The sequence below is a fragment of the Streptomyces sp. NPDC028331 genome (assembly GCF_055565775.1).
Genome location: NZ_JBVHTR010000019.1, coordinates 1 through 114605 on the forward strand (window position 1 = coordinate 1; position 114605 = coordinate 114605).

The window sequence follows — 114605 nt, forward strand, 5'->3', positions numbered from 1 at the left end:
AACGCTCGGCTGGGCAACCCCAGCCGAGCGCCTGCATAAACTGCTCGCGGCCTGATCAACACGACCACGTGTTGCAACGATCCCTAGAAACCGCCACCTGTCGCCGGCCCTTCGGCCTCACCGCGCCCGGTCGACGGGTCGACGGGCCCGCACCCGAACTGCCATGCGCTGACGGCGACATGGTGCCGCCGGAACGGCGGGCGCCACACGGACCATCGCGGCTCCCCCGTACACTGAACGACACCAAGCGGCATGGGAAGTTGGAATGTCCGCTTTGGAGCGGTCGTGGCGAAATAGGCGATACGCGCGGGTTTTAGGTGCCCGTGGGAGAAATCCCGTGTGGGTTCGAGTCCCACCGACCGCACGCAGACACGGCATGCGAAAGGCCCGGTCCGGCAAGGGACCGGGCCTTTCGTGCAGCCGCCGTCAGCCCAGCAGTTCCCGGACCACCGGCACCAGTGCACGGAACGCCTTGCCGCGGTGGCTGATCGCGTTCTTCTCCTCGGGGGTCAGTTCCGCGCAGGTGCGGTTCTCGCCCTCCGGCTGGAGGATCGGGTCGTAGCCGAAGCCGTTCGTGCCCGCGGGCTCGTGGCGCAGGGTGCCGCGGAGCCGGCCCTCGACGACGCGCTCGGTGCCGTCGGGGAGGGCCAGGGCCGCCGCGCAGGCGAAGTGGGCGGCGCGGTGGGGGTCGTCGATGTCGGCGAGCTGGGCGAGCAGCAGGTGGAGGTTCGCCTTGTCGTCGCCGTGCCGGCCTGCCCAGCGCGCGGAGAAGATGCCGGGCGCGCCGCCCAGGACGTCGACGCACAGGCCGGAGTCGTCCGCCACCGCGGGCAGGCCCGTGGCGCGGGCCAGTGCGTGGGCCTTGAGCAGGGCGTTCTCGGCGAACGTCACGCCTGTTTCCCTGACGTCGGGGATGTCGGGGTAGGCGTCCGCGCCGACCAGGTCGTGCGGGAGTCCGGCCTCGGCGAGGATCGCCCTGAGTTCGGTGATCTTTCCGGCGTTGCGCGTGGCGAGGATCAGGCGGGTCATGGGACCAGTATCCGTGGGCGGCCCGTGGCCGCGGCGCCCGCCTGCCGGGCTATGACGACGTGCAGACCTTCGTCAGTTCGCCCGCCGCGTTCGTCACCGGGCCCACGTCGGGGGTCTTGTCGCCGTTCCTGATCGCGTTGCGGACGTTCGTGACCGCCTTGCGCACGCCGTCGACCGCCTTGTTGACGTCCACGTCGGACGTCCTGTCGCCGATCTTGTCGAGGTTCTTCTCGATGGAGTCCAGGGCGTCGTCCGCCTGCGTCGGGTCGTTCGCCGCGTTCTCGACGGCCTGCTGGAGGTCGGTGACGCCGTCGGCTATCGCGTCGGCGGTCTGGACGCAGTCGATGGCCTTGTTCACGGCGTCACAGCCCGCGCTCGCGCCGACGGCGGCGAGGACGGCGATGGCCGCGAAGGCGGCGGTGGCGGTGCGTCGGCGGGGGCGCGCGGCCATGGAGCGGTTCCCTCTCCGTGGGCGGTCACGGTGGGGCGCGCGGCGTCGTCCGTGCGCCCCACCCGGGTCACTCCTGAAAACGCCGTTCCGCGCTACGCGGTTGCCTCCAGCGCCGCCCGCTGGATCGCCGTGAGCTGTTCGCAGCCCACGACGGCGAGGTCGAGCAGGGCGTTCAGCTCCTGGCGGTCGAAGGGTGCCGCCTCCGCCGTGCCCTGGACCTCGACGAAGCGGCCGTCGCCGGTGCAGACGACGTTCATGTCGGTCTCGGCGCGGACGTCCTCCTCGTAGCAGAGGTCGAGGAGCGGCACGCCGGCCACGATGCCCACGGAGACGGCGGAGACGGTGCCGGTCAGCGGCTGCCGGGTGGCCTTGACCAGCTTCCTGCGCTGCGCCCAGGCGACGGCGTCGGCGAGCGCCACGTACGCGCCGGTGATCGCGGCGGTGCGGGTGCCGCCGTCGGCCTGGAGGACGTCGCAGTCGAGGACGACGGTGTTCTCGCCGAGCGACTTGGTGTCGACGACGGCGCGCAGGGAGCGGCCGATGAGGCGGCTGATCTCGTGCGTACGGCCGCCGATCCTGCCCTTGACCGACTCGCGGTCACCGCGGGTGTTGGTGGAGCGGGGCAGCATGGCGTACTCCGCGGTGACCCAGCCCTCTCCGCTGCCCTTGCGCCAGCGCGGCACGCCCTCGGTGAGGGAGGCGGTGCAGAGGACCTTCGTGTCGCCGAAGGAGACGAGGACGGAGCCCTCGGCGTGCTTGCTCCAGCCGCGCTCGATGGTGACCGGGCGGAGCTGTTCGGGGGTGCGGCCGTCGATTCGAGACATGGCGCCGAGCCTATCCGCAATGGCGCGAGGGGCCGCTCCCGTGGTGGGGAGAGGCCCCTGGTGCTCGAAGGGTGTTCGAACGTGTGTGAGCGCGAGGCTCACATCATGTCTTCGATCTCCGCGGCGATCGGGTCGGCGTCGGTGCCGATGACGACCTGGATGGCGGTGCCCATCTTGACGACGCCGTGGGCGCCGGCGGCCTTCAGGGCGGCCTCGTCGACCAGCGAGGCGTCGTGGACCTCGGTGCGGAGGCGGGTGATGCAGCCCTCGATCTCGTCGATGTTGTCGATGCCGCCGAGCCCGGCGACGATCTTCTCAGCCTTGCTGGCCATGTCCTTACTCCCTGAGCCGAACCGCTGTGTCGAAACTGGTCTACACCACCCTGGGAGGGGCCGCAAAGTACCTGGCGGGGCCCCGCGCCCGTCTACGTGGCCTTTATCACGAGTGCGGCATTTGCTCCCCGTCTGTCCAAGGCAACAGAATTCATGGGTTCCTTATCCCGCCTTCACCGTGCTACAACAGGTCTACACCACCCAGTGGTGTAGACCACACGGGGCTGTTCACCCCGTTCGACCTCCCCCTTCCCGCTCCCCCGGCAGCCCCGGCACATGGAGGAAGTATGAGCACCGCCACCGCGACAACGGCGGCCCCCGCGAAGAAGCGGGGTTCCGGCCTGTTCCAGGGCCTGCAGAAGGTCGGCCGCAGCCTGCAGCTCCCGATCGCCGTGCTTCCGGCGGCGGGCATCCTGCTGCGCCTCGGGCAGCCCGACGTGTTCGGTGACGACGGACTCGGCTGGCACAAGGTCGCGTCCGTCTTCGCGACCGCGGGCGGCGCCGTCTTCGACAACCTGCCCCTGCTGTTCTGCGTCGGCGTCGCGATCGGTTTCGCCAAGAAGTCGGACGGCTCGACGGCGCTCGCGGCCCTGGTCGGCTACCTCGTCTACAGCAACGTCCTCAAGGCGTTCCCGCTGACCGAGCAGCACATCGAGAACGGCAAGATAGTCGAGGCGACGTACAACAACCCGGGCGTCCTCGGCGGCATCCTGCTGGGCCTGCTGTCCGCCGTGCTGTGGCAGCGGTTCCACCGCACCAAGCTGGTGGACTGGCTCGGCTTCTTCAACGGCCGCCGACTCGTCCCGATCATCATGGCGTTCGTCGGCACGCTCTTCGGTGTCTTCTTCGGGCTGGTCTGGAAGCCGATCGGTGACGGCATCTCCGACGTCGGCAAGTGGATCACCGGCCTCGGCGCCGTGGGCGCGGGTCTCTTCGGTCTGATCAACCGCGCGCTGATCCCGGTCGGCATGCACCAGTTCGTGAACGCCGTCTCCTGGTTCCAGATCGGCGACTACAAGAACTCCGCGGGCGTCATCGTGCACGGCGACCTGAACCGCTTCTTCGCCGGTGACCCGACCGCCGGACAGTTCATGTCGGGCTTCTTCCCGATCATGATGTTCGGTCTGCCGGCCGCCGCGCTCGCCATCGCGCACACCGCCCGCCCCGAGCGCCGCAAGGCCGTCATGGGTCTGATGGTCTCGGTCGCCCTGACCTCCTTCGTCACCGGTGTCACCGAGCCGATCGAGTTCTCGTTCATGTTCATCGCCCCGGTGCTGTACGGGATCCACGCGGTCCTCACCGCGCTGTCCATGGCGATCACCTGGGCGCTCGGCGTCCACGCGGGCTTCACCTTCTCGGCCGGTGCCATCGACTACCTGCTGAACTGGAACCTCGCCACCAAGCCCTGGCTGATCATCCCGATCGGTCTGGTGTTCGCGGCGATCTACTACTTCGTCTTCCGCTTCGCGATCATCAAGTTCAACCTTCCCACCCCGGGCCGCGAGCCCGAGGAGGAGGTCGAGGACCTGACGAAGGCCTGAGGCTCCGCCGCAGGCGGACGTCGCCCGGCCGGCTGAGCGCCGGGCGCGGGCCCGGCCCCGGAAGGCCCCGGAACCGTCGAGGTTCCGGGGCCTTCCCGCGTCCGCGGACGCGATGCGCGTACGGCGAGGTCAGCGTTCCAGAGCCGTCGCCACCAGGTCGGCCGCCAGGTCCCGGGTGTCGTGGACCGGAAGGCCGTTGTCGGTGTACCAGTCGGCGGTGGCCTCCGGGTGCGGGCCCGTGACCGCCACGCGGCCGGAGCCGAAGCGGGTCACCAGGGCGGCGGGCAGGCCGTTGGTGTAGGTGGCCAGGACCCGGGTGTCCGCGGGCCCCGCGCGTTCGTCGAGGACGAAGTACGGGCCGTCCTGGAAGAACACAGTCCGGGGCCGGCCCCGCCACACCACCCCGACCAGGGTGTCGCTCTCGTCGTGGACCGTGCGCCCCGCGGAGCGGATGTACTGGTCGGTGTCCCCGGGCAGCAGTCCGAACCCGGGGGTGGCCCCGGCCAGATAGCCGCCCAGGCAGAAGCCCAGGTACCGCCCGCCGTCCCGGACGAAGTCGCGGATCGCGTCGCGCTGCCGCCGCAGCTTGCGGTAGGCGCGGGAGAGCGTGCCGCCGCCGGGCTGCGCGTACACGAGGGCCCGGGCCAGCGACTCGGCCGTCAGCGGCAGCGCCTCGCGCGGACCGGTGAAGCGGACGTCCAGGTTCCAGGGGCCGGCGGCGAGCAGGTCCGCCACCGCCTCCGGGCACCCGGGGAGCGTGGCCGGCCCCCGGTAGACGAGCGCGAGCGGGCGCCGCCCCGCCCCCGGCTCCTCGGCGTGTGCCATGCCTTCCTCACCGCCCCGTGTGCCCGGCCCCCTCGGCGGGGAGCCCCCGCCAGCTCGTCCCCGGCGTCAGGTGCTCCCCCTTCATGACCAGGGACAGTGCCCCGAGCCGGACGCCCTCGCCCACCACCGCGTCGTACAGCACGATCGCGCGGGTGCCGACGCAGGCGCCGGAACGGACGGTCACCTTCGACATCTTCATGACCCGGTCTTCGAACAGGTGGGTCTGCAGCGAGACGAATCTGCCGATCGCGGCGTCGTCGCCCACCTCCACCAGGTCGAACTCGGTGAGGAAGGTGGTGCCGATCCAGGTGCGCCGGCCGATGCGGGCGCCGAACAGGCGGAGCACCGGCGGCAGGAAGGGCGTCCCCGCCAGCGTACCCACGCCGGCCGGGACCGCGGCGGCCTCGAACAGGCCGGTGACGAACTCGGTGCGCCGGACGAACAGGCTCCACAGCGGTTCCACGCGCGGCCGGTACCGCCCGACGACGACGAGCTTGATCAGCACGCAGCAGCCGATGACGGTGCCCATCGCGCCCATCGCCGCCGGCGGTGCGACGAGCACCGCCGTCGGCGTGCCGTCCGCGCGGCGGGTGAGGGCGGTCAGGGCCAGCAGGAACAGGCAGGCGCCGGACGCCAGCAGGGAGGCGGGCAGGGTGGCGCGGAGGAACTCGATGCCCAGGCGCCCGAGCACGGCCCTGCGGGACGGCCGGTAGGTGAGCTCCTCGGGGTAGTCGCCGCTGCTCTGCCGCACCGGCAGCCGCAGCGCGGGCGAGCCCAGCCAGGTGGTGCCCTCGGGGACGCCGTCCGGCGGCGGGACGGTGGCCACGCCCACCAGGGACTCCGCTCCCAGTTCCGTGCCGGCCGGTACGAGCGCCGCGTTGCCGACGAACGCACGGCCGCCGACCTCGGTGGGCCCGAACGCCACCCGGTCCGCGGCGAAGGCGGCGGCCCCCACGCTCGCCATGTCCGCGACGAAGCTGCCGTCCTTCAGCGTCAGCAGGTCGGGGTCGATGTACGCGGCGGTGGACACCTCGGCGCCCCGGCCGACGCGGGCGCCGAGCAGCCGCAGCCACGGCGCGGTGTAGAGGGTGGCGTAGAGCGGGTTGGTGAAGGCGAGGCTGTACTCCAGCAGCTTGTCCGCGACCCACTTGCGCACGCCGAGGAAGGAGCGGGCCGGGTGGACGCCGGTGGGCACCCGGGGCAGGACCAGGCGTTTGCCGACGGCGACCAGCGTGCACACCGTGCCCACCAGCAGCGGTCCGGACAGCGCGGAGGCGGCCAGCCCGGCCCCCGGGCCCCAGTGCAGCCAGGCGTACCGAACCAGGGCCATGCCCGGCACGATCACCGCGAACGGGACCGCTTCCAGGCAGAGCAGGGCGAGCAGCGCGGCGGCGAGGTGGCGTGGCCGCCAGCGGTCGGTGCGGCCGGGCCCGGCGAGCATGGTCTCCACGGCCGGGCCGAGGGCGTCGACCGGGCGCGCCGGTGATCCGGCTCGGCGCGCCCCGGCGGGGACCGGGTCGCCCTGGCCGAGGAGGGACTGCTCGCCGAGTGCCGAGCGGTGGCCCATGCGGGCGCCGGGTTCGAGGACCGCGCCCGCGCCGACGTAGGCCCGCTCGCCGACGGTGATCGGGGCGACGGTGACCCAGCCGTCGGCGACCTGCCAGGGGCGCAGGCAGGCGCCGTAGCCGATGGCGGTGTCGCTGCCGATGCGCAGCAGGGCCGGCAGGGCGATCATGCTGGTGGCGATGGTGGCGCGGGCCCCGATGCGGGCGCCGAGGAGCCGCAGGTAGGGGGCCATGAGGGGCGAGCCGCTGAGTACCCGGAGCGGGCTGACGGCCAGGAGCAGGTCCAGTGCCCACAGGCGCAGGTAGGTCGCGCCCCACAGCGGGTGCCGGCCGGGGGTGATGCCCGCGGCGAGGGGGCGGGCGAGGGCGGGGGGCAGGAGCCAGCGCAGGGCGGTGTAGCCGGCCGCCACGGCGATCGCCGGCCCGGCCATGGCCCGGTCGGAGATCTGGCCGTGCCGGGCGGCGAACGTGACGGCCAGGGGCAGGGTGAACAGGAGCAGCAGGGTGTAGATCGCCGTGGCCTGGGCGAGCCCGGCGAGCGCGATCCGGGCGCGGCCGTGGCGGATCGGTGCCGGGCGGGGCGGTTCGGTGGCGGCGGGGGTGGCCGCCGCGGTGCGCAGGCGGGCCGCCAGCGTGCGGACGGTCGGGTGTTCGTAGAGGTCGCGCAGGGTGGGGCCGGGTTCGCCGTCCCGGCCCCGCAGCAGGGAGACGGCCCGGGCGGCGAGCAGGGAGTGGCCGCCGAGGTCGGTGAAGAAGTCGGCTTCGGCGGAGAGGTGGTCCGGTGGGATGCCGAGGGCCTGGGACCAGGCGTCGCGGACGCGGGTCTCCCAGGCGTCGCGGGCGGGCACCACCGGGCCCGTGCCCGCGAGCCGTCTGCCGGTCGGGGCGGGCAGCCGGGTGCGGTCGGCCTTGCCGCTGGGCAGGGCGGGCAGCCGGTCGAGGACGTCCAGGAACGAGGGCACCATGTAGGCGGGCAGGGTGCGGCGCAGGCGCTCGTGGAGGCGGCGGGCGAGGGCGTCGTCGGCGCGGGCGGCGTCCGGTTCGGGCGTGCCGTCGGCGCGGACGACGTAGGCGGCGAGGACCTCGCCGTTCGGGCTCTGCCCGTCCGGTGCGCGGCTCTCGCCGCCGGTGCCGGGCAGGGGGACGAGCGCGGTGACCGCCGCGGCGACGGCGGGGTCCTCCAGCAGTACGTTGTCGATCTCGTCGAGGGCGACCCGGTAGCCGCGGATCTTGACCTCGGCGTCGGCCCGGCCCAGGTACTCGATGTCCCCGTCGTCGGTCATCCGGCCGAGGTCCCCGGTGCGGTAGAGGCGGCCGCCGCGGGGTGCCAGCGGGTGCCGGATGAAACGGTCGGCGGTCAGGTCGGGCCGGCCCACGTAGCCGCGGGCCAGGCCGGGGCCGCCCAGGCAGATCTCACCGGTCGCGCCGCGGGGCACGGGCCGGCGGCGTTCGTCGAGCAGCACCACCGAGTACGTCGGCAGGGGCCGCCCGATGGTGACGGGACGGCCAGGGAGCAGTTCCGTCCAGGTCGCGGTGACGGTGGCCTCGGTGGGGCCGTAGGTGTTGAGGATGCGGCGGCCGGGCCGGCTCCACCGCTCGACGAGCGGTGCCGGGCAGGCCTCGCCGCCCACCAGGACGGCGCGGATCCGCGGCAGGTCCCGCGGGAGGGTGGCCAGCAGCGTCGGCACGCAGTAGAGCACGGTGACGGCGTGCTCGCGGAGGAAGTCGGCGAGTTCGTCGCCGAGCCGTCCGGGGCCGGTGGGTCCGGCGACGAGTGTGGCGCCCGCCGTCCACGTCGGCCAGATCTCCTCGATGGAGAAGTCGAACGAGAGGGTCATGCCCTGGTACACCCGGTCGTCGCGGCGCACGCCGTAGACGGGGGTCACGACGCGGAGGAAGTTGCAGATGCTGGACTGGGCGATCTCCACGCCCTTGGGTCTTCCGCTGGATCCCGAGGTGTAGATGACGTAGGCGACGGGATCGTCCTCGTCCGGCCGGGCGGCGGCCGGGCGGACGGTGGGCTCGGCGGCCAGGTCGCGGGCGCAGGTGTCGGTCTCGATGACGCGGCACGGCCGCGGTGTCCCGGGCGGCCTGAGGGCGGAGGTGGTGAGCAGGGCGGCGGCGCCGGCGTCGCCCAGGACGAAGGCGGCCCGGTCCGGCGGTGCGTCCGGGGCGACCGGCACGAACGCCGCCCCGGCCTTGCAGACGCCGAGCAGGCACGCGTACATCTCCACCGAGCGCGGCACCATGAGCGCCACGCGCGCTCCCGGGCCGATGCCCAGACGTCGCAGGTGGTGGGCGACCTGGTTGGCGCGCGCGTCGAGGCCGGCGTACGTCAGGCGCTGCCCCGCGCAGTGCAGTGCCACGGCCGACGGGCTGTGGTCACAGGCGGATTCGAAGAAGTGGTGCAGCCGGCCGGGGGAATCCGCGGTCCTCGGTCCGGTGTGGCCTCTGGTCCTGACGGCATGTCGGGCGCAGGCGTCGGAGGCCATCGGGGCTCTCCTTCCGGCTCGTGGGGTTCTCGCTCGTCCCCGGTGACTCCTCCAGCCTGTGCGGACGTTGCTGAGAGGACGCTGAGAGGGCTCTGAGAAGGCGCTGAGAAGGCGCCCGGGGGCATGACACGCAAAGACCGCCGCTTCCTGGGAGGCGGCGGTCCTTGCGCGTTGTTCGAAGTCCTCGGCGCGTCGTCGGGGTCATCGGCGCGTCGTGCGAGGTTCTGCCCTGCGAGCTTCTGCCCTGCGAGGTCCTGCCGTTCGAGGTCCCGGGAGGACGCTAGATCTCGTACGTCGCCCGGGGCGCCGCGAGTTCCACCGGGCCCGCGTAGACCGCGCGGGCGTCGGTGAGGTTGACCTGGGGGTCCGTCCACGGCGGGATGTGGGTGAGGACGAGGCGGCGGGCCCCGGCGCGGGTGGCGGTCTCGCCCGCCTCGCGGCCGTTGAGGTGGAGGTTGGGAATGTCCTCCTTGCCGTGGGTGAACGCGGCCTCGCACAGGAACAGGTCGGTGTCGTGCGCGAGTTCGTCCAGGGCCTCGCTCACGCCGGTGTCGCCCGAGTAGGTGAGCGACTTGTCGCCGTGTTCGATCCGGATGCCGTACGCCTCCACCGGGTGGCGCACGCGTTCGGTGTGGACGGTGAAGGGACCGATCTCGAACGTGCCCGGCTTGACCGTGTGGAAGTCGAAGACCTCGCTCATCGAGGAGGCGGACGGCGTGTCGCCGTAGGCGGTGGTCAGGCGCTGCTCGGTGCCCTCCGGGCCGTAGACCGGGATGGGGTCGCAGCGGCCGCCGTCGTGGCGGTAGTAGCGCGCGACGAAGTACGCGAGCATGTCGATGCAGTGGTCGGCGTGCAGATGGCTGAGGAAGATCGCGTCAAGGTCGTAGAGACCGCAGTGGCGCTGCAACTCGCCCAGGGCGCCATTGCCCATGTCGAGCAGCAGCCGGAAGCCGTCGGCCTCGACGAGGTAGCTCGAGCAGGCCGATTCCGCGGACGGAAACGACCCCGAGCAGCCGACGACGGTGAGCTTCATAGAGCTGGAACCTCCGTGGCAGGACGTGCGGAAGGCAGGGACGGTGACGGGGGTCGTGCGGTCCGTCGAGCGTAAGGCGCAAAAGGGCGGGTCGCTCCTCCGCCAGGGGCCGTTGTGGGGGAACTCACCTGTGGTGTCACCGGTTCGGCTGGAACAACGGCGCGCGGGGCGCATCACGCGGCGCACGGAGTTGCGAAGAGCGCGCAGTCATGCGGACGCGCCGGTACCGTCATCCGTATGGACACGTCGTGGTGGCTCGCGCTGGCGGCGGTGGTGCTGCTCGCGCTGGTCGCGACGCTGGTGGACGGATGGGGGCGCGGGCGGCGTCACCGTGCCGCGGCCGCGCGTCCGCCGGGGCGTGCCCGGGTGCATCCGCGGCCGGCCGAGATCTGGTGGGCGAGCGTGCCCTACGGGGACCGGCCCGGCGGCAAGGAGCGGCCGTGCCTCGTGCTGACGGTACGCGGGGACAGTGCGACCGTCGCGCGCATCACCAGCCGGTACCACGACGGGCGGACGGGTGTGATCCCGCTCCCGCCGGGCGCGGTCGGCGACGCCGAGGGGCGGCCCGGTTTCCTGGAGACGGACGAGCTGCGGGACGTGCCGCTGTGGGACTTCCGGCGCCGGGTGGGGGTGGTGGACCCCGCTCTGTGGGACCAGGTGCGGTACCTGGCGGGGTGAGCCGGTCCGGGGCGGCTTTCACGGCGGCTCCCATGGCGGCTTCGGTGGCTGCTTTTCAGGGCCTGGTCACCGTGACCGTGACGGTCCAGCGCTGGATGCCCAGGCAGGACGTCTGGCCGGGGCGCTTGGCGCACAGCGGTCGGGTGGCGCTGAGCTGTGCGGTGCCGGGCGCGACGGCGTCGAAGGCGGCCACCGCGTCGCCCGGCTGGATGACGAGACCGGCGTTGGCGGCCTTGAGCGCGGAGCCGGTGGCGGCGACGGGCGTCCAGGGGCGGTCCTTGGTGCCGTCCAGGGTGAGACGGATCTGTCCGCCGGTGGTCAGGCACACGGTGCGGCCGGTGTCGGCGGCGGTGAGCTGGACCTGGGGGGTGCACCCGGTGGCGGTGGCCGTGGGGGACGGCGCGCCGGAGGAGGGGGCCGAGGGGGAGGCCGACGGGGACGCCGGTCCCGAGGCCGACCCGGAGGCCGACGCCGACGGCGTCACCGAGCCGCTCCCGGGCGCTCCTGCGCCGCTGTGCGTGCCGCAGCCCGCGAGGAGGAGCGCCGCTGCCGCGACGGCGAGGACAGTGGTCCGCTGATCGGTCGTACGGCGCATGGGGGCCGCCTCTCGTTGCTCGTGCCCGGGTGTGCCGATGTGACGTTTCTCCAGCGCATCAGGATCCCCACGCGCCCGCAAACGGGCCCCGGCCCACACGCCCGGCCGGGGCCCTTTCCGCACGGGTGCGTCAGCTCGTCGTCAGGGCGGTGTCGTCGACGACGAAGCTGGTCTGGAGCGAGGAGTCCTCCACTCCGCTGAACTTCAGGGTGACCGACTTGCCCGCGAACGAGGACAGGTCGAAGGTCTTCTGCGCGTACCCGGAGGCGGCGTTGACGTTCGAGTACGTCGCCAGGGTGGTGGAACCGGCGGTCACGGTCAGCTTGTCGTACGCGGTGCTGCCGGACTCGGCGGTGTCGATGTGCAGGTAGAAGGTGAGCGTGGCCTTGCAGCCGGCGGGGATGGTCACCGACTGGGACAGCGTGTCGGTGTGCGAGGAGCCGTACCCGTCGAGCCATGCCTTGTAGGAGCCGCTGTGCGCCGCCTCACCGCTGTCGTTGGTGATGACGCCGCTGGAGGCGGTCCAGACGGTGTTGCCCGACTCGAAGCCCGGGTTGCCGAGGAGCTGCGCCGAGGTGCAGCCGCCGCCGGAGGAGCCGACGGTCCAGGTGAAGGAGGTCGAGCCGGAGGCGCCCGTGGAGTCGGTCGCGGTGACCGTCACCTGGTAGGTGCCCGCGGTGGACGCCGTACCGGAGATCAGGCCGGTGGAGCTGTTGATCGACAGGCCGGCCGGCAGGCCGGAGGCGCTGTAGGTGAGGGCCGCGCCCCCGCTGTCACTGGCCGATATCTGCAGGCTGACCGAGCTGCCGGTGGTCGTGGACTGGCTGCCGGGGTTGGTGACGGTCACCGTGTTGCCGCCGGTGCCGCCACCCGCGGTGAAGGCGGTGGTGCCGTTGGGGGTGCCCCAGCCGGTCGGGCCGTCGTAGCCGGTGCGCGCGGTGCAGAAGTACGAGGTCGAGCAGGAGCCGTTGCTGCCGCTGGTGACGTCGTACAGGTTGCTCGTGTGGGAGTAGGGGTACTTCGCCGGGTAGTCGGTGGAGCCCGGGGTGCCCGCGAGAGCGTAGACGCCGGCGATGATCGGGGCGGAGGCGCTGGTACCGCCGTAGACGGCCCAGCCGGAGCCGCCGTAGGTGTCGTAGACCGCGACGCCGGTGGCCGGGTCGGCGACCGCGGAGACGTCGGCCTCCATGCGCTTGGAGCAGCCGGTGTCGGTCTGCCAGCTCGGCTTGGGGTCGTAGGCGGAGCAGCCGGAGCCGGTGCCCTCGGTGGAGCTGGTGTTCCAGACGGACTCGGTCCAGCCGCGGGAGTTGGACGACGTGCTCAGCGCGGTGCCGCCGACGGCGGTGACGTACTGGGAGGTCGCCGGGTACTCGGCGCCGTAGCCGGAGTCGCCCGCCGAGACGGTGATCGCGACGCCCGGGTGCTTGAAGTACGAGGTGTCCTCGCTGGTCTGGGAGGAGGACTCGGAGCCGCCCCAGCTGTTGGAGACGAACTTGGCGCCCAGCGAGACGGCCTCGTTCTCGGCGATGCCGAGGTCGGTGTCGTTGGCGGAGTTGGCCTCGACCAGGATGATGTTGCAGTTGGGGCAGACGGCGCTGACCATGTCGATGTCGAGCGCCTCCTCACCGGCCCACCCGGAGTCGTTCGTGGGCAGCGAGGTGGTCGAACCGGTCTGGCTGACCTGCTTGAAGCAGCCGTTGGCCTTGGTGCACGCCGACAGGCCGTACGTCGAGCGGTACGTGGCCAGGTCCGACTCGGCGTTCGGGTCGTTGTAGGCGTCGACCACGGCGACGGTCAGGCCGGAGCCGCCGGTCGAGGGCAGGTTGTAGGCGCTGTGCAGGTTGGCCGGGCTGAGGCCGGAGGGCGCGGCGGCCGCGACCGCCGAGGCCAGGCGCTGCCTGATGTCGGTGCGGCGCTGGGCGAAGCAGGACGCCTGGCCGGGCTTCGCGGTGGCGCACAGGTGCTGGGTCGGCACCTTCTGGCCGGCCTTGCCGGTCGGGTGGACGGTCTGCCGCTGGGGGTCGGTGAGGGCCTTGGTGTTCTGGGCCGCGCGGGTGGTGTGCGCGGTGGCGGCGGGCGCGGTCTGCGCACCCGCGGACGGGGCCGCCAGAAGCCCGGCGACGGTGAGGGTGAGGGCCGGGACGGCGGCGATCAGGAGTCTTCGCAGACTCCGGCGCCGCTTGTTCGGGCGTGACTCACGCATGGGGGTGTTGCCTCCATCGGTCGAGGCCGGCACCGCGCGGGCCTGGGTGGGACCCGGACGCGGAACCACAGCCGGAAGTGGGGATTCACGAGCCGAGTGACAGACCGTGACGCGCGTAGCGGCGGTGGGACGCGAGTCATGGGCATGACACTTCCGAACACCCTGAGATGCCGATGAGCGTGACATGACAGGACGGGCAGACCGTAGCTCCGTCCGGCAGCCGAAGGCTCCCCCGGACGAAGATCTTTGCCCCGCCGTAGGCAACGCTTAGCCCCCTCATAGGAGGGGGTTGGGGCGTTGATGGCGGGATGTGCCCCGGGCTCGGGCCCGGAGCCGGCCCCTGGAGGCTCAGGCCCAGAGCTGGCCCTGGAGGGTCTCGATGGCCTCTTCCGTCGTGGCCGCCGTGTAGACGCCGGTCGACAGGTACTTCCAGCCGCCGTCGGCCACGACGAAGACGATGTCGGCGCTCTCGCCCGCCTTGACCGCCTTCTTGCCGACCCCGATCGCGGCATGCAGCGCGGCGCCGGTGGAGACGCCCGCGAAGATGCCCTCCTGCTGGAGGAGTTCACGGGTACGGGTCACCGCGTCCGCCGAGCCGACGGAGAAGCGGCTGGTGAGGACGGAGGCGTCGTACAGCTCCGGCACGAAGCCCTCGTCGAGGTTCCGCAGGCCGTACACGAGGTCGTCGTAGCGTGGTTCGGCGGCGACGATCTGCACGCCCGGCCTGTGCTCGCGCAGATAGCGGCCCACGCCCATCAGGGTGCCGGTGGTGCCCAGTCCGGCCACGAAGTGCGTGATGGAGGGCAGGTCGGCGAGGATCTCGGGACCGGTGGTCGCGTAGTGGGCGCCCGCGTTGTCCGGGTTGCCGTACTGGTAGAGCATCACCCAGTCCGGGTGCTCGGCCGCCAGTTCCTTCGCGACGCGCACGGCGGTGTTGGAGCCGCCCGCGGCCGGGCTGGAGATGATCTCGGCGCCCCACATTCCGAGCAGCTCCCGGCGCTCCTGCGAGGTGTTCTCGGGCATCACGCACACCATGCGGTAGCCCTTGAGCTTGGCCGCCATGGCCAGGGAGATGCCGGTGTTGCCCGAGGTCGGCTCGAGGATCGTGCAGCCGGGGGTGAGCCGGCCGTCCTTCTCCGCCTGCTCGATCATGTGCAGCGCGGGGCGGTCCTTGATCGAGCCGGTCGGGTTGCGGTCCTCCAGCTTGGCCCAGATCCGGACGTCGGGGGACGGCGACAGCCGCGGCAGGCACACCAGGGGGGTGTTGCCCACCGCGGCCAGCGGGGAGTCGTAGCGCATCGTGATCAGGCCATACCACCGGCGACGGCCGGCAGGATCGTCACGTTGTCGCCGTCGGCGACCTTGGTGTTGATGCCGTCGAGGAAGCGCACGTCCTCGTCGTTCAGGTAGACGTTCACGAAGCGGCGCAGCTCGCCGCCGTCCACGATGCGGGCCTGGATGCCCGCGTGGCGGGTCTCGAGGTCGGCGAACAGGTCGGCGAGGGTCTCCCCGGTGCCTTCCACCGCCTTCTGACCGTCGGTGTACTGGCGGAGGATGGTCGGGATGCGGACCTCGATGGCCATGGTTGCGGGCTCCTGTCGGGAGGATGGCGGGTCGGAGAGCGCGCGGCGGCGCGGGAGCGTGCGTGGCGGCACGCGGGTCGGGCGCCGCGGCTCACGGCCGTACGGCGGCAGGGACAGCGTCAACAGATGGCGCTGGCGAGCCTGCACAGGTCGACGTGCAGCCGCGCCACGAGCAGCATGCCCGGCGTCTTGTCGCTCACGTCGTTCAGAACCATGCGCTCATCGTAACGATTCCCGGCCCCGCCCCCGGAGTGTGATCTCGCTGTTCGGACAGATTTCATCCGAGGCGCGAGACGGGAGAGCGGCCGCCGGGACCGTTACGGGCTGACCGCCGGATCAGTACGACTCCACGATCTTGACTTCTTCCTCCGTGACCTCGCCCTCCACGATCCGGAACGAGCGGAACTGGAACGGGCCCGCGCCGTCGGTGTCGGCGGTGGAGACCAGGACGTAGTGGGCGCCGGGCTCGTTGGCGTAGGAGATGTCCGTGCGGGACGGGTAGGCCTCGGTCGCGGTGTGGGAGTGGTAGATCACCACCGGGTCCTCGTCGCGGTCGTCCAGGTCGCGGTACAGCTTGAGCAGGTCGCCGGAGTCGAACTCGTAGAACGTCGGCGAGCGGGCCGCGTTCAGCATCGGGACGAAGCGCTCGGGGCGGTCCGAGCCGGCCGGGCCGGCGACGACGCCGCACGCCTCGTCGGGGTGGTCCTGGCGCGCGTGCGCGACGATCTGGTCGACGAGGGCCTGGGTGATGGTCAGCATGACGGCCAGCATAAGCAGAAGGACCGGCCCGTACCGAGGGGTGGTACGGACCGGCCCACATGGTGAGCCACGCGTGAGCCGGAGGGCTCACGGGAGACTCAGCCGACCTTCTCCAGCTCCTCCTCGCGGCGCTGGGTGACCTGCGGGTTGCGGACCTTCAGCACCGCCCAGCCGATGGCCAGGGCGGCCGCCCACACGGCCATCACGTACAGGCAGACGCGGGAGTCGGCGTCGTAGGCGATCAGGCACGTGACGAAGAGCAGGAAGGCGATGGCGATCCAGCTGCACACCGCGCCGCCCGGCGCCGGGAAGGAGGAGGCGGGCAGCCGGCCCGCGTCCACCGCCCGGCGGTAGAGCACGTGGCTGACCAGGATCATCAGCCAGGTCCAGATGCCGGCCGCGGTGGCCACCGAGGTGACGTAGCCGAACGCCTTCTCCGGGACGACGTAGTTGAGGACCACGCCGATGCCCATGAAGGCGACCGAGACCGTGATGCCCAGGGCCGGGGTCTTGGACGCCGACAGCCTGCTGAACGCCTTCGGGGCCTCGCCGTTGTCCGCGAGGGTGCGCAGCATGCGGCCGGTGGAGTACATGCCGGAGTTGCACGACGACAGGGCCGCGGTGAGCACCACGAAGTTGACGATGCCGGCGCCGGCCGGGATGCCGATTTCGGCGAACGCCTTCACGAAGGGGCTGACGCCCGCCGCGAACTCGGTCCACTTCACCACGCACAGGATCACGGTGAGGGCGCCGACGTAGAACAGGGCGATGCGCCAGGGCAGGGTGTTGATCGCCTTGGGGAGGGTCTTCTCCGGGTCCTCGGACTCGCCGGCGGTGACGCCGACCAGCTCGACGGCGAGGTAGGCGAACATGACGCCCTGCAGGGTCATCAGGGACGAGCCGATGCCCTTGGGGAAGAAGCCGTCGAACTGCCACAGGTTGGAGACCGCGGCGGTGTCACCGGCCGCGCTGAAGCCGAAGGTCAGCACGCCGAGACCGATGACGATCATGCCGACCAGTGCGGTGACCTTGACCATCGAGAACCAGAACTCGATCTCGCCGAACAGCTTCACCGAGATCAGGTTGGCCACGAACAGGACCACCAGGAAGACCAGCGCCGTCACCCACTGCGGGATCGACGGGAACCAGTAGTGGACGTAGATCGCGGCGGCCGTCAGCTCGGCCATGCCGGTCACGACCCACATCAGCCAGTACGTCCAGCCGGTGAAGTAGCCGAAGAACGGGCCGAGGAACTCACGGGAGTACTCCGCGAAGGAACCCGAGACCGGGCGGTACAGAAGCAGTTCGCCGAGCGCCCGCATGATGAAGAAGATGATCACGCCGGCCAGGGCGTACATGAGGATCAGGCTGGGCCCGGCCTTGGCGATGTTCGCCCCCGCGCCCAGGAACAGGCCGACGCCGATGGCGCCGCCGATCGCGATCATCTGGACCTGACGGCTGCCGAGCCCGCGCTCGTACCCCTCCTCAGGGGTGTTCTCGTTCTCGACCTGCGCTGAGGTCATGTGTGGTGCGCCTTTCTCCATGCCGAACCGGGCCTCTCGTCGGCCTCGGATCGTCTCGATCCCCCCGGATTGATGGAGTGAGCGGCCCGGGCTTCCCGAGTCCGCTCATGCCTGGCCGACGGTCGTCGGCTCGGTGGCGCACCCGGCGCAACAGGGGTGGTGTTCGCCGGGCGGTCGTGAAGATTTATCACGCCGGCACCACTGATCACCGGGCGTCATGTGGCGCACCGCACACAGAGAAGCGGACAAAACACACCCGAAGGGCTCATAGCAGGCCGCAACGGTGACGGGATCGTTATCCGGATTTGAGCGTCCGCTGAGCGAACACGAAACCCGCACAGATCAGGACACAAGGTCCGCGCATGTCACGGCATGAGGGTGGTGACGAGGGTCTCCTGGAGGCCGCCGAGCCACAGGTACGCCATCACCATCGGCTTGCGCGGGTCCTCGTCCGGCAGCCGGTACAGCTCGTCGGTGTCGTCCTCGTCGGTGACCTCGAGCCGGGATCCGATCGCAAGGCGCAGGTCGTTCAGGGCGCCGAGCCACCGCTCGCACTCCTCGCGCGACAGCTTGAGCACCCCGCCCTCCCGGCTCGCCGAGGTCAGCGAGTCCAGGGTGCGGATCACCGCCAGGGCGTTCTCGCGTTTTCCGGCACGCAGGTCGTTCTCGGTGAAGCGGCGGAACTCGGCGGAGTACGCGCGCAGCTCCTCGGCCCGGCCGGGCGAGACGGGCTCGGCGCCCGGTTCGCCGTAGGCGTCCGGGAAGAGCCGGCGCAGCACCGGGTCGGCGGGCGGCTCGCTCGGGCCCTCGGCGAACAGCTCGGCGAGCGGGTCCTCGGGGGCGTTCTCGGCGGGACCCGGCCCGATGAGTTCCAGTAGCTGCACGGCCAGCGACCGGATGATGGAGATCTCGACGTCGTCGAGGGCGACGGCCGCACCGCCGCCGGGGAGCGGTTCGAAGTGTCCTGACATGAAAGGGGATCGCTACTTCCGGTCCTGCTGGAGGGTGGCCCACAAGCCGTAGCCGTGCATCGCCTGCACGTCGCGTTCCATCTCCTCGCGGGTACCGCTGGAGACGACCGCCCGGCCCTTGTGGTGGACGTCGAGCATGAGCTTGGTGGCCTTGTCCTTGGAATAGCCGAAGTACGTCTGGAAGACGTACGTCACGTAGCTCATGAGGTTGACCGGGTCGTTGTGGACGATCGTGACCCAGGGGACGTCGGGCTCGGGTACGGCGAACTCTTCCTCCGCCGGCTGTGTTCGTTCGATCTCTACGGGAGCGGGTGACGTCACAAGCCCCATGCTGCCACCCGAGGGGGGTGGTCGCACAAACGGACACCCCCGCCCGGCCCGCAAATCGTCAAACTGACGAGATGAGGAGTACGATCGGCCGTCGCAGGCACTGGAAACACCGACGGGTGGATCCGAAGAGTCAGGTGTGAGGAGAGGTTTGGTGGGCGTAGCGGACCTTGGGCTGCCGGTGGACGTTCCGTCCACGGCGCTCTTCACCGACCACTACGAGCTGACGATGGTGCAGGCCGCCCTGAAGGCGGGCACGGCCGAGCGGCGCTCCGTCTTCGAGGTCTTCAGCCGACGGCTGCCCGGGGGCCGCCGCTACGGCGTGGTGGCCGGCACCGGGCGCGTCCTGGACGCGGTCGAGAACTTCCGCTTCGACGCGGGCGTCCTCGGCTTCCTGCGCGAGCGCCGGGTCGTCGACGAGGAGACGCTGGACTGGCTCGCCGGCTACCGCTTCAGCGGCGACATCTGGGGCTATCCCGAGGGGGAGGTCTACTTCCCCGGCTCGCCGATCATGCGGGTCGAGGGCTCCTTCGCCGAGTGCGTGCTCCTCGAGACCGTGATCCTGTCGATCCTCAACCACGACTCGGCCGTCGCGGCCGCCGCCTCCCGCATGGCCTCCGCCGCCGGGGACCGGCCGCTGATCGAGATGGGCGCCCGGCGCACCCACGAACTGGCCGCCGTGGCCGCCTCGCGCGCCGCGTACGTCGGCGGCTTCGCCACCACCTCCGACCTGGCGGCCGGCTTCCGGTACGGCATTCCGACGGTCGGGACGGCCGCGCACGCCTTCACGCTGCTGCACGACAGCGAGCGGGACGCCTTCCGGGCCCAGGTGGAGTCCCTTGGCCGGGGCACCACACTGCTCGTGGACACCTACGACGTCACGGAGGCCGTCCGCGTGGCCGTCGAGGTCGCCGGGCCGGAGCTGGGTGCCGTGCGCATCGACTCCGGGGACCTGCTGCTGGTCGCACACCGGGTGCGGCAGCAGCTCGACGCGCTGGGCGCCTCCCACACGAAGATCATCGTGACCTCGGACCTGGACGAGTACGCCATCGCCTCACTGGCGGCCGCGCCTGTGGACGCGTACGGCGTGGGCACCCAGCTCGTGACGGGCTCCGGGCACCCGACCTGCTCGATGGTCTACAAGCTGGTCGCCCGCGCCGAGTCGGCGGACACCAGGGCGCCACTGGTGCCGGTGGCGAAGAAGTCGACCGGCGGCAAGACGTCCGTCGGCGGTCGCAAGTGGGCGGCGCGGCGGCTGGACGAGCACGGGGTCGCCGAGGCGGAGGTGATCGGCACCGGGCCGGTGCCGGACGAGCTGGCCGACCGGCAGCTTCTCGTGCAGCTCGTCAAGGGCGGCGAGGTGGTCGCCCGGGAGCCGCTGGACGTCGTCCGCGACCGGCACGCGGCCGCGCGCGCCAACCTGCCGATGTCCGCGACGCAGCTCTCCCGCGGGGAGCCGGTGATCCCGACCGAGTACGTCTGACGCGTCCTCGTTGACGCGCCCGGGAGGACCATGGAGGTGAGGCGGGGCCGGTTTCGGCTGGTCCCGCAGGGCGCATGAACGGACGGTGGGCGGGAATGCAACGGCCACGCACCCCGCGCACCCGGCCGACCGCCCGATGCCCCCTCCCGCCCGGTCCCCGAAGTCTCTAGGCTCGGTAGGTCATGTAGTTCCACGGACGGCCGGGCCCGCACCCTCCCCACCCGAACCGCTGCCAAGCCGAAGGACACCGACCATGCGCCGCGCCTTGATCGTCGTAGACGTGCAGAACGACTTCTGTGAGGGTGGCAGCCTCGGGGTGGCCGGGGGCGCCGATGTGGCCGCCGCGATCACCGAGCTGATCGGGCAGGCGCCCGCCGGGTACCGGCATGTGGTGGCCACCCGGGACCACCACATCGCCCCCGGGGGCCACTTCGCCGACAACCCCGACTACGTCCACTCCTGGCCCGCGCACTGCGTGGCGGGCACGGAGGGCGTGGGCTTCCACCCGAACTTCGCCCCGGCGGTCGCCTCCGGCGCGGTCGACGCCGTGTTCGACAAGGGGGCGTACTCGGCGGCGTACAGCGGCTTCGAGGGCGTCGACGAGAACGGGGTCGCGCTCGGGGACTGGCTGCGGGAGCGCGAGGTCGACGAGGTGGACGTGGTGGGGATCGCCACGGACCACTGCGTACGCGCCACCGCGCTGGACGCGGTGCGCCAGGGCTTCCGCACGCAGGTGCTGCTGGACCTGACCGCCGGGGTCGCCGAGGAGACCACGGAGCGCGCCCTGGAGGAGCTCCGGGAGGCGGGCGTGGAGCTGTCCGGCAAGCCGGTGGTGTCCTAGCCCCGGTACGGGCCGGGGCTGTCTTGGGCCCCGGTGCGGGCCGGGGGTGTCCTGGGCGCCGGTACGGGCCGGGGGTCTCCTGGGCCCCGGTGGGCGTCAGCGGCTCATGGCTGGGCCGTCCGTCTGAGCAGGGACCTGATCGGGTGCCACAGCTCGACCGACAGGTCCTGGGCCGCGTTGTCCGGGGCCGTGCGCCATATCAGGCCGTCGGGGTGGTGGAGGACCGCCGTGACCTCGTCCGGGGACGGCGGAGCCGCGTTGCCGCGCAGGTAGACCGCGCGCAGGCCCAGGTTGCGCAGCCGCGTCAGGGCGCGGGCCCGGTTGTGGGCGTGGACCAGGACGCGGACCGAACCGGCGCCCGAACCGGGGCTGGGCAGGTTCAGTGCCACCACCACACTGCCGTTCGGCAGCTTGCAGAAACCTCCTGCGGCCATGTGCGTCATACCCCCGTGAGACCTGGTGTCAATAAGAGAGCCACAGCACGCACCTAAACACGATCGGCGGCCGCCCGCCAAGGGGCTGCCGCCGATCCGCGTCTGACCTGCGAAAACGCTGACTACTTCACCGCGGGTCCGACCTGGAGCAAGATCGTGGAGCCGTCCTGGGCCTCCTTGACGATCTTGATCTTGGTGTTGGTGTCAGTGATCTTGACACCGCCGGTCGGGTTCGACGGGTCGTAGTAGGTGCTGGTGTGGTCGTCGAAGACCGGGACGCCCTTCGACGACTTGATCTTCGTCGCGACGTCCGCGTTGTGCAGCGTGATGCCGTCGGTGCGGTACAGGCTGAACGGAGAGTCGTAGGCCTGGATGCGGTTGCGCATCAGCGTGCCGTCGGACCACTTCAGCGCCGTCGGGTGCGAGTCGACCGGCAGGATCAGGCCGGTGCCGGGGTGGACGCTGGTGTTGTTGTCGGCCTGGGAGGTGTCCCACTTCCAGATCAGCAGGCCGTTCTGGTACGGGTAGTGCTCCACCCAGCCCGGACGGGTCGTCGTGAAACCGAAGTTGTACGGGCCGACCTTCAGGGTCCTGTCGTACGACACGTACTGGCGGTTCTCGGCGATGTAGTACTGCGCGTAGGTCTTGGTGAAGGACGCGCCGATACGGGAGAAGCCGTTCGCGGTCCAAGCGGCGTCCGCGCTCTCGGCGTTGTCGGAGAACACCGGCGTGCCGTCCGCGGTCAGAGTGATCTCGTCGGCCGCGAAGCCCTTCTGGGCCACGCCGCCGTCGGTCTGGTAGCGGAAGCGGAGCTGGATCTTCTTGCCCGCGTAGGCGTCCAGCGAGTACGACAGCTTCTTGTAGCCGTCGACCGTGCCGGTCAGGGCGGGCTTGTCGCTGGCGTCGCGCGGGATGGGCCGGCCGTCCACGGTGCCGTCGACGGCGGTCCAGTTGGCGCCGCCGTCGGTCGAGACCTCCGCGTACAGGTAGTCGTAGCCCGCCTCGATGTCGTAGTAGCCGTCCAGGCTCAGCGCGGCGGAGGACTTGCCGGTGAGGTCCACGGAACGGGTCAGCGTGTTCTTGAGGTTGTCACCGCTGCCGCTCCACCACTGCGTCGAGCCCTGCGCCGGGGTCACGACGGTGGTGGTGACCGGCTTGTCCGGCAGGGAGACCACGAGGGCCTGCTTGTCCCAGGTGTTGTACTCGGCGACGCCCAGCTTGTGCGTGGACTGCTTGCCGGCCTTGGCGGTGTCGTAGTTGAGCCAGCCGAGCTGGAGCTTGTCCCAGGCGTTCATGTCGCCGGGCAGGTCGCCGATGGCCTCCTTGCCCGTGCCGAGCCAGGAGCCCGAGGACATCAGCGTCCAGAAGCCGGTCGAGTTGTCGCCGCCGGTGGTGTCGTACTCGTCGGGCAGGCCCAGGTCGTGGCCGTACTCGTGCGCGTAGACGCCGAGGCCGCCGTTCTCCGGCTGCATGGTGTAGTCGCCGACCCAGATGCCGGTGTCGCCGACCTGGGTGCCGCCGAGCTTGTTGTGGTCGGGGCCGGCGGCGCCGGCATCCGTGCCGAAGGCGTACCAGCGGTGCGCCCAGATCGCGTCGGTGCCCTGGGCGCCCCCGCCCGCGGACTCGTCCTCGCCGGCGTGCACGATCTGGAAGTGGTCGACGTAGCCGTCGGGCTCGTTGAAGTCGCCGTCGCCGTCGTAGTCGTAGCGGTCCCACTGGTCGTACTGGGCGAGGTCCGCCTTGATGTCGGCGTCGGACTTGCCGGCCGCCTTCTGGTCGGCGACCCAGGCGTTCAGTCCGTCGCGCACCAGGTTCCAGACGCTGGAGCAGGTGGTGGAACCGCAGGCGTTGTTGCCGTAACGGGCCTCGTTGTAGGGGACCTTGACCCAGTCGGTGACCTCGCCGTCGACCGAATAGCGGCCCGAGGACTGCTTCTCGTAGTACTTCTTCAGCGACTCGGTCTTCTTGCCGGTGCCGAAGTAGAGGTCCTGGAAGTGCTTCTGGTCGTAGTCCTTCTGCCAGGCCGTCGAGTTGTCCTGCGTGCGGTCCGGCGCGGCTATCTGGTTGTGCAGGGGGCCCGCGGTCCCGCCGTACTTCGGGTCGGTCTTGTCGCCGAACTCGACCAGGATGGTGAAGATCTTGTCCGTCTTCTCGCGGCCGAGCTCGACGTACTTGCCCTCGCCCTTCCCGCTCTTGAGCTGGACGACCTTCGAGCCGCCCCGGTCCTTGACCTGGGCATCGCCGGATATGACCTGGTCCAGGGCCTCTTGGCGCTGGGCCTTCTGGGTCTTGCTCAGCGGGCCGTCGAGGTCGTGGGCCTTCTGCCGCACCGGCGCCGGGTCGTGCCGGTTCACGGCCGCCGGCCCGGCACCCGTGCTCGCCTCCGCGACCGCGAAGGTGGAGAACGTCGCGGAGGCCGCCGCCAGCGCGACGCCGATCGCGGCGACTCTGAACGTCCAGGGTCTGCTCGTCACTTGAGTTCCTCCCCCGCGCCCGGGCGCGCGGAAGGGGGTCCTGGTCATGGAGGGGCCCGCGCGCACCTGATCAACGCGTGTAGTCAAGTGACGACATTTGACCGGAGGTTTACGAGAAAAGACAGATCTTGACTTGGACAGGTCAAATACATTAACGGACCCGGACGTCCGCTATACGAACGGACACGAACGGCATAATCCCCCGTCAACCGGCGCGCGCACGTGTCCAGTTGCTGGAACGCATGACTCCGTGCGCCCCTTGTGCTTCGGCACCGTGGGTTAGGTCACGCTTACCAGCCGTTCCCCTCGGGCATGGTGGCGAATAGAGTCGAGGGGCGGAGCGCCGGAATGGCGGCGGTTTGCCCTGCCGACACCGTTGTCATTGCCGCGATTCCGTGGTTGCACGTACAAGTTCACCGATCCTGTCCAGAGTTGTCCGCATCCTCCCCCATCACGAGAGGCACGGGGGGAGTCCCCCACCCCGAGGAATGGCCATGCCTCGTCCGAACGCCGCACAGCTCGCCTACGGTTCCTGCACCGTGATCTTCTCCACCCTCGCCATGCTGCTGCTGTCACAGACGAGTTCGGGTCTGGGGATCGCCGTGATCGCCCTGGCGGCCCTCGCACTGGGGCTGCTGGTCGCCGTGACGGTACCGCTGCCGAAGTCCGGACCGGCCGTCGCGGGGCGTGCCACCGCGCGGCAGCAGGCACCGGCCGGGCGCCCGACGGCGTCGGTCGGATCCTCCGCGGCGGCCGAGCCCGTCCACGAGCCGGCGAATCCCTGAACCGGGCGCTCGAACACACGACTTCACACGGAACGCAGGAGTCGCCGGGCCCGTGCTGCACGGGCCCGTCGGCTCCTGCGTGCGCCACCGCCCTCCCGGTCAGCCCACCGTGCTGACCTCCACCGTCCTGGCCGCCTTGTCGTGCAGCCCCTGCTTGTAGGGCCGGTCGAAGAAGCTCCAGCCGCCGCAGATCGCGGTCCACACGCAGGCACAGCAGAACGCGAACGGCAGCCACAGCACGGCGGCGCGGATCAGGGAGGCCTGCAGGGAGGGGTTCGAGCCGTCGTCGAGGTTGGCCACGCGCATGTTCAGCAGCCTCTTGCCGAACGTCTGCCCGGTCCTGCTGATCAGGATCGTGTCGTAGGCCATGTAGAGCACGGCGGCGATCACGGACTGGCCGAGGGACTTGCCGGTGTCGACCTTGGTGGCCTCGACGTTGTACTCGACCGTGTGGAACGCCCAGGACAGCAGCCAGACGAAGACGCCGACGAGGATCATGTCGATGATCCTCGCCAGGACGCGTTTGCCGCTGTCGGCGAGCGGGGGCATACCGGCGAGGGGGTCGGTGCCGTCGTAGGGGCCGGCCGGGCCCCCGCCGCCGTGGGGGCCGCCTGCACCGTAGGGGCCGCCGTCGTACGGACCGCCGCCGTGAGCGCCTTCGCCGTCGTGGGGGCCGCCGGGGTGGGGCGGGGGCGTGCCGTACGGAGGGCTGCCGCCGGGGGGTTGGCCGCCGGGTGGTTCACCGCCCGAAGGGGGCTGTCCGTGGGGCGGCCGGCCGCCGGGCGGGGGCTCGCCGCCGGGCGGCTCACCGCCGGACGCCGACTCGCCGCGCAGCGGCCGGCCGCCGGACCGCGCGCCGGAGTCACCGGGCCCGGGTGAGCCACCGGGCCCGGGCGATCCGTCGGACCAGTGCGATCCGTGGGACCAGGGCCTGCGCGCATGCGTCGGCCGGCCGCCGGACCGTGCACCCGCAGGCGTGGGTCCGCCGTGGGGCACGGCACCGCGGCCGGGCGGTGGCCGGTCGGCGGCCGGGGCGCCCCCTCGGCCGGGGGGTGGCGGTTCGGTGCTCATGGCCCGAGTCGACCGCGAACCCTCCGGCTCCGCATCCCTACAGGTCCGTACGGGTCAGGCCGCCACGAACGTATGGGCGGCCTTGTCGTGCCAGCACTGGCGCCACGGTCGGTCGAACACGCACCACAGCACGCCCACCACACCCACGACGAGCACGCCGGGGATGCTGTAGACCAGCCAGCGGCGCAGGGACGGGCCGAAGGTCGGAGGGTCGTGGGCCTCGATGTCCCGCACCTCCAGACCGCACACCTTCTTGCCCAGCGTGCGCCCCCACTTGGCGGTCGGCAGCACCTCGTAGAGGACCCCGAAGCCCAGGAGCACGGCCAGCACGATCGCGAGGTAGACCGACGTCGTGCCGTCGAGCAGCCACACCGTGACGGTCTGCCCGGACAGCTTGGCCGCCTCGATCTTCGCGTTGACGTGGTCGATCGCCTTCGCGCTCAGCGGGACCGCGGCCGCGCCCGTGACCGCCGCCAGGACCAGGGTGTCCAGCAGCCGCGCGGCCAGCCGCTTGCCGAGGCCCGCGGGGCGGGCCGCCGCCTGCGCCCGGGCGGCCGCCTGGAACGGGTCCTCCACCGGCGGCTTCCAGGGTGCGACGGGCCCGCCCTCGGCCCCCGGGCTCGCCAACTGGTGCACCTGCTGCGCCCAGGAGGGCTGGCCGCCGCCGGGGCCACTGGTCAGGGGCGTGGCGACGGGCGCGGCGGGCTGCTGCGGGGGCAGCCCCGCCGCGGGTGCCGAGGGCGCGGGGGCCGAAGGCTGCTGCTGGGGCGGGACGGGGGCGGGGGCGGGGGCCGACGGCTGCTGCTGCGGGACGGGGGCGGGGGCCTCCGGGTCCAGGCCCAGGGCCTGACGGGCCGCGGCCTGCGTGCTCGTCGGGCGCGCGGCGCCGGGCCGTCCCGAGCCGGAACCGGCGTCCGCACCGGCCGCCGCGGCTCCTCCGCCCTGCTCCCCCGTGCGCGGGGCGGCCGCACGGATCGTCATGGTGCCCTCGGCGGGGGCGGGTTCGTCGGTGGCCCCCGTCTCGGCGGCCGGCCGCCGCGGGTCCGCGCCCCACGACACCCGGCGGTCCTGGTCGCCGCCGAAGCCGGACTGCTGGGAGCGGTCGGCACCCCAGGCCGGGGCGGGCTGCGGACCGCCGTCGGCTGGGGCGCCCCGATCGGGTTCGCCGACCGGGTCCTCGTCGAAGAAGTGGGGCCCGGTCTCCTCCACCGAGGGCTGCGCGGGGCGCGCGCCGGCCGGCGGGGGGAGCGGCTCGCCGTCGGTGGGCGCCGGCCGGCTGGTGCCGGGCACCCAGGCGGCGCCGTTCCAGTACCGGACATATCCAGGAATGGACGGGTCCGGGTAGTAGCCTTCGCGGGGCCTGTCGTCACCGGGTGCCGGGGTTGGGGCGCTCATGTCCGTCGTCCCGTATCTGCTCGGGGGGTCGTGTGGGGATCCACATCTATCAGACCCGCGCCCGAGCCCGGGCGGCTCCGGCCACAAGGCCCACTTTCCGGTCATGGTCGAGCCGCACTCCCGCACGGTTCCGGCTGTGTTTTCCCGGGGATGACCCCCGGACCCCCGCCGGTCGAAAAAATCCCGGGAAACCCGCGTAATGGTCCCGCGCCGCCGTGCTCTCACTCGTACGGGCCGCTCCCAGGCCCCCCGTACCGGAGAGGAACCTCACGTCATGCACACCGTGGTGGAACGCGAACTGCAGCTCGGACTCGTGCTGTCCCGCGAGCGCAGCGTCCCCGTGCCGGCCAGGCTCGCCTACCGCACCGACGACCCGTACGCCGTCCACATCACCTTCCACATAGACTCCGACCAGCCGGTGAGCTGGACCTTCGCCCGCGAGCTGCTGGTGGAGGGCGTGTTCAGGGCCTGCGGGCAGGGGGACGTGCGGGTGTGGCCGGCGAAGTCGGGCGGCCGCAGTGTGGTGCTGATGGCGCTGAGTTCCCCGGGCGGGGACGCCCTGCTGGAGGCGCCCGCCGCCCCGGTGTCGGCCTGGCTGGAGCGCACCCTGCGGCTGGTTCCGCCGGGTTCCGAGTCCGGGCGGCTCGGCCTCGAGGACGGCCTCACCGCCCTGCTCGCCCCGGCCCCTGCCGATGACGAGTGAGCCCCCGGCGGCCGAACCGGTCAGAAGAGCTTGCCGGGGTTGAGGATGCCCAGCGGGTCGAAGACGTGTTTGATGGCCCGCTGCATCTCCACGCCGACCGGCCCGATCTCGCGCGCCAGCCACTCCTTCTTCAGGACGCCCACGCCGTGCTCGCCGGTGATCGTGCCGCCGAGCCGCAGACCGAGGGCCATGATCTCGTCGAAGGACTCGCGGGCGCGCCGGGACTGGTCGGGGTCCTGTGCGTCGAAGCAGACGACGGGATGGGTGTTGCCGTCGCCGGCGTGTGCGCAGAGCCCGATGGTGAGCTGGTACTTCTCGGCGATGCGCTCGGTGCCCTCGATCATCTCGCCGAGCCGGGAGCGCGGTACGCACACGTCGTCGATCATCGTCGTGCCGGTGACCGCCTCCAGCGCCGGGAGCGACAACCGGCGCGCCTGCAGCAGCAGTTCCGACTCGGCCGCGTCGTCGGCCGGTACGACCTGGGTGGCGCCCGCCGCCTCGCACAGCGCGCCGACGGCGGCGAGGTCGGCGGCCGGCTCCGGGGTGTCGAAGGCGGCGAGGAGCAGGGCTTCGGTGCTCTCCGGGAGGCCCATGTGGGCCAGGGCGTTGACGGCCTTCACCGTCGTACGGTCCATGAGTTCCAGCAGCGAGGGCACGTGCCCCCCGGCCATGATCCGGCACACGGCGTCGCAGGCGGCGGCCGCGGAGGCGAACTCGGCCGCCAGGACGAGCTGCCGGGGCGGCTGCGGCCGCAGCGCGAGGATCGCCCGTACGACGATGCCGAGGGAGCCCTCGGAGCCGACGAAGAGCCGGGTGAGGTCGTATCCGGCGACGCCCTTGGCGGTACGGCGGCCGGTGGACATCAGGCGTCCGTCGGCGAGGACCACGTCGAGGCCGAGGACGTACTCCGCCGTCACCCCGTACTTCACGCAGCACAGGCCGCCGGAGGCGGTGCCGATGTTGCCGCCGATGGTGCACATCTCCCAGCTCGAGGGGTCCGGCGGGTAGTACAGGCCGTGTTCGTTCACCGCACGGGAGAGCGCGGCGTTGACGACGCCGGGCTCGACGACGGCGATGCGGTCGACCGGGTCGATCTCCAGGATGCGGTCCATCCTGGTCAGCGAGAGCACGATGCAGCCGTCGGAGGCGTTGGCCGCGCCGGACAGGCCGGTGCGGGCGCCCTGCGGGACGACCGGGACGCGCAGTTCGGTGGCGGTCCGCATGACGTGCTGGACCTGTTCGACGGTGCGGGGCAGCACGACCACGGCCGGGGTGCCGGCCGCGCAGAAGCTCGCCATGTCGTTCGCGTACGAGGCCGTGACGTCGGGGTCGGTCAGGACGGCCTCGGCCGGCAGGCCGGCCAGGAGGCGGTCGAGGAGGTTGCCGGTGACTTCGTCGCGCGGGGCTTCGATACGGCTCATGATCACAGCGTTGCACCGGGGGACGCCGGTGGGAAGCCCGGAGCTCCCCCCGGAGGAGCGGTGAGGGTGGGTGCTCCTCCGGGGGCGGGGCCCTACAGGTTGCCGCGCTTGGCCTGCTCGCGCTCGATCGCCTCGAACAGGGCCTTGAAGTTGCCCTTGCCGAAGCCCATGGAGCCGTGGCGCTCGATGATCTCGAAGAAGACCGTCGGGCGGTCCTGGACCGGCTTGGTGAAGATCTGCAGCAGATAGCCGTCCTCGTCGCGGTCGGCGAGGATCTTCAGCTCGCGCAGGGTCTCGATGGGCACGCGGGTGTCGCCGACCCACTCGCCGAGGGTGTCGTAGTACGAGTCCGGGGTGCTGAGAAACTCCACGCCGGCCGCCCGCATGGTGCGGACCGTGCGCACGATGTCGTTGGTGTTGAGCGCGATGTGCTGGACGCCGGGGCCGCCGTAGAACTCGAGGTACTCGTCGATCTGTGACTTCTTCTTCGCGATGGCGGGCTCGTTGATCGGGAACTTGACCTTGAGCGTGCCGTCGGCGACGACCTTGGACATCAGGGCGCTGTACTCGGTGGCGATGTCGTCGCCCACGAACTCCTTCATGTTCGTGAAGCCCATGACCTTGTTGTAGAACTCGACCCATTCGTTCATGCGGCCGAGTTCCACGTTGCCGACGCAGTGGTCGATCGCCTGGAAGGTGCGGTGGGCGGGCGGCTCGACGATCGGGTCGGCGGCGACGTAGCCGGGCAGGTAGGGGCCGTCGTAGCCGGAGCGTTCGACCAGGGTGTGGCGGGTCTCGCCGTAGGTGGCGATCGCGGCGAGGACGACGGTGCCGTGCTCGTCCTTCAGCTCGTACGGCTCGGCGACGGAGCGGGCGCCGTGCTCGAGGGCGTAGGCGTGGGCGGCGCGGGCGTCGGGCACCTCGATGGCGAGGTCGACCACGCCGTCGCCGTGCTCGGCCACGTGCTGGGCGAGGAAGTGGCCCCAGGCGGTGGCGGGCTTGATGACGGAGGTGAGGACGAAACGGGCGGAGCCGTTCTCCAGGACGTAGCTCGCGGTCTCGCGGCTGCCGTTCTCCGGTCCGGAGTACGCCACGAGCCGCATGCCGAAGGCGGTCGAGTAGTAGTGCGCGGCCTGCTTGGCGTTGCCGACCGCGAAGACGACCGCGTCCATTCCCTTCACCGGGAAGGGGTCGGCCTCGCGCGCGGTGTCAGGGGCGTGGTGTGTGGTCTGCGTCATAGCGGAAGCGTCGCCCGGCTCTGCAAGGTGCGCAATAGTTTGCTTTCAGACTGGGCAATCTGCTCAGTGAATGCCCCGTCGCGCCGGGCGTTCTGTACAGGATGACCATCGAGGAGCGCGTCATGGCGATCGATCATCTGGACGCCCGGCTCATCGTGCTGCTGGCCCGGGAGCCGCGCATCGGGGTGCTGGAGATGTCCCGGCGGCTGGGGGTGGCGCGCGGCACGGTCCAGGCGCGGCTGGACCGTCTGCAGGCGAACGGCGTGATCCGCGGCTTCGGCCCGGAGGTGGACCCGGCGGCGCTCGGCTACCCGGTCACGGCGTTCGCGACCCTGCAGATCCGCCAGGGCCAGGGCGCGGACGTACGGGCCCATCTGGCGACGGTCCCGGAGGTCCTGGAGCTGCACACGACGACGGGCAGCGGCGACATGCTGTGCCGCCTGGTGGCCCGTTCGAACGCGGACCTGCAACGGGTCATCGACCGGGTGGTCGGCTTCGAGGGCATCGTCCGCGCCTCGACGGCGATCGTGATGGAGAACGCGGTGCCGCTGCGGATCATCCCGCTGGTGGAGCAGGCGGCACAGGACCCCGAAGGGTCTGAGCGGGGCTGACCGGCGCGGTCAGGCCGCGGAGGTGGCCGGGTCCGCGGTGGCACGGAGCACCGGGTCCTTGCGCAGTCGTACGAAGGTGACGAGCAGGGTCAGGGCCTGCAGCACGGCGCACGCCGCTATGACGTCGGTCAGGTACGGCGGCGGGGTGACGGCGAGCAGGACGCCCGCCACCGGGAAGGGCAGCAGCAGGAGCAGGATGGTCAGGGACAGGGTCGTACCGAAGGCCGCAGGCGGGATGATCAGCGAGCGCAGGGTGCGCAGGACCACGGTGAGCCCTCCGTCGGCGGCCATGAAGAGGGCCACGAGGGCCGTGTAGCCGGTGTAGGACGGCGCCTGCGGCACGGCGAGGCAGGCGGCGGACGCCACGGTCGCACTGATCACGCCCACCCCCCACAGGCCCAGCCGGCCGAGGGCGAACCGGCAGCAGGTCACCGCGACCAGCGTGGCCGCGGCGGCGACCGACCAGAGCGTGCCGACGGCGGCCGGGGACCGGCCGAAGCGGTCCTCCACGAGGACGGGGCCGGCCGACTGCAGCAGGCCGAGTGCGAGGTTGGAGCAGGCGAGGCCGACCACGAGCCGCCGCAGGGAGGGCAGCGAGCGCAGGGTCTGCCAGCCTTGGCGCATGCCTCCGCGGCGCCCCGTTCCGCCCTGGCCGCCCGCGGCGCGCAGGGGTGTGGGCGGGGTCTGCAGGGCGAGGCCGGCGGACAGGAAGGACAGCACGCTCAGGCACACGAGCATGCGGGTGGGCCCGGTCAGGAGCAGAACGCCGCCCAGGGCCGGACCGACGAGGGTGGCCGTCTGGTCGATGCCGATCAGCACCGGCTGCACCTTGTGGGACCGCCCCTCGGCGCGGCGGCCGACGATGGCGCCCACCGCCTCGTTGGCGATGAAGCTGAACTGGGTGAGGGCACCGGTCACGGCGGCCAGTGCCATGACGGTGACGGTCTCGGCCGTTCCCCGCGGCACCATCACCAGCACGACGGCGGCGCCCGCCACCAGCAGGGCGCGCGCGAGCGAGGCGAGGAAGCACACGATCGCCGCGCCGCTGCGGTCCACCAGGTCGCCGGCGAAGCCGAAGGCGGCCACCCGGGGAATCCACTCCAGGGCGAAGGCCAGGCCGGTCAGGGAGGCGGAGCCGGTGGTGGCCAGCACGACCAGCGGCATGGCGTAGGTCGCCATGGAGTAGGCGAGCGCGTCGCAGGCGCGCGGTGCGTAGACCCGTCGGAACAGGCCGCCCGTGGGCACTGCGGCGTGCCGGCCGGCCGGTGGGACCTCGTACAGGGAGACGGTCACGAAGAGAGGGGACTTTCGGTGAGCGGGGGCACGGACGGACGGCCGGAGCGTTCTCCGCCGCTCACGCGGACGAGGGGACTTCGGACATTTCGGCCATGGGCATGACACAACACTGGGTCACGTGGAACTCCGCTCGGAAACGGGAGTCGAGACAGGAAAAACCGCGTCGGCAGGCCTGGTTGAGCCCTTAACTACGACGCGGTAACAAGATAGCGGAAGAGATCGCTCCCGCAGAGCCCCCGAGTTGGGTTCCGTCGGCTAGTGCTGTGACCGGAAAGGTTTGCCGGGAAGCTCGCGGCGTCCGGTGCGGTACATCGCAAGGCGGAGCATCGCCCGCGTACTGGATGTACTCGGGTGATGCGACAACGCGGCGAGGTGCCGTGCCGGGCGTCGCGAGCCGGTGAACCTTTCCGGTCACAGCACTAGCAGCTCGGGACCGAGCCGTTGCCCTTCTCCAGGGACTTGAGGGCGTCGACCGCGCCCTTGAGGGTGGTCACCGGGACCAGCCGCAGCCCGTCGGGCAGTTCGGCCTTCGCGTCGGCGCACTCCGCCCTCGGGACCAGGAACACCGTCGCGCCGTCGCGCCTGGCGGCCTGGGTCTTGAGGGCCACGCCGCCCACCGGGCCGACCTGGCCCGAGGCGTCGATCGTGCCCGTACCGGCGATCGTGCGGCCGCCCGTGAGGTCGCCGCCGGTGCCGTCGCCGTTGAGCTTGTCGATGATGCCGAGGGTGAACAGCAGCCCCGCGCTGGGGCCGCCGATGCCCGCGAGCTTCAGCGTGACCTTGACGTTCCTCTCGCTGAGGTGCAGATACGACAGGGCCGCGCGGGTCGCCGCGTCCTGGGACTGCTGCATCTGCGCGACGTTGTGCTGCTCGATCTCCTTGTCGGAGTTGCCGCTGTAGACCGCGTCGCGCGGCAGGACCGCCCGGTCGGTGCGGAACCAGCCGTCGACCACGTCGCCGAGCGAGACGCGTGCGTCGGGGCCCGTCGCCTCGATCGTCGTCATCCGTAGCTGGCCGGTCGTCGTGCGGGTGGGCGTCCCGCTGATCGTGATCACCGGGGTGCCCTTGTTCTCGCCCAGCACGTTCGCCGTGTCGCCGGGCTGCGCCACGGTGAACGGCAGCGGCGCGAACAGCGCCGCGGCGAGCAGAGCCGCGACGGGCAGGGCGCAGACGGCGACGGCCTTGGGACGGGAGAGACGAGAGAGCACGGGATCAATCTAACGCGACGGCGGCTTCCGGCCAGGTGCCGGTCGGGTCGGTCCCGTCCCGACCGGACCTCGCTCCGGCCCGGCCCGCTCCCCGCCGGACCGCAGCACGGTCCCGGGCCCGCACCGGCCGCGCCCCGGCCGGCTCCCCGCCGCACCGCGCCCCGGACCGCAGCCGGGTCCGGTCCCGCCCCGGCCGGGTCTGCCAGGCCCAAGGCTGGCCGCCCGCGGGTCTGTCCGGGCCCGAGCCGGGCCGCCCACGGCCGAACGTCGGTTCAGCCCCGGTCGGCTGTCCCCCGGACCGCATCCCGGTCCGGTCCCACCCCAGCCGGGCCCCGGTTCAGCACCGGCCGACTCCGCGCCGGACCACAGCCCGGTCCCGGCCCCGCACCGGCCGCGCACCGGCCGGGTCCCGGCGCGCCCCGGCCGGCTCCCCGCCGCACCGCGGCCCGGACCGCAGCCGGGCCCGGTCCCGTCCCGGCCGGGCCTGCCAAAACCCGGACCGGCCCCGGCCAGGGCCCGGTGTGGCCCGGGTGGGTCAGGATCTGGCCCCGGGCGGGTCGGGATCTGGCCCCGGTCGGGTCGGGGTCCGGCCCGGGCGGGGAGGCCGGCCCAGGCGGGGGCGGGGGCCGGCCCGGCCCGGGCGGGGTCACGCCGGGTGCAGGTCCGTCCTTCGCGTCGTGAAGCGACGTAGGGCGTCCGGCAGCGGTGCCACGCCGATCCCGGGGGCGGTCGGGACCGGCAGATGGCCGTCCTTCAGGACGAACGGCTCGGTGATGTCCTCCGCGAAGTAGCGGGCCGACGCCGAGGTGTCGCCCGGGAGCGTGAAGCCGGGCAGGGCGGCCAGGGCGAGGTTCGGCGCGCGGCCGATGCCCGTCTCCAGCATGCCGCCGCACCACACCGGCACCCCGTGCGCGTGCGCCACGTCGTGCACGCGCCGGGCCTCCAGGTAGCCGCCCACCCGCGCGGGCTTGACGTTCACCACGCGGCAGGCGTCCATGGCGATCGCGGAGGCGGTGTCGCGGGCGTTGTGCAGGGACTCGTCCAGGCAGACGGGGGTCGCCAGGCGCTGCTGGAGCCGGGCGTGGGCGTGCAGGTTGTTCTCGTCCAGCGGCTCCTCGATCAGCAGCAGCCCGAACTCGTCCAGCCGCCGCAGGTGTTCGGCGTCGGCGAGCGTGTACGCCGTGTTCGCGTCGACCTGGAGCGGCAGCGCGTCCCCGAACCGTTCGCGCACGGCCCGTACGGGCTCGAGGTCCCAGCCCGGCTCGATCTTCAGCTTGATGCGGACGTACCCCTCGGCCAGGTAGCGCTCGACGTCGTCCAGCAGCTCGGGCACGGAGTCCTTGATGCCGACCGACACACCGGCCGGCACCCGGTCCCGTACCGCTCCCAGGTAGGTCGCGAGCGGCATGCCGTGGGCGCGCAGCTCGGCGTCCAGGACCGCCGTCTCCAGCGCCGCCTTCGCCAGCTCGTGCCCCTTGACCTTCGCCATGGCCGGGGCGAGCGCGGCCGTCGTCAGCCGCGGCAGTGCGGCGGCGCGCGGCAGCAGGAAGTCCCGCAGGACGATCTCGGCCCCGGCGACGAACTCCGAGCAGTAGCGCGGCTCGGGGTCGGCCGCGAACTCCGACCAGCCCTCGGCGGCGTCCGTGACGACGTGCAGCAGGAAGGTGTCCTTCGTGGTCATCGTCCCGAAGGAGGTGCGGAAGGGGGTCACGAGCGGGATCGCCACATGGACGATCTCGACGCGTTCGAGTTTCATGCCCTGGGGTCCTCCTCGCGCGTGAGCGTGTACCAGCCGTCCCGGGACATGCCCGTCGCCGCGAAACCCTCGGCGAAGGCCCCGGTGAAGACGTCACGGACGGCGTGCCGCCAGCGCAGGGCGAGAGCGGGGTCGGCGGCGCGCAGGGCGACGATGTCGTCCGGCACCCTGCACCACACCTGCCGGCCGTCGTGGGAGCGGCGGGCGAGCGGGGCGCCGTCGGGCGCGAGGTGCGTGACGGGCGCGGCGGCGCGGTCGCCGCTCTCGCCTCCCTCACGCGGCGCCGCCAGGTCCCAGGTCACCGTGAGCCGGTCGCTCTCGTCGCCCTCGTTGACGCCGTCGGCCATCGGGCCGTAGAAGTCGACCAGGTACTCGGTGCCCGTCGCGCCCAGCTTGACCAGGTTGAAACGGGCGTTGCGGCCCACCAGCGGGTCGAAGGTCCAGCGCAGGGTGCGGGCGCCGCGCTCCAGCAGCCAGCCGCGCTGCGCCTGTTTCACGGCGTACCCGACACCCCGGTCGGCCGCCGCCACCAGGGAGTACGCGTCCGCGGACGCCGGCGGCCCGAAGACGGCGACGCAGGCCCCGGCGAGCCGGCCCCCGTCCAGGGTGTGGGCGGCGTGCACGGCGCCGCCCGCGTGCACCAGGCTGTGCATCACCTCCGCGGGCAGCGGCGGCGCCTGCCGCGGGGTCTTCCAGACGTCGCTGAAGAAGTCGGCCACGGCGGCGATCCCGGTGACGTCGTGCACGGTGCGCACGGTGACCCCGGCCGCACGGGCGGCATGGTCGGCGTCGTCCGCGGGGGTGCGGACGGGTGGTCGGTCCGTCTCTGCAGTCATGTCACGAGTGTCGAAGGACGGACGGCCGGCGGCGTTGTGGAGACGGACAACGTCTGCGTACGTTGCTGAGGGGATCGGCCAAACAACCCGGGGACACACCATGGACGTCCGCACACTCGGCGACCTGCTGGACGTCGTCGGCGAACCCTCGCTGCGTCTGTGCACCGCTCCCGGTGGGCTGACCGCGCCCGTCACCGAGGTGCTGCTGTACGACGCCCACGCCCCGCTCCCCCGTGCCCCGGGCGCCCTGCTGCTGGCGGTGGGCGTGGCCGCCCGGGCCGCCGGGCCGCTGGTGCGGGCCGCGGCGGAGGCGGGGGTGGCCGGTGTCGTCGTGCGGGGCACGGACGGGCCGGTCGCCGAGGCGGAGGCGGCCGGCGTCGCCCTGCTCTCCGTGGACGAGGACGCGGCCTGGCACCAGGTGCACCTGCTGCTGGCGTCCGCGATCGCGGCGCGCCCGGCGGCCGGGGGCGGCGGGGACACCCGCGGGGAGTTGTTCGCGCTGGCCGACGCGGTCGCGGCGGCCGTCGGCGGGGCCACCGCGATCGAGGACCCGGGGCAGCGGATCCTCGCCTACTCGACGGTTCCGGGGCAGGCCACGGACGAGGACCGCCGCCAGGGCATCCTCGGCCTGAAGGTGCCCGAGATCCCGGACAACGCCGAGCAGTACCGGACCGTCCTCGCGGCCCCCGGCCCGGTGCGGCTGCCGGCCCTCGCCGGGGCGCTGCCCCGGCTCGCCGTGGCCGTCCGCGCCGGCGGCGAGACCCTCGGCTCCCTGTGGGTGGTGGACGACGGCCGGCTCGCACCCGACGCCGAGGAGGCGCTGGCGCGGGGAGCGTCCACGGCGGCCCTGCTCCTGCTGCGGGCGCGCGCCGCGCAGGAACTGGCCCGGCATCAGGACGGCGCCCTGCTGCGCCGCGTCCTCGACGGCACCGCGGACCCGGCCGCCGCCGGGCACCGGCTCGGGCTCCAGGCCGTACGGGTCGCCGCGTTCGTCCTGGACTCCACGGTGTCCGCGCCGTCCGGGCCGTCCGCTCCGTCCGCGCCGGACGGCGAGCAGACCACGCTGCGGCTGCTGGATCTCGTACGGCTGCAGTGCGAGGCGCGGTACGGGCGGCACGCGTGCGTGCTGGCCGACGGGGTGGTGTACGCGTTGCTGCCCGCTTCCGGGACGCGTGGGGGTGAGCGGCACGTGCGGTTGGCGGAGGACATCGTGCGGCGGGCGGGACGGGCACTGCGGGTGCCGGTGCGGGCGGGGCTCGGCGAGGTGGTGCCCTCCCTCGCCGGGGCGGCCGCCTCCCGGCAGGACGCGGACCTGGTGCTGCGGGTGCTCGGGCCGGAGCTGCCGGTGGCGTCCGTACGCCAGGTGCGGGCCCGGATCACGCTGCTGCGGCTCGCCGAAGTGATGCGGGGGCGCCGGGAGTTGGCCGCGGGCGCGTGGGAGGAGGTCGTGGCGTACGACGCCGGGCACGGCACGGAATACGCGGCGACGCTGCTCGCGTGGCTGGAGGCGGGGTGTGATGTGGGGGGTGCGGCGCAGCGGCTCGCCGTGCATCCGAACACCTGCCGGTACCGGTTGCGTCAGGTGCGGCGGCAGCTCGGGGTGGACCTGGACGACGCGGACGAACGGCTGGCTCTGTGGCTGCAGTTGAGGGTGCTGAGGGGCTGAGGGCCGGCGCCGGGGGTCAGCGCAGCGCCTCCGCCACCTCCCTCGCGGCGTCCAGCACCCGGGGGCCCACCCTCTCCGGTACCGAGTCCGCCAGCATCACGACGCCCACGCTGCCCTCGACCCCCGTCACGCCGATCAGCGGTGCGGCCGCCCCGCAGGCGCCCGCCTCCAGCTCGCCGTGGGTGAGCGTGTACCCGGGTTCGGCCACCGGCTGCTGACGGGCGGCGAGGATCGCGCGGCCCGCGGCCCCCCGGTCGAGCGGGTGCCGGAACCCGGCGCGGTACGCCACGTGGTAGTCGGTCCACGACGGCTCGACCACCGCGACGGCCAGCGCCTCCGAGCCGTCGACGAGCGTGAGGTGCGCGGTCGCGCCTATGTCCTCGGCCAGCGACCGCAGCGCGGGCAGCGCGGCCTCGCGTACCAGCGGATGCACCTGGCGGCCCAGGCGCAGTACGCCGAGCCCGACCCGGGCGCGGCCACCCAGGTCGCGGCGTACGAGGCAGTGCTGCTCCAGCGTGGCCAACAACCGGTACACCACGGTCCGGTTCACGCCCAGTTTGTGGGAGAGCTCGGTGACGGTCAGCCCGTGGTCGGTGTCGGCGAGCAGCTTGAGGACCCTGAGTCCCCGGTCGAGCGTCTGGGAAGTCTCCGCGGTCACGACGCCCACTCCTTAGTGGTGAGGTCGGCGGCCCCCTCGCGGCGGGTGCGGCGCCGAGTCCCGTCGGCGACGCGCTTCAGAGGCCGCCGATCGGCTGGCGGCCCGGGCGGCTCCCGGACTCAGTCGCTTCACGGCTGCGCTCCGCGGCGGCGCTGCCACGGGGCGTGTGCGTAGCGGGACAGTAGCGAGCCGGTTCGCTCAGCGGAAGGCTCCGTCCAGAATCCGGTCAGTGGCCGGTTGGGAGTGGTTCGTTTTGCGGAGATACGTCCCGTAGTCCGGCGCGGCGGGCCTCGGGGCGGATCACTTCATCCGCGTGGCCCACTCCTGGACCTTCGCGATCCGCTGCCGGAGTTGCCCGGCCGTGCACTCCGCGCTCGGCGGCCCCCCGCACACCCGCCGCAGCTCGTTGTGGATCACGCCGTGCGGCTTGCCGCTCTGATGGACGTACGCGCCGACCATCGTGTTCAGTTGCCGGCGCAGCTCCATCAGTTCCTTGTGGGTGACCACGGGCCGCCGTTCCGCGGGCAGTTCCAGCAGGTCCGCCTCCGCGTCCGGCTTCTTGCGGCTGTGCGCGATCTGCCTGGCCTGCCGCTTCTGGAGCAGCAACTGCACCTGCTCCGGCTCGAGAAGGCCAGGAATGCCCAGATAGTCCTGTTCCTCCTCGCTGCCCGGGTGGGCCTGCATGCCGAACTCGGCGCCGTTGTACATCACCCGGTCGAAGACGGCGTCGGACTCCAGCGCCTCGAACGGCAGCATGTCCTGCTCGCCGGTGTCCTCGTCCTTCTCCCGGTTGGCGTCCTCCATCTCCTTCTCGGACTCGGCGTACGGGTCCTCCTCGCCGGCCTTCTTCGGCTTGTCGAGGACGTGGTCGCGCTCCCGCTCCATCTCGTTCGCGAAGGAGAGCAGGTCCGGCACGGTCGGCAGGAACACGGACGCGGTCTCGCCGCGCCGCCTGGACCGTACGAAACGGCCGACGGCCTGCGCGAAGAAGAGAGGCGTCGAGATCGTGGTCGCGTACACGCCGACCGCGAGCCGGGGCACGTCCACGCCCTCGGACACCATCCTGACCGCGACCATCCACCGGTCGTCGTTGTTGCTGAACTCGTCGATCCGGTCGGAGGCGCCCGCGTCGTCGGACAGCACGAGGGTCGCCTTGTCGCCGGTGATCTCGCGGATCAGCTTGGCGTAGGCGCGGGCCGAGTCCTGGTCGGAGGCGATGACGAGGGCGCCCGCGTCCGGGATGGACTTGCGGACCTCGGTCAGCCGCTGGTCCGCGGCGCGCAGCACGCTCGGCATCCACTCGCCGCGCGGGTCGAGCGCCGTGCGCCACGCCTGGCTGACGGCGTCCTTGGTCATGGGCTCGCCCAGCCGGGCGGCGATCTCGTCGCCCGCCTTGGTGCGCCAGCGCATGTTGCCGCTGTAGGAGAGGAAGATGACCGGCCGCACGACCCCGTCGGCGAGCGCGGAGCCGTATCCGTAGGTGTAGTCGGCGGCCGAGCGCCGGATCCCGTCCGGTCCCTCCTCGTACGTCACGAACGGGATGGGGTTGGTGTCGGACCGGAACGGCGTACCCGTCAGGGCGAGTCGGCGGGTCGCCGGCTCGAACGCCTCCAGACACGCCTCGCCCCAGGACTTGGAGTCGCCCGCGTGGTGGATCTCGTCCAGGATGACGAGGGTCTTGCGCTGCTCGACCCGGTTGCGGTGCAGCATGGGCCGCACGCCGACACCGGCGTAGGTGACGGCGACGCCGTGGTACTCCCGGCCGAGCGGCCCGGCGCTGTACTCGGGGTCGAGTCTGATCCCTATCCGCGCGGCGGCCTCCGCCCACTGCTTCTTCAGGTGCTCGGTCGGCGCGACCACGGTCACCTGCTGCACCACGTGGTGGTGCAGCAACCAGGACGCGAGCGTCAGCGCGAACGTCGTCTTGCCGGCGCCGGGGGTGGCGACGGCGAGGAAGTCACGCGGCTGCTCCTGGATGTACTTCTCCATCGCCCCCTGCTGCCAGGCACGCAGCTTGCCGGCGGTGCCCCAGGGGGCGCGGCCGGGGAAGGCGGGCGAGAGATGGTGGGAGTGCGAGGAGCTGGAGCTGGCGGCGGTGGTAGACACGGTCTCCGTGTGGGTAGGACGGCTCGGCTGCGTATGACAACCGGGCCACCCTATCGGCGACCCGGTGGGGTCAACGCCCGGACAGCGCCGGGTCGGCCGGGGATGGGATTCAGCTCACACCGCGCCGCGCACGCACCTGGCTCAGCGCGCGAAACGCGGCAACTGGGCGGCGATCTTCGGTACGTCCAGGGCGCCCTGGCACACGTCCAGCACGAATCGCTCAGCCTCGTCCACGTCGAAGTCCGCATCCAGGGGATGCCCGTTCACGTGCAGGAACACCCAGGTCGCATACCAGGCGATGCGCTTGTTCCCGTCGACGAGGGCGTGGTTGCGGGCAAGGGACTCCATCAGCGCGGCAGCCTTCTGCCACACGTCGGGATAGGCGTCCTGACCGAACACACTCGACTGAGGACGCGAGAGGGCCGAGTCCAGAAGCCCGTAGTCGCGCACGTCGTCCACCCCGAGCCGCTTCGTCAGGTTCAGCAGCTCGGGAAGTGTGAGGTAGTGCATCAGGCGAGTCTCCGGTTCAGCTCCGCGCTGACCTTCAGAACGTGTTCCGCCGCCTCGTTGAACAGACGCGAGTGCTCGTTTATGGCCGACATCACGGCATCGTGGGCGAACGCCTGCATGCTGCGCCCTTCCGCCGCCGCACGCTCGCGCAGCGCCTCGAGCTCTTCGTCCGTAAACCGCAGGTTCAGTCCAGCCATGCTTCGACGGTACTACGTGGTACCACTCGGTGTCAGCGGGATTCCGTCCGCAACCGGGTCGTCACCCACGCCCCCACCAGCGCCACACCCGCCATCGGCAGGAACACCGCGGCGAACGCGGCCGGATGGGAGCCGTGGGCGGTCGCCCCGGTGGCCGTGTGGGCCACGGCTCCGCCGCCGAGCGCGGCGAACGCTGCACCGCCCGCCGACAGGAGCACCACGTTGGTCAGACCGTCGGAGATCTGCAGCGCGGCCGAGTTCGCCCCCGCCTCCTCGGGGGCGGACAGCTTCAGCAGCAGGACGCTCGTCGAGGAGATGACCAGGCCCATCCCGAAGCAGCCGAAACCCCAGGCGACGGCGACGATCCACGGGGGCACGGCGTGGATCAGCACGCTGGGCGCGGCGGCGATCGCGGCGGCGACGACGACCATGCCGAGCATCATCAGCCGCTCCCGGTACGCCTCCAGGCGCGGCCTGGACTGGAGGTACGAGCCCAGCGCCCAGGTCGCGCCGGCCGGCGCGAGTGAGAACCCGGCCAGGGTCGGCGACAGCCCGCGCTCGGTGACGAGCATGAGCGGGATGAAACTCTCCGCCGAGACGAAGGCACCCGCCGCCACGCCGCGCAGCAGCACCACGGACGGCAGGCCGCGCGCCGCCCGGTAGGTGCCGCGGGGCAGCAGCCCGAGCACCGCCGGGACGAGCAGGGCGGCGCCCGCCACACCGGGGACGACGGAGAGCCAGTGATTACTTGAGCCGGACGCGTTCTGGGCGGCGTACTGGAGGAGTCCTGCGCCCAGGGAGATGCCGAACGCCAGCCGGATGCGGCGGACGTCGAAGGGGGCGGCGGCCTCCGTGGCGGGGCCGCCCGCCCGCCGCCGTATCTGCGGGAGGGCGAGCGCCAGCGGGAACACCACCAGTACGGGGATCCCGATGAACACCCAACGCCAGCCGAGCTGTTCGGTCACCGCGCCCGACGCCAGCGGGCCGACCACCGAGGGGACCACCCAGCTCGCCGCGAACGCCGCCATGATCGCCGGGCGCAGCCGCTCCGGGTACGCCCGGCCGACGAGGACGTACAGCGCGACGATCACCAGTCCGCCGCCGAACCCCTGCACGGCCCGGCCCAGGATGAACAGCCACATCGCGCTCGCCGTCCCGGAGAGCAGCAGCCCGGCCGCGAAGGCGGCGATGCCCCAGGTCAGCGAGGAGAGGGGACCGTTGCGGTCCGACCACTGGCCGGCGAGCACCATGCCGAACAGGCTGGTCGTGAAGTAGCCCGAGAACGCGAACGCGTACAGGGACAGCCCGTCCAGCTCCCGCGCGGCCACCGGCATCGCCGTACCGACGGCCGTGGCCTCGAAGGCGATGAGCAGCACCACGGAGACGATCCCGATGCTCAGGGCCCGGTAGGGCCGGCTCAGCACCCCTCCGGTGGCGTCGGAAGGGGCGGCAGGGGCGTCGGCGACGTCGGTGTCGCGGGGGTCCAGGGCGGTCATACAGGTCAGCGTAAGGGGCTCGAAGCGGATTGGCTCCTGTCAGGAGACGGTGATCGGCTGGGACGTCGGTCGTAGGACTCGGGTCCCCCCTCACGGGGTTTCGTGAACGGCGTATGGCAGTCCCGTTGCAGGGCCGCCGATCCTCTTGAGCGGGTGAGCTGCCCACTCGTACGGTCGGTGCACCGGGTCGGAACGAGCAACTCGCTCCGCACCGGATCCCGGCCGTGTGCCCGAGTGGTACGGCCCGGGGTGAACGGCCGTGTGCCCGAGTGGTTCAGGGACTCGCCTGCAAAGCGGGTTACGCGGGTTCGATTCCCGCCACGGCCTCCCAACGCGCAAGCGCCCCAAGAACTCGCCTGCACGGCATGCATCAGCGGGCTCCGCCCGCGGGGAGTTACGCGGGTTCGATTCCCGCCACGGGCTCCGGAGTTCCGTTTCCGCACCGGCGCCTGCCTCAGGTCGGTCGCTTCCTCACTCTCTTGTCGCGGTGGGCCAGCCAGACCGTGAAGGCCAGGGTGGAGATGTCCGCGTCGAGCGGACGCAGGGTCGCGTCCGGCTCGCTCCAGCACAGGACCGCTCCGGTGGCGCCGTCGAGGAGCAGGCTCGTGTCCTCCAGCAGGCTGCCGAGGCGTATCAGACGGTCCGCCCGGTCAGGGAGGTCGTCCTCCGGGACCCCCTCGTCGTCCGCGTGGTACTCGGCCAGCGTCGGCAGCGGCAGGTCCGTGTCCAGTTCGAACCAGTAGCCGGTCTCCGGCAGGCCCACCTCGCGCAGGAAACGGCGGGTCGGTTCGTGCGTGAGTGTGCGGGGGAAGTCGACGTCCTCGAAGCGCACGATCGCGGCGGAGCCGAACTCCTCGTCCAGCAGCCGCGGCGGCAGGTCCAGGGCGAGGCCCGTGCCGGGGCGGGCGATCCGGGCCAGAGGACGGATCAGGGCGTGCGCGGCGAGCCCGCCCGCAGGGGCGGTCAGTTCGTCCGTCACCGCCGCGAGCCGCAGCAGCGCCTCCAGGGCGGGCGCGAGCGGCGAGAGGTCCATCGGGCCAGGGGTGCGCCGGGAGACGTACGTCGTGGGTACCCGCCCGGTGGCGCCGGCCAGCAGGAGGGACTCCAGGTCACGGTCGACGGTGCGCAGCGTCCCGATGACCATCTGGTCGCGCAGTTCCTCGGCGAGCCTCTCCGCGTCGTCGACCAGCTCGGCCGCCCGCCGCAGCAACGACTGTCCGCACGGTGTCCCCGACCCCTGTGCGTACGGATCCGTCCCAGTCGGCGTGATCACGCCACAGGCGTCAGTCGTGCCCATCGTCATCCCCCGGGTGTTTCGTGCCTGGCCCAGAGCGACCGCAGGGCAGGACACATCGTCCTGCCGGGCAGCTCTCCCCCAACGCCGAGAACCTTACGCGGCACCACTGACAACGCCGCGGCAATAACCCGTCCGTCCGCGCCTCACCCGATCCGCGCACCCGCCCGCCCGGCCGGGATCGACACCACCGTCTCGTCCACGGTCAGGTTCGCGGCGAGCTCACTGCGTCGTCACCACCGCCGCCTGCGGCCGGATCGGCAGGCGGTTGACCGGGCGGCCCGTCGCCGCGCGGACCGCCGACGCGATCGCCGCCGGGGAGGTGACCACGGGCACCGCGCTGACCGCCTTCGCACCGAAGGGGGCGACCACGTCCCGTTCCTCGACCAGCTTGACGATCTTGATGTCGGGGGCGTCCAGGGCCGTCGGCAGGGAGTAGCCCGTGAGGTCGGGGTGGCGGATCACGCCGCGGGCCGTGCGCAGGTTCTCCGTGAGCGCGATGCCCACGCCCTGGGTGACCCCCGCCTCGAGCCGCGCCGCCAGTTGCGCGGGGTTCAGCACGCGGCCCACGTCCTGGGCCAGCGCGAGTTCCACGACCCGCACCGAGCCGATCTCGATGTCCACGTCCACCACCGCGCGGACCGCGCAGAACGCGAGCCCCACGAAGGCGTCGCCCTGGCCCGTCTCGTTCAGCGGCTCGGTCGGGTGCGGGCGGCACTGCGCGGTGGCCCACAGTTCCTTGCCGTCCATGGCCTCCGTCACGGTCGTGGACAGGACCCCGTCGTACGACGTGATCTTGCCGTCCGTGATCTGGAGCAGCTCCGTGGACATGCCGAACTTGTGCGCCAGGGGCTGGAGGAGCTGGGTGCGGACCATCTTCGCCGCGCGTTCCACCGCGCCGCCCGACACCCAGGTGTGGCGGCCCCGGCAGCCCGCGCCCGCCGGCGGCTGGTCGGTGTCGACCGGCGCCACGTGCACCTCGTCGATGCCCAGGGTCTCCTGGACGATCTGCCGGGCGAGCGTCGCGAAGCCCTGGCCGGTCTCCACCGCCGCGCACAGCACCGTGGCGACGCCGTCCTGCACCTTCACCGTCGCCGTGGAGACCTCGTCCGCGCCCTCCGCGCCGAGCATGTGCACCATGCCGAGGCCGTAGCCGACACCCCGCCGGACCGCGCCCGGTTCGCCGGCCCCCTCCGGGCCGCCCGGCAGCAGCCACTCCTCCTCGGGGGTGTCCTTGGGCAGCGGCGGCAGCGGGAAGTCCCGGACCGCCTCGAGCAGTTCGGCCACCGGCGCGGGACACGTCACCGTCTGGCCGGTCGGCAGGACGTCGCCGGTCGCCATGACGTTGCGCATCCGCAGCTCCGCCGGGTCCAGGCCCAGCTTCTTGGCGAGCTTGTCCATCTGCGCCTCGTACGCGGCGCACACCTGCATCGCGCCCTCGCCGCGCACATGGCCCGACGGCGGGTTGTTGGTGCGCACGGCCCAGCCCTCGATGAAGGCGTTCGGGACGACGTACGGGCCGCAGGCGAAGGAGACCGCGGCGGCCAGCGCGTCGGAGGAGGTGTCCGCGTACGCGCCCGCGTCCAGCAGGATCTGCGCCTCTACCTTCACCAGCCTGCCCTCGGCGTCCGCGTGGTGGCGGTAGCGCAGCAGCGTGGGGTGGCGGTGGACGTGGCCCAGGAAGGACTCCTCCCGGGTCGCGGTCAGCTTCACCGGGCAGCCGGTCCGCAGCGCGAGGAGTCCGAGCGGGAGCTGGAAGCCCTGGTCCTCGCGGTCGGCGGTGGCGCCGGGCACGCCGGTGACGACGACCTTGACCCGTTCCGGTTCCAGGCCGTAGACCGCGGCGGCCCGGTCCCGGTCGGTGTGCGGGTCGGTGGAGGCGACGTACAGCTCGACGCCGCCGTCGGGCCGGGGGACGGCGAGCCCGGCCTCGGCACCGATCGGCGCGGGGTCCTGGCGGCCGATGCGGTACAGGCCCTCGACGACGACCTCGCCGACCGCGTCCGGGTCGCCGTGGCGCAGCGGGATGTGGCGGATCAGGTTGCCGTCGGGGTGCAGCGGCTCGGCCTCGAACGCCTGCTCGGGGTCGGTGACCGGGTCCAGCACCTCGTACTCGACGATGACCGCGGCGGCCGCCATGCGGGCGGTGTCGGGGTGGTCGGCGGCGACGGCCGCGATGGGCTCGCCGTGGTGGCGTACGACGTCGGAGGCGAAGACGGGGCGGTCGGCGGTGCCGCGTCCGTGCAACGCGCCCGCGGGCACGTCCTCGTGGGTGACGACGGCCCGCACGCCGGGCATCTCGCGCGCGTGCCGGGTGTCGATGGACAGAATGCGCGCGTGCGGGTGCGGGGAGCGCAGGACGGCGGCCCACAGCAGGCCCTCCGCCCACAGGTCGGCCGCGTACGGGAAGGTGCCCTCGGTCTTGGCGCGGGCGTCGGCGGACGGCAGGGAGGCTCCGATGCCGTGCGGCAGCGGCTCGGGGGCCGGTGCCGCCGCGGCGGTGGTCGCGGTGGCGGCTTCGTTGCTCACGCCTGGCCTCCGTCCTGGCCGTAGGGGTGGTCGCTGTGGGCCACGTTGCCGAACGCGTCGAGGTGGACGCCGCCCTCTCCGGGGCCCGCCTGGTGCGGGATGCGCGGTTCGTCGCCGTCCGCTGCCGGCTCGCCCTCGGTGCGGTGCGCCTCCCGCTCGGCGACGACCTCCTGGACGGCCTGCAGCACGCCGCGGTAGCCGGAGCAGCGGCACAGGTTGCCGCACAGCGCCTGGCGGGCCTCGAGTTCGGTCGGGGCGGGGTTGCCCTCCAGCAGGTCGTGCACCGTCATCGCCATGCCGGGCACGCAGAAGCCGCACTGCACGGCGCCGCACCGGGCGAGCGCGCGCTGCACGTCGGAGGGCTGTCCGTCGACGGCGAGTCCCTCGACCGTCCGGACCTCGCTGCCGGCCGCGGTGACCGCGGGCACCAGGCAGGAGGCGACGAGCCGTCCGTCGACCTGCACGTTGCAGGCGCCGCACTCGCCCTGCGAGCAGCCGTCCTTGGCACCGGCGAGGCCGAGCCGTTCGCGCAGCACGTACAGCAGCGACTCGCCGATCCACGCCTCGGTGACGGGCCGGTCGGCGCCGTTCACCCGCAGCACGTACGAGGCCATGGGGTGCTCGTCGTGCGGGGGCGCGGGCTCGGGGGCCTGCTCCTGCGGCGGGTCCTGGGCCGGGTCCTGGGCGCCGACGGGCTCCGGCGCCGGGTCGGACCCGGGGTCCTGGGCCGCTTCGGGAGCCGGTGGCTCCTCGGGGCCGGAGGCGTCGGCGGCATCGGAAGCCTCCGACGGCTCCTGGGCCGCCTCGGGCGCCTCCGGAGTCCCGTCGGCCGCGGTCGCCTCGTACGACCCGTCGGACGGCTCCTCAGGGGCCTCCTCGGACGTCTCCGCGGCGGTCTCCTGCCCCGGCCACGCCTGTTCGGGCGACTGCCCGGCCGTCTCCGTCGCCCAGGGAGCGGGCGCACCGCCCGGCAGCGTCGCGGGCGGGGTGCCGCCCCACTGCTCGATGAGCGACGAGGTGGTGAACTCCCCCGACTCGTCCGGGAGATCGCCGCCCGCGACCGGGATCGACCACTGTCCGGTGACGTCGTGCCCGGGCGCGGGCTCCCGCGCGGCCTGGGCCTCCTCGAAGCTCCACTGCCCGGTCGCGCCCGGGTTGTACGTGAACCGGTCCCCCGCAGCGTCCTGCGCCGCGGCCGGCCAGTGGGCGCCCTCGTCGGGCGCGCCCCAGGTCCCGCCGTGCCCCTCGGCGCCCGCGTCCTCGTGCGGGGTGAACGTCGGCGGCACATAGCCGTGGCCCGGCGCGGCCAGCGGGCTGTCGGAGGCGAGGAGGGCGTCGATCCCGCCCTCCGGGAGCTGGACGAAGGCGGTGGCGCCGTCGTCGTAGTCCCCTTGCGGCAGCCGCTCCCAGGAGCCGTTGGTGCCCTGCCGGCGGGCGTCCTCCGGGTGCTGGTCGTCCGTCACGACAGTGCCCTCCCCAGTGCTCGTCGGGCCAGCGCGGCGACGGTGCGCCGCAGGTGCAGTACGGCGGGCGGAAGCGGCTCCACGGTGCCGTCCGCCGCGGGGACCGGGTCGGGGATGCAGGCCGCGGCGACGTACTCCCCGAACGCGTTCAGGGCCTCCGGGACGATCGCGCGGTTGTTGTCCCAGTCGATGAGCTGCGCGACCCACTGCTCGGCCTCCAGCGGGCGCAGCGGCATCGGCGCTATGGCGCCGACGGCGCAGCGCACCCCGCGCCGGGCCGGGTCGAGCACCAGCGCCACCGACGCCATCGCCCGCCCGGGTCCGGTGCGGCCGGTCGCCTTCAGGAAGACCTGGGGGGCGTGCAGCAGCGGCACGCGCACGTAGCCGATGAGTTCACCGGCGCGCAGCATCTCCACGCCGGCCAGCAGGTGCGAGACCGGGATCTCCCGGCGCGCCCCGCCGGGGCCGGCGATGATCAGCGTGGCCTCCAGGGCGGCGAGCACGGGCAGCGCGTCCCCGGTGGGGGCGGCCGACGCGATGTTGCCGCCCAGGGTGCCCGCGTTGCGGATGTGCGGCGGTCCGGCCGCGCGCGCCGCCGCCGCGAGGGCGGGGATGAGGGCCGCGAAGTCGGGGCGGCCCATGCGCGCGTGGGTGAGGCCGGCGCCGAGCAGCGCGTGGCCGTCCTGGTACTGCCAGCCGCGGATCTCGCTGATGCGGCCGAGACCGACCAGCGCGGCGGGCCGGAGCTGCCCGGAGTTCACCGCTGCCATGAGGTCGGTGCCGCCCGCCACGGGAACGGCGGCCGGATGGGCGGCGAGGGCCGCCACGGCCTCGTCCAGTGAGGCGGGCAGCGTCACGGCCTGCGCCGCCTGCGGTGCGTGCGTGGTCAAACCGGCTGCCCCTTCCCGCTGCCCACCTGGTCCCACCTGTGTTGCCGTACCGTACGTGCTGACAGGGCGGACGTGGCAACTCTGGCACATCTTTCACGGCCTCCGACGCGGGGGTCCGCTAGGAGGCATTCGCCCCTCTCACCAGGGAGATCGCCCGTTTTGCCACGGCATCCCCGATCAGGGCCCATTGCAGCTTTTCGACGCCCCTTGCACTGCTTTTCCCATGCCGGGGTACGTTTCCAGCCGACCCGGCGCCTCGCCTGCCCTGCGGCCGCCACCTCACACGTTCGGGGGCGCACCCTCGATCGGGCGTCCGAGCACCCCGGGTCGCCGCTGCCACGGCAGCGGCCCCGTGGGCGGCCGGTAGCCGACCCCCAGGGCGTCCAGGCGGCGGTAGTGGGCGGTCATCCGCTGCTCGAAGTCCGCGAAGTCGCGCTCGGCCGGGGCGGGCAGCGCGCTCCAGGCGACCTCGGCGAACGCCGCGAGCCGGGGAAACGCCTGGTAGTCGACCCGCCCTTGATCCTCCGTCACCTCGGTCCAGACGTTGGCCTGGGTGCCGAGGACGTGCCGCGCCTCCTCGCGCGTGAGCTGCGGCGGAACCGGCTCGAAACGGTAGACGTCCTCCAGGGTGCGCACGTACCCGATGGGCACCGGCTCGTCGGCGCCGCCGTCCTGACGGTGGTCCAGATACACCTGCTGCTCGGGGCACATGACGACGTCGTGGCCGGCGCGCGCCGCCGTGATCCCGCCGGCGTAGCCGCGCCAGGAGGAGACGGTCGCGCCCTCCGCGAGGCCCCCTTCGAGGATCTCGTCCCAGCCGACGAGCCGGCGGCCGCGCGCGGTGAGCCAGGTGTCGAAGTGCCGGACGAACCACGCCTGGAGCTCGTCCTCGTCCGCGAGCCCCAGCTCCTCGATGCGCGCCTGCGCGGCCGGGGAGCGCCGCCACTGGTCCTTGGGGCACTCGTCGCCGCCGATGTGGATGAACGGTGACGGGAAGAGTTCCAGGACCTCCTCGAACACGCCCTCGTAGAACCGCAGGGTGGTGTCGGTGGGGGCGAGTACGTTGGGGTTGATGCCCCAGTCGTCCCAGACCGTGAGGGAGGCCGTGTCGATGACGTCGCGGTTGCCGAGTTCCGGGTACGCGGCGATGGCCGCCTGGCTGTGCCCGGGGACGTCGATCTCGGGGACGACGGTGATGTGCCGCTCGGCCGCGTACGCGACGATCTCGCGGATGTCGTCCTGGGTGTAGAAACCGCCGTGCGGCTTCTCCTCCCACAGCGGCGAGGCGCGATGGCCGAATCTGGTGCGCGCCCGCCAGGACCCGACCTCGGTGAGCCTCGGACGGCGCTTGATCTCCAGCCGCCAGCCCTGGTCGTCGGTGAGGTGCAGATGGAGGACGTTGAGCTTGTGCGCGGCCATCAGGTCCAGGTAGCGCAGGACGCCGTCCTTGGGCATGAAGTGCCGGGCGACGTCGAGCAGGAGGCCGCGCCAGCCGAAGCGGGGGGCGTCCTCGACGACGACGCCGGGCACCTTCCACTCACGGCGGCCGGGATCCACCGGCGCCCGCCGGAAGGCCTCCGGGCCCAGCAACTGGCGGAACGTCTGCGCGCCCCAGAAGACACCGGCCGCGCTGCCGCCGTCGACGCGGACGGCGTGTCCGTCCACGGCGATGCGGTACGCCTCCGGTTCCAGGCCCGGGTCGACGCGCAGCACGATGCCGCCGCCCTCGCGGCCCTCCCGGAAGGGCAGCCCGGTGGCCGCGCCCAGGACGGCGCGCATCCAGCGTGCGACGCCCTCGGTGCCGGGCCCGGCGGACAGCACCGTCTCCTCGTCGAGCACGAACAGCCCCGGCGGCGGCCCCCACCGGCCCTCGCGAGGTGCCGGGATCAGATCCTCGAAGCCCATGGCATCCAGCCCTTCCGGTCGACCGGGCGCCGGAAACGGAAGCGGATCCCGGCCAGGGCACCGTACGGGCGGGCCGCGGCGTTGGCGAGAGTGCACGGGCGGGGCTTCGCCGACCGGATGCCGTGCGCGGGCACAAAGACCTCCGGGACGCGCCAGGACGCGCCCCGGAGGCCCGGCGGAGATCAGGCCACGGCCCGGCCGGCTACTTGTCCCCGCCCTTGTCGTCGCCGCCGCTGCCCATGGAGTCGTAGATCTCCTTGCACATCGGGCAGACGGGGTACTTCTTCGGGTCACGTCCCGGGACCCACACCTTGCCGCACAGCGCCACCACGGGGGTGCCGTCCAGGGCGCTCGCCATGATCTTGTCCTTCTGGACGTAGTGGGCGAAGCGCTCGTGGTCGCCGTCACCGTGCGATACCTGCGGCGTCGGCTCTACGAGGGTCCCCGTACCGGTACCGCGCTCGGGCTCAAGAGTGCTCATAGGGCCAAGCGTACTGAAGCTCGCGGATATCAGTTGAGCGTAGGGTCGTCCGGGTACGTCGCCACCATCGCCAGCTCGCTGCGCTGGCGTCGCAGCACTTCGCGCCAGAGTTTCTCCGGGGCCGGGGACGACACGTCGCCGGGTTCCGACTCGACGACGTACCACGCCCCGTCCACCAGCTCGTCCTCGAGCTGGCCCGGTCCCCAGCCGGCGTATCCCGCGAAGATGCGCAGCGAGCCCAGGGCCTTGGCGAGCAGTTCCGGAGGGGCCTCCAGGTCCACCAGGCCGATCGCGCCGTGCACCCGCCGCCAGCCGAGCGGCGCGTGGTCCGGAGAGGCGCCGCCGGGGATCACCGCGACACCGAGCGCCGAGTCCAGCGACACGGGGCCGCCCTGGAAGACGACGCCGGGCTCGCCCGCGAGCGCCGCCCAGCCCTCCAGGATGTCCCCCACGTCCACGGGGGTGGGGCGGTTGAGGACCACGCCGAGCGAGCCCTCCTCGTCGTGGTCGAGGAGCAGCACCACAGCACGGTCGAAGTTCGGGTCCGCCAGGGCGGGGGTGGCCACGAGCAGCCGCCCTGTGAGCGAGGACACCTCGGTCATGCCAGACATGATCCCGCATCTTGCCTTCGGATGGGGAGGCTATGCGGGTACGCGGGTGAATGCGGCCGTGAATCGGACAGGCGGCCTGGTGGGGCCTCCTTCGAGGGTGGTGGCGGGGGACCGGGGGGGCGCGAAGGCGCGGCGCGGGCGCACGGGCCGCCCCGGTAACCGCTCGCGTCCGGTCACGCACGGCTCGTGTTGTGGCAAAGCTATGACCTTCCTTGAGGCCACTTGGGCTTACTGAAGGGGGGTACGCGGCCATTACGCTTACGTCTTCGGCCCCTGCCCCACTCCACGGAACGCGAGATTCATGACCGTCAACGACGATGTCCTCCTTGTCCACGGCGGCACCCCGCTCGAGGGCGAGATCCGTGTCCGCGGTGCGAAGAACCTCGTACCGAAGGCCATGGTCGCCGCCCTGCTGGGCAGTGCCCCGAGCAGGCTGCGCAACGTGCCCGACATCCGCGACGTACGCGTCGTGCGGGGGCTGCTGCAGTTGCACGGTGTGACGGTCCGTCCGGGCGAGGAGCCGGGTGAGCTGGTGCTCGACCCGACGTACGTCGAGAGCGCGAACGTCGCCGACATCGACGCCCACGCGGGCTCGTCGCGCATCCCCATCCTGTTCTGCGGCCCGCTGCTGCACCGCCTGGGCCACGCGTTCATCCCCGGTCTGGGCGGCTGCGACATCGGCGGCCGGCCGATCGACTTCCACTTCGACGTGCTGCGGCAGTTCGGCGCGGTCATCGAGAAGCGCGCGGACGGCCAGTACCTGGAGGCGCCCAAGGGGCTGCGCGGCACGAAGATCCGGCTGCCGTACCCGTCGGTCGGCGCGACCGAGCAGGTGCTGCTGACGGCGGTGCTCGCCGAGGGTGTCACCGAGCTGTCCAACGCGGCCGTGGAGCCGGAGATCGAGGACCTGATCTGCGTGCTGCAGAAGATGGGCGCGATCATCGCGATGGACACGGACCGCACGATCCGCATCACCGGTGTGGAGAAGCTCGGCGGCTACACCCACCGCGCCCTCCCGGACCGGCTGGAGGCCGCGTCCTGGGCGTCGGCGGCACTGGCGACCAACGGCAACATCTACGTCCGCGGCGCGCAGCAGCGGTCGATGATGACGTTCCTGAACACCTACCGCAAGGTGGGCGGTGCGTTCGAGATCGACGACGAGGGCATCCGGTTCTGGCACCCCGGCGGGCAGCTCAAGTCGATCGCGCTGGAGACGGACGTGCACCCCGGCTTCCAGACGGACTGGCAGCAGCCGCTCGTTGTGGCCCTCACCCAGGCGACGGGACTGTCGATCATCCACGAGACGGTGTACGAGTCCCGCCTCGGCTTCACCTCCGCGCTGAACCAGATGGGCGCGCACATCCAGCTCTACCGCGAGTGCCTCGGCGGCTCCGACTGCCGCTTCGGGCAGCGCAACTTCCTGCACTCCGCGGTGGTTTCGGGCCCGACGAAGCTGCAGGGCTCGGACCTGGTCATCCCCGACCTGCGCGGCGGCTTCTCCTACCTGATCGCGGCCCTGGCGGCCGAGGGCACGTCCCGCGTCCACGGCATCGACCTGATCAACCGGGGCTACGAGAACTTCATGGAGAAGCTGGTGGAGCTGGGTGCCAAGGTGGAACTGCCGGGCAAGGCACTCGGCTGACGGCCACCTCCCCGGCCGGCGGGCGACGCTCCAGGGCGACGCACCGGCGGCCGGGGGTCCGGGGGTTGCCCCCGGATGAGTACCGTCACGCGGCCTTGCGAGGCGTTCCGCGTATGCGAAGGGGCGGTCACCCCGATCCGGGTGACCGCCCCTTTGGCCTTGCTGGGCCCGTACGCCGTCGCGAGGAGCTCGCCGGGCCTCGTCACTCGCCGTCCCGTGGCGGTACGGCCTCATCGCGCCGTCCTGCGACGGGCGCGGCCTGGTCGCGCCGTCCCACGGCGGGTAGGGCCTCGTCACGCCGTCCCGTGGCGGTGAGGCCTCGTACGCCGCCGTACGGCAGGTGGGGCCTCACTGCGCCGCTCTGTGGCGGTGCGGCGGCCTTGCTGCGCCGTCCCGTGGCGTCACGGCGTCGTACGCCGTCCCGTGGCGTACGAACGGCAAGATCACTTGCCCTTGGCGGCTTCCTTGAGCTTGGAGCCCGCGGAGACCTTCACGCTGTAGCCGGCCGGGATCTGGATGGGGTCGCCGGTCTGCGGGTTGCGCGCGGTGCGAGCGGCACGGTGGGTGCGCTCGAAGGTGAGGAAGCCAGGGATGGTGACCTTCTCGTCGCCCTTGGCGACGACCTCGCCGACGGTCTCGGCGAACGCTGCCAGCACGGCGTCGGCGTCCTTGCGGGTCACCTCGGCGCGGTCGGCCAGCGCGGCCACCAGCTCACTGCGGTTCATGTTGTTACTCCCGTGTTCTTCTTGCCGTTGAGGCGTGCCACGCGGCGGAGCCGCATGTCGGGCACGGCGAAGCCGATGCTGCCAGGGTCCTCGGTGAGTCCCCGGACCCGGGTCCGTCGTCAGACCCATCGCGCCCGAAGACGCATCCTGCCCCCACCTGCGGCGGGAAAGCCAATCCGGCACCCGTAGGAGTCGTAGGAACACCCTTGGGAGTCACACGAAGGGCGCCACCGCCTTGCCACGGTGACGCGCCGTCCGTTTCCCGCGACAGATCGCAGGTCGTGGGGGTCCGAGCCCGGCCGCCACCATAGAGGGCGGCCGGGTGCCTCCGGTTCCACGACGCGCCGGTCGGCGCGACCGTGGCAATGGTCACAGCCGTGCGGGACTAGTCGATCGCCGTCGCCGACTCGCCCGCCGCCTTCGCGGCCTCCCGCACCGCTCCGGCGACCGCGCCCGCGACCTTGTCGTTGAACACGCTCGGGATGATGTAGTTCGGGTTCAGCTCGTCCTCGGTCACCACGTCCGCGAGCGCCTGCGCGGCCGCCAGCATCATCTCCGTGTTGACCGTGCGGGACTGCGCGTCGAGCAGACCGCGGAAGACGCCCGGGAACACCAGCACGTTGTTGATCTGGTTCGGGAAGTCGGAGCGCCCGGTGGCCACAACGGCCGCCGTCTGACGGGCGATTGCGGGGTCCACCTCGGGGTCCGGGTTCGCGAGCGCGAACACGATGGCGCCGTCGGCCATGGCGGCCACGTCGTCGCCGTCGAGCACGTTGGGCGCCGAGACGCCGATGAAGACGTCGGCTCCGCGCACCGCTTCCCTCAGCGTGCCGGTCAGGCCCTCCTGGTTGGTGTTGTCGGCGATCCAGCGCAGCGCCGAGCCCGGCGCCGCGTCCACGAGGTCCTCACGGCCGGCGTGCACGACACCGTGGATGTCGGCCACCACCGCGTTCTTCACGCCCGCCGCGAGCAGCAGTTTGAGGATCGCCGTGCCGGCCGCGCCGGCACCCGACATCACGACGCGGACGTTCTCGATCTCCTTGCCCACCACGCGAAGTGCGTTGGTCAGGGCGGCGAGGACGACGATCGCCGTGCCGTGCTGGTCGTCGTGGAAGACGGGGATGTCGAGCGCCTCGCGCAGCCGCGCCTCGATCTCGAAGCAGCGCGGCGCGGAGATGTCCTCGAGGTTGATGCCGGCGAACCCGGGGGCGATCGCCTTGACGATCTCGACGATCGCGTCGGTGTCCTGGGTGTCGAGGCAGATCGGCCAGGCGTCGATGCCGGCGAAGCGCTTGAAGAGGGCCGCCTTGCCCTCCATGACGGGCAGCGCGGCCTTGGGGCCGATGTTGCCGAGGCCCAGCACGGCGGAGCCGTCCGTCACGACCGCAACGGAGTTGCGCTTGATGGTGAGGCGGCGGGCGTCCTCGGGGTTCTCGGCGATCGCCATGCACACGCGCGCCACACCCGGCGTGTAGACCATGGACAGGTCGTCACGGTTGCGGATGGGGTGCTTCGACGCCATCTCGATCTTGCCGCCGAGGTGCATCAGGAACGTACGGTCGGAGACCTTGCCCAGCGTGACGCCCTCGATGCCGCGGAGCTGCTCGACGATCTCCTGCGCGTGCGCCGTGGAGGTGGCGGCGATCGTGACGTCGATACGGAGCTTCTCGTGGCCGGACGCGGTGACGTCGAGGCCGGTCACCGAGCCCCCGGAGGACTCCACGGCGGTGGTGAGCTGCGAGACGGCGGTTCCGCTCGCGGGCACCTCCAGCCTGATAGTCATCGAGTAGGAGACGCTGGGCGCCGTTGCCATGGCCGACTTCCTCTGCTTTCACCGGGTCGCGGTTGTGTCGCGGATATGCCGTCCGATCGTCGCACCTACCGGGGAGTACCTGGTAGTCGCCCCGGATTTGCGAACGTTTTGTTCGTCATCCCGGGTCAATTCCGGAAACCGACTTCCACGATACGAGAGGCGTTCGGGTGGTGGCAGAGGCGCGCCGCACAACGCACGAGAGGCCCGCGTCACGGAAGGACGCGGGCCTCTCGGCACGTCAGCGACACCGACCCGCCATGCTCGCCTCGCGGCAAGTGGTCGCTCGTAGCGACTAAGGTTGGGCCCGGGGGCTTGGATCGGGCCGGTGCCACATCCAGGCTAACAAACAGATCCCGTATGGCCATTCCCGCGCCGAGAGTTCATCTTCCGTACGGGTCGGCCCGCGGTGCTCCCGCCCCCGGCGCTCAGTCCCGCAGCAGGTCCGGCACCCCGGCGGCGTCCGGCTCGTCCCGGTCCCCGGAGACCACCGTGAGCTGCTGCGTCGCCCGGGTGAGCGCCACGTACAGCACGCGCAGCCCCGCGGGGCTCTCGTCGGCGATCTCCGCGGGCGAGACGACGACCGTGGCGTCGTACTCCAGCCCCTTGGCCTCCAGGCTGCCGAGGGCCACCACCCGGTCGCCGAGCCCGTCCAGCCAGCGGGCCGCCTCCTCGCGCCGGTTCATGGCGACGACGACGCCGACCGTGCCGTCGACCAGGCCGAGGAGCCGGGCGGCCTCCTCGCGGACGGTCCGCGCCATCGCGTCCCGTATCACGGTGAAGCGCGGCTCGACGCCGGTGGAGCGCACGGCCGTGGGGGCGGTGGAGCCCGGCATGGCGAGCGCGAGGACCCTGGAGGCCAGGTCGGCGATCTCGGCGGGGTTGCGGTAGTTGACCGTGAGGGTGAAGCGGCGCCGCGGGCGGGTGCCGAGGGCCTCGTCGCGGGCCTCGGCCGCCTCGTCCGGATCGGACCAGGACGACTGGGCCGGATCGCCCACGACGGTCCAGGTCGCGTGCCGGCCGCGGCGCCCGACCATCCGCCACTGCATCGGCGTGAGGTCCTGCGCCTCGTCGACGATCACGTGCGCGTACTCGGTGCGTTCCTGCGCCAGCCGCTCGGCGCGCTCCCGCTGCGACTCCTCGCGCACCGGCATCAGTTCCTCGAGCCCGGTGAGCTGGTCGAGCGGGTCCAGTTCGCGCCTCTTCCTCGGCCGGGCCGGCAGGCCGAGGATGGCCTGCAACTCGTCGAGCAGGGCGATGTCGTGCACGGAGTACCCCTCCCGCCGCAGCGAGCGCGCGACCCTGCGCACCTCGCCGGGGGTCAGGACGCGCCGCGCCCAGCGGCCGAGCCGCCTCTCGTCGGCCATGGCCGCGAGGACGGTCCCGGGGGTCAGCTCCGGCCACCAGGCGTCCAGGAACGCGGTGAAGGAGTCCTCGGAGGTGATGTCCTCGTCGAAGGAGGACCGCAGCTCGGCGGCCAGCTCGGGGTCGGCGTGCCGGTTCGCCGCGCCGGACTGCGCCCACAGGGCGTCCAGGAGCAGTCGGCGGGCGCGCGGGCGCAGCAGGTTGACGGGTGCCGTGCCGGTGAGGGCCGTGCGCCGGATCCGCTCCAGTTCCTCCGCCTCCAGCTCCAGCCGGCGGCCGAAGGCGACGACCCGCAGCCGGTCCGGCGCGTCACCGCTCTCCAGGGCGCCGCGGGCGGCCTTCCGCAGCACCTTGAGCATGCGGGAGGAGCCCTTGGCGCGGGCCGTGGAGGGGGAGTCGTAGAGCGTGGCCTCGACGCCGTCGACGAGCGAGCCGATGGCGCGGATGGCGACCTGGCCCTCCTCGCCGAGCGACGGCAGGACGCCCTCGGTGTAGGCGACCAGCAGCGGGGTGGGCGAGACGATCAGGATGCCGCCCGCGTAGCGGCGCCGGTCCTGGTAGAGCAGGTAGGCGGCCCGGTGCAGGGCGACGGCGGTCTTGCCGGTGCCGGGGCCGCCCTCGACGTAGGTCACGGAGGCGGCGGGGGCGCGGATGACCAGGTCCTGCTCCGCCTGGATGGAGGCCACGATGTCCCGCATGGTGTGGGTGCGGGCCTGGCCGAGCGCGGCCATCAGGGCGCCGTCGCCGATCACGGGCAGCTCGCGGCCGTCCAGGGTCGCCTTCAGCTCGGGGCGCATCAGGTCGTCCTCGACGCCGAGCACCCTGCGTCCCTTGGAGCGGATGACCCGGCGGCGCACGACCCGTCCGGGATCGACCGGGGTGGAGCGGTAGAAGGGGGCCGCGGCGGGTGCCCGCCAGTCGATGACCAGGGGCGCGTACTCCTCGTCGAGGACGCCGATCCGGCCGATGTGCAGGGTCTCGGCGATGTCGGCGGTGTTGTCGGGGCGCACCGCGCCCTCGGCGGGCTCGACGGCCGTGTACGCGCCGTCGGGCCCCTTCTTGCCGTCCTTGCCGAGCAGCAGGTCGATCCGGCCGAAGAGGAAGTCCTCGAACTCGTTGTTGAGCCGGTTGAGGTGGACGCCCGCCCGGAACACCTGGGCGTCGCGCTCGGCGAGCGCCCCGGGGGTGCCGACCTGGCCGCGCTGCGCGGCGTCGTTCATCAGGAACTCCGCCTCGTGGATCTTCTCCTCGAGGCGCCGGTACACCCGGTCCAGGTGTTCCTGTTCGACGCTGATCTCCCGGTCGCGGAGCGAGTCGTGCGCGGACCTGCCGACCGGGCCGAGCGCGGTTTCCTGTTGAACCTGAGCGGCCACCGGGCCCCCTTCTGACGTGCTGAGCAGCCGTCCACCGTACGCGAAGGGGACCCCGGGAGGCTACGGCTCGCCCCGGCCCCCGCACACGTCGGTCCGCGGCGTGGCCGGGACGCACGCCGCGGGGAAGCGCTCAGGGCGGTGGGGGGCGCCTACGCCTTCACCTCCACCAGCTTCTTCCCGTCCAGCGTCATGACCTCGAAGTGGTCGATCTGGTTGGGTGTGAACGCGGCGGCGCCGCTCACGTAGAGCGGGTTCTTCGCCTCCTCCGTCTTGCCGTCGGGGATGCCGTAGCCCCACGTCGGGACGGACCAGGTGGAGAGCGTCTCGCGCTCGCCGTTCTTGCCGACGGCGATCAGGGAGCACTTGAGCGGGCCCTTGACGCCCTTCAGCTCCACGACGCCGCTGGTGCCCCAGTCCTTGGCCGCCATCGCGACCGTGGCGCTGACCCCGGTGGTCGGGTCGGTCGCCGAGACCTTGTCGGTCATGGTCTGGAAGGCGGCCTTGGCGGGCGAGGCCGCCGCCACCGTGCCGGGGGTGTCGCTGCCGCCGCCGTTCACCGCCATCACGGCGAGCGGGCCGCCGATGATCAGCGCGGCGGCGGCCGCGACGAGGTAGAAGCCGCGCCGCCGCTTCTGGGCGCGCCGCTCGGAGATCTCGTCGACGAGCCGCTCCACCAGCCGTGGGCTGGGTTTGGCGGACAGGGATTCGCCGATGGCCGGGGTGCCCTGGCTGCCCGGCATGTCGGCGAGCGCGGCCAGCATCGGTTCCATGCCGGCCAGGTCGTCGAGCTGCTGGGCACACCAGTCGCAGGTGGCGAGGTGCGCCTCGAAGGCGGTCGCCTCCGCGTCGTCCAGGATGCCGAGGGCGTAGGCGCCGACGGTTTCATGGATGTCGCCCTGCCCCTGGGGACCGCCTCTCACGGCCCCGGGGCCACCAGTGCCGAATCCCCCGTACAGGTTGCTCATGCCGTCACCCCCCGCTCCTCCAGTGCCAGCTTCATCGACCGCAGGGCGTAGAACACCCTGGAGCGCACCGTTCCGCTGGGGATGCCGAGCGTTTCGGCCGCCTCATTGACCGTACGCCCTTTGAAGTACGTTTCGACCAGGACCTCCCTGTGAGCAGGGGTCAGGTCTTCCAGCGCGTCCGACAGTGTCATCAGCCACAACGCCTTGTCGATCTCGTCCTCCGCGGGGATGACCTCCAGCGGCGACGGGTCGACCTCCTGCGGCCGGGCCTGCCGGCTGCGGTGGCCGTCGATGACGATGCGCCGGGCGACCGTCACCAGCCAGGGGCGTACCGAACCGGTCGCTCGGTTGAGCTGGCCGGCGTTCTTCCAGGCACGGATGAGCGTCTCCTGCACGACGTCCTCGGCGCGCTGCCGGTCGCCCGCGACCAGGCGCAGCACGTAGGCGAGCAGGGGTCCCGCATGTTCTCGATACAGGGCACGCATCAGCTCCTCGTCCGGCTCGGTCGAGGACGCCGAGGAAGCGGACGAGGTCATGCGATGTCGGGCCCTGGGCCGCTTTCGTTCATCAGCCACGGCGGAATCCTTGCGCACGCCCACCTCCGGTGTCCGGGGGTTCCCCCAGTCGGTCGCTCACATCCGGGTACGCGTGAGGGGGCCGCTGTGTTCAAAGCGACAGCACAAATTTCTTGGAGAAGGTGTGGAAGCCCTTACTCCTGGGCACCCATTTCTCCCCCAAGGGGACATACGGCTGCCGCACCCTGGAGACCCAGGTCACACCGGTCGGCGCTTCACTCCCGGGTCGGCCAAGATCGCCGTGTGAAAATTTGGCTTGACTCAGGTGGAGAAATTGTCGAGAGACGGGTGCGGACTGCCCGGTTTGAGCCGAATTTATCGGCAACTTTCCCCTTTCCGTCACATGAGGATGGTCTCCCTTTCCAGGGCTTTCCTTTCCGTTTCAGCGCCTTCATCCGTCATGCGACCGGACCGCCGGGACCTTTTCCCTCACCGCGCGCCTCCCCGCCCCGTGAGAGCAACGTTCCCTTCCGGTCACTCGGTGCCACAGCACGGAAACGCGTCCTCCCTACCTTCGGGACTCATCACCGCGTACGACACCTGGGCACCGCACAACCGTGGAGGCGTCATGACAGCCCCGAGCACAGCCCCCGCCGCCGGCAGGGGGGGCCGCTGGATCGAGCAGTGGGACCCCGAGGACGAGACGTTCTGGAACGAGACCGGGGAGAAGACCGCCCGGCGCAACCTCTGGTTCTCCGTCTTCTCCGAGCACATCGGGTTCTCGATCTGGACCATGTGGTCGGTCCTCGTGCTCTTCATGGGCCCGAAGTACGGGCTGACCCCCGCCGACAAGTTCATGCTCACGTCCATGGTCACGCTCGTCGGCGCCGTCGTCCGCGTCCCCTACACCTTCGCGGTCGCGATCTTCGGCGGGCGCAACTGGACGATCATCTCCGCGAGTCTGCTGCTCATCCCGACGATCGCCGCCTTCGCCGTGATGAAGCCGGGGACCTCCTTCTCCGCCTTCCTCGTCGTCGGGCTCCTCGCCGGCATCGGCGGCGGCAACTTCGCGTCCTCGATGACCAACATCAACGCCTTCTTCCCGCTGCGGAAGAAGGGGTGGGCCCTCGGCCTCAACGCGGGCGGCGGCAACATCGGCGTGCCGGTCATCCAGCTCGTCGCCCTCGCGATCATCGGCGCGAGCGGCGGGCCGCGCGTGCTGCTCGGGATCTACATCCCGCTGATCGTGGTCGCCGCCGTGCTCGCCGCCCTCTTCATGGACAACCTCGCCTCCGTGAAGAACGACACCGGCGCCGCCAAGGACGCCGCGAAGGACGCGCACACCTGGATCATGTCCTTCCTCTACATCGGCACCTTCGGCTCGTTCATCGGCTACAGCTTCGCCTTCGGGCAGGTGCTGCAGAACCAGTTCGGGCGCACCCCGCTGCAGGCGGCCTACGTCACCTTCATCGGCCCGCTGCTCGGTTCGCTGATCCGTCCCGTGGGCGGCTGGCTCGCCGACCGCTACGGCGGCTCGAAGATCACGCTGTGGAACTTCGTCGCCATGGGCGCGGCCACCGCCGTCCTGGTCTTCGCGAGCATGCAGAAGTCGCTGCCGCTGTTCACCGCCGCGTTCGTGGTGCTGTTCGTGCTCAGCGGGCTCGGCAACGGGTCGACGTACAAGATGATCCCCGGCATCTTCCAGGCCAAGGCCGTCGCCAAGGGTCTCGAGGGCGAGGAGGCCGCGGCGTACGGGCGGCGGCTGTCCGGTGCCTCCATGGGCCTCATCGGGGCCGTGGGCGCGCTCGGCGGCGTCGGCATCAACCTCGCCTTCCGGCAGTCCTTCCTCTCCTACGGCTCCGGCACCGGCGCCTTCGTCGCCTTCCTCGCCTTCTACGCCGTGGCCTTCGCGGTCACGTGGGCCGTATACCTTCGCCGCCCGGCCGCCCAAGCCCGGGCCAACGCTTCCTCCTCCGAGGCGAAGCAGCAGCTCAGCTATGCGGAAGTGTGAAGCGGCGGCTCAGCCACGCCGAGGTGTGACGTAACACCGGCGACATGAAGCCGAACCGAGCCTGTCACGAGCCGTTGACAGGCTCGGTCGGCATGTAGGTACGACGCGTACGACCGGTGTTCACAGCCATGTGGCCACCGGTACGCCGACTCGAGTGCGGGACGAGAGCCATGTACGACAACCAGCAGCGACCAGAACACGGCCCCCTGGCGGGGTTCACCGTGGGCGTGACGGCCGCGCGGCGCGCCGACGAGCTGGGGGCCCTGCTCCAGCGGCGCGGCGCGTGCGTGCTGCATGCGCCGGCCCTGCGCATCGTGCCGCTCGCCGACGACGGTGAACTGCTCGCCGCCACCAAGGAGTTGATCGAGCACGTGCCGGACATCGCGGTCGCCACCACCGCGATCGGCTTCCGCGGCTGGATCGAGGCCGCCGACGGCTGGGGGCTCGGGGAGGACCTGCTCGCCCGGCTGCGCGGGGTGCGGCTGCTCGCGCGCGGCCCGAAGGTCAAGGGCGCGATACGGGCGGCCGGGCTGACCGAGGAGTGGTCGCCCAGTTCCGAGTCCATGGCCGAGGTGCTCGACCGGCTCCTCGAAGAGGGCGTCGAGGGCCTCCGCATCGCCGTCCAGTTGCACGGCGAGCCGCTGCCCGGCTTCGTGGAGGCGCTGCGGGAAGGGGGCGCCGAGGTCGTGGGGGTGCCGGTGTACCGGTGGATGCCGCCGGAGGACATCGGGCCCATGGACCGGCTCCTCGACGCGATCGTCGCCCGGGGCCTGGAAGCGCTCACCTTCACCAGCGCACCCGCCGCCGCGTCGCTGCTGTCCCGGGCCGAGGAGCGGGGGCTGCTGCCGGAGGTGCTCGCCGCCCTGAACCACGACGTACTGCCCGCCTGCGTCGGTCCCGTCACCGCGCTGCCGCTCCAGGCCCGCGGCATCGACACGATCCAGCCCGAACGCTTCCGGCTCGGCCCGCTCGTCCAGCTCCTGTGCCAGGAACTGCCCGCCCGGGCCCGTACGCTGCCCATCGCCGGCCACCGGGTGGAGATCCGCGGGCACGCGGTCATGGTGGACGGGGCGCTGCGGCCCGTACCGCCCGCCGGAATGTCCCTGCTGCGCGCCCTGTCCCGGCGGCCCGGCTGGGTGGTCGCCCGCTCCGACCTGCTGCGCGCGCTCCCGGGCTCCGGGCGCGACGAGCACGCCGTGGAGACGGCGATGGCCCGGCTCCGGACGGCCCTCGGGGCGCCCAAGCTGATCCAGACGGTGGTCAAGCGCGGCTACCGGCTCGCACTCGACCCGGCGGCGGATTCCAAGTACGCGGACGTGTGAGCCGCGACGGTGGGCGATCGCGGCCCTCGCGCTCGCCCCGACGGCGGCCGACACGCGCGGTCCTCACCCTGGGGCATGCGCTCGTCTGCCGGCGACGCCTGCGCTCACGCCGTTGACCGGGTCAGCGAGGAGGGGGAGGGGACTGCGGGTCGGGAGCGCATGCTGCTTCCTGGGCGGCCATGACCTCGTCACCGTGCTCGAAGGCCCATGCGCCGACGGCGTCGATGGGCGCCAGCAAGGTCCGCCCCAGAGCGGTGAGCCGGTACTCGACCCGTGACGGGGCGTCGGGGGGCGCCTGCCGGTCGACCAGTCCGTTGAACTGCAGCCGACGCAGGGTCTCGTTGAGGACCTTGGAGCTGATGCCCCCGATCCGCTCCCGTAGTTCGACCGGGCGCCTTGGACCGTCGCGCAGCGCCCAGATCACCACGGCGTTCCAGGTGTTGGAGAGCAGGTCGAAGGCGAGGCGGGCGCGGCAGTCGGCGATGAAGGCGTCGGTCGTCACCTACCAAATGGTGCCCGAACCGCCTTCTAGCGTCGGTGTGAACGGTCGAAGCACGCGCGGAGAGGGAACCTGTGATGAGGATCGGCGTACTGGGAACGGGCAACATGGCCGACGCGCTCGCGGCCCACTGGGTGCGGGCCGGGCACGAGGTGATCGTCGGGGGACGGGACGCGCACAAGGCGGAGCGGCTCGCGACGCGCCTCGGAGGCGGCGCGAAGCCTGCCGGTCTGCGCGCGGCGGCCGAGTCCGGTCAGGTGGTCCTGGCCGCGCTGCCCTTCGGGGTGGGGGCAGACGTGGCACGGGGCCTGCGCACGGCCCTGGAGGGCAAGGTGCTGCTCGACTGCTCCAACCCGGTCGGGCCGGGCTTCCGGCTGCTGACGGAAGGAGGCCCGTCGGCCGCGCAGCGACTGGCCGCGGCGGCACCGGGGGCTTACGTGGTCAAGGCTTTCAACCTCTGTCACGAGGACGTGTGGCGCATGCGTCCGCCGGTCTTCGACGGGCGGCCGCTGGCCGTGCCGGTCTGCGGGGACGACGAGACGGCCCTCGCGCGCGTACGCGAGTTGGTGCAGGACGTGGGCTGCGAACCCGTGGCCGGCGGCGGTCTCGAACGTGCGGGACTCCTGGAAGCGACCGCCGCGCTGTTCATCGCCCTGTGGGTCGGCGAGGGAGCGGATGCGCAGGCGATCGCCCCTCCGCTGGCATACGCGGCCGGACCGGGGCCTGGCATCCGATCCGATCCCGGCCACTAGTGCCGCGACGGTCTCGTGCCCAGTCGGTGACGCCGTGGCGATCGGGGCCTTCCCGGGGCGTGTGCGGGCGGGCACTGTAAAGGGGGCGAGCAGGCGACTCCAAGGCGGTGACAGGCTCATGGCATCCGGCACGGTCACGGCCTCGTACACGTTGCGGTTCGGCTCCGGGCGGATCTGTCTGGACCTGCTCGCCACGACCCATCCCGAGGAACGGCTCGACTCGGTGGACCGGTTGCGGGCGTGGATCACCGGAGCCGGGCTGGTGCCGCCGGGCACCCCGCTGACCGGGGTGGACGCCGGCTGGCTGCGGGCGTTCCGCGAACTGCGCGAGGACCTCGGCCGGTTGGTGGGCGGGGAGCTGGACGGGTGTCCGGCGGACGGGGCGCTGGCCCGGGTCAACGCGGCGGCCCGGAGCGCACCGCCCGCGCCGTGCGCGGTCCGTACGGAGGACGGCGCGCTGGTACGACGGCTGCGCGCGCTGCCGACCTGCGAGGACCTGCTGGCGGCGGTGGCCCGCGAGGCCATAGAGCTGCTGACCGATCCGAAGGCCAGGGCGAGCCTGCGGCGGTGCGAGGGGGACAACTGCCCGATCGTCTACCTGGACACGTCCCGGGGCCGGCGCCGCCGCTGGTGCTCGAGCGAGGTGTGCGGCAACCGGGAGCGGGTGGCCCGCCACCGCAGACGGGCGGCGCTGGCGCGGACGTAGTGTCGCGGCAGGCGACGTCCGCCGGGCAAACGCTGCCCGCCGCGGCACCGGGACGAAGGTTCCGTCGCCGGACTCCCGCCCGCCGCCTCGGGGTTCACCCGCTTGGCTCGGTCACCGCGCCGCCGGGGGGCGCGGTGGTCGCGCGAGGGATCAGGTGGGTGGGCAGGACGATGTGGGGCGTGCGGTCGGCCTCGGGGTCGTCGATGAGCTTCAGGGCGAGTTCCCCGGCCTCCCGGCCCATGTCCGAGGGTGACTGGGCGATCGTGGACAGATCGAACCACTCGGCCACCTGGTGGTCGTCGAAGCCGATGACGGACATCCGCTCGGGCACCTGGATCCGTGCCGCGCGCAGGGTGTGGACGACGGCGACGGCCAGCTCGTCCTGCTCGGCGAAGACCGCCGTGGGCGGCTCCCGCAGGCTCAGCAGCGCGCCTATCCCCGCCCTGAGGCCGCGCTTGTCCTCGACCGACATGGTGACCACCAGCTCGTCGTCCAGGGGTATGCCGGCCTCGGCGAGCGCCTGCCGGTAGCCGAGCAGCCGTTCGCGCGAGCTGAAGGTGAAGCCGGTGGCACCCACCGTCGGCACGAAGGCGATCCTGCGGTGCCCGAGGTTGAGCAGGTGCCGGGTGGCCTTGCAGCCTCCGGCCACGTCGTCGACGTAGACGCTGGGGCGGCCCTTGGCGTGCTGGCTGACGTAGATCACCGGCATCCCGAGGTCGTCCAGCCGTGCCATCTCCTCGTCGGTGAGGTCGAAGCCGAAGACGAGGAGCGCGTCGGCGTTCCGCCGGGCCGGGAGGTGCTCGAAGAACGAGGTGCGCTCGGCCATGTCCGGGATGACGTAGACGTTCAGCCCCATGCCGGCCGCGCGCAGCAGCGGGCCCAGGCTGGACAGCGCCGATCCCATGAACCACGAGTTGAGCGTGGGCACGAGCACCGCGACGACCCCGGTCTTCCCCGTGACCAGGCTCGCCGCCTGCCGCGAGACCGCGAAGTCCAGCTCGCTGGCGGCCTGTTCGACCCGGGCGCGGACGTCCGCCGAAACGGAGGTCAGACCGCGCAGGGTGCGCGAGACGGTGGACACGGAGACGCCGGCGCGTTCGGCGACATCGGCCATCGTGGGGTGCCGTTGAGCTGGTGACATGAGCGGAAGTTAGCACAAAACCCCACGGCCGAGAGAAGGTTCGTGAAAGCGCTGTCACGATCTCCACGCGGGGTGATTTGCCCGCTTTGATCGTGAATTGGCCATCTTGCTCTCTCGAACCCGTCCGTATTACCGACAAGTTACCGATTGACTTCCCTCGAGTGCACTCCTAGCGTGCAAGCGTTGTCTCGGCGGAGCCCAAGACGTTGCCCCGCAACTTTCCACATGCTCTCTGACCTGCGTTTTTACTGCGCAAGACGCCGTGACAACACTGTCAGCCGCGCCTTCGGTTCCGTACGACCAGGAGAGAGACAGTGATGACCAGGACCACCAGAGCCCTTCAGTGTTCGGCGACGCTCGTCGCCGCCGGGCTGCTCCTCACCGCCTGCGGCTCGTCCGGCGGCAGCGGCAGCTCGGGGCAGGACGCCCAGAGCACGTCGTTCACGGGCCGTGGCCCCATCACGTACGTGGCCGGCAAGGACACCACCGGCACCGTCCAGACGATCATCGACCGCTGGAACAAGCTGCACCCCAAGGAGAAGGTCACCTTCATCCAACTGCCGACGGACGCGGACTCACAGCGGCAGCAGATGATCCAGAACGCGGAGACGAAGTCCGACGCCTACACGGTGCTCTCCCTCGACGTCGTGTGGACGTCGGAGTTCGCCGCCCACCAGTGGATCGACCGCCTGCCCGACAACCGGTTCCCGCTGCAGAACATGCTGAAGCCGGTGGTGGAGACCGCGAAGTACCGCGGAGGTCTGTACGCCGTCCCGGGCAGCTCGGACGGCGGCATGCTGTACTACCGCACCGACCTGCTGAAGAAGGCCGGCATCACCAGCCCTCCGACCACCTGGTCCCAGATGACGGCCGACTGCGCCAAGGTGAAGAAGCTGCCCGAGGCCAAGGGCATGTCCTGCTACGCCGGGCAGTTCCAGAAGTACGAGGGCCTGACGGTGAACTTCTCCGAGGCCGTGAACTCGGCGGGCGGCGTCGTCACCGACGCGAACGGCAAGCCGGACGTCGACACCCCGCAGGCGAAGAAGGGCCTGGACTTCCTCGTCGACTCCTTCAAGGACGGGACGATCCCCAAGGAGGCCATCACCTACCAGGAGGAGGACGGCCGCCAGGCGTTCCAGTCCGGCAAGCTGGTCTTCCTGCGCAACTGGCCGTACGTGTACGCGCTGGCCGAGAAGAGCCCGATCGCGGGGAAGTTCGCGGTGGCTCCGCTGCCCGGCCTGAACGGGACCGGCTCCTCCAGCCTGGGCGGTCACAACCTGGCCCTGTCGTCCTTCGCGAAGAACAAGGCCACGGCCGTGGACTTCATGAAGTTCTTCAGCAGCGAGGAGAGCGCGAGCTACTTCCTCAAGGCCGCCTCCCTCGCCCCGCCGTACGCGAACCTGTACGACGACGCGTCGCTGGACAAGCAGTACCCGTACCTGCCCGTCCTCAAGCAGTCCATCCTGCATGCCGTGCCGCGCCCGCGGGTCGTGCAGTACGGGGACGTGACCTCGGCGATCGAGAAGGAGTCCTACGCCGCCCTGTCCGGCACCAAGAGCAGCTCGCAGGCTCTGAAGGACCTGCAGGCGGACCTGCAGAAGCTGACGGCGCAGTGAGGACCCGGGTCATGACCGACACCGAGATCCCTTCCGGAAGCACCGTGCCGGAGCCCGGGGCGGTCGACCGCCCCGGGCGGGCCCCCGCGCTGCGCAGCCGCCGGCACACCGGGGCCCGTGCCACCACGGGCACCGGCCGGCTGGCGGCGCTGCTGGTCTCCCCCACGCTCCTGGTGCTGACGATCGTCGTGATCTACCCGACGCTCATGGCGCTCAACGAGTCGCTGTACGGGCCGAAGGGGCTGGACCCCAAGACCGGTTTCATCAGCAACACCGAGCCGTTCGTGGGCCTGAAGAACTACACCGCCATCTTCACCCAGGCCGGTGACCGGTTCTGGAACGCCTTCTGGAACACCACCCTCTTCACCGTCGTCACGGTCCTGCTGGAGACGGTGATCGGTGTGGCCATGGCACTGATCATGCACAAGGCGTTCCGGGGCCGGGCCGTGGTGCGGGCGAGCATCCTCGTGCCGTGGGCGATTCCCACCGCCATCTCCGGCCTGCTGTGGCGGTGGATCTTCAACGCCGACGGAATCGCCAACGTCCTCGTCGGGCACCAGGTCCTGTGGACCGCCGACGGCTTCGCGGCCAAGGCCGCGGTCGTCATCGCCGACGTGTGGAAGACCGCCCCCTTCATCGGGCTGCTGGTCCTGGCCGGCCTGCAGGTGATCCCGAAGGAGGTCTACGAGGCGGCCCGGATCGACGGGGCCACCGCCTGGGGCCGGTTCTGGCACATCACCCTGCCGCTGGTGAAGCCCGCGCTGCTGGTGGCGGTGCTGTTCCGGTGCCTTGACGCGCTGCGGATGTTCGACCTGCCCTACATCCTCATCGGCGCCCAGAAGAACTCGGTGGAAACCCTGTCGATGCTCGCGCAGAACGAAGCCTCCAACGTCCGCTTCGGACCCGCCTCCGCCTACGCGGTGCTCCTCTTCCTCTATGTCTTCCTCATCGCGCTCGCCTTCGTCCGGCTGCTGGGCGCCGACCTCGTCGGCGACGGCGGCGCCAGGCGCGAGCGCCGGACCGGGCGCCGGGGCGTCATGGCGCTGCGCCGTGCGGAGGTGACGGCATGACCCTCACAGCCACCTGGCGTCAGCGGCTGCCGTACCTGGGTGTCGCCGCGGTGGTCGCCTACTGCCTGGCCCCGTTCTACTGGATGCTGGTCTCCAGCCTGCGGCGCGACGACGACATCTTCAGCACCTCGCTGTTCCCCTCGCCGCTGTCGTTCCAGAACTACCGGGCGGTGTTCAGCCCCTCCCAGGGGTTCTCACGGGCGCTGCTCAACAGCCTGATCGTCGCCGGCATCACCACGGCGCTGGCGCTGCTGCTGGCCACGTTCACCGCGTACGCGATGGCCCGGCTGGAGTTCCGGTTCAAGCGGCTGATCCTCACACTGATCATCGCCACCTCGATGTTCCCGGTGGTGTCGATCGTGGTCCCGCTGCTGAAGCTGTTCACGGACATCGGCTGGATCAACACCTACCAGGCCATGATCGTGCCGAGCATGTCCTTCGCGCTGCCGCTGGCGGTGTGGAACCTGACCACGTTCTTCCGTCAGATGCCGGACGAGCTGGAGCACGCCGCGATGGTCGACGGCTGCACCCGCGGCCAGGCGTTCCGCAGGATCATCATCCCGCTCGCCGCGCCCGGCATCTTCACCACCGCGATCATCACCTTCATCGCCGCCTGGAACGAGTTCCTCATCGCCCTGTCGATGACCAACAAGCCCGGCATGCAGACGGCGACGGTCGCGATCTCGAAGTTCTCCGGGGCCACGACGTACCAGACGCCGTTCGGCAGCCAGATGGCGGCAGGCGTCATCGTCACCATCCCGCTGGTGATCATGGTGCTGTTCTTCCAGCGCCGTATCGTCGCCGGACTCACCGCAGGCGCGGCCAAGTAGGCACCCGGCGCCGCGCCGCCCCTTCCCGACGTCCAAGGAGTAACGCACTCGTATGTCCGGTACCGCACCGTGGTGGCGCAGCGCCGTCATCTATCAGATCTACATCCGCAGTTTCGCCGACGGAAACGGTGACGGCGTCGGCGACATCGCCGGCATCCGCTCCCGTCTGCCGTACCTGAAGTCGCTCGGGGTCGACGCCATCTGGATCAACCCCTGGTACAAGTCGCCGATGGCGGACCACGGTTACGACGTGGCGGACTTCCGCGAGATCGACCCGCTGTTCGGCACCGTGGCCGAGGCGGAGGAACTGATCGAGGAGGCGCACCGGCACGGGATCCGCGTGATCCCCGACATCGTGCCCAACCACACCTCCGACCAGCACGCCTGGTTCCGGGCGGCGCTCGCGGCGGGGCCGGGCAGCCCCGAGCGTGAGCGCTACGTCTTCCGGCCCGGCCGCGGGCCCGACGGCGCGGAACCGCCCAACGACTGGGTCTCCTCCTTCGGCGGCCCGGCCTGGACGCGGCTGCCCGACGGCGAGTGGTACCTGCACCTGTTCGCCCCCGAGCAGCCCGACCTCAACTGGGAACACCCCGAGGTGAGGGCCGAGTTCGAGTCGATCCTGCGGTTCTGGTTCAGCCGGGGCGTGGACGGGTTCCGGATCGACGTGGCGCACGGACTCGTCAAGCACCCCGAACTGCCCGACCTGCCGCCGCGCCAGGAACCGGCGGTGCTGGGACCGCTCTCCCGCCGGGACGACGCGCAGGACCGGGTCCGGCAGCACGTCGACCACCCCCACTGGGACCGTGACGAGGTCCACGAGATCTACCGGGCGTGGCGCAAGGTGGCCGACGAGTTCCCCGGCGACCGCTCCTTCGTCGCCGAGGCCTGGGCGGACACCCCCGAGCGGCTCGCCGCCTACGTCCGCCACGACGGCCTGCACACCGCGTTCAACTTCGACTTCCTGATGGCGAGCTGGGACGCGAAGGACCTGCGCGCGGTCATCGACGACTCGCTCGCCATGCTCGGCGCGGTGGGCGCCCCCGCCACCTGGGTGCTGTCCAACCACGACGTGATGCGCCACGTCAGCCGCTACGGCCGCAGGACCGTCAAGCGGTGGCTGGCCAACGAACGCTACGAGCCCGAAGGCCCCCTGGACGTCGAGCTGGGCACCCGGCGCGCCCGCGCGGCGGCGCTGCTGATGCTCGCCCTGCCCGGCGGCGCCTACGTCTACCAGGGTGAGGAACTGGGCCTGCCGGAGGTGGAGGACCTGCCCGAGTCGGTGCTCCAGGACCCGATCTGGGAGCGCTCCGGGCACACGCAGCGCGGCCGTGACGGCTGCCGGGTGCCGATCCCCTGGTCCGGGCGGACGGCGCCGTTCGGCTTCAGCCCCGAGGGCGCCTCGGCCGCACCCTGGCTGCCGCAGCCCGCCGGCTGGGGCGAGCGCAGCGTGGAGGCGCAGACCGGCGACGAGACGTCGATGCTGGAGCTGTACCGCCGGGCCCTGCGCGTGCGCCGCGAGCACCCGGCGCTCGGCGAGGGCACTCTGACCTGGCGGGACGCCCCCGCCTCCGTCCTCGCCTTCGACCGCGACCCCGGCTTCCTGTGCGTGGTCAACCTCTCGGCAGAGGCGTACCGGCTGCCGGAGCACACCTCGGTGCTGCTCGCGAGCGGTCCGGTCGAGGGCGGCCTGCTGGCACCGGACCACGCGGTCTGGCTCGCGGTGTAGCCGTCCACGGGAACACCAGGGCCTGTCCGGTGCCCTCCCCGCTCACCGGACGGACCCTGGTCCCACCCGACCCACCCGGGTCTGGTGGGACCAGGCGGGCGCGAGCCGCCCGGCCCGGATGGCTCGCGCCCGCCTACGCCCCGCCGTCAGTCCGGGGCGTTCATGCTCTCGGCGTCGACGGCCGGGATCCATCCGTCCCCGGGCCGCCGCAGCCATCCCTCCGCGGCGGCGATCTCGGCCGCGGCCTGTCGAAGCGCATCGAGCCCCGGATGCGACAGCCCCTGCCGCCACACCAGCGAGACGGGAGAGAGCGGCACGGGATCGACGAGCGGGCGCCGCACCGTCCCGGGCAGGGCGGGGAAGTCCACCACGGCGAGGATCGGGTGGCGCGTCCTGGCCATGATCCGCTGGAACTCCTCCTCCCCGACGGCCAGCGGCACCGGTGGCGCGACCCGGATGCCCCGCCCGTCGAAGAGACGGTGCGCGAGGTCGGTCCACTCCGGCGTGCGCGGGTTGCCGGCGCCTGCGTACACCGTCTCCCCGGCCAGCGCGGCGAGCGGCACCGCCTCACGCGACGCCAGACGGTGGTCCTCGGGCAGGATGAGCGCCATCGGTTCGTACCGCACGGGCTGCCGGCCGAGCCCGGCCCGCAGCGCCGGGGGGAGGCCCGCGAACCGGCCGAACGACGCGTCCAGCCGGCCCGCGAGCACTTCGGCCGCGGCATGGGTCAGGCCGCTCTCGTAGCGGGCCATCAGCTCCAGGCCGGGGGCGAGGTCGCGGGCCCGCAGCAGCACCCTGCGCCCCGTGACCAGGCCCGGTGAGTTCAGGTCGACCAGCAGCGGGCGCGCCTGCCCGAAGGCGGCGAGGAGGTCGTCCTGCGCGTCCAGCACCCGGCGCGCGTACGGCAGCAGGCGCTCGCCGTCGGGGGTCAGCGTCACCTGACGCGTCGTACGGACGAACAGCTCGGTGCCCAGCTCCCGCTCCAGCCTGCGGATGTCCCGGCTCAGCGCCTGCTGGGCGATGTAGAGGCGGGCCGCGGCACGGGTGAAGTGCAGTTCCTCCGCGACGGCGAGGAACGCGCGGAGCAGGCGGGGGTCGACGGCGGCGGGCATCCGGCGAACTTACAACCCAGATGCGTCAATCGCCACGGAGTAAGTGTTGGACCGCAGGTCACGGGCCGGGCGACGCTTCCCTGCATGCCGCACCCCTCCTCCCGTAGACCACCCCTGCTCACCGTCGTCCAGGACGCCCTGGTCGCCGCCGACTTCACCCCGCGCACCGCCGGCGGGGCGCCCGCCCCGCGCAACCCCTACCGCCGTCTGTTCACTCACCCCGGCACCCGTGCCTTCACGATCGGGAACCTTATCGCCCGGCTCCCCACGGGCATGTTCAGCGTGAGCGCGGTCATCATGGTCGCCGGGTCCCGGGGCTCGTACGCCCTCGCCGGAGCGGTCACCGCCACCGGTCTCGTGGCCACGGCCCTGGCCGCGCCCTGGGTCGCGCGCCTCGTCGACCGTCACGGCCAGGCCCGGATCGCCCTGCCCGCCACCCTGTTCGCGCTGCTCGGGAGCCTCGCGCTGGCCCTGTGCGTGCACTACGGCGCTCCCGACTGGACCCTGTTCGCCGCCTACACCGCCACCGCCACCACCCCGAACATCGGCGGCCTGTCCCGCGCCCGCTGGGCCCACCTGTTCCGCACCGCCCCCGAGGCCCTGCACACGGCGAACTCCTTCGAGCAGGCCGCCGACGAGCTGTGCTACCTGCTCGGCCCGGTGCTCGCCGCCTTCCTCTGCACCCGGATCTTCCCGGAGGCCGGCACCCTGACCGGTGCCTTCCTGCTGCTCACCGGCATGCTGATCTTCACCAGCCGGCGCGCCACGGAACCGCCGCCGAGCCCCCGCCCGGCCGGCCGGCCCCCGCTGCGCGCCCCCGGCATGCCGCCGCTCCTGCTCGGTCTCCTCGCCACCGGCGCGATCTTCGGCGCGATGGAGGTCGTCACCGTGGCGTTCGCGGACGCACAGGGTCACAAGGCGGCCGCCGGCCCGGTCCTGGCCCTGCAGGCCGCCGGATCGTGCGCCGCCGGTCTGCTGTACGGCACGCTGCGGCCCGCCGGTCCCGCCGAGCGCCGTTACACGTGGTGCCTCGCGGCGATGACCGCCCTCATGGCCCTGCCCCTGCTGGCGGCGCGCACCTCCGGCTCCCTCCTCGCCCTCGCGCCCGCCCTCCTGCTCGCGGGCATGGCCACCGCCCCGACGATGGTCACCGCGATGACCCTGGTCCAGCGGCGCACCCCCGAGGGCCGGCTGAACGAGGGCATGACCCTCGCCGTGACGGCTCTCCTGGGTGGTGTGGCCTGCGGCTCCGCCACCGGCGGCTGGACGGTCGAGCACCTCTCCCCGACCGCGGGTTTCACCCTCCCCACGGCCGCCGCCGGCCTCGCCCTGACGACCAGCCTGGGCCACAGGCTGCTCAAAAGAATCCGCACCGATTCCTGCGCCCCCCATTGACGCCGCCGGAGCCCCCACATACCTTCGCCCGTCGAAGCGCTTCGACAGCACGCATCGAAGCGATTCGACGGACGCTGCGTGATATCTGCGATACCCATCCGACTCCCCTGGAGGCACTGGATGTTGACGGCACGACGACGTGTGGTGGCGACGGCTGCGGCGGTCCTGTCCGGATCCCTGCTCCTGGCCTCCTGCGGTGGCTCGGACAGCGGTTCTTCCGACGGCAAGACGCTCAAGCTGTGGCACTACGAGGGTCCGGACAGCGCGATGGGCGCCGCCTGGAACGAGGCCATCAAGGAGTTCGAGGCCAAACACCCGGGCGTGAAGGTGAAGTTCGAGGAGAAGGGCTTCGAACAGATCCAGAAGACCGCGCCCATGGTGCTCAACTCCTCCGACGCACCCGACATCATGGAGTACAACAAGGGCAACGCGACGGCGGGCCTGCTGTCCAAGCAGGGACTTCTCACTGATCTGACCGCCGAGGTCACCAAGCGCGGCTGGGACAAGAAGCTCAGCGCGGGCGTGAAGACCACGAGTCAGTACGACGCGAACGGCGTCATGGGCTCCGGCAAGTGGTACGGAGTGCCCAACTACGCCGAGTACACCATGGTCTTCTACAACAAGGACCTGTTCAAGAAGTACGGGATCGCCGAGCCGAAGACGTTCGACGACCTGACCTCCGCGATGGACAAGTTCGTCGCCAAGGGGATCACCCCGCTCGCCAACGCCGGCGCCGAGTACATGGCCCAGCAGTACCTGTACCAGCTCGCGCTGTCGAAGGCCGACCGCTCCTGGGTCGACAGTTACGAGCTGTACAAGGGCAAGACCGACTTCCACGACGCGGCCTGGACGTACGGCGCGACCACCTTCGCCGACTGGGTGAAGAAGGGCTACATCGGCAAGACGTCCAGCGGCACCAAGGCCGAGGACGCGGGCGTCGCGTTCATCCAGGGCAAGAACCCGATCCTGTTCAGCGGAAGCTGGTGGTACGGCCGCTTCAAGTCGGACAACAAGTTCGACTGGGGCACCATGCTCTGGCCGGGCTCCAACCTCACCCTCGGCTCCGGCGGCAACCTCTGGGTCGTGCCCAAGGGCGCCAAGAACAAGGACCTCGCCTACGACTTCATCGACATCACCATGTCGCCGAAGATCCAGAACCTGCTCGGCAACAAGGGCGGCGTCCCGGTCGCGGCCGACCCGAACGCCATCACCGACCCGCAGTCCAAGACCCTCATCGCCAACTTCAACACGCTCTCCCAGCGCGACGGCCTGGCGTTCTACCCCGACTGGCCCGTCCCCGGCTTCTACGACACCCTCGTCTCCGAGACGCAGAAGCTGATCACCGGCAGTGAACAGCCGGACGCCTATCTCAGCGCGCTGCAGAAGGCGTACGACCAGGGCGCGCCGAAGCAATGACGATCACCGTCGAACGGGGCGCGCGGGCCGTCGGCAAGCGCCCGCACACCGGCCCGCGCCGCCCCCGCGCCCAGACGTCGTACGCGCTCTTCCTGCTCCCGGGTGTCCTCGCGTTCCTCGCCGTGATCATCGTCCCGTTCCTGATGAACACGGGCGTGAGCTTCACCGAGTGGAGCGGTGTCGGCTCGCCGAAGTGGACCGGGCTCGCCAACTACCGGCAACTGCTGGACGACAGCGAGTTCTGGGCGTCGTTCCGGCACAGCCTGTTCATGGTCGTCGCCATGGCGGTCGTGCCGACGATGATCGGGCTGGTCCTCGCCGCCGCGTTGTTCGACTACATCGGCAAGCACTTCGGCAGCAAGACGGCCGCCGTGCTGCGGGCCTGCTTCTACCTGCCTCAGGTGCTGCCGATCGCGGTCGCCGGCATCGTCTGGAGCTGGATCCTCGCCCCCGACAACGGCTCCCTGAACGCGTTGCTGAAGGCGGTCGGGCTCGGCTCCTGGCAGCAGGACTGGCTCGGCGACCCGGACGTCGCGCTCTACAGCGTCATGGGAGTGATGGTGTGGGTGCAGCTCGGCTTCCCGCTCGTCGTCTTCATGGCCGGGCTCCAGCGGGTCGACCCGCAGCTCTACGAGGCGGCCGAACTGGACGGCGCCGGCTGGTGGCGCCGCTTCTGGCACATCACGCTGCCGCAGATCAGGCCGGAGATCTACGTGGTGCTGACCTGGTGCACGGTCGCGGCGCTGAAGGTGTTCGGGGCGGTGTACGTGCTGACGAAGGGCGGCCCGGGCGGTGCCACCGACGTCCCGTCCTACTTCTCCTTCACCACCTTCTTCGAGAAGACGCAGGCCGGGTACGGCGCCGCGATCTCCACCGTCCTCACCGCGATCATCCTCGTCCTGGCGATGGTGGGCCTCAAGCTCCAGACCCGCGCCGAGGACGCCGAGGAAGGGGCCCGCGCATGACCGCCGTACGCACCGAGATCCGCACCCGGCCCCGGACGGCCCTCGGCCGCTACCCCGTTCTCGTGGCCCTGTGCATCGCGGCCCTGTTCATGGTGCTGCCGTTCCTGATCGTCGCCGTCAACGCGGTCAAGTCCCCCGCCGAGTACTCCCAGCACGGGCCGCTCAGCCTGCCGAAGGGCCTGTACCTGGACGGGCTGAAGGACTTCTGGCAGCGCGTCGACTACGGCCAGAAGCTGTTCAACTCCGTGCTGATCAGCGGCTCGGTGGCCGTCCTGGCGGCGGTGCTGTCCGTGCTGAACGCGTACGCGATCGGCATCGGCCGCATCAAGGGCCGCACCTGGGTGCTGGCCTTCTTCGTGCTCGCCAACGTGCTGCCGCAGGAGGCGCTGGTCTACCCGCTGTACTACCTGAGCAAGCAGGCCGGCCTCTACGACACCCGGCTGAGTGTGATCATCGTCTTCACGGTGATCCAGGCCGCCTTCGGCACCTATCTGCTCTCCTCGGTCCTCGGGCAGTTCCCGCGCGAGATCATCGAGGCGGCCCGGATCGACGGGGCGAACAAGTGGCAGGTGCTGTGGCGGATCGTGGTCCCGGTCAGCCGTCCCACGATCGGGGTGCTGCTCGTCTTCTTCTTCATCTGGACGTGGAACGAGTTCCTGCTGCCCCTGGTCATGCTGATCTCCAACGACAACCAGACGGTGTCGGTGGCGCTCGGCGTCCTGCAGGGCCAGCGCCTGATGGACGCCACGATGACCAATGCGGCCGCCCTGCTGGGCGTGTTGCCCGCCATCGTCTTCTTCCTCGTCTTCCAGCGGACTCTCACCCGCGGCATCGCCGTGGGTGCCGTCAAGTAGGGGGCACGCTTGAAGTTCACCGACGGCTACTGGCTGCTGCGCGAGGGCGTCACCGCGGCCCATCCGGTGCAGGTCCTGGACGTGACCACGCCCCCGGGAGCCCTGGAGATCCATGCGCCGACCCAGCCCATCCGCCACCGCGGCGACCTGCTGAAGGGACCGGTCGTGACGATCAGCGCGCACGCGCCGATGCCGGACGTCATCGGCCTGACCTTCACCCACTTCGAGGGCGAGCAGCCCCGGGGGCCGCGGTTCGAGATCCGGCGGGACGACGACTTCACGCCGCACGCCGAGTACGACGAGGAGACCGCCACCCTCACCGCGGGCGCCCTGTCCGTACGCGTCGCCCGCACCGGTCCCTGGCACGTCGGCTTCCTCGCCCACGGCCGCACCCTGACCACCAGCGGCCCCAAGAACATGGGCATCATGCGCGACGCGACCGGCGCCCACTACCTGCGCGAACAGCTCAACCTGGGGGTCGGCACGTCGGTCTACGGCCTCGGCGAACGCTTCGGTCCGCTGGTGAAGAACGGCCAGGTCGTCGACATCTGGAACGCGGACGGCGGCACCGCCACCGAACAGGCCTACAAGAACGTCCCGTTCTACATCACGGACGCCGGCTACGGCGTCTTCGTCGACCACCCGGGCAAGGTGTCCTTCGAGGTCGGCTCGGAGGCCGTGTCGCGGGTCCAGTTCAGCGTGGAGAGCCAGCAGTTGACGTACTACGTCATCTACGGGCCCACCCCGAAGGACATCCTGCGCAAGTACACGGCCCTCACCGGCCGCCCGGCCCTGCCGCCCGCCTGGTCGTTCGGACTGTGGCTGTCGACCTCCTTCACCACCTCCTACGACGAGGCCACCGTCACCTCCTTCATCGACGGCATGAAGGAGCGCGACCTCCCGCTGTCCGTCTTCCACTTCGACTGCTTCTGGATGCGCGAGTTCAACTGGTGCGACTTCCAGTGGGACCCGCGGGTCTTCCCCGACCCGGAGGGCATGCTGTCCCGGCTCAAGGAGCGGGGACTGCGGGTGTGCGTCTGGATCAACCCCTACATCGCGCAGCGCTCCCCGCTGTTCGCCGAGGGCAAGGCGCTCGGCCACCTGCTGAAGAAGCCGGACGGCAGCGTGTGGCAGTGGGACCTGTGGCAGCCGGGCATGGCACTGGTCGACTTCACCAGCCCGGACGCCCGCGACTGGTACGCCGCCAAGCTGGAGGCGCTGCTCGCCCAGGGCGTGGACTGCTTCAAGACCGACTTCGGGGAGCGCATCCCGGTCGACGTGGCCTACGCGGACGGCTCCGACCCGGAGCGGATGCACAACTACTACACGTACCTGTACAACCGGACCGTCTTCGAAGTGCTGCGCAAACACCGCGGCGAGCAGGAGGCCGTGGTCTTCGCCCGCTCGGCGACCGCGGGCAGCCAGAAGTTCCCCGTGCACTGGGGCGGCGACTGCGAGGCCACCTACGAGTCGATGGCCGAGTCGCTGCGCGGCGGGCTCAGCCTCGGGCTGTCGGGCTTCGGTTTCTGGAGCCACGACATCGGCGGCTTCGAGGGCACGCCGACCCCGGCGCTGTTCAAGCGGTGGCTCGCCTTCGGTCTGCTGTCCTCGCACAGCCGGCTGCACGGCAGCTCCTCCTACCGGGTGCCGTGGCTGTTCGACGAGGAGTCCGTGGACGTGCTGCGGCACTTCACCAAGCTGAAGCTCCGCCTGATGCCGTACCTGTACGAGGCCGCGCGCACCGCCCACGCCGAGGGCGTGCCGATGATGCGGGCGATGGTGCTGGAGTTCCCGGACGACCCCGGCTGCGCGCATCTGGAGCGGCAGTACATGCTCGGCCCGGACCTGCTGGTCGCGCCGGTCTTCAGCGACGACGGCGACGTCTCCTACTACGTGCCCGAGGGCGAGTGGACCCACTTCCTGACCGGGCGGACGGTGACCGGGCCGCGCTGGGTCCGGGAGCGGCACGGGTTCTCCAGCGTTCCGCTGCTGGTCAGGCCGGGTGCGGTGATCCCGGTCGGCGCGGTGGACGACCGCCCCGACTATCCGCACGCCGGCGGGGTCACCCTGCGCGCGTTCCGGTTGGAGCAGGGCGCGCAGGTGACGGTGCCGGTCGGGGACGTGACCTTCACCGTCGTGCGGGAGGGGAAGACGCTGCGGGCCTCCTGCAGTGACCCCCGGGCCCCGTGGGCGCTGGCGGGCGGGGAGCGGAGCGCGCGTGCGGCGGCGGGCACCGGATTCCTGTCGCTGGAGCTGGAGTCGGACCGGGATCCGGACGCGGACTCGGAACCGGATGCGGACCCGGTTTCGGAGTGATGGTTCCTTCCCCCACAGGAGCTGGACTGACATGGTGAAGATCACGGACGTGGCCCGGTACGCGGGGGTCTCCCCCAGCACCGTCTCCTACGCCCTCAGCGGCAAGCGCCCCATCTCCGAGGAGACCCGGCAGCGCATCGAGGCGGCCATCCGCGAGCTGGGCTACCGCCCGCACGCCGGCGCCCGCGCGCTGGCCAGCAGCCGGTCCAACGTGCTGGCGCTGGTGATGCCGCTGCGCTCCGGGATCAACGTCCCCGTGGTGATGCAGTTCGCGGTGTCGGTGGTGACGGCCGCGCGGCGGCACGACCACGACGTGCTGCTGCTCACCCAGGAGGAGGGCGAGGAGGGCCTGCGGCGCGTGGCGGACACGGCGCTCGTGGACGCGCTGATCGTGATGGACGTCCAGTTGCACGATCCGCGCCTGCCGCTGCTGCGGGCCCTGGACCGGCCGTCCGTGCTGATCGGTTTCCCGGCCGCCGCGCAGGGTCTGACCTGCATCGACCTCGACTTCATGGCGGCGGGGGAGCTGTGCGTGGAGCACCTGGCGGGGCTGGGGCACCGGGTGGTCGCGCTGGTCGGGTCGCCGCCGGAGGTGTATGTGCGGGGCACCGGGTTCGCGCAGCGGGTCGTGCAGGGATTCACCGCGGCGGCCGACCGGCACCGGCTGGTGTCGTCGGTGCACCCCTGCGAGGCCGTGCCGGCCGCCGCCCGCGGGGTCGCCGAGCGACTGCTGCGCGAGCACCCCGCGCTGACCGGGGTGGTCGTGCACAACGAGGCGGTGCTCGAGCCGCTGATCGACGCCTTCGAATCGCTCGGCCTGCGCGTACCCGGCGATCTGTCCGTCACCGCGATCTGCCCGGAGGAGCAGGCCGCGGGCGCCCGGGTGCCGGTCACGTCCGTCGCCATCCCGTCCGCCGAGGTGGGTGAGCGGGCGGTGGAGCTGCTGATGAAGAAGCTGGGCGGAGCGGCCGTTCCGGAGGCGACGCTGCTCGTTCCGCACCTCACGCTGCGCGCGAGCACGGCACCGCGCTCGGCGCCCTGAACCCCCCGAAGTCCTGAAATCCGTCACCTTGCAAGGCCCTACCGAAGGAGCCGCGACATGACAGGCACGCGAGGAAGACGCAGAACCACCCTGCTGGTGGCCCTGGCCCTGATCGCGGGGCTCGGCGCCACCGTCCCCGCCCACGCGGGCGACCCCGCGTACCCCTTCCGCAACCCGAACCTCACCGTCGACCAGCGTGTGGACGACCTGCTCTCCCGGCTCACCCTCGACGAGAAGATCTCCCTCCTCCACCAGTACGAACCCGCCATCCCCCGCCTGGGAATCCAGTCCTTCCGCACCGGCACCGAGGCCCTGCACGGCGTGGCCTGGCTCGGCAAGGCGACCGTCTTCCCCCAGGCGATCGGGCTCGCCTCCACCTGGGACCCGGCGCTGATCCGCCAGGTCGGCTCGGCGGTCGGCGACGAGGCGCGCGGCTTCCAGCAGCAGCGCCCGGCCGGCTGGGGCCTCAACCTGTGGGCGCCGGTGGTCAACCTGCTGCGCGACCCGCGCTGGGGCCGCAACGAGGAGGGCTACTCCGAGGACCCGTACCTCACCGGCTCGATCTCCACCGCCTACGGCACCGGCCTGACCGGCGGCGACCCGGACCACCTCAAGACGGCACCCACGATCAAGCACTTCCTCGCCAACAACAACGAGGTCCACCGCGACACCACGTCCTCCGAGCTGCGCCCGCGCGTGCTGAAGGAGTACGACGAGCAGGCGTTCAAACCGGCGATCGAGGCGGACGCGGCGACGGGCGTCATGTCCTCGTACAACCTCGTCAACGGCCGCCCCAACACGGTGAACCCGGCCATGGACGACACCGTCCGCACCTGGACCTCGCAGGACCTGCTGAACGTCACGGACGCCGCCGCGCCGGGCAACCTGGTCGGCAGCCAGAAGTACTACGGCACCCAGGCCGAGGCGGACGCGGCGGCGCTGAAGGCCGGCATCGACAGCTTCACCGACAACGACAGCGACTCCGGGCCGACGACGGCGGCGATCAAGTCGGCGCTGTCGTCGGGCCTGTTGAAGGAGTCGGACGTCGACGGTGCGGCACGCCACGTCCTGAGCATCCGGGTCCGGCTCGGCGAGTTCGACCCGGGCGGCGGGAAGTACGGCTCCATCGACGCCTCCGTCATCGACAGCCCGGCGCACCGCGCACTGGCCCGCAAGGCGGCGACCGAGGCGGCGGTACTGCTGAAGAACGACGGCGCGCTGCCGCTGCGGAAGTCCGGGAGCGCGGCGGTGGTCGGCCCGCTCGCCGACACCCTCTACACGGACTGGTACTCGGGGAGCCTGCCGTACGCGGTGACACCGAAGGACGGCGTCGAGGCCAAGCTCGGCACGTCCGTGGCGGGCAGCGAGGGCGTGGACCGGATCGCGCTGAAGGACACGGCGACCGGGAAGTACGTGACGGCGGGGGCCGGGGATGCGGGCGCTGCGCTGAAGGAGACGACGGACTCGGGTGCCGGCACGCAGTTCGACGTGTTCGACTGGGGCTCGGGCATCGTGACCCTGCGCTCGGCCGCGAACGGAAAGTACGTCGGCTACAACTGGTCGAACTTCGTCAACGACCAGGCGCAGCCGAACGGTTGGTTTGTACAGCAGCAGTTCAAGCTGGAGCGGCAGGACGACGGGACGTACCTGCTGCGGTACGCGGGCTACGAGACCGGCGAGTCCTGGTGGTCGAACCCGGTGTACCTGGGCCCGGTGGACGCGGACGGCACGCTCGGCCTGGTCGCCAAGGACAAGGCCGCGCACTACTCGAAGGACGTGGTCCGCAGCGGTGTCGACGACGCGGTGGCGGCGGTGAAGGGCAAGGACGCGGCCGTGGTGGTGGTCGGCTCGATGCCCGCGATCAACGGCCGCGAGGCCCACGACCGCACCGACATGGGCCTGGCACCGTCACAGGAGGCGCTGGTCAGGGCGGTGCGCAAGGCCAACCCGAAGACGGTGGTCGTGGTCGAGAACAGCTACCCCACCACACTGGGCGCCCTGCAGAAGGAGGTCCCGGCCCTGCTGTGGACGACGCACGCGGGGCAGGAGACGGGCAACGCGCTGGCCGACGTGCTGTACGGCGACGCGAACCCGGCGGGCCGACTGACCCAGACGTGGTACCGCTCGGAGTCGGACCTGCCGTCGATCCTGGACTACGACATCATCAAGTCGGACCGCACGTACCTGTACTACAGGGGCCGGCCGCTGTACCCCTTCGGCTACGGCCTGTCGTACACGACGTTCCGCTACGGCGGCCTGAAGCGGGTCTCGGGCGGCTACGAGGTGAAGGTCACCAACACGGGCCGGCGGGCCGGTGACGAGGTGGTCCAGTTGTACGTCCACCAGCGGGTGTCCCGTGACAAGCAGCCGCTGAAGGAGCTGAAGGCGTACGAGCGGGTGTCGCTGAAGCCGGGGCAGACCAGGACGGTCCGGCTGAAGCTGCGGGATGCGGACCTGGCGCACTGGGACGTCACGCGCTCCAAGTGGGTGGTGGAGACGGGGACGTACGACGTGATGGTCGGGTCGTCGTCATCGGACATCCGCGAGCGTGCGTCACTGCAGGTGCGCGGCGAGACGATCCCGCCCCGGGACCTCTCAGGGGTGACGCGGGCGGAGAACTTCGACGACTACGACGCGATCAGCCTGGTGGACGAGTCGAAGGCGAGCGGGACGGCGGTGTCGGCCTCCGCGGACGGTGCGTGGCTGAAGTTCGCCGACACGCGGCTGGGTTCGGGCACCTCGGCGGTCACGGCGCGGCTGGCGGGCGCGGCCGGGACGCTGGAGGTACGGCTCGGCTCGCCCACGGGCAGGCTGGTGGGCACGGCGCGCTTCGACGGGACGGCGTCGCCGTACACGTACGACACGGTGACGGCTCCACTGACGGGAGCGCGGGGTCGGGCGGACGTGTACCTGGTGCTGAGCAAGGGGCTGCGGCTCTCGACGTTCACGCTCCGCTGACGCACCGGACCGCGTACCGGCTCACCCGGGCCGGTACGCGGTGCACCGGTTCACCCGGCCGCCGGATCCTCGAGGAACCGCAGCAGCACAGCGGCCTCCGCCCTCAGCCGCGCGGCTCGGTCCGCATGGCCTGGGGCGGCCAACTGGTCCGCGGCCTCCAGCCGTTCGGCGGCCTCGGCCCGCACGATGTCCGCCACACTTCGCTCGCTCAGCTCACGACGCTGTGCCTCCGCGACGCCGACGCCGACCGGCGACTCCTCGAGGGCTGTGCCGCGCGACTCGGCTTCGCCCACCGGCACCGCCTCGGCGTTGTCCAACGCGGCGAGCGTGGCGCGCAGGGCGCTCACCGCGACTTTGTCGCGGGCGCGCATCGCTTCCGGGAGGGCTTGCCGCAGGCGGAGACGTAAGGTCATGCCGCTGACCGTACGGCCCGGCTCCCGGGCCGACAACGGGATATCCACGAGCGGGGTCAGCGACGGACGACCCAGGCGAGGGGGCGGCGTCCGCAGATGTCGGAGCCGTACCAGCCGTCTTCGTCGGTGCAGTCCATCCACGGGTGGTAGACGAGCCGGTGCCCGAGATAGTGCACATGGTGCGCGTACCGCACGGCGTCGAGGGCGGCGGCCAAGGGCCACAGGACGAGCAGGGCGGCCCACAGGATCGCCAGGGCGACGAGGACGTGCCGGTTGAGGTCGAGGTCGTCCGCGCCCCCGCCGAGTTCTCCGAGGAGGGCGCCGGGCGTGCAGCCGGTAGCGGTGAGGAACGCCATGCCGAGAGCCAGGTAGGCGACCGTGCCGAGGAGAAGTGCCAGCGTGTTCAACCGTTCCTCCCGCTTGTCGTGCCACTGGGGTACCGGTGTGGTTCCATGGTGGGGAGGCCTCCGCCCGGACCGGTTATCCAAGCGGGGACCCCTTTCACCGGTAGGCGGTTACCGACCGGGAGCCCTCAAGCCTTCTGAGGACTGCCGGTCACCGCCCGTTGAGCCACCTCCAGAACTCCCGGATCACTGCGTAGATCCGCTTGTGCAGAGGCTTCTTCGGCTTCCGGCGGCACCCCGTCGGCGCCCTCCTTCCGGACGAGGCAGCCAAGATCCCGGTGACTGCCGCCTTCAGGCTCGGGCCAGTCCCCGGAGGCGTGGGGCCCGGAACGTCCGGGGAAGGAGGGCGCGTTGAGCGCGCCCGCTGATCGTAGCGTCGCAACTCCCGTCATATGCCGGCCATTTCACACTCAGCAGACATGTGCGATATACGACGGTATGGCCGCGTGAGCACCGCGTCGGCCCCGAGGTGAGAGACGCCGGGATCGGTGTGAGACTGGGCTCGGAAGGGGTGATCCCCGTGCCGGACCCACCGCACGCGTCCGCCGGTCCCGACACCGCCGTCGACGAGGAGCGGCTGGAAGAGCTGATCGTCGAGGCGCAGACCGCCCTGCCCGTCGAACTGCCCGCCCTGGCGATCCGGTGCGCCTCGGCCCTCGGTCTGGACACCGCGCAGATCTACCTCGCCGACCTGCAACAACAGCTTCTCATCCCACTCGACGAGACCCTGGAGCCGCTTGCGGTGGACCGCTCGTCGGCCGGCTGGGCCTACCGCACGCTCTCCCCGCGGGTGACCGAGGCCGACGACGGCTTGATCCTCTGGATGCCGCTGGTCGACGGTGCGGAACGGCTCGGCGTGTTGGCGGTGGGGACCGCCTCGCTGGACGGGGTGCGGATGCGGCGCAGCCGGATACTGGCCCATCTGTTCGCCATGCTGATCACCTCCAAGCGCACCTACAGCGACTGGCTCGCCGCCCGCATCCGCACCGCGACCATGCGGTTGCCCACCGAGATGCTGCGGGCCTTCCTGCCGCCCCGCACCATCGGCAGCAGCAAGTGCGTCTCGACCGCGGTCCTGGAACCGGCGTACGACATCGCCGGCGACGCCTTCGACCACTCGGTGGTCAAGAACCTGCTGCACACCCTGATCCTCGACGCCATGGGTCACGATCTGGCCTCCGGCCTGACGACGTCGGTCGCCATGGCGGCGGCGCGCAACGCCCGCCGCGGCGGTCACGACCTGACCGACGTCGTCGGGGCCGTCGACCAGGCGCTCGCCCAGTGGCTGCCCGACCACTTCTGCACCGGCGTGCTGTGCCGGCTCGACGCGAACACCGGGGTGCTGCGCTGGGTCAACTGCGGTCACCCGCCGCCGCTGCTGATCCGTGGCGAGCGGGTGCTCGACGGGGCGCTGGACAGCCCACCGCAGCCGCCGATCGGCCTGGCCGGCCTCCTCGCCCCGGCAGCCCGGCAGGTCCACGAGACGACACTGGAACCGGGCGACTGCGTCCTGCTCTACACCGACGGTGTCGTGGAGGCTCGCGACGCGGACGGCGCGGAGTTCGGACTCGACCGGTTCACCGACTTCATCATCCGCTCCAACGCCGCCGGCCAGCGCCCCGCCGAGGTCCTGCGGCTGCTCTTCCACGCCATCCTCGACTACCAGAACAACCGACTGCGGGACGACGCGACCATCCTGCTCTTCGAATGGCGCCCGCAACACCGCTGACGCGGCATCGCCCCGTCTTCGCTCAGGCTTCGGGGGAGGCGCACTCGAACCGACGCCCCGCCCGCGCACCGGCTCAGCCGAGCCCCCAGGTATGCCCGAGCCGGTAGGCGGCGCACAGGTTCACGTCGAGGAAGTAGGAGCCGGTGGCCCCGCACTGCTCGCTCCCGCTCCCGGGGTCGACGGGCTGGCCGTGCCCCATGCCGGTGATGCTGTACGTCTCCACGACGGCGTTCCCGGACGGGTCCCGGAAGACCTGGTGGGGGTACCCGGCGACGGTGTCGCCGACGTCGGCCGTCTGGTCGGCGCCGTGGACGTCGGTCCACTGCTTCATCAGGTCGGTCATGTTGACGGGCTTGACGGTGTAGTCGGCCGTCCCCTGGAAGACGGTGAGCGTCGGCCAGGGCCCGCCGTATCCCGGGCGTGCGGCCCGCACCCGGTCACCCCACTGCTTCGCGGTCTGGGTGGCACCGACGTACATGCACACGTACGGCGACCCGGCGGCCTGCGCGCACCCGTACGGCAGCCCGGCGACGATGCCGCCCGCGGCGAACTTCTCCGGATACGCCGCCATCATCACGGCGGTCATGCCGCCCCCGGCCGACAGTCCGGTGACGTACACCCGCCCCGGGTCACCGGAGACGTCGGCGAGCTGGCGGTCGACCATCTGGGCGATCGACGCGGCCTCGCCCTGGCCGCGCTCGATGTCCCCGCTCTGGAACCAGTCGAAGCAGTTCGAGAGGTTGTTGCTGCTTTGCTGCTGCGGCAGGACGACGGAGAACCCCCACCGGTCGGCGAGCTGGATCCACCCGCTGCCGGTGCCGTATCCGGCGGCGTCCTGCGTACACCCGTGCAGCGCGACGACCACGGGCCGCCCGGCGGGAAGCCCACCGGGGACGTACCGGAACATGCGCAGCGCACCGGGGTTGCTCCCGAACCCGGTGACCTCCTCGAGGGAGGCCGCCGTGGCCGTGCCGGGCGTGAGGAGGGCGGCGAGAAGGGCGACCAGGAGACTCGCCAGGACGAGAAAGCGACGTGCGGCTCTGGTGTGCGTCATGCCGGGACCGTAGGAACCGAGGCGTCCCGCCGATATGGGGTGGCACACCACAACCGGCACACCGCCTGTGTGCGCGCTACGGCGGGGAGCCGTACGCTCAGGCGTCGCGGGAGGCGTACGCGAGGAACACGTTCCAGACCTCCGCAGACACAGCGAAGCGGGGGCTTCGATCTCCGAGCTTGGAGTCGCGGACGTGGACGGTTGGGCTGGATTCCCCGCATGAGTGCGCGACTTCCAGGCAGGCGCTCCCTTCGGAGTCGCTATAGCTGGACTTGAACCATGACAGTTCGCCGCTCACAGCTCCCCCGCCACCTTCCTGATGAACCGAGCCGACTCCTCAACGCTAAGCGCCTGCATGCGGATCATGCCATAGCGCTGCGTCAGCGTACTGAGCTTGTCGCCGTCGGAGTACAGGGCCCCTGTCGACTGTCCGTCCACAAAGGCGTAGCGCTCGTGGTCGGTGGTTTCCGCGAGCACCATCGGACCACTGAGCGCGGCCGTCGGAGCGGTTGAGAAGGGAAGCACCTGGATCGAGAGGTGCCGCTGCTTCCCCACCTCAAGCAGGTGGTGGCACTGCCTGTGCATCACGTCCTGGCTGCCGACCACGGAGCGCAGGGCGGCCTCATGGACCACAAAGCTGAAGTGCGTCGGAGGCTTCTGCGTGAGTTTCTCCTGCCGTTTCAGTCGCGCCGCCACGCGCTCTTCCACCGTATCGTCGTCCAGCGGTGGACAGTTGTTGCTGATCAGCGCTCGCGCGTACTCGGGAGTCTGCAACAGGCCGGGAATCAGCAAGGGCTCGTACCACTGCACAGTGATCGCCTCGGCCTCCACCAACACGTACTGCTGCGCCCGCTGCGGAAACGGCTCCGGCTTGAGGAACTCGTGCGCAGCCACCAGCTTCCCCCGCGCCCTGCACATCTGATCCGCGGCCTGCAACAACCGCAGCGTCGGCCGCCGCCTCCCGCACTCCATGGACTTGACGTACTCGTAGTCGTAGCCGGCCTCCTCGGCCAGCGCCTGGCGGCTGACCCCGGCCTCTTCCCGCCACAGCTTCACCTGCCCACCGCAGTACCGCCAGTTCTGCTGCGCCTGCTGGGACTCCCCCGAAGCCACGACACCCCCAACGGTCTCCCGCCGACACAGCGTGTACAGCCACGCTGTGTACCCACTCCGCCACTCGCGGAGGCTACGCGGCAACCACCAGCCTGGCCCCACGAAATGACGGAGAATCACACGCAAGGAACCACTACCGCATGCCAGACTCCCCCTCCGCCGTGCCGAAGGACATCGAGTGGCGCCTCCCCCGCCACGCCCGCAGCGTGAGCCGGGCCCGCACCCTCCTCCGCGAACAGGCCACCTCCTGGAAGCTCCCCGACGAGGTGACGGAGACGGCCGTACTCCTGCTCAGCGAGCTGATGACGAACGCGTACCGCCACGCGAAGGTCCCCCCGGGCCGGGAGATCCGGGCCCGCTGCGTCCTGAAGGCGGGCCGCCTCCACATCTCGGTGACGGACGCGAACGACACGCTGCCCACCCCCCGCGACGCGTCACCGGACGACGAGTCGGGCCGGGGCCTGGCCCTGGTGACGGCACTGGCGGACGCCTGGGGCGCCGAGCCCCGCCCCGGCGGCATCGGCAAGACGGTCTGGATCGAGTTGGCGGCGCCCGCACGTCAGCTACCAGCAGGAACCCGTGCGACGCCAAGAATGATTCCCGTGCTGTTGTCCGCTCCCGCCAGTACCGTAGGCAGCAGAGAGCACCCGACGAAGGAGCCTCACGTGACCACCCAGCCTGATCACGGGCAAGAGCTGATCCCTCGACCGGAACGGACTCCCGAGGCCGTCCGTGTCGCGCTGGCTCGCGTCGCTCCGCACCGGATCAGTGACATGGAGCGACACAAGGAACAGGCCCTCACCGCCGCCATTGCCGATGGAAAGATCGGCCATCTCCGGCACTGGCTCGCTTATTGGCAGGCACAGGTCGAGATCGAACGACGCCCTGACCTGTCCGCCCGCTACCGCGCCGCACTCACCGCAGTGCACGGCACGAGCAGTAACAACGACCCCGCATTCCGATCCGCCATGAACGAGCTGGCCGCCGTCGAAGCCGAGGCCCAGCGGGCGGTGTCCGCGTGACCTGGCAGTGGGAGTACGACCCGGACGAACAGCACGTCGCGGGCGGCGCCCCTCCCGCGTTCCTCGCCGAGGTCGAAAAGAAGGCGGACGAACTGGTCCGCGCCGCAGCAGCCTTCTACCTCGACGGCACCGCATACCAGGGAGAAGGGCCGAAGGGAGGCTTCGCCCACGTGTCCGGGGGCTTCTTCAACTACCTGATCGTCCCCCGACACGAACGGCTCTACGTCATGCAGGTGACGTTTCTTTGATCACCGTGACCGACCAACCTCGTCTTACTCGGCCGCGGTGAGTCAGCCGAGCCCGAGATCTCTGCCGCACTTCACGTAGAAGGGCTGGTGGAACAGGGATGACTCCCCGCTCCACCTAGGTCATGCGCATTGATACCCGCCCTCACATCGGCCATAGGGACCGAGGACCAGCTCATTCAGCCGTCGCCGCAGACGGAACCCGCATTGTCCGCGAACTGTGTGGGCCCCGCTTCATCGCGGCCCTCACCTCGCCAGCGGGGCGATCCGGGAGGCACAACTGTTCCGTCAGGCCGGTAAGCCCGAAGTCGCCGGAATAACCCAGTTCTACGTACATTAGACGCTTCTGGGGCATGAATCCTTTCCTGCACGCGGGGGGTGTACAACGGGTAGGCGGTCTTGACGACGAAGCCGTACCAACCCTGACCGTTGTGACGCTTGACCTTAATCAAGATGGCACCGCCCAAGGGTGGCCAGAACGCATCGCCCGCATCCGCGCATGACAAAGGCCCCGCCGCTCTGGAGCGACGGGGCCTTGCCCACATGGGGTTCAGGAAGCCGGTGGCCTCCCGATCGTGGAGATGGCGGGAATCGAACCCGCGTCCAACGGTGAAGAATCAGGGCTTCTCCGTGTGCAGTCCGCTGTGCTTTTCTCGGCCCCGGAGATCACGCGGACAAGTCTCCGACGGGCCCAGTCACTGTTTGGTTTCCCTCTTCACCCCGTGACCGGGATCAAGGTTTAGTTCCCTAGCTGATGCCAGGATCCGGGTCGGGAACATCCCCGGGCTGACACTCCCTTTAAGTAGGGCAGCCGCTGCTCGCTACCTGATCAGGCAGCGAGGGCCAGCTGGCCCTGGGAGAGATCGCGCTTGGAATTGGCGATTATTTTTTTCGGCCTGTGGTTTACGAGATCATGGCCGCTTCCTCGACACGCTTCCCCTGCTTCGACAGCCGCTGTCGAAACCGATCATCCCCATGTTGATTTTTCAATCGGCGTCCCTCGTGGAGAGGGACTCGCACCGGCTGCGCGGTGCGGTTGCCATCGTACGGGATCAACGCATCCCGTCGCCAGCGTATTCCCGGCGGTCACCCCGCCGTCGTACCCGGTCCAACACCATCGGGTGCCCCGTTGTTCCCGGCTCACGCCCGTGGTCCCAGGCCCACGCCCGTGATCCCAAGCCCACGCCCGTGTTCCCCGGCTCACCCGGTGCTCCCCGCCGATGCCCGCCGCAGGCGACGCGCTCACGCGCCCCGCTGCCGGCGCCGTGCCGCGGAGATCGCCCGCTCCGCCTCGCGGCGGTCCTGCTTCTCGCGGAGCGTCTGCCGCTTGTCGTACTCCTTCTTGCCCTTCGCCAGCGCAATCTCGATCTTGGCGCGGCCGTCCTTGAAGTACAGGGACAGGGGCACGATCGTGTGACCCGTCTCCTGCGCCTTGGACTCCAGCTTGTCGATCTCGTCGCGGTGCAGCAGCAGCTTCCGCTTGCGGCGGGCGCTGTGGTTGGTCCAGGTGCCCTGGCTGTACTCCGGCACGTGCACGTTGTGCAGCCACGCCTCGTGCCCGTCGAGCTGCACGAAGCCGTCGACCAGCGACGCCCGCCCCTGGCGCAGCGACTTCACCTCGGTGCCCATGAGGACCAGACCGGCCTCGTAGGTGTCGAGGATGTGGTAGTCGTGCCGCGCCTTCTTGTTCTGCGCGATCAGCTTGCGCCCTTTTTCCTTAGCCATAGTGCCGCCCATTTTCGCACTACAGGGGGGTGTGCGGGGAAGTCGATTACCCGGTGTGCGGCGCGTCGCTACGAGACGTCGCCCAGGCCGCCGAGCACCGTCTCGGCCCGCTGGAGCGCCTCGTCGTCGGCCTCCAGATCGGGGGTGATGCCACGGCCGTCGACGCTGCGCCCCGCGGGGGTGCGGTAGTGGCCGACGGTCAGCTCGGCGACGGAGCCGTCCGGCAGGCGGCTCGGCATCTGGATCGAGCCCTTGCCGAAGGTGCGGGTGCCCACGACCACCGCGCGGCCGCGGTCCTGGAGGGCACCGGTGAGCAGTTCGGCCGCGCTCATCGTGCCGCCGTCGACGAGCGCGACCAGGGGTCTGGTGGTGTCGCCGCCCGGCTCGGCGCGCAGGGCACGCTGGTCGCCGTGGACGTCGTACGTCGCCACCAGCCCGCCGTCGAGGAAGGCGGACGCTGCGGTGACGGCCTCGGCGACGAACCCACCGGAGTTCCCCCGCAGGTCGAGCACGATCCCGCCGCCCTCGGGCGCCCGGTCGACGGCGTCCCGTACGCGGTCCCCGGAGCCCTTGGTGAAGGCGGTGACCTTGATCAGGGTGATGCTCCCGGCGAGCCGCCGCACGGTCACCGAGTCCGTCGACAGCCGGGCCCGGCGCAGCTCCTCGCTCCAGGCGTGCGTGCCGCGCTGCAGACCGAGCCGCACCCGGGAGCCGGCGCCCGCGTCGTCGGCGTCACCGCGCAGCAGGGAGACGACCTCGGTGACGGGCCTGCCGGTGACGGCCTCGCCGTCGATGCTGCGCAGCAGGTCGCCCGCGCGGATCCCGGCGCGGGCCGCGGGCGAGCCGGGCTGCACCCGGGTCACCTCGATCCGCCCGTCGCTCTCCCGCCTGGCCGACAGCCCGACGCCGGTGTACTCGCCGTCGAGGGCCTCCTGCAACTCCTCGTACTCCCCCTGGGAGTAGACGGCGCTCCACCGGTCGCCGCTGCGGCTGACCGCGCGCTCGGCGGCCTCCATCGGGGACTTTCCGTCGGCCATCGCCCGCGCGGCGGCCTCGGTGACGTCGTCGTGGCCGACCGGGACCACCGACTCCGCGGGGGGCTTCTTCGAGCCGGTCGCGTCGAACGAGCCGGTCGCGGCGCCGGCGACGAGGACGCTCGCGAAGACCAACGTCAGGGCCGCCCCGTGGCGGATGCGGCGGGGCTGACAGAACAGGTCACGGCCTGACATGCCGGTGAGTCTAGGACAACGCATGGGGGCGTACGGGCGGTTGCCCGTACGCCCCCATTGGCGTGCGTCACACCTTCAGGTACTTGCGCAACGCGAAGAACGCGGCCAGCGCGGGCATCAGCAGGCTGGTGGCGAGTATCAGCGGCAGCTTCGTCAGGACGGCGTCCCAGCCGATGAAGTTGATCAGGTTGAGCTTGTGGGACAGGTCGAGGCCGTGGTCGATGATGAAGTACCGCGCGATCAGCAGGAAGCCGCAGGCGACCGTGCCGCCGATGAGCCCGGCGACCGCGGCCTCCATGATGAACGGCGCCTGGATGTAGAACCCGGAGGCGCCGACCAGCCGCATGATGCCGGTCTCACGACGACGGCTGAACGCGGAGACCCGCACCGTGTTGACGATCAGCATCAGCGCGACGATCAGCATCATCGCCATGACCGCGCGGGCGGCCCAGTTCATGCCGTTGAGCAGGCCGAAGAGGTTGTCCAGGATGCCCTTCTGGTCCTGCACCGACTGCACGCCGTCACGGCCGTTGAAGGCGGATGCGATGACCTGGTACTGCTCCGGGTTCTTCAGCTTGATGCGGTACGACTCCTGCATCTGGTCCGGGGTGAGCGAGCTGGCCAGCGGTGAGTCGCCGAACTGTTCCTTGTAGTGCTTGTAGGCCTCGTCCTGGGACTCGTAGGTGACCTTCTCGACGACCGACATCTTCTTCAGGTCGGAGAGGATCTGGTCCTTCTGCTCCTGGGTGACCGCGCCCTTGGAGCAGTTGGGGTCGGACTCCGCGTCGCTCTTGTTGCACAGGAAGATCGAGACGTTGACCTTGTCGTACCAGTAGCCCTTCATCTGGTTGACCTGATCGCTCATCAGCAGCGATCCGCCGAACAGGGCGAGGGAGAGGGCCACCGAGACGATCACCGCGAAGGTCATCGTCAGATTGCGGCGGAGACCGACACCGATCTCCGACAGAACGAACTGCGCGCGCATGGCGTCTGCTCAAGCCTTTCCGTGGAACTCAGTGCTGGTAGCCGTAGACGCCGCGCGCCTGGTCGCGGACGAGGCGGCCCTTCTCCAGCTCGATGACGCGCTTGCGCATCTGGTCCACGATGTTCTGGTCGTGGGTCGCCATCACCACGGTCGTGCCCGTCCGGTTGATCCGGTCGAGCAGCTTCATGATGCCGACGGAGGTCTGCGGGTCGAGGTTGCCGGTGGGCTCGTCCGCGATCAGCAGCTTGGGCCGGTTGACGAAGGCCCGCGCGATGGCCACGCGTTGCTGCTCACCGCCGGAGAGTTCGCCCGGCATCCGGTCCTCCTTGCCGCCGAGCCCGACGAGGTCGAGCACCTGGGGCACGGACTTGCGGATCTCGCCGCGGGACTTGCCGATGACCTCCTGGGCGAAGGCCACATTCTCGGCGACCGTCTTGTTGGGCAGGAGCCGGAAGTCCTGGAAGACCGTCCCGAGCTGGCGGCGCATCTGCGGCACCTTCCAGTTGGAGAGACGGGCGAGGTCCTTGCCCAGGACGTGCACCTGTCCGGTGCTGCACCGCTCCTCGCGGAGGATCAGTCGCAGGAAGGTGGACTTTCCGGAGCCGGAGGACCCCACGAGGAAGACGAACTCGCCCTTCTCCACCTCGAGGGAGACATCCCTGAGTGCGGGGCGGGTCTGCTTGGGGTAGACCTTGGAGACGTTGTCGAATCGGATCACGGATGCACCACGGGCCGTTGGGGGTAGGTGAGCGTGACCATACGCGAACCGGGTACAGGAGCGCAGTCGCCGGTCATGATTACGTGAGAGTTGCGCGTTTTGTCATAGTCCCACGGGGTACGGAGGGGCGCTGTGACGCCCTCCACGACCACGGGACGGGCCGAGCCCGCGCAGCGGCTCGCGGAACCTGGCACAGTGGAGTGGGAACTGTTGCGTTCCCGGAAACGTTGTGTACGTGAAAGCGGCACGAGGAGGGCGAGGCGCATGACGTACGACCGATTGGTGTGCGCGAACTGCGCGGCGCCCGTGAGTGAGGGCCGCTGCCCCGTGTGCCGTGCCAGCCGGGAGCGCCTTCAGCAGGAGAACCCCTGGTCGGGGCTCAGCCCGGCGGCGCTGATCGCCATGGTGGCCGTGCTGATCGCGGCGGTGGCGCTGCTGGCGCACCAGACGGCGTAGCGGAGCGGGACGACAGACCGGACAGACGTACGGGAAGGGCCCGGGGCGATGCCGCCCCGGGCCCTTCTCACGTGTTTCTCACGCCTGTGAGTGACGCGATGCGCCCCTCGCTCAGGCGGCGGCCCCGCCGCGCCCGCCGACCAGGCGGGGCAGCACCCGGAAGCCGATGCCGCCGGCGATCATGGTGGCCGCGCCGACCAGCAGGAACGCGGTCTGACCGGCACCCGTCTCGGCAAGCTGCTTGCCGCCGCCCTGGGCGGAGGTGGCGGTACCGCTGTCGGAGCCCGTGTCGGTCAGGACCGAGGAGCCCTTGTCCTGCTGGACGGGGCTGTTGCCGCCGTCCGGGTTGGTGTTGTCGCCGGTGCCAGTGCCCGTGCCGGTACCAGTGCCGGTACCGCTGCCGCTGCCGCCGGGCGCGGTGGTGGTGGGACCGTCCGTCGGCTCGGTCGGGTTGCCGGTGGGCTGACCCGGGTCGGAGGGCTGCCCGGGGTCGCTCGGCTGACCCGGGTCGGAGGGCTGCCCGGGGTCGCTCGGCTGACCCGGGTCGGAGGGCAGCCCGGGGTCGCTGGGCAGGCCCGGGTCGCTGGGCAGGCCCGGGTCGCTCGGCTGGCCCGGGTCGCTGGGCTGACCCGGGGCGGTCGGGATGCCGGTGTTCCCGTCGGTCGGGTCGTCGTTGACACTCACGCCGGCACCGATACCGGTGTTGTCGACGCTCGCGCCGATCTTGATGTCGAGCGCCGAGGCGGCACCCGCGGCGGTCAGCGAAGCACCGGCGGCGATCACCGCGCCGGCCGCTATGCGCGCCACCCGGATCCGCGTCTTCTTGGTCATTAGGCTGCTACCCCCAGTAGCTGATCGTCATTGGAGCAGCGTCCGGGGCCACGGCACTCGGGGACGGCTGTGGTGTGAGAAAGCCCCCCGGTTCACATGCGCCCCAGATATACGCATGCCGCGCTTTACCCTTCCGATTTTTCAAAGCAACGTCAAGGTCGTTGCGCGCGCGATGTCCCATAAGGCGCCTTTTACGGGAGAAGCGGAGCTGTGAGTGTGATGTAAAACCCAGACATCCGGAGACAGACAAGGCAACTGCCCTAGCTCGATGGGCAGTTGCCTTGTCGACAAAGCGCTGTTTTGCGCGGCCTTTCTCCGGCGGTGCCGGCGCGGCCGCCGCCGCTTTACTTCTCCTGCTGCTTGCGCCAGCGAATTCCGGCTTCGATGAAGCCGTCGATCTCGCCGTTGAAGACGGCCTCGGGGTTGCCGACCTCGTACTCGGTGCGCAGGTCCTTGACCATCTGGTACGGGTGCAGGACGTACGAGCGCATCTGGTTGCCCCAGGAGTTGCCGCCGTCGCCCTTGAGGGCGTCCATCTTGGCCTGCTCCTCCTGGCGGCGCCGCTCGAGGAGCTTGGCCTGCAGGACGTTCATGGCGGTGGCCCGGTTCTGGATCTGGGACCGCTCGTTCTGGCAGGTGACGACGATGCCCGTGGGCAGGTGCGTGATGCGCACCGCGGAGTCCGTCGTGTTCACGCCCTGGCCGCCGGGACCGGAGGAACGGAAGACGTCGACCCGGATCTCGGACTCGTCGATCTCGACGTGGTCGGACTGCTCCACGACGGGGAGGACCTCGACGCCGGCGAAGGACGTCTGGCGCCGCCCCTGGTTGTCGTAGGGCGAGATGCGGACGAGCCGGTGGGTGCCCTGCTCGACGGAGAGGGTGCCGTAGGCGTACGGCGCCTGGACGGCGAGGGTCGTGGACTTGATGCCGGCCTCTTCGGCGTACGACGTCTCGTAGACCTCCGTCTTGTAGCCGTGCCGCTCGGCCCAGCGCAGGTACATGCGCTGCAGCTTCTCGGCGAAGTCGGCCGCGTCGACGCCGCCGGCCTCGGCACGGATGTTGACGAGCGCCTCGCGGGCGTCGTACTCGCCGCTGAGGAGCGTCCGCACCTCCATCTCGTCCAGCGCCTTCTTCACCGCGGCGAGCTCGGCCTCGGCCTCGACGCGGGTGTCCGGGTCGTCCTCGGCCTCGGCGAGCTCGAAGAGCACCCCGAGGTCGTCGATCCGGCCGCGCAGGGCCTCGGCCTTCCGCACCTCGGCCTGGAGGTGGGAGAGCTTGCTGGTGATCTTCTGCGCCTCGTCCGGGTTGTCCCAGAGGGACGGCGCGGCCGCCTGCTCCTCGAGCACGGCGATGTCTGCCCTCATCTTCTCGAGGTCCAGAACGGCCTCGATCGACTCCATGGTCGAGGAGAGGGACTTCAGCTCTTCGGATACATCGACGACTGCCACGCATCCAGCGTAACGGCTCCGCCAGGCGCGCCATGCCGGGTGACCGCACGGTCACGGGACGCCCGAAGCCGGGGTGCCGCCCCTGGGGGCTCCGCCCCGGGGGTCCCGATCGGCCCGACGGCCGGCGACGCGGTCCCACCGCGGTGGCGTCGGCACACGCGCGGCTGCGGGCCGTCCGTGGCCGGTCGCGCGGTTCCCCACGCCCCCTTGTCGCACGGCTCCACGCGCCGCTTCCGGGCGCGCCACCGCTCCTCCGGCCCCCCGGCTCAGGGGGACGCCGGAGCCGAGTTTCCCGACGCCGGGGACGGGGCTCCCGTGTTGTCACCCGAGGTCGCCCACCATGCGCCGGCCCCGATCGCCGCCGCCAGGAGCGCGGCCGCCACGCCCAGCGTGATCCGGCGGCGACGGGCCGCCGCGCGGTGGCGGGCCGAGCCCGGGCGGGGGCTGCCGGGGGTGCGCGGCGCGCGGGCCGTGCCGCGGGCACCGCCCGCCAGTTCGTCCGGGCCCGGCACCCGCATCGAGGTGTGGGTGTCCCGGTTCGAGTCCGGTTTCGCCCCGGGCACCAGCGGCACCGCCCCGCGCCGCGTCCGCGTCACCTCCGGCTCCCCGGGCGTCGTCTCGTACGGCTCCTCCGCCGGCTCCGCCTCCGGTTCGTCCACGTCCAGCGGCGGCATCCCCGCGAGGAGCGGGAGCTGCTCCCGCAGCCGCGCCGCCAGCTCCGAGGCCCGCAGCCGCGACGCGGGCGCCTTCGCCAGGCACTGGACCATGAGCTGCCACAGCTCGTCGGGGATGCCGGGCAGGGGGACGACCGTCTCCGTGACATGGCGGCGCAGCACCGCGCCCGGGTGGCCGCCGCCGAACGGCGTGAAGCCCGCGAGCAGCTCGTACAGGACCGTGGCCAGCGCGTAGATGTCCACCGCCGCCCTCGGCGGCAGGCCCTCGACGATCTCGGGCGCCAGATAGTCCGGAGTGCCGATGATCTTCGTGGCCTTGCTGCGCCGCGGCGAGTCGATCAGTTTGGCCACGCCGAAGTCCGTCAGCAGCGCCGGGTGCGCCCCGCCGGGGCCCAGCGGCCCCTGCATGTCGAGCAGGATGTTCTCCGGCTTCACGTCCCGGTGCACGATGCCCGCCGCGTGCGCCGCCGCCAGCCCCTCCGCCACGTCCGCCACGATCGCGACCGCCGCCTCGGGCGCCAGGCGGCGCTCCCGGTCCAGGCGGGTACGCAGGTCCGTGCCCCGGACCAGGTCCATGACGAGGGCCAGGTCGGTGCCGTCGACCACCAGGTCCCGTACGGACACGACGTGCGGATGGTCGAGCCCCAGCAGCGCCGTGCGCTCCTGGACGAAGCGGCCCACGAGCTCCTGGTCGGAGGCGAGGTCCTCCCGCAGCAGCTTGATGGCGACGGGCCCGTCCGGCCCCTCGCCCAGCCACACCGTGCCGGCGCTTCCCCGCCCCAGGATCTGGTGGGCGGTGTACCGGCTGCCGATCTTCCGTGCCAAGTCTGCTCCTACTGGGGACGCGTGTTGCCGACCCTGCGCCGGACCCGGTCGACAAAACTACGCGTCCGAAGCGGCAACCTTCACCGAGGAGCGGGAAATCACTCGTCGGATGTCGACAAATCCCCAAGCTCGGTGCACGGGGGCCGCCCCGGAGCCCGCTACTTGTTGTTCAGCTTCCCGATCCAGTCGGACACCTTCGAGAACCAGCCGCTCAGCAACTGCCAGTACGACTCGGTCGTGCCGATCCAGTGCTGCAGCGGGCTGAACTCCCACACCAGCCACCCGGCGACGAACAGGATGACGATCGTGAACAGGCACCCCTTGAGGCAGCCGAGTCCCGGGATCTTCATCGGGTTCGCGCTGCGCTGCCGCGGCGGCCGGGGCTCGCGCGCCGGCCGGGGCGCCGGCTGCTGGGGCTGCTGAGGCGCCGGCGCGTAGCGCTGCGGCTGCTGCTGCGGGGCGGGTGCGTACTGCTGCGGCCGGGGCGCGTACTGCTGGGGCTGCCCCTGCGGACGGCCGTACCCGGGCGCGGGCTGCTGCCCCTGCGGCGGGCGCTGCTGGGGCCGCGCCACCTGCCGCTGCGGCCGACGGCGCAACGGGTCCTGGCCGGGGTCGAGGTACGCCTGGACCTGGGTCTGCTCGTTGCGGTCGCGGGCCGCGCGGAGCTGGCTCTGCCAGGGGTGCGGCTCCTCCTGCCGGGGCTGCCCGCCCGGTCCGCCCGGTCCGTGCGGCGGCACGGGCGGCATCACGGCCGTCGGGTCGGCGGCCCCGTTGGTGGGCAGCACGGCGGTGGGGTCGGCGGCGCCGGGCGGGGTGTGCGGCAGAACGCTGGTCGCCGCGTTCGGGTCGTACGACGCCGCCGTGCCCTGCGGCAGCACCTGCGTGGGGTCGGCGGAGCCGGGAACGGTCGCGGGGGCCGGGTCGGGGCCGAGCAGCGCGCCCACGCCCTCGGCGGCGGCGATCTGCGCGGCGCTCGCGTGCACGCCGACGCCCTCGGCGACCACCCGCAGCGCCCGCGCCAGGTTCTCGGCGCTCGGCCGCTCCCCCGGGTTCTTGCGCAGGCAGCGCTCTATCACCGTCCACAGCGGGTCGGGCACCGTGGACGGGCGGCGCGGCTCGGCGCTGAGGTGCTGGTGCAGCACCTCAAGGGCGGAGTCGCCGGAGAACGGCGGACGCCCGGTGACCAGCTCGTACAGCAGGATCCCGGCGCCGTAGACGTCGACCGCGGAGGTCTGCGGCCGGCCCTCGGCCGACTCGGGGGCGACGTACGCGGGCGTGCCCACGAACTCGCTGGTGCGGGTGAGGCCGGGCGAGTCGGCCAGCCGGGCGATGCCGAAGTCGGTCAGCATCGGGTGCATCTGGCCGTCGTGCTGCGCGAGCAGTACGTTCGCGGGCTTCAGGTCGCGGTGGACGACGCCGTCGGCGTGGCTCGCGGCCAGCGCGTCGGCGATCTGGGCGGTGAGCAGGGCGGCGGCGACGGGGGTGAAGGGGCCGTTCTCGCGCAGGTAACGGTGCAGGTCGGGGCCGTCGACGAGGTCCATGACCAGGGCCAGCAGGTCGCCCTCGACCACCAGGTCGCGGACCCGCACGATGTTCGGGTGGGTCAGCCGGAGCAGGACGGACCGCTCCCGCAGGAACCGCATCACGATGTCGGGATCGCTCGCCAGCTCCTCCTTGAGGACCTTGATCGCCACGGTCTCGCCGGGCCGGCCGGCGACGGCCGCCTCGGCGCCCGCGGTCTCCCTCTGGCGGGCTCGCCAGACGGTGCCCGTGGCGCCGCGTCCCAGCGGCTCCTCAAGGAGGTACTTGCTCCCTACCGGCCGCACGTCATGCGCTCCCTGTTGCTTGCTTCTCCGGTCGTCCACCGCGCTACCGGTGTTCCGCCCACTGTAGTGCCGAGGTACCTGGCACCGAGCTGTCGACGGCCTGTGGGTCCCGTGCCGTGCATGGATGAGGTACGTATCCGGCTCCCACACCTGTTCGATGACAAGACGCTCGCTTGGGTTCAGTTGGTTGCCCGATCCGGGCGTGACCGATCTCAAGCGAGCACCGGCAGGACACTGGTCAGGCACTTTTACGGGCAGAGCCGACCAATCAAGATCATTTGACGGTGGACGGCGGGCGCGCTGTCGGTGGCAGGTGCGAGGATGCCTTCCGTACTGGCCGATGTGCTCGTGTGCGGTGGGGGGAGTCCGCGGTGGGGGACCGTGGCACGGCTCCTTCCCCGTCCTCGGGCGCCCGCACGCGCGGGAGCCGAAGGGGTGCGTCGGTGTCGAGGTGGACCGCGCGCGGGCCCGATGGGCCGGGCACGGTCGCGGTCCCGGCACCGGCTCGAGCGCCCCGTGGGCGAACCGCGGACGCAGACAGAAGGGACCGCTGACGGCGATGCAGATCCGGCTGACCGTCGTAGCCCCACCGGCCCCGCACACGGAGTCACGGGTCCGCGCCCCGGGCTGCGACGTGCTGGTCACCGCGCCCGCCGGGACGGCGCTGGCCGCGGTGGCGTCGGGCCTGGCCTCGGCGGTCGGCGGGGAGGCGGGCGCCGCCCAGCCCGAGCGAGGCCGGGAGCCCGGGACCGGTCCGGTGGTGCTGTACGCGGGCGCCGAGCGGCTCGACCCGCAGCGCTGCACGCTGGGCGAGCCGCCCCTGCTGGACGGCGCGGTGCTGACCCTGGGGGCGCCCGCGGAGCCGGGCCCGGAGCCGGACGAGGGCGCGGCCCAGTTGCACGTCGTCGCGGGTCCGGACGCGGGCGGGGTCCATCTGCTGCACGGCGGGGTGATCCAGGTCGGCCGCTCCGCCGACGCCGACGTCCCGCTGGACGACCCGGACGTCTCCCGGCTGCACTGCGCGGTCACGGTCGCCCCGGACGGCCGCGTCTCGGTCGCCGACCTCGGCTCCACCAACGGCACCGTGCTGGACGGCCGCCGGGTGACCGACCACCCGGTGCGCTTCACGCCGGGCGCGCTGCTGCGGCTCGGCGAGTCGGCCCTGCGGCTGGTCCCGCCCGGTCGGGCGCGGTCCGTGGAGACAGCGCCGGACGGAGAGGGGCATGTACGGGTGCGGCGGGCGGAGGAGCCCGGAGAGCCCACGGGTCCGGCAGGGGCGGCGACCGCGGCGCACCCGCACACGGGCAGCGCCGCCGGTGAGGGCCGCACCGAGGACGGCCGCACCGGGGAGGGCCGCACCGGCGGTACATCGCCGAACGGACACGGCCCGGGCCCCGCTCCCCGCGACGGGCGCCCTTCCTCCGGCGGCACCCCGTCCCCCGGCGGCCTCCCCGCCGCCGACACGCACCACGGCTTCGGCGTCACCGGATGGGGCGCCTCCGACGGGGTGGTCCCGGGGGCGCAGCAGCACGACTCCGCCGAGCCGCCCCTTCCGGCGCACGCCGTACCGGGACAGGGCGGGGCGGACGGGAGCACGCGCAAGGGCACCCCGCTGCGCGGCACGGACGTGCCGCCGGGGCTGCGCAGGCGCGGCGGGTTCACGGCCTGGGCACGTCGGCTGACGGGGGGCCGCGGCGAGCAGGGCGGCACCGGACGGGACGCGTACGACGACGGCGGGGGCACCTCGGCGCCGCCCGTGGCCCGGGCGCCCGAGAAGTGGCCGGATCCGGCGGCGCTGCTGCTCACCGCGCTCGGCCCGGGCCCGCGGCTGTGGGAGCGCGGCCCGGGGCACCCGGAGGCGCTCACCGTGCGGCTGGGCACGGCGGACCGGGCGGCGCCGGACGGTTCGGGACTGCTGCCGGCGGTGCCGGTGACCGCGGGGCTGCGCGAGGTGGGCGCGCTGGGGCTCGCGGGGCCGCGCGCCCGGCTGGCCGGGCTGGCGCGCGCGGTGGTGGCGCAGCTCGCCGCGCTGCACTCCCCCGACCTCCTGGAGCTGGTCCTGATCAGCGCCGACCGCACGCGCCCGCTCCAGGAGCGCACCGCCGACTGGTCCTGGCTCGGCTGGCTCCCCCATCTGCGTCCGGCCCACGGCCAGGACTGCCGCCTCCTGCTGGCCTACGACCGCGAACAGGCGACGGCGCGCACCCAGGAGCTGCTGCGCCGCCTGGAGGACCAGTCGGCGGACCAGGACGCCCCTCTTCCCGCCGCACCGGACGTCCCGGCACCCCGGGGCGCCGCCCGCCGCCCCTCCTGGGCGCGGGGCGACGCCCACGCGGGGCCGTACTGCGTGGTGATAGTGGACGGGGACCCCGGCGGCGCGGACGTACGGGCGGCCGTGGCACGGCTGGCCCGGGAGGGGGCGCGGGCCGGGATCCATGTCGTCTGTCTGGCCGAGGCGCCGGCGGCCTCGCCCGCGTCGCCGGTGGCGGAGACGTACGAGGCGGCGTGCGCGGCCTCGCCGGTGTTCCGGGAGTGCGGGGCCGTCGCGCTGCTGAGCGGTGATGTGGCCACGGCGCTGCGGCTGCTGCGGGTCGCCCCGGGGCAGGGCGCGGACGCCGCGCCCGCGCCCGTGGGGCACGGCACGGTCGCCGCTCTGGACGCGGTGTCGGCGGCGTGGGCGGAGCGGTTCGCGCGGGCGCTCGCCCCGCTGCGGACGGACGGCGCCGGAGAGCGGCACACACGCGTGTCGGCACCGCTGCCCCAGACGGCGCGGCTCCTGGACGAGTTGGGGCTGGCGCGGGCCACCCCGGCCTCGCTGATGGCCCGTTGGGCGGACGCGGCGGACGACACGGCGTCACCGGGCGGGCGCGCCCGGGCGGTGCTCGGCGCCGGTCCGCGCGGTCCGGTGGGCGTGGACCTCGCCGGCGAGGGGCCGCATCTGCTGGTCGAGGGGCCGCCCGGCAGCGGGCGTACGGAGCTGCTGCGCGCCGTCGCCGCCTCGCTCGCGTCGGCCGAGCGTCCGGACCGGCTGAGCATCGTCCTCGTCGAGGGCCGCGACGGCGCCAAGCACGGCGGCACGGGCGGGGACGGTCTGCGGGTGTGCACGGATCTGCCGCACGTGACGACGTATCTGGCGGCCAACGACCCGGTGCGGATGCGGGAGTTCGCGCAGTCGCTGAGCGCCGAGCTGAAGCGGCGGGCGGAGCTGCTCGGGCTGCTCGGTTTCGCCGAGTGGCACACGCGGCAGGAGGTGTCGAGGCGGATCGGGCCGCAGCGGTCGGCAGGCACGGAGTCGGGCGACCTCGACAGTCCGCCGAGTGTCACGCTGCGGCTGCGTCCGGCGGCGACGCGGCAGCGGACGGAGCCGGGCCCGCCGCTGCCGCGGCTGGTGGTGCTGGTCGACGATCTGGACGCGCTGCTGTCCCCGGCGCTCGGCTCGCCGGGCCGCCCGGCGGCCGGGTCGGTCGTGCGGGCGCTGGAGGCGGTGGCCCGGGACGGGGAGCGGCTGGGTGTGCACCTGGTGGCGGCGGCGGGGCCCGGCGGGCGGACGGCTCAGTGGGAGCCGGCCCGGGCGGCCTCGCTGCGGATAGTCCTGGAGGCGGTGACCGCGGGCGCGGACGAACCGGGGCCGGGGCGTGGCCGGCTGACGCGGGCCGACGGCAGGGCGACGCCGTTCCAGGCCGGGCGGATCACGGGGCGGATTCCCCGGACGGCGACCGTACGGCCGACGGTGGTGCCGCTGGAGTGGCACCGCATGGGGGATCCGCCGGCCCGGCGTCCCGTGCGGGAGCTGGGGAACGGGCCGACGGACCTGGCGCTGCTGGCGAGTGCGCTGGAGCGGGCGGCGCGGTCGGTCTCGGCGGCGGAGGTGCCTTCGCTTCTGTGACGCCGTCGCCGTCCCTCCCGGACCCGGCGGCTGCCGGGCGGCACCGGCACCTCATCTGACCGTACGTCACGACGTGATCACAATCGGCCAGTTGACAGTGCAGGCGCTCTTGCCGCCCCGAACCTCCCCGCGTAGACCAGAGCGCACGGACAGCAGCTCGAACGTTCGACGAGGGACGGAGAACGGGGCAGTGATGCGCAACGCGAGCAGCACCATCCGGACACTCAGGGCCGCCAGGACCGCGGCCGCCGTCATCGCGGGAGCACTGGCGCTCACGCTCACCGCGTGCGGCGGAGGCGACGACGACAAGGGCAGCAGCGACAACAGCAGCGGAAGCACACCGACCGGTACCGGCACGACCGTGACGCTCCCGAAGCTGAACGGGCAGAGTCTCGAGGTGGCCGCCGTCTGGACCGGCGGCGAGCAGAAGAACTTCAAGGCGGTCCTCGCCGAGTTCGAGAAGCGCACCGGCGCCAAGGTCACCTTCGTGCCCGCCCAGGACCCGATCATCAACTTCATCGGGTCGAAGATCGCCGGTGGTCAGCCGCCGGACGTCGCACTGCTCCCCCAGCCCGGCGCCATCAAGCAGGCCGTCGACAGGAAGTGGGCCAAGCCGCTCGGCCCCGAGGCGCAGGCGGAGCTCGCCAAGAACTACTCGCAGGGCTGGCAGGACATCGGCAAGGTCGGCGGCAAGCAGTACGGCGTCTACTACAAGGCCGCCAACAAGTCCCTGATCTGGTACAACGCGAAGGTCTTCGAGGGCGCGAACGGCAAGGAGCCGAAGACCTGGCAGGAGCTGCTGACGGCGGCGCAGAACGTCTACGACTCCGGTGTCACCCCGTTCTCCGTCGGCGGCGCGGACGGCTGGACCCTCACCGACTGGTTCGAGAACGTCTATCTCTCGCAGGCGGGCCCGGAGAAGTACGACCAGCTCGCCCAGCACAAGATCAAGTGGACGGACCCGTCGGTCAAGCAGGCCCTGACCACGCTCGCCCAGATCTGGGGCAAGAAGGACTACATCGCGGGCGGCCCGAACGGCGCCCTGCAGACCGAGTTCCCGGCCTCGGTCACCCAGACCTTCACCGGCGGCGACCAGCCGAAGGCCGGCATGGTCTTCGAGGGCGACTTCGCGCAGGTCAACATCGGCGAGACCAAGGCGAAGATCGGCACGGACGCGAAGGTGTTCCCGTTCCCGGCCGTGGGCGCCCAGCCACCCGTGGTCACCGGCGGTGACGCGGCCGTGATCCTCAAGGACTCCAAGGCGGCCCAGGCGCTCGTCACCTTCCTGGCCTCGCCGGACGCGGCGACCATCCAGGCGAGGCTCGGCGGCTTCCTCTCCCCGAACAGGAATGTCCCGGACTCCGCGTATCCGAACGCGGTGCAGCAGAAGATGGCCAAGGCGCTGCTCGCGGCCGGTGACGGCTTCCGCTTCGACATGTCGGACCAGGCCCCGCAGGCGTTCGGCGGCACGCCCGGCAAGGGCGAGTGGAAGGACCTCCAGGACTTCCTGAAGAACCCGACGGACGTGGCGGGCACGCAGGCGAAGCTGGAGAAGGACGCGGCGGCGGCGTACGGGAGCGGGAGCTGATCCGGCGATGACGTCGGCCACGGCGGCAGGGGCCCCGCCGGCCCCCGCCGCGCCCAGGAATCGCAAGAGCGTGACCGGCACCCGCAAGACGGTGGCAGCGCTGTTCCTGCTGCCCGCGCTGGTGCTGCTGGGTGCGCTCGTGGTCTACCCGATCGGGTACTCGCTGATCCGCAGCTTCCTCGACCGCTCCGGTGACTCCTTCGCGGGATTCGACAACTACCGGGCCCTGTTCACGGACGACGGGATCCGCACCGCGCTGAAGAACAACGTCATCTGGGTGGTGTTCGCGCCGACGGTGTCGACCGCGCTCGGCCTGGTCTTCGCGGTGCTCACCGAACGGGTGCGCTGGGGAACGGCGTTCAAGCTGGTCGTCTTCATGCCGATGGCGATCTCGATGCTGGCCGCCGGGATCATCTTCCGGCTGGTGTACGACCAGGACCCGGACCGGGGCGTCGCGAACGCGGTGTGGGTGGGCGTCCACGACACGTTCGCCCCGTCGTCGGCGTTCCCGAAGGCGCACCCCGGGCGCGAGTCGCCGCTGCAGCCGGACCGGGGCGGATTCATCACGAGGACGGCCGTGCACGCGGGCGAGCCGGTCGCGCTCCCCCTGGTCGGTGTGGCGCCCGACCTGATGCCGAAGAGCGCGAAGCCGGCGGTGCGGGCCAAGGCGGAGCCGGGCAAGGTCACCGGCACGACCTGGCAGGACTTCACGCGCGGCAGGGGCGTCGGGAAGCTCGGCGCGGTGGACCCCTCCGAGCAGGGGTACGCCGGCATGCGGATCGAGGCGGTGAAGAACGGCGAGGTCGTCGCCTCCACCAAGGCGGCCGGCGACGGCACGTTCACGCTGCCCGCGGCCGCGGACGGAGCACGCCTGCGCCTGCCGGCGAGCAACTTCAGGGAGCCGTACAACGGCGTCGACTGGCTGGGCCCGGCGCTGGTCACCCCGGCGGTCATCGGGGCGTACGTGTGGATGTGGGCCGGTTTCGCGATGGTGCTGATCGCGGCGGGGCTCGCGGGCGTGCCGCGGGAGCTGCTGGAGGCGGCGCGCGTGGACGGCGCGAACGAGTGGCAGGTGTTCCGCCGGGTGACCGTGCCGCTGCTGGCACCGGTGCTGGCGGTGGTCACCGTCACGCTGATGATCAACGTGCTGAAGATCTTCGACCTGGTCTTCATCATCCCGCCGGGCTCCTCCCAGGACGACGCGAACGTCCTGGCCCTGGAGCTGTACCGCAAGGGCTTCTCGGAGGACCAGCCGGGCATCGCGAGCGCCATCGCGGTGTTCCTGCTGCTGCTCGTCATCCCGGTGATGCTGTTCAACATCCGCAGGCTGAGGCGGGAGGTCCGGCGATGACCACGCAGGTCGGAAGTCTGCCCGAGGCGGCCCCGGTCACCGTCGTCAAGGCCCGGCGGTCCCTGGGGGCGCGGCTCGCGGAGAGGGCGGGCGGCGGGCTGCTGCGCGTCTTCCTCATCCTCGTCGGACTGTTCTGGCTGGTGCCGACGATCGGGCTGCTGCTCGCCTCGCTGCGCAAGCCGGCCGACATGAGCGCCTCCGGCTGGTGGACCGTCTTCGCCAAGCCCTCGCAGCTCACCTTCGAGAGCTACCAGAAGCTGCTGGAGAACAGCGACATCACCAACTCCCTGCTGAACACGGTCCTGATCACCGTCCCGGCGACGGTCCTGGTGGTCGTCATCGGCTCGCTGGCGGGCTACGCGTTCGCCTGGATGGAGTTCCCGGGCCGCGACTGGTGGTTCCTGGGCGTGGTCGGCCTGCTGGTGGTGCCCGTGCAGGTGGCGCTGATCCCGATCGCCGAACTGTTCGGGAAGATCGGCCTGTTCGGCACGGTGTTCGGAGTGATCCTCTTCCACACCGGCTTCGGTCTGCCCTTCGCGGTGTTCCTGCTGCGGAATTTCTTCGCGGAGATCCCCCGGGAACTGCTGGAGGCGGCACGCCTGGACGGCGCGGGCGAGCTGCGGCTGTTCGCCCGGGTCGTGATGCCGCTCGGCGGGCCGGCGATCGCGAGCCTCGGCATCTTCCAGTTCCTGTGGGTGTGGAACGACATGCTGGTCGCGCTGGTGTTCACCAAGTCCAGCACGCAGCCCATCACCGTCGCCCTGCAGACCCAGGTCCGCCAGTTCGGCAACAACATCGACGTCCTGGCACCGGGCGCGTTCATCTCGATGGTGATCCCGCTGGCCGTGTTCTTCGCGTTCCAGCGGCAGTTCGTGTCCGGCGTCATGGCGGGTGCCGTCAAGTAGGGCGAAGGGTACGGCGGTTCGTGGGGTGGACCGGCCCGGCGGTCCACCCTGCCGTCGCTCACCTGGGGTTTCCCGCGGCGTTCCCCCACATGCCGCGCGGCGCGTAACCAAACCACTCCATCGGACGTTTTCGGGCAGGTTGCCCGCGCCGATCCCCATGGATGCCCTTTGCCCAGGTTCAGTGTCATCGTCCCCGCGCACAAGGTTCAGGCGTACCTGGAGGAATGCCTCACATCCGTGCTGGAGCAGTCGTTCAGCGACGTCGAGGTGATCGCCGTCGACGACTGCTCGCCCGACGCCTGCGGGGCGATCATCGACGAGTTCGCCGCCCGCGACGCCCGCGTCCGCCCTGTGCACCTGCCCCGGAACGTCGGTCCCGGGCCCGCCCGCAACGCGGGCCTGCGGCAGGCGACCGGCGACTACCTGCTCTTCCTGGACGGCGACGACACCCTGACCCCGCACGCGTTGAGGGACATCGCCGACCGGCTGAAGGAGACCTCCGGCCCCGATGTCCTGGTCTTCGACTACGCCCGCACCTACTGGACGGGGAAGACCGTCCGCAACCAGCTCGCCGGCCTGCTCACCGAACAGGGCCCGGCCCCCTTCCGCCTGGACGACCGCCCCGGCCTGCTGTCGCTGCCGACGGTGGTGTGGAACAAGGCGTACCGCAGGGAGTTCGTCGAGCGCGGGGGCTTCGCCTTCCCGCCCGGCCACTACGAGGACACGCCGTGGACGTTCCCGGTGCTGCTGACCGCCGAGACGATCGCCACCCTCGACCGGGTCTGCGTCCACTACCGCCAGCGCCGCCGGGGCAGCGTCCTCGGCACCGCCGGCCGCCGGCACTTCGACGTCTTCGCCCAGTACGACCGGGTTTTCGCGTACCTCGATGCGCACCCGGAGCTGGCCCGCTGGCGGCCGGCGCTGTTCCACCGGATGACCGACCACCTGGCCGCGATCCTCGCCCGGCGCGGCCGGCTGCCGCACGGCTCCCGCGCCGAGTTCCTGCGCCTGGCCGCCGCCCACTACCGCCGCCACCGCGTCCCGGGCGCCCGCCTCCGGCCGCGCCACCTGCTGATCCGTTTCGGCAGCCACCGCACCTACCGCCTGCTGTCCCTGGCCTCCCGCCTCGCGCGCGCGGCACGGCGCACGGCCGCCGCGTTCGGCCGCCGCCTGGCCGCCGCCGCGCTCCAAGGGCACTACCGCATCCAGCGCCGCCTGCCCCTGCGCGCCGACCGGGCCGTCTTCACCCGGGACGCGGGCGGCCCGTACGGCTGCAACCCGGCGGCCCTGGAGGCCGCCTTCCGCAATCTGGTCCCGCACATCCGCACCGCCTGGATCGCCCGCCCCGAGCACCATCACACCGTCCCGGTGGCCACCCGTCGGCTGCGGCCCGGCTCGGCCGCGTACTGGACGGCGCTGGCCCGCTCCAAGTACCTGGTGCACAACGCCGACTTCGACCCCCGGCTGGTCAAGCGCCCGGGCCAGATCCTGGTCCAGACCCGGCAGGGCACGCCGCTCAAGCGCATGGGCCTGGACCTCCGGGACCGTCCCGCCGCGGCCCGCGACACGGACCTGGCCCGGATGCTGCACACGGCCGACACCTGGGACTACGTCGTCTCCGCCAACCGCCACTCCACCCTCGTCTGGGAGCGTGCGTTCCCGTCGGGCTTCACCACGCTGGAGTACGGGCAGCCCCGCAACGACGTCTTCGCCCGGGCCACCCGCGCGGACGTGGCCCGGCTGCGGCAGACGTTCGGCATCCCCGAGGGCTCGGTGGCGGTCCTGTACGCGCCGACGTACCGCGACTACCGCCGCGGCCACCGCCCCTCCCTGGACCTGGAGAGGGTCCTGCGCCGGCTCGGCCCGCGGTTCGTGCTGCTGATCCGCGCGCATCCCGCCAGCGGCGAGCCGCCGGCGCGGACGGTCGACGGGCGCATCATCGACGTCACCGGCCACCCCAGCGTGGAGTCGGTGTGCCTGGCCTCGGACGCCCTGATCACCGACTTCTCCGCGCTGATGTTCGATTACGCGAATCTGGACCGGCCGATCATCGTGTACGCGGACGACCGGGAGGCGTACGAGGCGGCCCGCGGCACCTACTTCGACGTGCGCGCCTTCCCGCCGGGCCCCGTCGCCCGCGACGAGGACGACCTGATCGACATCTTCGCGACGGGCCACTGGTGCGGCTCGCGCTCGGAGCAGCGGCGGGCCGCGTTCCGCGAGCGGTTCTGCCCGTACGACGACGGTCGCGTCGCCGAGCGGATCGTGCGCCGGGTGGTGCTCGGGGAGAACGCCTGGCAGCCGGCGGTCGTGCCGCCGTCGCACCGCCATCCGGCCCCGTCCGCCGCCGCGGGGCTTCCGGCCCCGCCGCTCGCCTCGGTCCCGGCGTTCGGCCGGGGCGTACCGGTCACCGAACACCCCTGAAACCCCGATCCCGGAGTCCCGATGCCGCGCAGGCCCACGCCCACCCGTCCGTTCACCTGGCGCCCCGCCGGACGGCCGGGGCGCTGACGCTCCCGCACACCCGACGCACCGGCCCCGGGGCAGGAACCGGGGCCCGAGAGAAAGAGCAGAATGCCCCGCTTCAGCATCATCGTCCCCGCCTCCGGTGTCGCCGGCCGTCTGTCCCAGGCGCTGGACTCGGTCCTCGGCCAGTCCTTCGGCGACTTCGAGCTGATCCCGGTCTGCGACGCGCCCGACTCACCCGCGGCGGCCGTCGCCGCCGCGTACGCCGAGCGGCACAGCAGGGTGACCCCGGTGCCCGCGCCGCCCTCCGGGGGCCCGGGCGGGGCCCGCACGGCCGGGACGCGGGCGGCGACGGGGACGTATCTGCTGTACCTGGACGGCGACGACGTCCTGCTGCCCGGCGCGCTGGCGGCGCTCGAGGCGCGCCTGAGGACGACCGGTGACGTGGACGTCCTCTACTTCGCCCACGAGCGGGCGCACTGGTGGGACCCCGAGACCTCCACACCACCGCTCGGCCGCGCGCCGGACGGGGCGTTCGCCCCCGGGCAGGCGCCGGAGCTGACCGGGGTGGCGGTGCCCGTGTGGAGTGCCGTGTACCGCCGGGCGTTCGTCACCGGGCACCGGCTCGCCTTTCCCGCCGGCCACTTCGCCGACGTCGGCTGGGGCGGTCTGGTCACCCTCGCCGCCGAGCGCCTGGCGGTGCTGCGCACGGTGTGCGTACGGCATCTGGTGCGCCGCCAGGCGGATCGGCTGCACAGCCCCGGCGAGCACCACTTCGACCTCCTCGATCAGGTGGAGCGCGTGCTCGTACGGGCCGCCGAACTCCGCCTCCCCGCCGACCGGGCGCGACCGCTGTTCGAGCAGTTGTTCTCCGCCGTGCTGCGGACGGCCGCGCATCCGGAGCTGCTGCCCGCGGGCCGGCACCGGGCGTTCTTCCGGCGGGCGGGCCGTCTCCACCGCCGCCACCGCCCGGCCGGGTTCCGGCCGCCCACGGGCAGTCTCGGCGTGCAGCACCGGCTGCTCGCGTCCGGCGCCTACGGCGCGTTCCGGGCGCTGCGGGCAGCCAACCAGGGCGCGGCCAGGGCGGCCAGGAAGGCACCCCTGCCGCACATGCCGCGCACCCGCGCCCGCTACAGACTCGGGCTGCACCGCCCGCTCGACCAGAACCTCGCCGTGTACTGCGCGTACTGGGGCCGCGGCTACGCCTGCAACCCGGCGGCCATCCACGCCGAGGCCCGCCGCCTCGCCCCGCACATCCGCTCGGTGTTCCTGGTCGAGCCGGACGCGGTGGGCAGTCTGCCGCAGGGCGTCGAGTACGCGGTGATCGGCAGCCGCGCCTACTGGGACGTCCTGGCCCGCGCCAAGTACCTGATCAACAACGCCAACTTCGCCGACGGCGTGGTCAAGCGCCCGGGCAGCGTCCACCTGCAGACCCAGCACGGCACCCCGCTGAAGAAGATGGGCGTCGACCAGGCGCCGTACCCCGTGGTCGCGGCGTCGACCGGCAGCTTCGCCAGGCTGCTGACGCGCGTGGACCGCTGGGACTACAACCTGTCCTCCAACCGGCACTCCACCGAGATGTGGGAGCGCGCGTTCCCGGGCTCGTACGAGACGCTGGAGTACGGCTATCCGCGCAACGACGTCTACTACACGGCGACCGCCGACGACGTGGCCCGCGTCCGCCGCGAACTCGGCGTCCCGGAGGGAAGGACGGCCGTCCTCTACGCGCCGACGCACCGCGACCACAGCACCGGCTTCGACGCGGGACTCGACCTCGAGGCGTTCTGCGACGCGATCGGCGACGACTTCGTGGTGCTGCTGCGCGCCCACTACTTCTACGACCGGGGCGCCGCCCGGGCCGCCGGCCGCGTCATCGACGTCACCCGGCACCGCTCCTCGGAGGACGTCTGCCTGGCCGCCGACGCGCTGATCACCGACTACTCGTCGATCATGTTCGACTACGCCAACCTGGACCGCCCGATCGTCGTGTACGCCGACGACTGGGACGTCTACCGGGAGATCAGGGGCGTCTACTTCGACCTGGTTCAGGCGCCGCCGGGCCGGGTGGTGCGCACCCCGGAGGAGCTGGCGGCCGTCTTCCGCGACGGGTCGTTCGCGGACGCGGCGGCCAGGGCTCTGCGGGGCGCCTTCCGGCAGCGTTTCTGCCAGTTCGACGACGGGCGCGCCGCCGAACGCGTCGTGCGCCGGGTGCTGCTGGGCGAGCCGCCCTCCTCGATCCCGCCCGTCATCCCGCTCGCCGAGCGCATTCCGGCCCCGGCCCCTGCCCTGGTGAGGAGCTGACCGCCGTGCCCCGTTTCAGCATCATCGTCCCCGTCTTCAAGGTGCAGGGCTTCCTGCGCGAGTGCCTGGACTCGGTCCTCGACCAGTCGTACACCGACTTCGAGGTGATCGCCGTCGACGACCGCTCCCCCGACGGCTGCGGGGCGATCCTCGACGAGTACGCCGCCCGCGATCGGCGCCTACGGGTGCTGCACCTGCCGGAGAACGTCGGCCTGGGCCGGGCCCGCAACGCCGGACTGCCGTACGCCTGCGGGGACTTCCTGCTCTTCCTCGACAGCGACGACACGCTCACCCCGGGCGCGCTGCGCGCGATCGCCGACCGGCTGGAGGAGACCCGGGACCCGGACGTGCTGGTCTTCGACTACGCCCGCACCTACTGGTGGGGAGCCACCCGCCGCAACGTGCTGGCCCGGGTCCTCGCCGAGGCCGGCGAGGGCACGTTCACCGCGGCCGAACGCCCCGAGATCCTCGAACTGCTGATGGTGGTGTGGAACAAGGCGTACCGCCGGGACTACGTCACCGAGCACGGCTTCGCCTTCCCGCCGGGCTACTACGAGGACACGCCCTGGACGTTCCCCACCCTGCTCAGCGCACGGCGGATCGCGACCCTCGACCGGATCTGCGTGAACTACCGGCAGCGCCGCCAGGGCAACATCCTGTCCACCACCAGCCGCAGGCACTTCGACGTGCACGACCAGTACGAGCGGGTCTTCGCCTATGTCGACGCCCATCCGGAGCTGGCCGCCTGGCGGCCGTACCTGCTCCGCAAGATGGGCGAGCACTGTCTGGACATCCTCGCCAAGCCGGACCGGCTGCCCGCGTGCGACAAGGCCGAGTTCTTCCGCCGTACCGCCGATGTCCTGCGCGCCCGCGGCACGGGGGAGCCGGTCCCGGCCGAGCTGCGCGTGCTGGAGGGGAGCTACGCCGCCTACCGGCTCCGGCAGCGGGCCGCAGCCGCCGGTGACGCGCTCGGCCGGCGGCGACGGCAGGCACGCGCGGTGGCGGCCGCGCGGGTCAAGCGCGGCTGGTCCCGGGCGCACGAGACGCGGGCCCTGGATCCGAACCTGGCCGTCTACTCGGCGTTCTCGCACCGCGGCGTCCTCGGCGACCCGGCCGCGATCCACCGCGCGGCACGCGACCTCGCCCCGCACATCAGGAACGTGTGGGTGGTGCGCCCGGACCAGGTGGAACGC

Annotated in this window: 94 protein-coding genes, 2 tRNA genes and 1 other RNA gene (1 of these 97 running past the window's edge); 37 read left to right on the top strand and 60 right to left on the bottom strand. The window is 71.8% G+C overall.

Annotation, left to right across the window (positions count from 1 at the left end):
• The first annotated feature begins 279 nt into the window (after nt 1-279).
• Nucleotides 280-364, top strand: a tRNA-Leu gene (locus tag ACZ4SW_RS25640).
• Nucleotides 365-426: 62 nt separating this feature from the next.
• On the opposite strand, the gene rdgB is transcribed toward ACZ4SW_RS25640, so the two are convergent.
• From rdgB to ACZ4SW_RS25660, 4 genes are all read right to left on the bottom strand, one after another.
• Nucleotides 427-1029 carry an RdgB/HAM1 family non-canonical purine NTP pyrophosphatase gene (gene rdgB, locus ACZ4SW_RS25645; protein ID WP_468250263.1) on the bottom strand — a complete coding sequence of 201 codons (603 nt, stop codon included), beginning with the start codon at nt 1027-1029 and terminating at the stop codon, nt 427-429.
• A 49-nt stretch (nt 1030-1078) separates the two neighbouring features.
• Nucleotides 1079-1480 (bottom strand): hypothetical protein, encoded by a 402-nt coding sequence (locus tag ACZ4SW_RS25650; protein WP_468250266.1) that lies wholly within the window; start codon nt 1478-1480, stop codon nt 1079-1081.
• A gap of 92 nt (nt 1481-1572) precedes the next feature.
• Complete coding sequence (rph, locus tag ACZ4SW_RS25655; RefSeq protein WP_468250269.1) at nt 1573-2304, bottom strand: ribonuclease PH; 732 nt, start codon at nt 2302-2304, stop codon at nt 1573-1575.
• Nucleotides 2305-2402: 98 nt separating this feature from the next.
• Nucleotides 2403-2636, bottom strand: coding sequence for a PTS sugar transporter subunit IIB (locus ACZ4SW_RS25660; protein WP_043440579.1), 234 nt, complete (start codon nt 2634-2636; stop codon nt 2403-2405).
• A 287-nt stretch (nt 2637-2923) separates the two neighbouring features.
• Between ACZ4SW_RS25660 and ACZ4SW_RS25665 the strand changes: the two genes are divergently transcribed.
• On the top strand, nt 2924-4177 hold the full coding sequence (locus ACZ4SW_RS25665) for a PTS transporter subunit EIIC (protein ID WP_468250272.1): 1254 nt from the start codon (nt 2924-2926) through the stop codon (nt 4175-4177).
• A 129-nt stretch (nt 4178-4306) separates the two neighbouring features.
• Here the strand turns inward: ACZ4SW_RS25665 and ACZ4SW_RS25670 are convergent, their stop codons facing one another.
• The 3 genes from ACZ4SW_RS25670 to ACZ4SW_RS25680 all read right to left on the bottom strand — a co-directional run bounded on the left by ACZ4SW_RS25670 (nt 4307) and on the right by ACZ4SW_RS25680 (nt 10092).
• The gene (locus ACZ4SW_RS25670) at nt 4307-5002 is read right to left on the bottom strand and encodes a BPL-N domain-containing protein (protein ID WP_468250275.1); all 696 of its coding nucleotides are present in this window, start codon (nt 5000-5002) and stop codon (nt 4307-4309) included.
• 7 nt (nt 5003-5009) lie between these two features.
• Nucleotides 5010-9059 (bottom strand): Pls/PosA family non-ribosomal peptide synthetase, encoded by a 4050-nt coding sequence (locus ACZ4SW_RS25675; protein ID WP_468250279.1) that lies wholly within the window; start codon nt 9057-9059, stop codon nt 5010-5012.
• A 280-nt stretch (nt 9060-9339) separates the two neighbouring features.
• Nucleotides 9340-10092: an MBL fold metallo-hydrolase gene (locus ACZ4SW_RS25680; RefSeq protein ID WP_468250283.1), complete on the bottom strand. Its 753-nt coding sequence runs from the start codon at nt 10090-10092 to the stop codon at nt 9340-9342.
• Nucleotides 10093-10329: 237 nt separating this feature from the next.
• Here ACZ4SW_RS25680 and ACZ4SW_RS25685 point away from each other — a divergent pair, with 237 nt between their 5' ends.
• A complete protein-coding gene (locus ACZ4SW_RS25685; RefSeq protein ID WP_468250286.1) occupies nt 10330-10770 on the top strand; it encodes a type II toxin-antitoxin system PemK/MazF family toxin in 441 nt (146 codons plus the stop codon).
• Between the two features lie 55 nt (nt 10771-10825).
• On the opposite strand, the gene ACZ4SW_RS25690 is transcribed toward ACZ4SW_RS25685, so the two are convergent.
• The 9 genes from ACZ4SW_RS25690 to clpS form a co-directional block, all read right to left on the bottom strand.
• On the bottom strand, nt 10826-11365 hold the full coding sequence (locus ACZ4SW_RS25690; RefSeq protein WP_468250289.1) for a hypothetical protein: 540 nt from the start codon (nt 11363-11365) through the stop codon (nt 10826-10828).
• Between the two features lie 130 nt (nt 11366-11495).
• Nucleotides 11496-13568 (bottom strand): putative Ig domain-containing protein, encoded by a 2073-nt coding sequence (locus tag ACZ4SW_RS25695; RefSeq protein WP_468250292.1) that lies wholly within the window; start codon nt 13566-13568, stop codon nt 11496-11498.
• A 348-nt stretch (nt 13569-13916) separates the two neighbouring features.
• A complete protein-coding gene (locus tag ACZ4SW_RS25700; protein ID WP_468250295.1) occupies nt 13917-14867 on the bottom strand; it encodes a PLP-dependent cysteine synthase family protein in 951 nt (316 codons plus the stop codon).
• A 5-nt stretch (nt 14868-14872) separates the two neighbouring features.
• Nucleotides 14873-15151 (bottom strand): MoaD/ThiS family protein, encoded by a 279-nt coding sequence (locus tag ACZ4SW_RS25705; protein WP_468250297.1) that lies wholly within the window; start codon nt 15149-15151, stop codon nt 14873-14875.
• A 119-nt stretch (nt 15152-15270) separates the two neighbouring features.
• Nucleotides 15271-15366 carry a putative leader peptide gene (locus tag ACZ4SW_RS25710; RefSeq protein ID WP_468250300.1) on the bottom strand — a complete coding sequence of 32 codons (96 nt, stop codon included), beginning with the start codon at nt 15364-15366 and terminating at the stop codon, nt 15271-15273.
• 121 nt (nt 15367-15487) lie between these two features.
• Complete coding sequence (locus ACZ4SW_RS25715; protein WP_468250303.1) at nt 15488-15910, bottom strand: M67 family metallopeptidase; 423 nt, start codon at nt 15908-15910, stop codon at nt 15488-15490.
• A gap of 98 nt (nt 15911-16008) precedes the next feature.
• Nucleotides 16009-17433, bottom strand: coding sequence for an amino acid permease (locus ACZ4SW_RS25720; RefSeq protein ID WP_468250306.1), 1425 nt, complete (start codon nt 17431-17433; stop codon nt 16009-16011).
• Nucleotides 17434-17798: 365 nt separating this feature from the next.
• Nucleotides 17799-18404 (bottom strand): DUF2017 domain-containing protein, encoded by a 606-nt coding sequence (locus ACZ4SW_RS25725; RefSeq protein WP_468250309.1) that lies wholly within the window; start codon nt 18402-18404, stop codon nt 17799-17801.
• Between the two features lie 12 nt (nt 18405-18416).
• Nucleotides 18417-18734 (bottom strand): ATP-dependent Clp protease adapter ClpS, encoded by a 318-nt coding sequence (gene clpS, locus ACZ4SW_RS25730; protein WP_388994098.1) that lies wholly within the window; start codon nt 18732-18734, stop codon nt 18417-18419.
• A 151-nt stretch (nt 18735-18885) separates the two neighbouring features.
• On the opposite strand from clpS, the gene ACZ4SW_RS25735 reads away from it, so the two are divergent.
• Together ACZ4SW_RS25735 and ACZ4SW_RS25740 are read left to right on the top strand one after the other, a co-directional pair.
• On the top strand, nt 18886-20214 hold the full coding sequence (locus ACZ4SW_RS25735; RefSeq protein ID WP_468250314.1) for a nicotinate phosphoribosyltransferase: 1329 nt from the start codon (nt 18886-18888) through the stop codon (nt 20212-20214).
• Nucleotides 20215-20467: 253 nt separating this feature from the next.
• The gene (locus tag ACZ4SW_RS25740) at nt 20468-21055 is read left to right on the top strand and encodes an isochorismatase family protein (protein WP_468250315.1); all 588 of its coding nucleotides are present in this window, start codon (nt 20468-20470) and stop codon (nt 21053-21055) included.
• A 104-nt stretch (nt 21056-21159) separates the two neighbouring features.
• Here the strand turns inward: ACZ4SW_RS25740 and ACZ4SW_RS25745 are convergent, their stop codons facing one another.
• Together ACZ4SW_RS25745 and ACZ4SW_RS25750 are read right to left on the bottom strand one after the other, a co-directional pair.
• On the bottom strand, nt 21160-21489 hold the full coding sequence (locus ACZ4SW_RS25745) for a hypothetical protein (RefSeq protein WP_468250319.1): 330 nt from the start codon (nt 21487-21489) through the stop codon (nt 21160-21162).
• A gap of 122 nt (nt 21490-21611) precedes the next feature.
• On the bottom strand, nt 21612-23963 hold the full coding sequence (locus tag ACZ4SW_RS25750) for an immune inhibitor A domain-containing protein (RefSeq protein ID WP_468250321.1): 2352 nt from the start codon (nt 23961-23963) through the stop codon (nt 21612-21614).
• A 494-nt stretch (nt 23964-24457) separates the two neighbouring features.
• On the opposite strand from ACZ4SW_RS25750, the gene ACZ4SW_RS25755 reads away from it, so the two are divergent.
• Nucleotides 24458-24748, top strand: a complete 291-nt coding sequence (locus tag ACZ4SW_RS25755; RefSeq protein ID WP_468250324.1) for a hypothetical protein — start codon at nt 24458-24460, stop codon at nt 24746-24748.
• A gap of 99 nt (nt 24749-24847) precedes the next feature.
• On the opposite strand, the gene ACZ4SW_RS25760 is transcribed toward ACZ4SW_RS25755, so the two are convergent.
• Together ACZ4SW_RS25760 and ACZ4SW_RS25765 are read right to left on the bottom strand one after the other, a co-directional pair.
• A complete protein-coding gene (locus ACZ4SW_RS25760; protein ID WP_468250539.1) occupies nt 24848-25582 on the bottom strand; it encodes an RDD family protein in 735 nt (244 codons plus the stop codon).
• Between the two features lie 291 nt (nt 25583-25873).
• On the bottom strand, nt 25874-27214 hold the full coding sequence (locus tag ACZ4SW_RS25765; RefSeq protein WP_468250327.1) for an RDD family protein: 1341 nt from the start codon (nt 27212-27214) through the stop codon (nt 25874-25876).
• 274 nt (nt 27215-27488) lie between these two features.
• On the opposite strand from ACZ4SW_RS25765, the gene ACZ4SW_RS25770 reads away from it, so the two are divergent.
• Nucleotides 27489-27917 (top strand): SsgA family sporulation/cell division regulator, encoded by a 429-nt coding sequence (locus ACZ4SW_RS25770; RefSeq protein WP_468250331.1) that lies wholly within the window; start codon nt 27489-27491, stop codon nt 27915-27917.
• 20 nt (nt 27918-27937) lie between these two features.
• Here the strand turns inward: ACZ4SW_RS25770 and ACZ4SW_RS25775 are convergent, their stop codons facing one another.
• Together ACZ4SW_RS25775 and hppD are read right to left on the bottom strand one after the other, a co-directional pair.
• Nucleotides 27938-29344 carry an FAD-binding oxidoreductase gene (locus ACZ4SW_RS25775; protein ID WP_468250333.1) on the bottom strand — a complete coding sequence of 469 codons (1407 nt, stop codon included), beginning with the start codon at nt 29342-29344 and terminating at the stop codon, nt 27938-27940.
• 86 nt (nt 29345-29430) lie between these two features.
• Complete coding sequence (gene hppD, locus ACZ4SW_RS25780) at nt 29431-30576, bottom strand: 4-hydroxyphenylpyruvate dioxygenase (protein WP_468250336.1); 1146 nt, start codon at nt 30574-30576, stop codon at nt 29431-29433.
• Nucleotides 30577-30698: 122 nt separating this feature from the next.
• On the opposite strand from hppD, the gene ACZ4SW_RS25785 reads away from it, so the two are divergent.
• Complete coding sequence (locus ACZ4SW_RS25785; protein WP_468250338.1) at nt 30699-31187, top strand: Lrp/AsnC family transcriptional regulator; 489 nt, start codon at nt 30699-30701, stop codon at nt 31185-31187.
• A gap of 9 nt (nt 31188-31196) precedes the next feature.
• Here the strand turns inward: ACZ4SW_RS25785 and ACZ4SW_RS25790 are convergent, their stop codons facing one another.
• The 4 genes from ACZ4SW_RS25790 to ACZ4SW_RS25805 all read right to left on the bottom strand — a co-directional run bounded on the left by ACZ4SW_RS25790 (nt 31197) and on the right by ACZ4SW_RS25805 (nt 36283).
• Entirely contained in the window at nt 31197-32480 is a 1284-nt protein-coding gene (locus ACZ4SW_RS25790) for an MFS transporter (RefSeq protein WP_468250340.1), read from the bottom strand.
• A gap of 422 nt (nt 32481-32902) precedes the next feature.
• A complete protein-coding gene (locus ACZ4SW_RS25795) occupies nt 32903-33691 on the bottom strand; it encodes a S16 family serine protease (protein WP_468250342.1) in 789 nt (262 codons plus the stop codon).
• A 646-nt stretch (nt 33692-34337) separates the two neighbouring features.
• Nucleotides 34338-35447, bottom strand: a complete 1110-nt coding sequence (gene menC / locus ACZ4SW_RS25800) for an o-succinylbenzoate synthase (protein WP_468250344.1) — start codon at nt 35445-35447, stop codon at nt 34338-34340.
• Complete coding sequence (locus ACZ4SW_RS25805; protein ID WP_468250346.1) at nt 35444-36283, bottom strand: chorismate synthase; 840 nt, start codon at nt 36281-36283, stop codon at nt 35444-35446. Before ACZ4SW_RS25805 ends, menC begins: the two co-directional genes overlap by 4 nt.
• A gap of 100 nt (nt 36284-36383) precedes the next feature.
• Here ACZ4SW_RS25805 and ACZ4SW_RS25810 point away from each other — a divergent pair, with 100 nt between their 5' ends.
• Complete coding sequence (locus tag ACZ4SW_RS25810) at nt 36384-37949, top strand: PucR family transcriptional regulator (RefSeq protein WP_468250348.1); 1566 nt, start codon at nt 36384-36386, stop codon at nt 37947-37949.
• A gap of 16 nt (nt 37950-37965) precedes the next feature.
• On the opposite strand, the gene ACZ4SW_RS25815 is transcribed toward ACZ4SW_RS25810, so the two are convergent.
• The 5 genes from ACZ4SW_RS25815 to ACZ4SW_RS25835 form a co-directional block, all read right to left on the bottom strand.
• Nucleotides 37966-38607 (bottom strand): IclR family transcriptional regulator, encoded by a 642-nt coding sequence (locus ACZ4SW_RS25815; RefSeq protein WP_468250351.1) that lies wholly within the window; start codon nt 38605-38607, stop codon nt 37966-37968.
• Between the two features lie 300 nt (nt 38608-38907).
• A complete protein-coding gene (locus ACZ4SW_RS25820) occupies nt 38908-40713 on the bottom strand; it encodes a DEAD/DEAH box helicase (RefSeq protein ID WP_468250353.1) in 1806 nt (601 codons plus the stop codon).
• A gap of 141 nt (nt 40714-40854) precedes the next feature.
• On the bottom strand, nt 40855-41223 hold the full coding sequence (locus ACZ4SW_RS25825) for a type II toxin-antitoxin system death-on-curing family toxin (RefSeq protein ID WP_468250357.1): 369 nt from the start codon (nt 41221-41223) through the stop codon (nt 40855-40857).
• Entirely contained in the window at nt 41223-41420 is a 198-nt protein-coding gene (locus ACZ4SW_RS25830) for a hypothetical protein (protein ID WP_103845121.1), read from the bottom strand. Before ACZ4SW_RS25830 ends, ACZ4SW_RS25825 begins: the two co-directional genes overlap by 1 nt.
• 32 nt (nt 41421-41452) lie before the next feature.
• Complete coding sequence (locus tag ACZ4SW_RS25835) at nt 41453-42916, bottom strand: MFS transporter (RefSeq protein ID WP_468250360.1); 1464 nt, start codon at nt 42914-42916, stop codon at nt 41453-41455.
• 255 nt (nt 42917-43171) lie between these two features.
• On the opposite strand from ACZ4SW_RS25835, the gene ACZ4SW_RS25840 reads away from it, so the two are divergent.
• Nucleotides 43172-43243: transfer RNA gene (locus ACZ4SW_RS25840), tRNA-Cys, on the top strand.
• A 127-nt stretch (nt 43244-43370) separates the two neighbouring features.
• Here ACZ4SW_RS25840 and ACZ4SW_RS25845 read toward each other — a convergent pair.
• From ACZ4SW_RS25845 to ACZ4SW_RS25875, 7 genes are all read right to left on the bottom strand, one after another.
• A complete protein-coding gene (locus tag ACZ4SW_RS25845) occupies nt 43371-44189 on the bottom strand; it encodes an SUKH-4 family immunity protein (protein ID WP_468250363.1) in 819 nt (272 codons plus the stop codon).
• 243 nt (nt 44190-44432) lie between these two features.
• The gene (locus ACZ4SW_RS25850; RefSeq protein ID WP_468250366.1) at nt 44433-46739 is read right to left on the bottom strand and encodes a xanthine dehydrogenase family protein molybdopterin-binding subunit; all 2307 of its coding nucleotides are present in this window, start codon (nt 46737-46739) and stop codon (nt 44433-44435) included.
• Complete coding sequence (locus tag ACZ4SW_RS25855; protein WP_468250368.1) at nt 46736-48202, bottom strand: (2Fe-2S)-binding protein; 1467 nt, start codon at nt 48200-48202, stop codon at nt 46736-46738. The genes ACZ4SW_RS25850 and ACZ4SW_RS25855 overlap by 4 nt, the downstream gene beginning before the upstream one ends.
• Nucleotides 48199-49092, bottom strand: coding sequence for an FAD binding domain-containing protein (locus ACZ4SW_RS25860; protein WP_468250372.1), 894 nt, complete (start codon nt 49090-49092; stop codon nt 48199-48201). The genes ACZ4SW_RS25855 and ACZ4SW_RS25860 overlap by 4 nt, the downstream gene beginning before the upstream one ends.
• Before the next feature lie 279 nt (nt 49093-49371).
• Nucleotides 49372-50997: a beta-N-acetylhexosaminidase gene (locus ACZ4SW_RS25865; protein WP_468250374.1), complete on the bottom strand. Its 1626-nt coding sequence runs from the start codon at nt 50995-50997 to the stop codon at nt 49372-49374.
• 202 nt (nt 50998-51199) lie between these two features.
• Nucleotides 51200-51478, bottom strand: a complete 279-nt coding sequence (locus ACZ4SW_RS25870) for a DUF3039 domain-containing protein (RefSeq protein ID WP_468250378.1) — start codon at nt 51476-51478, stop codon at nt 51200-51202.
• A 29-nt stretch (nt 51479-51507) separates the two neighbouring features.
• Complete coding sequence (locus ACZ4SW_RS25875; protein WP_468250381.1) at nt 51508-52080, bottom strand: YqgE/AlgH family protein; 573 nt, start codon at nt 52078-52080, stop codon at nt 51508-51510.
• Between the two features lie 310 nt (nt 52081-52390).
• On the opposite strand from ACZ4SW_RS25875, the gene murA reads away from it, so the two are divergent.
• Nucleotides 52391-53731: a UDP-N-acetylglucosamine 1-carboxyvinyltransferase gene (gene murA / locus ACZ4SW_RS25880; RefSeq protein ID WP_468250383.1), complete on the top strand. Its 1341-nt coding sequence runs from the start codon at nt 52391-52393 to the stop codon at nt 53729-53731.
• A gap of 443 nt (nt 53732-54174) precedes the next feature.
• Here the strand turns inward: murA and ACZ4SW_RS25885 are convergent, their stop codons facing one another.
• From ACZ4SW_RS25885 to ACZ4SW_RS25905, 5 genes are all read right to left on the bottom strand, one after another.
• Complete coding sequence (locus tag ACZ4SW_RS25885; RefSeq protein ID WP_007498188.1) at nt 54175-54456, bottom strand: HU family DNA-binding protein; 282 nt, start codon at nt 54454-54456, stop codon at nt 54175-54177.
• Nucleotides 54457-54841: 385 nt separating this feature from the next.
• Nucleotides 54842-56269 (bottom strand): NAD-dependent malic enzyme, encoded by a 1428-nt coding sequence (locus ACZ4SW_RS25890; RefSeq protein ID WP_468250385.1) that lies wholly within the window; start codon nt 56267-56269, stop codon nt 54842-54844.
• A gap of 425 nt (nt 56270-56694) precedes the next feature.
• The gene (locus ACZ4SW_RS25895) at nt 56695-59004 is read right to left on the bottom strand and encodes a HelD family protein (RefSeq protein WP_468250387.1); all 2310 of its coding nucleotides are present in this window, start codon (nt 59002-59004) and stop codon (nt 56695-56697) included.
• 149 nt (nt 59005-59153) lie between these two features.
• Nucleotides 59154-59969, bottom strand: coding sequence for an anti-sigma factor family protein (locus tag ACZ4SW_RS25900; RefSeq protein ID WP_468250389.1), 816 nt, complete (start codon nt 59967-59969; stop codon nt 59154-59156).
• Nucleotides 59966-60568, bottom strand: coding sequence for a sigma-70 family RNA polymerase sigma factor (locus ACZ4SW_RS25905; protein WP_468250391.1), 603 nt, complete (start codon nt 60566-60568; stop codon nt 59966-59968). Before ACZ4SW_RS25905 ends, ACZ4SW_RS25900 begins: the two co-directional genes overlap by 4 nt.
• A gap of 544 nt (nt 60569-61112) precedes the next feature.
• On the opposite strand from ACZ4SW_RS25905, the gene ACZ4SW_RS25910 reads away from it, so the two are divergent.
• Together ACZ4SW_RS25910 and ACZ4SW_RS25915 are read left to right on the top strand one after the other, a co-directional pair.
• Nucleotides 61113-62495 carry a nitrate/nitrite transporter gene (locus tag ACZ4SW_RS25910; protein ID WP_468250393.1) on the top strand — a complete coding sequence of 461 codons (1383 nt, stop codon included), beginning with the start codon at nt 61113-61115 and terminating at the stop codon, nt 62493-62495.
• Nucleotides 62496-62665: 170 nt separating this feature from the next.
• Entirely contained in the window at nt 62666-63817 is a 1152-nt protein-coding gene (locus ACZ4SW_RS25915; protein WP_468250395.1) for a uroporphyrinogen-III synthase, read from the top strand.
• 121 nt (nt 63818-63938) lie between these two features.
• Here the strand turns inward: ACZ4SW_RS25915 and ACZ4SW_RS25920 are convergent, their stop codons facing one another.
• On the bottom strand, nt 63939-64319 hold the full coding sequence (locus ACZ4SW_RS25920; RefSeq protein WP_468250397.1) for a winged helix-turn-helix transcriptional regulator: 381 nt from the start codon (nt 64317-64319) through the stop codon (nt 63939-63941).
• A gap of 74 nt (nt 64320-64393) precedes the next feature.
• Here ACZ4SW_RS25920 and ACZ4SW_RS25925 point away from each other — a divergent pair, with 74 nt between their 5' ends.
• Nucleotides 64394-65068 (top strand): NADPH-dependent F420 reductase, encoded by a 675-nt coding sequence (locus ACZ4SW_RS25925; RefSeq protein WP_468250399.1) that lies wholly within the window; start codon nt 64394-64396, stop codon nt 65066-65068.
• Nucleotides 65069-65186: 118 nt separating this feature from the next.
• Complete coding sequence (locus ACZ4SW_RS25930; protein WP_468250401.1) at nt 65187-65774, top strand: CGNR zinc finger domain-containing protein; 588 nt, start codon at nt 65187-65189, stop codon at nt 65772-65774.
• Between the two features lie 94 nt (nt 65775-65868).
• Here ACZ4SW_RS25930 and ACZ4SW_RS25935 read toward each other — a convergent pair whose 3' ends face one another.
• Nucleotides 65869-66915, bottom strand: a complete 1047-nt coding sequence (locus tag ACZ4SW_RS25935; protein ID WP_468250403.1) for a LacI family DNA-binding transcriptional regulator — start codon at nt 66913-66915, stop codon at nt 65869-65871.
• A gap of 317 nt (nt 66916-67232) precedes the next feature.
• Between ACZ4SW_RS25935 and ACZ4SW_RS25940 the strand changes: the two genes are divergently transcribed.
• From ACZ4SW_RS25940 to ACZ4SW_RS25955, 4 genes are read left to right on the top strand one after another with little or no spacing between them, the layout of a single operon-like run.
• Nucleotides 67233-68531 carry an ABC transporter substrate-binding protein gene (locus ACZ4SW_RS25940; protein WP_468250405.1) on the top strand — a complete coding sequence of 433 codons (1299 nt, stop codon included), beginning with the start codon at nt 67233-67235 and terminating at the stop codon, nt 68529-68531.
• Nucleotides 68532-68542: 11 nt separating this feature from the next.
• Nucleotides 68543-69601, top strand: a complete 1059-nt coding sequence (locus ACZ4SW_RS25945) for a carbohydrate ABC transporter permease (protein WP_468250407.1) — start codon at nt 68543-68545, stop codon at nt 69599-69601.
• Nucleotides 69598-70431 (top strand): carbohydrate ABC transporter permease, encoded by an 834-nt coding sequence (locus ACZ4SW_RS25950; protein ID WP_468250409.1) that lies wholly within the window; start codon nt 69598-69600, stop codon nt 70429-70431. The genes ACZ4SW_RS25945 and ACZ4SW_RS25950 overlap by 4 nt, the downstream gene beginning before the upstream one ends.
• A gap of 52 nt (nt 70432-70483) precedes the next feature.
• Nucleotides 70484-72157 (top strand): glycoside hydrolase family 13 protein, encoded by a 1674-nt coding sequence (locus ACZ4SW_RS25955; RefSeq protein WP_468250411.1) that lies wholly within the window; start codon nt 70484-70486, stop codon nt 72155-72157.
• Nucleotides 72158-72303: 146 nt separating this feature from the next.
• On the opposite strand, the gene ACZ4SW_RS25960 is transcribed toward ACZ4SW_RS25955, so the two are convergent.
• Complete coding sequence (locus tag ACZ4SW_RS25960) at nt 72304-73269, bottom strand: LysR family transcriptional regulator (RefSeq protein WP_468250413.1); 966 nt, start codon at nt 73267-73269, stop codon at nt 72304-72306.
• A gap of 84 nt (nt 73270-73353) precedes the next feature.
• On the opposite strand from ACZ4SW_RS25960, the gene ACZ4SW_RS25965 reads away from it, so the two are divergent.
• The 7 genes from ACZ4SW_RS25965 (at nt 73354) to ACZ4SW_RS25995 (ending at nt 84215) form a co-directional block, all read left to right on the top strand.
• Nucleotides 73354-74664, top strand: a complete 1311-nt coding sequence (locus ACZ4SW_RS25965) for an MFS transporter (protein ID WP_468250416.1) — start codon at nt 73354-73356, stop codon at nt 74662-74664.
• Between the two features lie 120 nt (nt 74665-74784).
• On the top strand, nt 74785-76080 hold the full coding sequence (locus ACZ4SW_RS25970) for an ABC transporter substrate-binding protein (protein ID WP_468250418.1): 1296 nt from the start codon (nt 74785-74787) through the stop codon (nt 76078-76080).
• Nucleotides 76077-77045 carry a carbohydrate ABC transporter permease gene (locus ACZ4SW_RS25975; RefSeq protein ID WP_468250420.1) on the top strand — a complete coding sequence of 323 codons (969 nt, stop codon included), beginning with the start codon at nt 76077-76079 and terminating at the stop codon, nt 77043-77045. The genes ACZ4SW_RS25970 and ACZ4SW_RS25975 overlap by 4 nt, the downstream gene beginning before the upstream one ends.
• Complete coding sequence (locus ACZ4SW_RS25980; protein WP_468250422.1) at nt 77042-77899, top strand: carbohydrate ABC transporter permease; 858 nt, start codon at nt 77042-77044, stop codon at nt 77897-77899. The genes ACZ4SW_RS25975 and ACZ4SW_RS25980 overlap by 4 nt, the downstream gene beginning before the upstream one ends.
• A gap of 9 nt (nt 77900-77908) precedes the next feature.
• The gene (yicI, locus tag ACZ4SW_RS25985) at nt 77909-80215 is read left to right on the top strand and encodes an alpha-xylosidase (RefSeq protein WP_468250424.1); all 2307 of its coding nucleotides are present in this window, start codon (nt 77909-77911) and stop codon (nt 80213-80215) included.
• Nucleotides 80216-80246: 31 nt separating this feature from the next.
• Nucleotides 80247-81257, top strand: a complete 1011-nt coding sequence (locus tag ACZ4SW_RS25990; protein ID WP_468250426.1) for a LacI family DNA-binding transcriptional regulator — start codon at nt 80247-80249, stop codon at nt 81255-81257.
• 57 nt (nt 81258-81314) lie between these two features.
• Complete coding sequence (locus tag ACZ4SW_RS25995; RefSeq protein WP_468250429.1) at nt 81315-84215, top strand: glycoside hydrolase family 3 protein; 2901 nt, start codon at nt 81315-81317, stop codon at nt 84213-84215.
• Nucleotides 84216-84265: 50 nt separating this feature from the next.
• Here ACZ4SW_RS25995 and ACZ4SW_RS26000 read toward each other — a convergent pair whose 3' ends face one another.
• Together ACZ4SW_RS26000 and ACZ4SW_RS26005 are read right to left on the bottom strand one after the other, a co-directional pair.
• Nucleotides 84266-84586 (bottom strand): hypothetical protein, encoded by a 321-nt coding sequence (locus tag ACZ4SW_RS26000; RefSeq protein ID WP_468250541.1) that lies wholly within the window; start codon nt 84584-84586, stop codon nt 84266-84268.
• A 98-nt stretch (nt 84587-84684) separates the two neighbouring features.
• Nucleotides 84685-85035 (bottom strand): hypothetical protein, encoded by a 351-nt coding sequence (locus ACZ4SW_RS26005; RefSeq protein WP_468250431.1) that lies wholly within the window; start codon nt 85033-85035, stop codon nt 84685-84687.
• Nucleotides 85036-85552: 517 nt separating this feature from the next.
• On the opposite strand from ACZ4SW_RS26005, the gene ACZ4SW_RS26010 reads away from it, so the two are divergent.
• Nucleotides 85553-86761, top strand: coding sequence for a PP2C family protein-serine/threonine phosphatase (locus ACZ4SW_RS26010; RefSeq protein WP_468250433.1), 1209 nt, complete (start codon nt 85553-85555; stop codon nt 86759-86761).
• Between the two features lie 73 nt (nt 86762-86834).
• Here ACZ4SW_RS26010 and ACZ4SW_RS26015 read toward each other — a convergent pair whose 3' ends face one another.
• From ACZ4SW_RS26015 to ACZ4SW_RS26025, 3 genes are all read right to left on the bottom strand, one after another.
• The gene (locus ACZ4SW_RS26015; RefSeq protein ID WP_468250435.1) at nt 86835-87815 is read right to left on the bottom strand and encodes an extracellular catalytic domain type 1 short-chain-length polyhydroxyalkanoate depolymerase; all 981 of its coding nucleotides are present in this window, start codon (nt 87813-87815) and stop codon (nt 86835-86837) included.
• Nucleotides 87816-87912: 97 nt separating this feature from the next.
• Nucleotides 87913-88113, bottom strand: a complete 201-nt coding sequence (locus tag ACZ4SW_RS26020) for a DUF397 domain-containing protein (RefSeq protein WP_468250437.1) — start codon at nt 88111-88113, stop codon at nt 87913-87915.
• Nucleotides 88110-88871 (bottom strand): helix-turn-helix domain-containing protein, encoded by a 762-nt coding sequence (locus ACZ4SW_RS26025; protein WP_468250439.1) that lies wholly within the window; start codon nt 88869-88871, stop codon nt 88110-88112. The genes ACZ4SW_RS26020 and ACZ4SW_RS26025 overlap by 4 nt, the downstream gene beginning before the upstream one ends.
• 197 nt (nt 88872-89068) lie before the next feature.
• Here ACZ4SW_RS26025 and ACZ4SW_RS26030 point away from each other — a divergent pair, with 197 nt between their 5' ends.
• Together ACZ4SW_RS26030 and ACZ4SW_RS26035 are read left to right on the top strand one after the other, a co-directional pair.
• Nucleotides 89069-89950, top strand: coding sequence for an ATP-binding protein (locus ACZ4SW_RS26030; protein WP_468250441.1), 882 nt, complete (start codon nt 89069-89071; stop codon nt 89948-89950).
• Complete coding sequence (locus ACZ4SW_RS26035) at nt 89947-90198, top strand: hypothetical protein (protein WP_468250443.1); 252 nt, start codon at nt 89947-89949, stop codon at nt 90196-90198. The genes ACZ4SW_RS26030 and ACZ4SW_RS26035 overlap by 4 nt, the downstream gene beginning before the upstream one ends.
• A 570-nt stretch (nt 90199-90768) precedes the next feature.
• Here ACZ4SW_RS26035 and ssrA read toward each other — a convergent pair.
• The 5 genes from ssrA to ftsE all read right to left on the bottom strand — a co-directional run bounded on the left by ssrA (nt 90769) and on the right by ftsE (nt 94852).
• Nucleotides 90769-91170: a transfer-messenger RNA gene (ssrA, locus tag ACZ4SW_RS26040) on the bottom strand.
• Nucleotides 91171-91437: 267 nt separating this feature from the next.
• Nucleotides 91438-91920: an SsrA-binding protein SmpB gene (gene smpB / locus ACZ4SW_RS26045; RefSeq protein ID WP_468250445.1), complete on the bottom strand. Its 483-nt coding sequence runs from the start codon at nt 91918-91920 to the stop codon at nt 91438-91440.
• A 68-nt stretch (nt 91921-91988) separates the two neighbouring features.
• Nucleotides 91989-93149: a S41 family peptidase gene (locus ACZ4SW_RS26050; RefSeq protein ID WP_468250447.1), complete on the bottom strand. Its 1161-nt coding sequence runs from the start codon at nt 93147-93149 to the stop codon at nt 91989-91991.
• A gap of 67 nt (nt 93150-93216) precedes the next feature.
• On the bottom strand, nt 93217-94134 hold the full coding sequence (ftsX, locus tag ACZ4SW_RS26055; protein WP_468250449.1) for a permease-like cell division protein FtsX: 918 nt from the start codon (nt 94132-94134) through the stop codon (nt 93217-93219).
• A gap of 28 nt (nt 94135-94162) precedes the next feature.
• Nucleotides 94163-94852 (bottom strand): cell division ATP-binding protein FtsE, encoded by a 690-nt coding sequence (gene ftsE, locus ACZ4SW_RS26060; RefSeq protein ID WP_103841080.1) that lies wholly within the window; start codon nt 94850-94852, stop codon nt 94163-94165.
• Between the two features lie 264 nt (nt 94853-95116).
• Between ftsE and ACZ4SW_RS26065 the strand changes: the two genes are divergently transcribed.
• Nucleotides 95117-95308 (top strand): hypothetical protein, encoded by a 192-nt coding sequence (locus ACZ4SW_RS26065; protein WP_468250451.1) that lies wholly within the window; start codon nt 95117-95119, stop codon nt 95306-95308.
• Nucleotides 95309-95419: 111 nt separating this feature from the next.
• Here the strand turns inward: ACZ4SW_RS26065 and ACZ4SW_RS26070 are convergent, their stop codons facing one another.
• From ACZ4SW_RS26070 to ACZ4SW_RS26085, 4 genes are all read right to left on the bottom strand, one after another.
• Nucleotides 95420-96139 carry an LPXTG cell wall anchor domain-containing protein gene (locus ACZ4SW_RS26070; RefSeq protein ID WP_468250453.1) on the bottom strand — a complete coding sequence of 240 codons (720 nt, stop codon included), beginning with the start codon at nt 96137-96139 and terminating at the stop codon, nt 95420-95422.
• A 344-nt stretch (nt 96140-96483) separates the two neighbouring features.
• Nucleotides 96484-97590 carry a peptide chain release factor 2 gene (prfB, locus tag ACZ4SW_RS26075; RefSeq protein WP_468250455.1) on the bottom strand — a complete coding sequence of 369 codons (1107 nt, stop codon included), beginning with the start codon at nt 97588-97590 and terminating at the stop codon, nt 96484-96486.
• A gap of 266 nt (nt 97591-97856) precedes the next feature.
• Complete coding sequence (locus ACZ4SW_RS26080; protein WP_468250457.1) at nt 97857-99089, bottom strand: serine/threonine-protein kinase; 1233 nt, start codon at nt 99087-99089, stop codon at nt 97857-97859.
• Between the two features lie 158 nt (nt 99090-99247).
• Nucleotides 99248-100915, bottom strand: a complete 1668-nt coding sequence (locus ACZ4SW_RS26085) for a serine/threonine-protein kinase (RefSeq protein WP_468250459.1) — start codon at nt 100913-100915, stop codon at nt 99248-99250.
• A 559-nt stretch (nt 100916-101474) separates the two neighbouring features.
• On the opposite strand from ACZ4SW_RS26085, the gene ACZ4SW_RS26090 reads away from it, so the two are divergent.
• From ACZ4SW_RS26090 to ACZ4SW_RS26120, 7 genes are all read left to right on the top strand, one after another.
• A complete protein-coding gene (locus ACZ4SW_RS26090; RefSeq protein WP_468250461.1) occupies nt 101475-104801 on the top strand; it encodes an FHA domain-containing protein in 3327 nt (1108 codons plus the stop codon).
• 193 nt (nt 104802-104994) lie between these two features.
• Entirely contained in the window at nt 104995-106389 is a 1395-nt protein-coding gene (locus ACZ4SW_RS26095) for an ABC transporter substrate-binding protein (RefSeq protein WP_468250463.1), read from the top strand.
• Nucleotides 106390-106459: 70 nt separating this feature from the next.
• Nucleotides 106460-107740, top strand: coding sequence for a carbohydrate ABC transporter permease (locus ACZ4SW_RS26100; RefSeq protein ID WP_468250465.1), 1281 nt, complete (start codon nt 106460-106462; stop codon nt 107738-107740).
• The gene (locus ACZ4SW_RS26105) at nt 107737-108645 is read left to right on the top strand and encodes a carbohydrate ABC transporter permease (RefSeq protein WP_468250467.1); all 909 of its coding nucleotides are present in this window, start codon (nt 107737-107739) and stop codon (nt 108643-108645) included. The genes ACZ4SW_RS26100 and ACZ4SW_RS26105 overlap by 4 nt, the downstream gene beginning before the upstream one ends.
• 168 nt (nt 108646-108813) lie before the next feature.
• Nucleotides 108814-111069, top strand: coding sequence for a bifunctional glycosyltransferase/CDP-glycerol:glycerophosphate glycerophosphotransferase (locus tag ACZ4SW_RS26110; protein ID WP_468250469.1), 2256 nt, complete (start codon nt 108814-108816; stop codon nt 111067-111069).
• Between the two features lie 150 nt (nt 111070-111219).
• Complete coding sequence (locus tag ACZ4SW_RS26115) at nt 111220-113412, top strand: bifunctional glycosyltransferase family 2 protein/CDP-glycerol:glycerophosphate glycerophosphotransferase (protein WP_468250471.1); 2193 nt, start codon at nt 111220-111222, stop codon at nt 113410-113412.
• Between the two features lie 5 nt (nt 113413-113417).
• Nucleotides 113418-114605, top strand: partial view of a bifunctional glycosyltransferase/CDP-glycerol:glycerophosphate glycerophosphotransferase gene (locus ACZ4SW_RS26120; RefSeq protein ID WP_468250473.1) — the 5' portion only. It continues 1020 nt past the right edge of the window; 1188 of the gene's 2208 nt are visible here — the first part of the coding sequence; the start codon lies at nt 113418-113420; its stop codon lies off the right edge, out of view.

What these genes read in the sequence shown, in the direction of transcription:
- rph (WP_468250269.1), bottom strand. Translation starts at nt 2,304, where the DNA reads ATGTCTCGAATCGACGGCCGCACCCCCGAACAGCTCCGCCCGGTCACC.
- ACZ4SW_RS26065 (WP_468250451.1), top strand. Translation starts at nt 95,117, where the DNA reads ATGACGTACGACCGATTGGTGTGCGCGAACTGCGCGGCGCCCGTGAGT.
- ACZ4SW_RS26090 (WP_468250461.1), top strand. Translation starts at nt 101,475, where the DNA reads ATGCAGATCCGGCTGACCGTCGTAGCCCCACCGGCCCCGCACACGGAG.
- ACZ4SW_RS25805 (WP_468250346.1), bottom strand. Translation starts at nt 36,283, where the DNA reads ATGACTGCAGAGACGGACCGACCACCCGTCCGCACCCCCGCGGACGAC.
- ACZ4SW_RS25940 (WP_468250405.1), top strand. Translation starts at nt 67,233, where the DNA reads ATGACCAGGACCACCAGAGCCCTTCAGTGTTCGGCGACGCTCGTCGCC.
- ACZ4SW_RS25745 (WP_468250319.1), bottom strand. Translation starts at nt 21,489, where the DNA reads ATGGCCGCAGGAGGTTTCTGCAAGCTGCCGAACGGCAGTGTGGTGGTG.
- ACZ4SW_RS25785 (WP_468250338.1), top strand. Translation starts at nt 30,699, where the DNA reads ATGGCGATCGATCATCTGGACGCCCGGCTCATCGTGCTGCTGGCCCGG.
- ACZ4SW_RS25875 (WP_468250381.1), bottom strand. Translation starts at nt 52,080, where the DNA reads ATGACCGAGGTGTCCTCGCTCACAGGGCGGCTGCTCGTGGCCACCCCC.
- ACZ4SW_RS25685 (WP_468250286.1), top strand. Translation starts at nt 10,330, where the DNA reads ATGGACACGTCGTGGTGGCTCGCGCTGGCGGCGGTGGTGCTGCTCGCG.
- ACZ4SW_RS26050 (WP_468250447.1), bottom strand. Translation starts at nt 93,149, where the DNA reads ATGTCAGGCCGTGACCTGTTCTGTCAGCCCCGCCGCATCCGCCACGGG.
- ftsX (WP_468250449.1), bottom strand. Translation starts at nt 94,134, where the DNA reads ATGCGCGCGCAGTTCGTTCTGTCGGAGATCGGTGTCGGTCTCCGCCGC.
- ACZ4SW_RS25980 (WP_468250422.1), top strand. Translation starts at nt 77,042, where the DNA reads ATGACCGCCGTACGCACCGAGATCCGCACCCGGCCCCGGACGGCCCTC.
- ACZ4SW_RS25660 (WP_043440579.1), bottom strand. Translation starts at nt 2,636, where the DNA reads ATGGCCAGCAAGGCTGAGAAGATCGTCGCCGGGCTCGGCGGCATCGAC.
- ACZ4SW_RS25690 (WP_468250289.1), bottom strand. Translation starts at nt 11,365, where the DNA reads ATGCGCCGTACGACCGATCAGCGGACCACTGTCCTCGCCGTCGCGGCA.
- ACZ4SW_RS25835 (WP_468250360.1), bottom strand. Translation starts at nt 42,916, where the DNA reads ATGACCGCCCTGGACCCCCGCGACACCGACGTCGCCGACGCCCCTGCC.
- ACZ4SW_RS25915 (WP_468250395.1), top strand. Translation starts at nt 62,666, where the DNA reads ATGTACGACAACCAGCAGCGACCAGAACACGGCCCCCTGGCGGGGTTC.
- ACZ4SW_RS25950 (WP_468250409.1), top strand. Translation starts at nt 69,598, where the DNA reads ATGACCCTCACAGCCACCTGGCGTCAGCGGCTGCCGTACCTGGGTGTC.
- ACZ4SW_RS25945 (WP_468250407.1), top strand. Translation starts at nt 68,543, where the DNA reads ATGACCGACACCGAGATCCCTTCCGGAAGCACCGTGCCGGAGCCCGGG.
- hppD (WP_468250336.1), bottom strand. Translation starts at nt 30,576, where the DNA reads ATGACGCAGACCACACACCACGCCCCTGACACCGCGCGCGAGGCCGAC.
- ACZ4SW_RS25675 (WP_468250279.1), bottom strand. Translation starts at nt 9,059, where the DNA reads ATGGCCTCCGACGCCTGCGCCCGACATGCCGTCAGGACCAGAGGCCAC.
- ACZ4SW_RS25885 (WP_007498188.1), bottom strand. Translation starts at nt 54,456, where the DNA reads ATGAACCGCAGTGAGCTGGTGGCCGCGCTGGCCGACCGCGCCGAGGTG.
- ACZ4SW_RS25865 (WP_468250374.1), bottom strand. Translation starts at nt 50,997, where the DNA reads ATGGGCTTCGAGGATCTGATCCCGGCACCTCGCGAGGGCCGGTGGGGG.
- menC (WP_468250344.1), bottom strand. Translation starts at nt 35,447, where the DNA reads ATGAAACTCGAACGCGTCGAGATCGTCCATGTGGCGATCCCGCTCGTG.
- ACZ4SW_RS25770 (WP_468250331.1), top strand. Translation starts at nt 27,489, where the DNA reads ATGCACACCGTGGTGGAACGCGAACTGCAGCTCGGACTCGTGCTGTCC.
- ACZ4SW_RS25700 (WP_468250295.1), bottom strand. Translation starts at nt 14,867, where the DNA reads ATGCGCTACGACTCCCCGCTGGCCGCGGTGGGCAACACCCCCCTGGTG.
- ACZ4SW_RS25870 (WP_468250378.1), bottom strand. Translation starts at nt 51,478, where the DNA reads ATGAGCACTCTTGAGCCCGAGCGCGGTACCGGTACGGGGACCCTCGTA.
- clpS (WP_388994098.1), bottom strand. Translation starts at nt 18,734, where the DNA reads ATGGGGCTTGTGACGTCACCCGCTCCCGTAGAGATCGAACGAACACAG.
- ACZ4SW_RS25925 (WP_468250399.1), top strand. Translation starts at nt 64,394, where the DNA reads ATGAGGATCGGCGTACTGGGAACGGGCAACATGGCCGACGCGCTCGCG.
- ACZ4SW_RS26000 (WP_468250541.1), bottom strand. Translation starts at nt 84,586, where the DNA reads ATGCGCGCCCGCGACAAAGTCGCGGTGAGCGCCCTGCGCGCCACGCTC.
- ACZ4SW_RS25900 (WP_468250389.1), bottom strand. Translation starts at nt 59,969, where the DNA reads ATGAGCAACCTGTACGGGGGATTCGGCACTGGTGGCCCCGGGGCCGTG.
- ACZ4SW_RS26115 (WP_468250471.1), top strand. Translation starts at nt 111,220, where the DNA reads ATGCCCCGCTTCAGCATCATCGTCCCCGCCTCCGGTGTCGCCGGCCGT.
- ACZ4SW_RS25890 (WP_468250385.1), bottom strand. Translation starts at nt 56,269, where the DNA reads ATGGCAACGGCGCCCAGCGTCTCCTACTCGATGACTATCAGGCTGGAG.
- ACZ4SW_RS25825 (WP_468250357.1), bottom strand. Translation starts at nt 41,223, where the DNA reads ATGCACTACCTCACACTTCCCGAGCTGCTGAACCTGACGAAGCGGCTC.
- ACZ4SW_RS25650 (WP_468250266.1), bottom strand. Translation starts at nt 1,480, where the DNA reads ATGGCCGCGCGCCCCCGCCGACGCACCGCCACCGCCGCCTTCGCGGCC.
- murA (WP_468250383.1), top strand. Translation starts at nt 52,391, where the DNA reads ATGACCGTCAACGACGATGTCCTCCTTGTCCACGGCGGCACCCCGCTC.
- ACZ4SW_RS25960 (WP_468250413.1), bottom strand. Translation starts at nt 73,269, where the DNA reads ATGCCCGCCGCCGTCGACCCCCGCCTGCTCCGCGCGTTCCTCGCCGTC.
- ACZ4SW_RS25710 (WP_468250300.1), bottom strand. Translation starts at nt 15,366, where the DNA reads ATGGTTCTGAACGACGTGAGCGACAAGACGCCGGGCATGCTGCTCGTG.
- ACZ4SW_RS25765 (WP_468250327.1), bottom strand. Translation starts at nt 27,214, where the DNA reads ATGAGCGCCCCAACCCCGGCACCCGGTGACGACAGGCCCCGCGAAGGC.
- ACZ4SW_RS25995 (WP_468250429.1), top strand. Translation starts at nt 81,315, where the DNA reads ATGACAGGCACGCGAGGAAGACGCAGAACCACCCTGCTGGTGGCCCTG.
- ACZ4SW_RS25930 (WP_468250401.1), top strand. Translation starts at nt 65,187, where the DNA reads ATGGCATCCGGCACGGTCACGGCCTCGTACACGTTGCGGTTCGGCTCC.
- ACZ4SW_RS25935 (WP_468250403.1), bottom strand. Translation starts at nt 66,915, where the DNA reads ATGTCACCAGCTCAACGGCACCCCACGATGGCCGATGTCGCCGAACGC.
- ACZ4SW_RS25680 (WP_468250283.1), bottom strand. Translation starts at nt 10,092, where the DNA reads ATGAAGCTCACCGTCGTCGGCTGCTCGGGGTCGTTTCCGTCCGCGGAA.
- ACZ4SW_RS25705 (WP_468250297.1), bottom strand. Translation starts at nt 15,151, where the DNA reads ATGGCCATCGAGGTCCGCATCCCGACCATCCTCCGCCAGTACACCGAC.
- ACZ4SW_RS25665 (WP_468250272.1), top strand. Translation starts at nt 2,924, where the DNA reads ATGAGCACCGCCACCGCGACAACGGCGGCCCCCGCGAAGAAGCGGGGT.
- ACZ4SW_RS25830 (WP_103845121.1), bottom strand. Translation starts at nt 41,420, where the DNA reads ATGGCTGGACTGAACCTGCGGTTTACGGACGAAGAGCTCGAGGCGCTG.
- ACZ4SW_RS25965 (WP_468250416.1), top strand. Translation starts at nt 73,354, where the DNA reads ATGCCGCACCCCTCCTCCCGTAGACCACCCCTGCTCACCGTCGTCCAG.
- ACZ4SW_RS25990 (WP_468250426.1), top strand. Translation starts at nt 80,247, where the DNA reads ATGGTGAAGATCACGGACGTGGCCCGGTACGCGGGGGTCTCCCCCAGC.
- ACZ4SW_RS25725 (WP_468250309.1), bottom strand. Translation starts at nt 18,404, where the DNA reads ATGTCAGGACACTTCGAACCGCTCCCCGGCGGCGGTGCGGCCGTCGCC.
- ACZ4SW_RS26070 (WP_468250453.1), bottom strand. Translation starts at nt 96,139, where the DNA reads ATGACCAAGAAGACGCGGATCCGGGTGGCGCGCATAGCGGCCGGCGCG.
- ACZ4SW_RS25970 (WP_468250418.1), top strand. Translation starts at nt 74,785, where the DNA reads ATGTTGACGGCACGACGACGTGTGGTGGCGACGGCTGCGGCGGTCCTG.
- ACZ4SW_RS25910 (WP_468250393.1), top strand. Translation starts at nt 61,113, where the DNA reads ATGACAGCCCCGAGCACAGCCCCCGCCGCCGGCAGGGGGGGCCGCTGG.
- ACZ4SW_RS25810 (WP_468250348.1), top strand. Translation starts at nt 36,384, where the DNA reads ATGGACGTCCGCACACTCGGCGACCTGCTGGACGTCGTCGGCGAACCC.
- ACZ4SW_RS25720 (WP_468250306.1), bottom strand. Translation starts at nt 17,433, where the DNA reads ATGACCTCAGCGCAGGTCGAGAACGAGAACACCCCTGAGGAGGGGTAC.
- ACZ4SW_RS25955 (WP_468250411.1), top strand. Translation starts at nt 70,484, where the DNA reads ATGTCCGGTACCGCACCGTGGTGGCGCAGCGCCGTCATCTATCAGATC.
- ACZ4SW_RS25740 (WP_468250315.1), top strand. Translation starts at nt 20,468, where the DNA reads ATGCGCCGCGCCTTGATCGTCGTAGACGTGCAGAACGACTTCTGTGAG.
- ACZ4SW_RS26015 (WP_468250435.1), bottom strand. Translation starts at nt 87,815, where the DNA reads ATGACGCACACCAGAGCCGCACGTCGCTTTCTCGTCCTGGCGAGTCTC.
- ACZ4SW_RS25975 (WP_468250420.1), top strand. Translation starts at nt 76,077, where the DNA reads ATGACGATCACCGTCGAACGGGGCGCGCGGGCCGTCGGCAAGCGCCCG.
- ACZ4SW_RS26095 (WP_468250463.1), top strand. Translation starts at nt 104,995, where the DNA reads ATGCGCAACGCGAGCAGCACCATCCGGACACTCAGGGCCGCCAGGACC.
- ACZ4SW_RS25670 (WP_468250275.1), bottom strand. Translation starts at nt 5,002, where the DNA reads ATGGCACACGCCGAGGAGCCGGGGGCGGGGCGGCGCCCGCTCGCGCTC.
- ACZ4SW_RS26105 (WP_468250467.1), top strand. Translation starts at nt 107,737, where the DNA reads ATGACCACGCAGGTCGGAAGTCTGCCCGAGGCGGCCCCGGTCACCGTC.
- ACZ4SW_RS25695 (WP_468250292.1), bottom strand. Translation starts at nt 13,568, where the DNA reads ATGCGTGAGTCACGCCCGAACAAGCGGCGCCGGAGTCTGCGAAGACTC.
- smpB (WP_468250445.1), bottom strand. Translation starts at nt 91,920, where the DNA reads ATGGCTAAGGAAAAAGGGCGCAAGCTGATCGCGCAGAACAAGAAGGCG.
- ACZ4SW_RS25715 (WP_468250303.1), bottom strand. Translation starts at nt 15,910, where the DNA reads ATGCTGACCATCACCCAGGCCCTCGTCGACCAGATCGTCGCGCACGCG.
- rdgB (WP_468250263.1), bottom strand. Translation starts at nt 1,029, where the DNA reads ATGACCCGCCTGATCCTCGCCACGCGCAACGCCGGAAAGATCACCGAA.
- ACZ4SW_RS25755 (WP_468250324.1), top strand. Translation starts at nt 24,458, where the DNA reads ATGCCTCGTCCGAACGCCGCACAGCTCGCCTACGGTTCCTGCACCGTG.
- ACZ4SW_RS26030 (WP_468250441.1), top strand. Translation starts at nt 89,069, where the DNA reads ATGCCAGACTCCCCCTCCGCCGTGCCGAAGGACATCGAGTGGCGCCTC.